General features: G+C 60.3%; 101 protein-coding genes, 4 tRNA genes, 3 rRNA genes and 1 pseudogene (2 of these 109 cut by a window edge). 50 read left to right on the plus strand and 59 right to left on the minus strand.

Annotated elements, in window-relative coordinates:
* Positions 1–673: the beginning of a 3-oxoacyl-ACP reductase gene (locus C4J92_RS03520; RefSeq protein ID WP_124402977.1), read on the minus strand. Its footprint begins 680 nt before the window's first position; 673 of the gene's 1,353 nt are visible here — the first part of the coding sequence; the start codon lies at positions 671–673; its stop codon lies beyond the left edge, outside the window.
* A 105-nt stretch (positions 674–778) separates the two neighbouring features.
* Here C4J92_RS03520 and C4J92_RS03525 point away from each other — a divergent pair, with 105 nt between their 5' ends.
* Both C4J92_RS03525 and C4J92_RS03535 read left to right on the plus strand, forming a co-directional pair.
* Positions 779–2,056: an acetyl-CoA C-acetyltransferase gene (locus C4J92_RS03525; protein WP_124402978.1), complete on the plus strand. Its 1,278-nt coding sequence runs from the start codon at positions 779–781 to the stop codon at positions 2,054–2,056.
* Between the two features lie 216 nt (positions 2,057–2,272).
* Positions 2,273–3,169, plus strand: coding sequence for a PA4780 family RIO1-like protein kinase (locus C4J92_RS03535; protein ID WP_124361130.1), 897 nt, complete (start codon positions 2,273–2,275; stop codon positions 3,167–3,169).
* A 155-nt stretch (positions 3,170–3,324) separates the two neighbouring features.
* Here the strand turns inward: C4J92_RS03535 and cueR are convergent, their stop codons facing one another.
* The 3 genes from cueR to C4J92_RS03555 all read right to left on the minus strand — a co-directional run bounded on the left by cueR (position 3,325) and on the right by C4J92_RS03555 (position 6,489).
* On the minus strand, positions 3,325–3,726 hold the full coding sequence (cueR, locus tag C4J92_RS03540) for a Cu(I)-responsive transcriptional regulator (RefSeq protein WP_124361131.1): 402 nt from the start codon (positions 3,724–3,726) through the stop codon (positions 3,325–3,327).
* Positions 3,723–5,915 carry a cation-translocating P-type ATPase gene (locus tag C4J92_RS03545; protein WP_124402980.1) on the minus strand — a complete coding sequence of 731 codons (2,193 nt, stop codon included), beginning with the start codon at positions 5,913–5,915 and terminating at the stop codon, positions 3,723–3,725. Before C4J92_RS03545 ends, cueR begins: the two co-directional genes overlap by 4 nt.
* Before the next feature lie 202 nt (positions 5,916–6,117).
* Entirely contained in the window at positions 6,118–6,489 is a 372-nt protein-coding gene (locus C4J92_RS03555; protein WP_124402981.1) for a hypothetical protein, read from the minus strand.
* A 147-nt stretch (positions 6,490–6,636) separates the two neighbouring features.
* On the opposite strand from C4J92_RS03555, the gene C4J92_RS03560 reads away from it, so the two are divergent.
* Positions 6,637–6,828, plus strand: coding sequence for a heavy-metal-associated domain-containing protein (locus C4J92_RS03560; protein WP_124402982.1), 192 nt, complete (start codon positions 6,637–6,639; stop codon positions 6,826–6,828).
* An 85-nt stretch (positions 6,829–6,913) separates the two neighbouring features.
* Positions 6,914–8,107 carry a multidrug effflux MFS transporter gene (locus tag C4J92_RS03565; RefSeq protein ID WP_124402983.1) on the plus strand — a complete coding sequence of 398 codons (1,194 nt, stop codon included), beginning with the start codon at positions 6,914–6,916 and terminating at the stop codon, positions 8,105–8,107.
* Positions 8,108–8,120: 13 nt separating this feature from the next.
* Here the strand turns inward: C4J92_RS03565 and C4J92_RS26915 are convergent, their stop codons facing one another.
* The 3 genes from C4J92_RS26915 to C4J92_RS03575 all read right to left on the minus strand — a co-directional run bounded on the left by C4J92_RS26915 (position 8,121) and on the right by C4J92_RS03575 (position 9,773).
* Complete coding sequence (locus C4J92_RS26915) at positions 8,121–8,294, minus strand: hypothetical protein (protein WP_164484509.1); 174 nt, start codon at positions 8,292–8,294, stop codon at positions 8,121–8,123.
* A gap of 145 nt (positions 8,295–8,439) precedes the next feature.
* Positions 8,440–9,453 carry a zinc-binding alcohol dehydrogenase family protein gene (locus C4J92_RS03570; RefSeq protein ID WP_124402984.1) on the minus strand — a complete coding sequence of 338 codons (1,014 nt, stop codon included), beginning with the start codon at positions 9,451–9,453 and terminating at the stop codon, positions 8,440–8,442.
* A gap of 26 nt (positions 9,454–9,479) precedes the next feature.
* Positions 9,480–9,773 carry a putative quinol monooxygenase gene (locus tag C4J92_RS03575; protein ID WP_124365704.1) on the minus strand — a complete coding sequence of 98 codons (294 nt, stop codon included), beginning with the start codon at positions 9,771–9,773 and terminating at the stop codon, positions 9,480–9,482.
* Positions 9,774–9,891: 118 nt separating this feature from the next.
* Here C4J92_RS03575 and C4J92_RS03580 point away from each other — a divergent pair, with 118 nt between their 5' ends.
* The 3 genes from C4J92_RS03580 to C4J92_RS03590 all read left to right on the plus strand — a co-directional run bounded on the left by C4J92_RS03580 (position 9,892) and on the right by C4J92_RS03590 (position 13,112).
* Positions 9,892–10,818: a LysR family transcriptional regulator gene (locus C4J92_RS03580; protein WP_124402985.1), complete on the plus strand. Its 927-nt coding sequence runs from the start codon at positions 9,892–9,894 to the stop codon at positions 10,816–10,818.
* 137 nt (positions 10,819–10,955) lie between these two features.
* Entirely contained in the window at positions 10,956–11,642 is a 687-nt protein-coding gene (locus C4J92_RS03585; RefSeq protein ID WP_124402986.1) for a helix-turn-helix transcriptional regulator, read from the plus strand.
* Positions 11,643–11,741: 99 nt separating this feature from the next.
* The gene (locus tag C4J92_RS03590; RefSeq protein WP_124402987.1) at positions 11,742–13,112 is read left to right on the plus strand and encodes an MFS transporter; all 1,371 of its coding nucleotides are present in this window, start codon (positions 11,742–11,744) and stop codon (positions 13,110–13,112) included.
* Between the two features lie 128 nt (positions 13,113–13,240).
* Here the strand turns inward: C4J92_RS03590 and C4J92_RS03595 are convergent, their stop codons facing one another.
* Complete coding sequence (locus C4J92_RS03595) at positions 13,241–14,194, minus strand: adenosine deaminase (RefSeq protein ID WP_043051475.1); 954 nt, start codon at positions 14,192–14,194, stop codon at positions 13,241–13,243.
* A gap of 194 nt (positions 14,195–14,388) precedes the next feature.
* Between C4J92_RS03595 and C4J92_RS03600 the strand changes: the two genes are divergently transcribed.
* Entirely contained in the window at positions 14,389–15,480 is a 1,092-nt protein-coding gene (locus C4J92_RS03600; protein ID WP_124361142.1) for a calcium:proton antiporter, read from the plus strand.
* Positions 15,481–15,616: 136 nt separating this feature from the next.
* Here the strand turns inward: C4J92_RS03600 and C4J92_RS03605 are convergent, their stop codons facing one another.
* The 6 genes from C4J92_RS03605 to C4J92_RS03630 form a co-directional block, all read right to left on the minus strand.
* Complete coding sequence (locus C4J92_RS03605; RefSeq protein WP_124402988.1) at positions 15,617–16,975, minus strand: 8-oxoguanine deaminase; 1,359 nt, start codon at positions 16,973–16,975, stop codon at positions 15,617–15,619.
* Positions 16,976–17,213: 238 nt separating this feature from the next.
* Positions 17,214–17,900: an SDR family oxidoreductase gene (locus tag C4J92_RS03610; RefSeq protein WP_124402989.1), complete on the minus strand. Its 687-nt coding sequence runs from the start codon at positions 17,898–17,900 to the stop codon at positions 17,214–17,216.
* Positions 17,901–17,957: 57 nt separating this feature from the next.
* Positions 17,958–18,539, minus strand: coding sequence for a YigZ family protein (locus C4J92_RS03615; RefSeq protein WP_124402990.1), 582 nt, complete (start codon positions 18,537–18,539; stop codon positions 17,958–17,960).
* Between the two features lie 12 nt (positions 18,540–18,551).
* Complete coding sequence (locus C4J92_RS03620; RefSeq protein ID WP_124361147.1) at positions 18,552–19,211, minus strand: TetR/AcrR family transcriptional regulator; 660 nt, start codon at positions 19,209–19,211, stop codon at positions 18,552–18,554.
* Between the two features lie 87 nt (positions 19,212–19,298).
* Positions 19,299–20,693: a uracil-xanthine permease family protein gene (locus C4J92_RS03625; protein ID WP_124402991.1), complete on the minus strand. Its 1,395-nt coding sequence runs from the start codon at positions 20,691–20,693 to the stop codon at positions 19,299–19,301.
* Positions 20,694–20,780: 87 nt separating this feature from the next.
* Positions 20,781–21,698: a LysR family transcriptional regulator gene (locus C4J92_RS03630; RefSeq protein ID WP_124402992.1), complete on the minus strand. Its 918-nt coding sequence runs from the start codon at positions 21,696–21,698 to the stop codon at positions 20,781–20,783.
* A 126-nt stretch (positions 21,699–21,824) separates the two neighbouring features.
* On the opposite strand from C4J92_RS03630, the gene C4J92_RS03635 reads away from it, so the two are divergent.
* The 10 genes from C4J92_RS03635 to C4J92_RS03685 all read left to right on the plus strand — a co-directional run bounded on the left by C4J92_RS03635 (position 21,825) and on the right by C4J92_RS03685 (position 34,256).
* A complete protein-coding gene (locus C4J92_RS03635; RefSeq protein WP_124402993.1) occupies positions 21,825–23,174 on the plus strand; it encodes an aspartate aminotransferase family protein in 1,350 nt (449 codons plus the stop codon).
* A gap of 39 nt (positions 23,175–23,213) precedes the next feature.
* Positions 23,214–24,731, plus strand: coding sequence for a CoA-acylating methylmalonate-semialdehyde dehydrogenase (locus C4J92_RS03640; RefSeq protein WP_124402994.1), 1,518 nt, complete (start codon positions 23,214–23,216; stop codon positions 24,729–24,731).
* 572 nt (positions 24,732–25,303) lie between these two features.
* Positions 25,304–26,840, plus strand: a 16S ribosomal RNA gene (locus C4J92_RS03650).
* Positions 26,841–26,962: 122 nt separating this feature from the next.
* A tRNA-Ile gene (locus C4J92_RS03655) sits at positions 26,963–27,039 on the plus strand.
* 10 nt (positions 27,040–27,049) lie between these two features.
* Positions 27,050–27,125: transfer RNA gene (locus C4J92_RS03660), tRNA-Ala, on the plus strand.
* Between the two features lie 239 nt (positions 27,126–27,364).
* Positions 27,365–30,256, plus strand: a 23S ribosomal RNA gene (locus tag C4J92_RS03665).
* A gap of 157 nt (positions 30,257–30,413) precedes the next feature.
* Positions 30,414–30,529: ribosomal RNA gene (rrf, locus tag C4J92_RS03670) — 5S ribosomal RNA — on the plus strand.
* The 16S, 23S and 5S rRNA genes sit together here with 2 tRNA genes alongside, the layout of an rRNA operon.
* Positions 30,530–30,690: 161 nt before the next feature.
* Positions 30,691–31,350: a paraquat-inducible protein A gene (locus C4J92_RS03675; RefSeq protein WP_124402995.1), complete on the plus strand. Its 660-nt coding sequence runs from the start codon at positions 30,691–30,693 to the stop codon at positions 31,348–31,350.
* The gene (locus C4J92_RS03680; RefSeq protein WP_124361153.1) at positions 31,337–31,960 is read left to right on the plus strand and encodes a paraquat-inducible protein A; all 624 of its coding nucleotides are present in this window, start codon (positions 31,337–31,339) and stop codon (positions 31,958–31,960) included. Before C4J92_RS03675 ends, C4J92_RS03680 begins: the two co-directional genes overlap by 14 nt.
* The gene (locus C4J92_RS03685; RefSeq protein WP_124402996.1) at positions 31,953–34,256 is read left to right on the plus strand and encodes a PqiB family protein; all 2,304 of its coding nucleotides are present in this window, start codon (positions 31,953–31,955) and stop codon (positions 34,254–34,256) included. The genes C4J92_RS03680 and C4J92_RS03685 overlap by 8 nt, the downstream gene beginning before the upstream one ends.
* A 169-nt stretch (positions 34,257–34,425) precedes the next feature.
* On the opposite strand, the gene mksF is transcribed toward C4J92_RS03685, so the two are convergent.
* Genes mksF through mksB form a run of 3 tightly spaced genes read right to left on the minus strand, consistent with a single transcriptional unit; the run spans position 34,426 to position 39,237 of the window.
* Entirely contained in the window at positions 34,426–37,266 is a 2,841-nt protein-coding gene (gene mksF / locus C4J92_RS03690; RefSeq protein ID WP_124402997.1) for an Mks condensin complex protein MksF, read from the minus strand.
* Positions 37,263–37,970 (minus strand): Mks condensin complex protein MksE, encoded by a 708-nt coding sequence (gene mksE / locus C4J92_RS03695; RefSeq protein ID WP_124365719.1) that lies wholly within the window; start codon positions 37,968–37,970, stop codon positions 37,263–37,265. Before mksE ends, mksF begins: the two co-directional genes overlap by 4 nt.
* Complete coding sequence (gene mksB, locus C4J92_RS03700) at positions 37,960–39,237, minus strand: Mks condensin complex protein MksB (protein WP_124361157.1); 1,278 nt, start codon at positions 39,235–39,237, stop codon at positions 37,960–37,962. The genes mksE and mksB overlap by 11 nt, the downstream gene beginning before the upstream one ends.
* 187 nt (positions 39,238–39,424) lie before the next feature.
* On the opposite strand from mksB, the gene C4J92_RS03705 reads away from it, so the two are divergent.
* Together C4J92_RS03705 and rimI are read left to right on the plus strand one after the other, a co-directional pair.
* Positions 39,425–40,168: an energy transducer TonB gene (locus tag C4J92_RS03705; RefSeq protein ID WP_124405761.1), complete on the plus strand. Its 744-nt coding sequence runs from the start codon at positions 39,425–39,427 to the stop codon at positions 40,166–40,168.
* Entirely contained in the window at positions 40,161–40,613 is a 453-nt protein-coding gene (gene rimI / locus C4J92_RS03710; RefSeq protein WP_049710157.1) for a ribosomal protein S18-alanine N-acetyltransferase, read from the plus strand. The genes C4J92_RS03705 and rimI overlap by 8 nt, the downstream gene beginning before the upstream one ends.
* Positions 40,614–40,813: 200 nt before the next feature.
* On the opposite strand, the gene C4J92_RS03715 is transcribed toward rimI, so the two are convergent.
* A complete protein-coding gene (locus C4J92_RS03715; RefSeq protein ID WP_124402998.1) occupies positions 40,814–41,218 on the minus strand; it encodes a serine kinase/phosphatase in 405 nt (134 codons plus the stop codon).
* A 139-nt stretch (positions 41,219–41,357) separates the two neighbouring features.
* On the opposite strand from C4J92_RS03715, the gene can reads away from it, so the two are divergent.
* Entirely contained in the window at positions 41,358–42,002 is a 645-nt protein-coding gene (gene can, locus C4J92_RS03720; protein WP_124361159.1) for a carbonate dehydratase, read from the plus strand.
* 98 nt (positions 42,003–42,100) lie between these two features.
* Here the strand turns inward: can and C4J92_RS03725 are convergent, their stop codons facing one another.
* The 3 genes from C4J92_RS03725 to C4J92_RS03735 form a co-directional block, all read right to left on the minus strand.
* Positions 42,101–43,270 (minus strand): hypothetical protein, encoded by a 1,170-nt coding sequence (locus C4J92_RS03725; protein WP_124402999.1) that lies wholly within the window; start codon positions 43,268–43,270, stop codon positions 42,101–42,103.
* 122 nt (positions 43,271–43,392) lie between these two features.
* Positions 43,393–45,093: an acid phosphatase gene (acpA, locus tag C4J92_RS03730; RefSeq protein WP_124403000.1), complete on the minus strand. Its 1,701-nt coding sequence runs from the start codon at positions 45,091–45,093 to the stop codon at positions 43,393–43,395.
* Positions 45,094–45,225: 132 nt separating this feature from the next.
* On the minus strand, positions 45,226–46,644 hold the full coding sequence (locus tag C4J92_RS03735) for a short-chain fatty acid transporter (protein WP_124403001.1): 1,419 nt from the start codon (positions 46,642–46,644) through the stop codon (positions 45,226–45,228).
* 186 nt (positions 46,645–46,830) lie between these two features.
* Here C4J92_RS03735 and C4J92_RS03740 point away from each other — a divergent pair, with 186 nt between their 5' ends.
* Positions 46,831–48,120: an MFS transporter gene (locus tag C4J92_RS03740; protein WP_124403002.1), complete on the plus strand. Its 1,290-nt coding sequence runs from the start codon at positions 46,831–46,833 to the stop codon at positions 48,118–48,120.
* A 147-nt stretch (positions 48,121–48,267) separates the two neighbouring features.
* The gene (locus C4J92_RS03745) at positions 48,268–49,584 is read left to right on the plus strand and encodes a PAS domain-containing methyl-accepting chemotaxis protein (RefSeq protein ID WP_124403003.1); all 1,317 of its coding nucleotides are present in this window, start codon (positions 48,268–48,270) and stop codon (positions 49,582–49,584) included.
* A 297-nt stretch (positions 49,585–49,881) separates the two neighbouring features.
* Here C4J92_RS03745 and C4J92_RS03750 read toward each other — a convergent pair whose 3' ends face one another.
* Both C4J92_RS03750 and ggt read right to left on the minus strand, forming a co-directional pair.
* On the minus strand, positions 49,882–50,691 hold the full coding sequence (locus C4J92_RS03750) for an AraC family transcriptional regulator (protein WP_124403004.1): 810 nt from the start codon (positions 50,689–50,691) through the stop codon (positions 49,882–49,884).
* Between the two features lie 141 nt (positions 50,692–50,832).
* Complete coding sequence (ggt, locus tag C4J92_RS03755; RefSeq protein ID WP_372238366.1) at positions 50,833–52,644, minus strand: gamma-glutamyltransferase; 1,812 nt, start codon at positions 52,642–52,644, stop codon at positions 50,833–50,835.
* 197 nt (positions 52,645–52,841) lie between these two features.
* On the opposite strand from ggt, the gene C4J92_RS03760 reads away from it, so the two are divergent.
* Both C4J92_RS03760 and C4J92_RS27115 read left to right on the plus strand, forming a co-directional pair.
* Positions 52,842–56,570: an AvrE-family type 3 secretion system effector gene (locus C4J92_RS03760; RefSeq protein WP_256657448.1), complete on the plus strand. Its 3,729-nt coding sequence runs from the start codon at positions 52,842–52,844 to the stop codon at positions 56,568–56,570.
* Positions 56,477–57,157: an AvrE-family type 3 secretion system effector gene (locus C4J92_RS27115; protein ID WP_372238367.1), complete on the plus strand. Its 681-nt coding sequence runs from the start codon at positions 56,477–56,479 to the stop codon at positions 57,155–57,157. Before C4J92_RS03760 ends, C4J92_RS27115 begins: the two co-directional genes overlap by 94 nt.
* A gap of 58 nt (positions 57,158–57,215) precedes the next feature.
* On the opposite strand, the gene C4J92_RS03765 is transcribed toward C4J92_RS27115, so the two are convergent.
* Positions 57,216–57,292: transfer RNA gene (locus C4J92_RS03765), tRNA-Met, on the minus strand.
* A 211-nt stretch (positions 57,293–57,503) separates the two neighbouring features.
* Complete coding sequence (locus C4J92_RS03770) at positions 57,504–58,052, minus strand: RNA polymerase sigma factor (RefSeq protein ID WP_124361172.1); 549 nt, start codon at positions 58,050–58,052, stop codon at positions 57,504–57,506.
* A 264-nt stretch (positions 58,053–58,316) separates the two neighbouring features.
* Between C4J92_RS03770 and C4J92_RS03775 the strand changes: the two genes are divergently transcribed.
* The 11 genes and pseudogenes from C4J92_RS03775 (at position 58,317) to sctU (ending at position 68,457) form a co-directional block, all read left to right on the plus strand.
* Complete coding sequence (locus tag C4J92_RS03775; protein ID WP_124403006.1) at positions 58,317–59,381, plus strand: HrpJ domain-containing protein; 1,065 nt, start codon at positions 58,317–58,319, stop codon at positions 59,379–59,381.
* Positions 59,378–61,471 carry a type III secretion system export apparatus subunit SctV gene (gene sctV / locus C4J92_RS03780; protein WP_124403007.1) on the plus strand — a complete coding sequence of 698 codons (2,094 nt, stop codon included), beginning with the start codon at positions 59,378–59,380 and terminating at the stop codon, positions 61,469–61,471. The genes C4J92_RS03775 and sctV overlap by 4 nt, the downstream gene beginning before the upstream one ends.
* A 37-nt stretch (positions 61,472–61,508) precedes the next feature.
* Positions 61,509–62,408 carry an FHA domain-containing protein gene (locus C4J92_RS03785; RefSeq protein WP_164487558.1) on the plus strand — a complete coding sequence of 300 codons (900 nt, stop codon included), beginning with the start codon at positions 61,509–61,511 and terminating at the stop codon, positions 62,406–62,408.
* Positions 62,405–63,763 carry a FliI/YscN family ATPase gene (locus tag C4J92_RS03790; protein WP_124403009.1) on the plus strand — a complete coding sequence of 453 codons (1,359 nt, stop codon included), beginning with the start codon at positions 62,405–62,407 and terminating at the stop codon, positions 63,761–63,763. Before C4J92_RS03785 ends, C4J92_RS03790 begins: the two co-directional genes overlap by 4 nt.
* The gene (locus C4J92_RS03795) at positions 63,750–64,178 is read left to right on the plus strand and encodes a YscO family type III secretion system apparatus protein (protein WP_124403010.1); all 429 of its coding nucleotides are present in this window, start codon (positions 63,750–63,752) and stop codon (positions 64,176–64,178) included. Before C4J92_RS03790 ends, C4J92_RS03795 begins: the two co-directional genes overlap by 14 nt.
* Positions 64,175–64,633: a type III secretion system HrpP C-terminal domain-containing protein gene (locus C4J92_RS03800; protein WP_124403011.1), complete on the plus strand. Its 459-nt coding sequence runs from the start codon at positions 64,175–64,177 to the stop codon at positions 64,631–64,633. Before C4J92_RS03795 ends, C4J92_RS03800 begins: the two co-directional genes overlap by 4 nt.
* Positions 64,630–65,643, plus strand: coding sequence for a FliM/FliN family flagellar motor switch protein (locus C4J92_RS03805; protein ID WP_124403012.1), 1,014 nt, complete (start codon positions 64,630–64,632; stop codon positions 65,641–65,643). The genes C4J92_RS03800 and C4J92_RS03805 overlap by 4 nt, the downstream gene beginning before the upstream one ends.
* Entirely contained in the window at positions 65,640–66,293 is a 654-nt protein-coding gene (sctR, locus tag C4J92_RS03810) for a type III secretion system export apparatus subunit SctR (RefSeq protein WP_124403013.1), read from the plus strand. Before C4J92_RS03805 ends, sctR begins: the two co-directional genes overlap by 4 nt.
* 7 nt (positions 66,294–66,300) lie before the next feature.
* The gene (gene sctS, locus C4J92_RS03815; RefSeq protein ID WP_104501569.1) at positions 66,301–66,564 is read left to right on the plus strand and encodes a type III secretion system export apparatus subunit SctS; all 264 of its coding nucleotides are present in this window, start codon (positions 66,301–66,303) and stop codon (positions 66,562–66,564) included.
* A gap of 10 nt (positions 66,565–66,574) precedes the next feature.
* Positions 66,575–67,363: pseudogene (sctT, locus tag C4J92_RS03820) on the plus strand (type III secretion system export apparatus subunit SctT).
* Entirely contained in the window at positions 67,360–68,457 is a 1,098-nt protein-coding gene (sctU, locus tag C4J92_RS03825) for a type III secretion system export apparatus subunit SctU (RefSeq protein ID WP_124403014.1), read from the plus strand. Before sctT ends, sctU begins: the two are co-directional and overlap by 4 nt.
* On the opposite strand, the gene C4J92_RS03830 is transcribed toward sctU, so the two are convergent.
* The 3 genes from C4J92_RS03830 to sctC are packed head-to-tail and all read right to left on the minus strand — an operon-like array spanning position 68,458 to position 71,158.
* Complete coding sequence (locus C4J92_RS03830) at positions 68,458–68,787, minus strand: transcriptional regulator (protein ID WP_256657450.1); 330 nt, start codon at positions 68,785–68,787, stop codon at positions 68,458–68,460. It abuts the gene before it with no gap.
* A 32-nt stretch (positions 68,788–68,819) separates the two neighbouring features.
* Positions 68,820–69,023 carry an HrpT family type III secretion system protein gene (hrpT, locus tag C4J92_RS03835; protein ID WP_124403016.1) on the minus strand — a complete coding sequence of 68 codons (204 nt, stop codon included), beginning with the start codon at positions 69,021–69,023 and terminating at the stop codon, positions 68,820–68,822.
* The gene (gene sctC / locus C4J92_RS03840) at positions 69,020–71,158 is read right to left on the minus strand and encodes a type III secretion system outer membrane ring subunit SctC (protein ID WP_124403017.1); all 2,139 of its coding nucleotides are present in this window, start codon (positions 71,156–71,158) and stop codon (positions 69,020–69,022) included. The genes hrpT and sctC overlap by 4 nt, the downstream gene beginning before the upstream one ends.
* Positions 71,159–71,211: 53 nt before the next feature.
* Between sctC and C4J92_RS26920 the strand changes: the two genes are divergently transcribed.
* Positions 71,212–71,424, plus strand: a complete 213-nt coding sequence (locus C4J92_RS26920; RefSeq protein ID WP_164487514.1) for a hypothetical protein — start codon at positions 71,212–71,214, stop codon at positions 71,422–71,424.
* 429 nt (positions 71,425–71,853) lie between these two features.
* Here the strand turns inward: C4J92_RS26920 and sctL are convergent, their stop codons facing one another.
* From sctL to C4J92_RS03915, 14 genes are all read right to left on the minus strand, one after another.
* Positions 71,854–72,471 (minus strand): type III secretion system stator protein SctL, encoded by a 618-nt coding sequence (sctL, locus tag C4J92_RS03850; RefSeq protein WP_124403018.1) that lies wholly within the window; start codon positions 72,469–72,471, stop codon positions 71,854–71,856.
* A gap of 2 nt (positions 72,472–72,473) precedes the next feature.
* Entirely contained in the window at positions 72,474–72,878 is a 405-nt protein-coding gene (locus tag C4J92_RS03855) for a type III secretion protein (protein ID WP_256657451.1), read from the minus strand.
* Positions 72,879–73,029: 151 nt separating this feature from the next.
* Entirely contained in the window at positions 73,030–73,851 is an 822-nt protein-coding gene (gene sctJ, locus C4J92_RS03860) for a type III secretion system inner membrane ring lipoprotein SctJ (protein WP_124369510.1), read from the minus strand.
* Positions 73,852–73,857: 6 nt separating this feature from the next.
* Positions 73,858–74,280, minus strand: a complete 423-nt coding sequence (locus C4J92_RS27120) for an EscI/YscI/HrpB family type III secretion system inner rod protein (RefSeq protein ID WP_256657452.1) — start codon at positions 74,278–74,280, stop codon at positions 73,858–73,860.
* 53 nt (positions 74,281–74,333) lie between these two features.
* Positions 74,334–74,540, minus strand: coding sequence for a hypothetical protein (locus tag C4J92_RS03870; protein ID WP_124365748.1), 207 nt, complete (start codon positions 74,538–74,540; stop codon positions 74,334–74,336).
* Positions 74,541–74,719: 179 nt separating this feature from the next.
* Positions 74,720–75,646 (minus strand): sigma 54-interacting transcriptional regulator, encoded by a 927-nt coding sequence (locus C4J92_RS03875; protein ID WP_124365749.1) that lies wholly within the window; start codon positions 75,644–75,646, stop codon positions 74,720–74,722.
* A gap of 410 nt (positions 75,647–76,056) precedes the next feature.
* A complete protein-coding gene (gene ychF / locus C4J92_RS03880; protein ID WP_057725888.1) occupies positions 76,057–77,157 on the minus strand; it encodes a redox-regulated ATPase YchF in 1,101 nt (366 codons plus the stop codon).
* A 21-nt stretch (positions 77,158–77,178) separates the two neighbouring features.
* The gene (gene pth, locus C4J92_RS03885; protein ID WP_124403019.1) at positions 77,179–77,763 is read right to left on the minus strand and encodes an aminoacyl-tRNA hydrolase; all 585 of its coding nucleotides are present in this window, start codon (positions 77,761–77,763) and stop codon (positions 77,179–77,181) included.
* A gap of 168 nt (positions 77,764–77,931) precedes the next feature.
* Complete coding sequence (locus C4J92_RS03890) at positions 77,932–78,537, minus strand: 50S ribosomal protein L25/general stress protein Ctc (RefSeq protein WP_124361194.1); 606 nt, start codon at positions 78,535–78,537, stop codon at positions 77,932–77,934.
* Positions 78,538–78,675: 138 nt separating this feature from the next.
* Entirely contained in the window at positions 78,676–79,617 is a 942-nt protein-coding gene (locus C4J92_RS03895) for a ribose-phosphate pyrophosphokinase (RefSeq protein ID WP_003208392.1), read from the minus strand.
* 46 nt (positions 79,618–79,663) lie between these two features.
* Positions 79,664–79,738 (minus strand) — tRNA-Gln (locus C4J92_RS03900).
* Positions 79,739–79,775: 37 nt separating this feature from the next.
* Entirely contained in the window at positions 79,776–80,579 is an 804-nt protein-coding gene (gene ispE / locus C4J92_RS03905; RefSeq protein WP_256657489.1) for a 4-(cytidine 5'-diphospho)-2-C-methyl-D-erythritol kinase, read from the minus strand.
* Positions 80,580–80,628: 49 nt separating this feature from the next.
* Positions 80,629–81,246, minus strand: a complete 618-nt coding sequence (gene lolB, locus C4J92_RS03910) for a lipoprotein insertase outer membrane protein LolB (RefSeq protein ID WP_124365751.1) — start codon at positions 81,244–81,246, stop codon at positions 80,629–80,631.
* 4 nt (positions 81,247–81,250) lie between these two features.
* On the minus strand, positions 81,251–82,975 hold the full coding sequence (locus C4J92_RS03915; RefSeq protein WP_124361197.1) for a tetratricopeptide repeat protein: 1,725 nt from the start codon (positions 82,973–82,975) through the stop codon (positions 81,251–81,253).
* 182 nt (positions 82,976–83,157) lie between these two features.
* On the opposite strand from C4J92_RS03915, the gene hemA reads away from it, so the two are divergent.
* From hemA to C4J92_RS03945, 6 genes are all read left to right on the plus strand, one after another.
* Complete coding sequence (hemA, locus tag C4J92_RS03920) at positions 83,158–84,447, plus strand: glutamyl-tRNA reductase (protein WP_124403021.1); 1,290 nt, start codon at positions 83,158–83,160, stop codon at positions 84,445–84,447.
* Positions 84,444–85,526 (plus strand): peptide chain release factor 1, encoded by a 1,083-nt coding sequence (gene prfA, locus C4J92_RS03925; RefSeq protein ID WP_124403022.1) that lies wholly within the window; start codon positions 84,444–84,446, stop codon positions 85,524–85,526. The genes hemA and prfA overlap by 4 nt, the downstream gene beginning before the upstream one ends.
* Positions 85,527–86,357 carry a peptide chain release factor N(5)-glutamine methyltransferase gene (prmC, locus tag C4J92_RS03930; RefSeq protein WP_124403023.1) on the plus strand — a complete coding sequence of 277 codons (831 nt, stop codon included), beginning with the start codon at positions 85,527–85,529 and terminating at the stop codon, positions 86,355–86,357. It abuts the gene before it with no gap.
* Positions 86,351–87,106, plus strand: coding sequence for a molybdopterin-synthase adenylyltransferase MoeB (locus C4J92_RS03935; RefSeq protein WP_124403024.1), 756 nt, complete (start codon positions 86,351–86,353; stop codon positions 87,104–87,106). Before prmC ends, C4J92_RS03935 begins: the two co-directional genes overlap by 7 nt.
* Entirely contained in the window at positions 87,099–87,905 is an 807-nt protein-coding gene (murI, locus tag C4J92_RS03940) for a glutamate racemase (protein WP_124403025.1), read from the plus strand. Before C4J92_RS03935 ends, murI begins: the two co-directional genes overlap by 8 nt.
* Positions 87,906–88,004: 99 nt before the next feature.
* The gene (locus C4J92_RS03945) at positions 88,005–88,523 is read left to right on the plus strand and encodes an acyloxyacyl hydrolase (protein WP_065888032.1); all 519 of its coding nucleotides are present in this window, start codon (positions 88,005–88,007) and stop codon (positions 88,521–88,523) included.
* A 130-nt stretch (positions 88,524–88,653) separates the two neighbouring features.
* Here C4J92_RS03945 and C4J92_RS03950 read toward each other — a convergent pair whose 3' ends face one another.
* The 11 genes from C4J92_RS03950 to C4J92_RS04000 form a co-directional block, all read right to left on the minus strand.
* The gene (locus tag C4J92_RS03950) at positions 88,654–88,959 is read right to left on the minus strand and encodes a YkgJ family cysteine cluster protein (RefSeq protein WP_124361204.1); all 306 of its coding nucleotides are present in this window, start codon (positions 88,957–88,959) and stop codon (positions 88,654–88,656) included.
* Between the two features lie 53 nt (positions 88,960–89,012).
* Positions 89,013–89,492, minus strand: a complete 480-nt coding sequence (locus tag C4J92_RS03955) for a DUF2878 domain-containing protein (protein ID WP_124403026.1) — start codon at positions 89,490–89,492, stop codon at positions 89,013–89,015.
* Complete coding sequence (locus C4J92_RS03960) at positions 89,485–90,756, minus strand: cyclopropane-fatty-acyl-phospholipid synthase family protein (protein ID WP_124403027.1); 1,272 nt, start codon at positions 90,754–90,756, stop codon at positions 89,485–89,487. Before C4J92_RS03960 ends, C4J92_RS03955 begins: the two co-directional genes overlap by 8 nt.
* The gene (locus tag C4J92_RS03965) at positions 90,743–91,552 is read right to left on the minus strand and encodes a DUF1365 domain-containing protein (protein WP_124403028.1); all 810 of its coding nucleotides are present in this window, start codon (positions 91,550–91,552) and stop codon (positions 90,743–90,745) included. The genes C4J92_RS03960 and C4J92_RS03965 overlap by 14 nt, the downstream gene beginning before the upstream one ends.
* Positions 91,549–92,796 carry an NAD(P)/FAD-dependent oxidoreductase gene (locus C4J92_RS03970; RefSeq protein ID WP_124403029.1) on the minus strand — a complete coding sequence of 416 codons (1,248 nt, stop codon included), beginning with the start codon at positions 92,794–92,796 and terminating at the stop codon, positions 91,549–91,551. The genes C4J92_RS03965 and C4J92_RS03970 overlap by 4 nt, the downstream gene beginning before the upstream one ends.
* A complete protein-coding gene (locus tag C4J92_RS03975; protein WP_124403030.1) occupies positions 92,793–93,575 on the minus strand; it encodes an SDR family oxidoreductase in 783 nt (260 codons plus the stop codon). Before C4J92_RS03975 ends, C4J92_RS03970 begins: the two co-directional genes overlap by 4 nt.
* Entirely contained in the window at positions 93,572–95,011 is a 1,440-nt protein-coding gene (gene phrB / locus C4J92_RS03980) for a deoxyribodipyrimidine photo-lyase (RefSeq protein ID WP_124403031.1), read from the minus strand. The genes C4J92_RS03975 and phrB overlap by 4 nt, the downstream gene beginning before the upstream one ends.
* Positions 95,012–95,941, minus strand: a complete 930-nt coding sequence (locus C4J92_RS03985; RefSeq protein WP_124403032.1) for a MerR family transcriptional regulator — start codon at positions 95,939–95,941, stop codon at positions 95,012–95,014.
* A gap of 3 nt (positions 95,942–95,944) precedes the next feature.
* Positions 95,945–96,904, minus strand: a complete 960-nt coding sequence (locus tag C4J92_RS03990) for a DUF523 and DUF1722 domain-containing protein (protein WP_124403033.1) — start codon at positions 96,902–96,904, stop codon at positions 95,945–95,947.
* A 111-nt stretch (positions 96,905–97,015) separates the two neighbouring features.
* Positions 97,016–97,231, minus strand: coding sequence for a TIGR02450 family Trp-rich protein (locus C4J92_RS03995; protein WP_124365762.1), 216 nt, complete (start codon positions 97,229–97,231; stop codon positions 97,016–97,018).
* A complete protein-coding gene (locus C4J92_RS04000; RefSeq protein ID WP_124403034.1) occupies positions 97,228–98,214 on the minus strand; it encodes an NAD(P)/FAD-dependent oxidoreductase in 987 nt (328 codons plus the stop codon). The genes C4J92_RS03995 and C4J92_RS04000 overlap by 4 nt, the downstream gene beginning before the upstream one ends.
* A 212-nt stretch (positions 98,215–98,426) precedes the next feature.
* On the opposite strand from C4J92_RS04000, the gene C4J92_RS04005 reads away from it, so the two are divergent.
* Together C4J92_RS04005 and hemH are read left to right on the plus strand one after the other, a co-directional pair.
* On the plus strand, positions 98,427–99,326 hold the full coding sequence (locus tag C4J92_RS04005) for a TIGR01777 family oxidoreductase (protein WP_124403035.1): 900 nt from the start codon (positions 98,427–98,429) through the stop codon (positions 99,324–99,326).
* A 14-nt stretch (positions 99,327–99,340) separates the two neighbouring features.
* The gene (hemH, locus tag C4J92_RS04010; protein ID WP_124403036.1) at positions 99,341–100,366 is read left to right on the plus strand and encodes a ferrochelatase; all 1,026 of its coding nucleotides are present in this window, start codon (positions 99,341–99,343) and stop codon (positions 100,364–100,366) included.
* A 128-nt stretch (positions 100,367–100,494) separates the two neighbouring features.
* Here the strand turns inward: hemH and C4J92_RS04015 are convergent, their stop codons facing one another.
* Both C4J92_RS04015 and algW read right to left on the minus strand, forming a co-directional pair.
* Entirely contained in the window at positions 100,495–102,588 is a 2,094-nt protein-coding gene (locus C4J92_RS04015) for a TonB-dependent siderophore receptor (protein ID WP_124403037.1), read from the minus strand.
* Between the two features lie 111 nt (positions 102,589–102,699).
* Positions 102,700–103,860, minus strand: coding sequence for a Do family serine endopeptidase AlgW (gene algW / locus C4J92_RS04020; RefSeq protein WP_124361218.1), 1,161 nt, complete (start codon positions 103,858–103,860; stop codon positions 102,700–102,702).
* Between the two features lie 101 nt (positions 103,861–103,961).
* On the opposite strand from algW, the gene C4J92_RS04025 reads away from it, so the two are divergent.
* From C4J92_RS04025 to cysN, 3 genes are all read left to right on the plus strand, one after another.
* Complete coding sequence (locus C4J92_RS04025) at positions 103,962–104,720, plus strand: Nif3-like dinuclear metal center hexameric protein (protein ID WP_124365767.1); 759 nt, start codon at positions 103,962–103,964, stop codon at positions 104,718–104,720.
* Positions 104,721–104,901: 181 nt separating this feature from the next.
* Entirely contained in the window at positions 104,902–105,819 is a 918-nt protein-coding gene (cysD, locus tag C4J92_RS04030) for a sulfate adenylyltransferase subunit CysD (protein ID WP_003171640.1), read from the plus strand.
* Positions 105,820–105,828: 9 nt separating this feature from the next.
* Positions 105,829–107,727, plus strand: a complete 1,899-nt coding sequence (cysN, locus tag C4J92_RS04035) for a sulfate adenylyltransferase subunit CysN (protein WP_124403038.1) — start codon at positions 105,829–105,831, stop codon at positions 107,725–107,727.
* 402 nt (positions 107,728–108,129) lie between these two features.
* On the opposite strand, the gene C4J92_RS04040 is transcribed toward cysN, so the two are convergent.
* From C4J92_RS04040 to C4J92_RS04050, 3 genes are all read right to left on the minus strand, one after another.
* Positions 108,130–109,029 carry an acyltransferase gene (locus C4J92_RS04040; RefSeq protein WP_124403039.1) on the minus strand — a complete coding sequence of 300 codons (900 nt, stop codon included), beginning with the start codon at positions 109,027–109,029 and terminating at the stop codon, positions 108,130–108,132.
* On the minus strand, positions 109,030–111,129 hold the full coding sequence (pta, locus tag C4J92_RS04045; protein WP_124365770.1) for a phosphate acetyltransferase: 2,100 nt from the start codon (positions 111,127–111,129) through the stop codon (positions 109,030–109,032).
* 79 nt (positions 111,130–111,208) lie between these two features.
* Positions 111,209–111,499: a DUF3565 domain-containing protein gene (locus C4J92_RS04050; protein ID WP_164487559.1), complete on the minus strand. Its 291-nt coding sequence runs from the start codon at positions 111,497–111,499 to the stop codon at positions 111,209–111,211.
* On the opposite strand from C4J92_RS04050, the gene C4J92_RS04055 reads away from it, so the two are divergent.
* Positions 111,498–111,983: a peptidylprolyl isomerase gene (locus C4J92_RS04055; protein WP_032886172.1), complete on the plus strand. Its 486-nt coding sequence runs from the start codon at positions 111,498–111,500 to the stop codon at positions 111,981–111,983. The two genes, C4J92_RS04050 and C4J92_RS04055, sit on opposite strands and share 2 nt — an antisense overlap.
* A gap of 279 nt (positions 111,984–112,262) precedes the next feature.
* Here the strand turns inward: C4J92_RS04055 and rpsT are convergent, their stop codons facing one another.
* Positions 112,263–112,541 (minus strand): 30S ribosomal protein S20, encoded by a 279-nt coding sequence (gene rpsT, locus C4J92_RS04060; protein WP_003188401.1) that lies wholly within the window; start codon positions 112,539–112,541, stop codon positions 112,263–112,265.
* Positions 112,542–112,794: 253 nt separating this feature from the next.
* Between rpsT and murJ the strand changes: the two genes are divergently transcribed.
* On the plus strand, positions 112,795–113,670 hold the 5' portion of the coding sequence (murJ, locus tag C4J92_RS04065) for a murein biosynthesis integral membrane protein MurJ (protein WP_124403040.1). Its footprint extends 663 nt past the window's final position; only the first 876 of its 1,539 coding nucleotides appear in the window; its start codon is at positions 112,795–112,797; the stop codon falls past the right edge of the window.

Raw genomic sequence — 113,670 nt, forward strand, 5'->3', positions numbered from 1 at the left:
TACCACGCGCAGCGCCGGTCACCAGGGCTTTGCGCCCGGCCAACGGGCGTGTCCAGTCTTCGACCGGCGTGGCGCAGGCCTGCAGGCGAATCACCTGCCCGGAAATATAGGCGCTTTTGGGCGACAGGAAAAACCGTAGTGCGCCTTCCAACTGGTCCTCGGCACCCTCGTCCACCTGCAGCAACTGCAGCACGCCGCCGCTGTGCAGTTCCTTGGCCAGGGAGCGGCTGAACCCTTCCAGGGCGCGCTGGGCGCTGGCGGCGAACGGGTCGCTGAGGCTTTCCGGCGCGCGGCCGAGGATCACCAGGTGTGCGCTGTGGGCGAGGTTTTTCAGCAAGGGCTGGAAAAATTCACGTAGCTGCTTGAGCTGATCGGTGTGCTGTAAGGTGCTGGCGTCGAAGACTACCGCCTTGAGCTTGGGACCGTGGCCGGGAATCCACGCCGGTGCGCCCAGCGCTTCGGCACCGTAGCTGTAGACGGCATCGGTGAGTTTGTTGGCAAACGGCAACACTTTAGCTGCCAGCGCGCCACCGCCCAGCAGCAGTGCACCTTCCACCGGGCGCAGGCGCCCGGCTTGCCAGCGTTCCAGGCGTACCGGCGACGGCAGGCCAAGGGCGGCGACCAGGCGATGGCCGAGGCTGGAGTTGGCGAAGTCGATATAACGGTCAGACATGGAACGCTCTCCGAAGACTGGGGTTCAAAAGGTGGACCATCCCAGGGTAGCAGTCGTTCGACTAGGCTCACTGATCAAGCCCATAACAGACAGAGGGAGCTTTCCATGACTCAATTGCGCCGTGTGGCGATCATTGGCGGTAATCGCATTCCTTTCGCCCGCTCCAACGGCCCCTACGCCACGGCAAGTAACCAGGCGATGCTCACCGCTGCCCTGGAAGGCCTGATCGAACGTTTCAACCTGCACGGCCTGCGCCTCGGCGAGGTGGCCGCCGGCGCGGTGCTCAAGCATTCCCGCGATTTCAACCTCACCCGCGAATGCGTACTCGGCTCGCGCCTGTCACCGCAAACCCCGGCTTACGACGTGCAGCAGGCCTGCGGCACCGGGCTTGAGGCGGCATTGCTGGTGGCCAACAAGATTGCCCTGGGCCAGATCGAATGCGGTATTGCCGGCGGGGTGGACACCACCTCCGATGCGCCGATCGGCGTTAATGAAGGCCTGCGCAAGATTTTGCTGCAGGCCAACCGCAGCAAGTCCATTGTGGATAAGCTAAAAGTTTTGTTACAACTTCGTCCGCAGCACCTCAAGCCGGAACTGCCGCGCAACGGTGAGCCGCGCACCGGCTTGTCCATGGGCCAGCACTGCGAGCTGATGGCGCAGACCTGGCAGATTCCTCGCGCCGAGCAGGACCAACTTGCCCTGGAGAGCCATCAGAAAATGGCCGCCGCCTACGCCGAAGGCTGGCACAACGATTTGCTGACGCCGTTTCTGGGGCTGACCCGCGACAACAACCTGCGCCCTGACCTGACCCTGGAAAAACTCGCTGCACTCAAGCCCGCTTTCGAGCGCAGTGAAAAGGGCACGCTCACCGCCGGCAACTCGACGCCGCTGACCGACGGCGCCTCGCTGGTGCTGCTGGGCAGTGAAGCCTGGGCCAACGAGCGCGGCTTGCCAATCCTTGCGTACCTGCGCGATGGCGAAGCGGCGGCGGTGGATTTCGTCCACGGTGCCGAAGGCCTGCTGATGGCGCCGGTGTACGCCGTACCGCGTTTGTTGGCCAGGAATGGTCTGACGCTGCAGGACTTCGATTACTACGAGATCCACGAAGCATTCGCCGCCCAGGTGTTGTGCACGCTCAAGGCCTGGGAAGATGCCGACTATTGCCGCACGCGCCTGGGCCTGGATGCGCCGCTGGGCGCCATCGACCGCAGCCGTCTGAACGTCAAAGGCAGCTCACTGGCCGCCGGGCACCCGTTTGCCGCGACCGGTGGGCGCATCGTCGCCAACCTGGCCAAGTTGCTGGATGCAGCAGGGAAAGGGCGTGGGCTGATTTCGATCTGTGCGGCGGGGGGCCAAGGCGTTACGGCGATCATTGAACGATGAACGAGGCTTGACGAATCCCCCTTGTAGGAGCGAGCTTGCTCGCGAAAGATGTCAACGATAACGCGTGCATCCTGGATAAACGCGTCGCCTTTGAGCTCTTCGCGAGCAAGCTCGCTCCTACAGGAAATTGCGGTAGCCTCTCCCTCCAACGAGTGGATTGCCGTATAACGAGTGCCACACGCGTGTTTGGTAATACAGGACCCACAATAAAAGCTGATGAAGACTCCTAAACGCATTGAACCCCTGATCGAAGACGGTCTGGTCGACGAAGTGCTGCGCCCACTGATGAGTGGTAAAGAAGCAGCTGTTTATGTGGTGCGCTGCGGCAACGAATTGCGTTGCGCCAAGGTTTACAAGGAGGCGAATAAACGAAGCTTTCGTCAGGCGTCCGAATACCAGGAAGGCCGTAAGGTCCGTAACAGCCGCCAGGCCCGGGCCATGGCCAAGGGCTCCAAGTTCGGCAAGAAAGAAACCGAAGATGCCTGGCAGAACGCCGAAGTAGCGGCGTTGTTCCGCCTGGCCGGTGCGGGCGTTCGCGTGCCCAAGCCGTACGACTTTCTTGAAGGCGTGCTGTTGATGGAACTGGTCGCCGACGAGTATGGCGATGCGGCGCCGCGCCTGAATGACGTGACGTTGGAGCCGGACCAGGCGCGTGAATACCACGCCTTCCTGATTTCCCAGATCGTGCTGATGCTGTGTACCGGGCTGGTGCACGGTGACCTGTCCGAGTTCAACGTACTGCTTACGCCAACGGGCCCGGTAATCATCGACCTGCCCCAGGCGGTGGATGCGGCGGGCAACAACCACGCATTCAGCATGCTGGAGCGGGATGTGGGCAACATGGCTTCCTACTTCGGGCGCTTTGCCCCGGAGCTGAAGAAGACCAAGTACGCCAAGGAAATGTGGGCGCTGTACGAAGCCGGTATCCTGCACCCGGCCAGCATCTTGACCGGTGAGTTCGACGAGCCGGAAGAGTTGGCGGATGTGGGCGGTGTGATCCGCGAGATCGAAGCGGCGCGGCTGGATGAAGAGCGCAAGCAAGCGAATCGCGCGGCAGATGATGCCCCACCCACCAAGACCGCCGAAGAACCGCCGCCGCCTTGGATGCAGTGATCTCCCGGCGCCTGATCGTTCCCACGCTCCGCGTGGGAATGCCTCCTGGGACGCTCCGCGTCCCGCCAATCGCTGCACGTTTAGGCTAGGTGACGCAGAGCGTCACGGGCTGCGTTCCCACGCGGAGCATGGGAACGATCTTTACGTTGGGGCCATCAGGTGCAGCAACTGCCGGAAGCCAATTCCTTGAGGATCGGGCAATCCGGTCGATGGTCGCCCTGGCAGTGCTCCACCAGGTCTTGCAACGTGTCGCGCAGTTGCGCCAGCTCGCGGATCTTCTGATTCAGCTCATCGATATGCTGACGCGCCAAGGCTTTCACGTCGGCGCTGGCGCGCTGTCGGTCCTGCCACAAGGTCAGCAGTTTGCCGACCTCTTCCAGTGAAAACCCCAGGTCGCGCGAGCGTTTGATGAACGCCAGGGTGTGCAGGTCGTCGGCGCCATAGATGCGATAACCGCTGTCGGTGCGGTGGGCTGCCTTGAGCAGACCGATGGATTCGTAGTAGCGAATCATCTTCGCGCTCAGCCCGCTCTGGCGAGCGGCTTGGCCGATATTCATGGGCGTTGATCCTCCAAGTCCTTGGGTTTCCAGGTTTTCAACAGCAACGCATTGCTCACCACACTGACGCTGGACAACGCCATCGCCGCGCCTGCCAGCACCGGGTTGAGCAGGCCGAAGGCGGCCAGGGGAATGCCGATCACGTTATACACAAAGGCCCAGAACAGGTTCTGGCGGATTTTCGCATAGGTCTTGCGGCTGATCTCCAGGGCCGCCGGGACCAGGCGCGGGTCGCCGCGCATCAGGGTGATGCCGGCGGCGTGCATGGCTACGTCGGTGCCGCCGCCCATGGCGATGCCGATATCGGCGGCAGCCAGGGCCGGTGCGTCGTTGATGCCGTCGCCGACCATGGCCACCCCGCCGGTTTTTTTCAGTGCGGTCACGGTGGCGGCTTTGTCGGCAGGCAGCACTTCGGCGTGTACATCGTCGATGCCCAGCGCCTCTGCAACCACCCGCGCGCTGCCGCGATTGTCGCCGGTAAGCAGGTGGCTGCTGATGTGCTGCGCCTTGAGTTGCTGCACGGCCTGCAGCGCGCCGGGCTTGAGCGTGTCGCCGAATGCGAACAGCCCCAGCACGCGAGGGCTTGCGCCTTGCTCGATCAGCCAGGACAAGGTACGCCCCTCGGCTTCCCATGCCGTCGCGTGCTGACTCAACTGGCCCGCGCCAAGGCCGGCCTCTTCCAGCAGGCGCCGATTGCCCAGGGCCAATTGCCGACCATCAAGGGTACCGGCGATGCCGCGCCCAGTCAGGGACTGGCTGGCGCTGACATCGGCCACGCTCAGCCCGCGTTCGTCACAGGCGTCCAGCACGGCCTTGGCCAGCGGGTGCTCGCTGCCGCGCTGCAGGGCCCCCGCCTGTTGCAGCAGTAACGATTCGTTGCCATCCAGCGCCGCCAAATGGGTGATCTTCGGCGTGCCCGAAGTGAGGGTGCCGGTTTTATCGAAGACTACGGCGCTCACCCCATGGGCATGCTCCAGGACTTCGGCATCCTTGATCAGAATGCCATGGCGCGCGGCGACGCCGGTGCCGGCCATGATCGCCGTCGGCGTCGCCAGCCCCAGGGCACACGGGCAGGCGATCACCAATACCGTGACCGCATTGATGATTGCGCTCTCCAGCGGGGCGCCGTACAGCCACCAGCCCGCCAGGGTGAGCAATGCCAGTACCAGCACGGTCGGGACGAATACCTGGCTGACTTTATCCACCAGTTTCTGAATCGGTGCCTTGGCGGCCTGGGCGTCTTCGACCAGGCGGATGATCCGTGCCAGCACGCTTTCCGCGCCCAGGGCCCGGGTACGCACCAACAGGCGGCCTTCACCGTTGATCGCGCCGCCAGTAACCGTATCGCCGGGCCGCTTCGGCACCGGCAGGCTTTCGCCGCTGATCAGTGCTTCGTCGGCATGGCTTTGGCCGTCGACCACTTCGCCATCCACCGGAAAACGTTCGCCTGGCTTGACCAGCACCAGGTCACCGAGCGTAAGCGTGTTGATGGCGACCTCTTCCTCGCGCCCCTCCAGCACGCGGACCGCCCGCTCGGGGCGCAAAGCTTCGAGGGTGCGTATGGCGCTGGCGGTTTGGCGCTTGGCGCGGCTCTCCAGGTATTTGCCCAGCAGCACCAGGGCGATCACCACGGCCGAGGCTTCGAAATACAAGTGCGGAGCGGGTTGGGTTAGCCATTGATAGACGCTCAAGCCGTAACCGGCGCTGGTGCCGATCGCCACCAACAGGTCCATATTGCCCGCACCGGCGCGCACGGCTTTCCACGCGGCACTGTAGAAACGCGCACCGAGGATCAATTGCACCGGCGTCGCCAGCGCGAACTGGACCCAGGCGGGGAGCATCCAGTGCAGGCCGAAGGGCTCCACCAGCATCGGCAGCACCAGGGGCAACGCCAGCACGATCGCGAGCATCAGCGACCAGCGTTCGCGTTGCAGGCGCTGGGCTTGACTGGCCTGGGTGGCGGTTTCGCTCTGGGGCAGGGTAGCGCTGTAGCCGGCTTTTTCCACCGCAGCGATCAGTACGTCGGGGGCCATCTGGCCGAGTACTTCAATGTGGGCGCGTTCGTTGGCCAAGTTGACGCTGACCCGCTGCACCCCCGGCACCTTGCCCAGGGCACGCTCCACGCGCCCGGCGCAACTGGCACAGGTCATGCCGCCGATAGGCAGGTCAAACGTGGTGGGTCCATTCATGGGGCAGTCCTCCAGAAGACGATGCTCCTAGGATCAACCTTGACCTGTGGGGAAAGTCAAGCGCGATCGTTCCCACGCTCTGCGTGGGAATGCATCCCCATGACGCTCCGCGTCACCCTTGCGCCGAATCAAAGGCTTGTACGCGGGACGCGGAGCGTCCCATGAGGCGTTCCCACGCGGAGCGTGGGGACGATCTGCGCCTTCAGTATTCCAGCGTGGCGGCTTTCAGGTAGATACCGTCCGGGCCTTGGGCGATACGCAGTTTGCGTACATCGCCGGCCTTGAGTGTGATGTTCTGTGCCGGCGGTGCCAGCATGCCCGGCAAGCATCCCGGTGTCTGGCCCGGCAGCAGCTTGAGGCGCAATGACACATCGCCCGGCGGCAAATTGAAGGAGGTGGCTTGTTCCTGGAACAGGCGCCCGGCCAGTTGGTCCTGAATGTAGAGGCCGATCTCACAGTTGGTCGGCACTTCCAGGCGTTCGCGGGAAATGATCAGCACCGCATAGTCTTCAGCGGCGGGCGCAACGGCAGAAAAACTCATCAGGCCGGCAAGGGCAAAAATCGACCAGCGCATGGCGAATGCTCCGTGGTTCACTTCTATTGAAGGTGAAGCTTGGCCGACGTCGCCACCGAATACCAGCCCGGCCGACGTTTCTGAAACTTGACCTTGCCATCGTGGCAAGGTCGAGACTGCGTTCAACCTCATCAAAGGAGACATGTCATGCAAGTATTCAAGGTGCAAGGAATGACCTGCGGCCATTGCGTCCGGGCGGTGACTCAGGCGGTGCAGAGCCAGGATGCAGAAGCCGAGGTCACGGTGGACCTCGCGGCCAAGCAAGTCAGTGTCCAAAGCAAACTGGACCGTGAAGCGATCGCGGGCCTGATCAAGGAAGAAGGCTACACAGTCGTCTGATTCTCGATAGTTAGCGAGCTAACTTAATGTTCAAGACGCCCAAGCGCGGCTAGACTGTCGGGCTGCCGACTCACTTGGGTGTCTGATGAACCTCCGCATAATTCTGATCCTGGGCGCCTTGAGCGCCTTCGCGCCGTTGGCGATCGATTTTTACCTGCCGGGTTTCCCGGCGATGGCAGCCGCTTTTGCAACCGATGAAAAACACATCCAGCTGACCCTGGCGGTGTATTTCGGTGGGCTGGCCATCGGCCAATTGATCTACGGCCCCTTGGCCGACCGCTTTGGCCGGCGCGTGCCGCTGCTCAGCGGCGTCACGCTGTTTACCCTTGCGTCCTTCGCCTGTGCGTACGCGCCCTCCCTGGAATGGCTGATCGGCGCGCGCTTCGTGCAGGCCCTGGGCGGTTGCGCGGGCATGGTGATCTCACGGGCGGTGGTGAGTGACAAATGCGATGCCGTGGGCTCGGCCAAGGTGTATTCGCAACTGATGTTGGTGACTGGCCTGGCGCCGATTCTCGCACCGCTGGCGGGCGGGATAATGGTAGGCGTGTGGGGCTGGCAGTCGATTTTCCTGGCGCTGTCGCTGTTCAGCGTGATGGCGGCCGTTGCGGTGGCGGTGGGCTTGCCGGAAACCTTTCCGGCGCATCAACCGCGCCAGCCGTTGTCCGGCTCGCTGCGCCGCTACGGCGCGCTGTTGTCAGATCGGGTTTACCTCGGCTACGCCTTGACCGGCGGCATCTCGATTGCCGGGATGTTTGCCTACATTGCCGGTTCGCCGTTCGTGTTCATCAAGCTGTATGGCGTACCCGCCGAGCATTACGGCTGGCTGTTTGGCTCCAACGCCGCCGGGTTTATCCTGGTGGCGCAGTTGAATGCGCGATTACTGGCCAAGCGCGGCCCGGCGTTTTTGCTCTCGCGTACGGTGTGGGTTTACGTCGCGGCGGCGTTGGCCCTGCTGGGCATTGCAGCGCTGCGCACCGAAGCCCTGTGGCCGTTGCTGGTGCCGCTGTTCATCTGCATCGCCAGCCTGGGCTGCATTTTGCCTAACACCTCGGCGTGCGCCATGAACGGGCAAGGCGCCCGTGCCGGCAGCGCGTCGGCGTTGCTCGGTTGCATTCAGTTCGGCGTGGCGGCGGGGGCGGCATCGTTGGTGGGCGTGTTGCATGACGGCACGGCGATGCCGATGGCGATGGTCATCAGCCTGTGCGGTGTGCTGGCGGTGACGATTGCGATGTCGACCCAGCGCCTGCAACGGGCCAGGGCCGCGCAGGCGCAGGTCTGATCTGAAGGGCCGATCAGCCGGCGGCGGCGCGTTGCTGGCTGAGTGGGAAACGGTGGGGAGCCTGGATGCGGGCTTGCAAGGTGTCGGCAAAGGCACGGGCCTCGGCTTCGGTGTGGAAAATAATCGACTTCTGGTCCAGGCGGACCTCCCACTGCGATTTTGCTAACGCTTTTATCAGGATCTTCATTGCTGACTTCCTCACGTAAAAGAATCGTGGCAAAGGCGGCCAATATAAACCCGTATGCGCGCACAAATATGACAAACGTCAACTCTCGGACTAATGGTGTCGTCCATCACCTACCTCAGTGACAGACGACACGGATAGCCGTTTTTTAGAACCCTTCTAAAACGATCTTGCCCTTGGCCTTGCCGCTTTCCAGCAGCGCGTGGGCGCGCCGCAGGTTCGCCGCATTGATCACGCCGAAGTGCTCGCCTACCGTGGTTTTCAGGGTGCCGGCGTCGATCAGCGCGGCCACACGGTTAAGCAGGTGATGCTGCTCGATCATGTCCGGTGTCTCGAACATCGAGCGGGTGTACATGAACTCCCAGTGCAGCGACAGGCTTTTGCGCTTGAGCTTGCTGACGTCCAGCGTCTTGGGGTCGTCGATCAGCGCCAGCTTGCCTTGGGGCTGCAGGGCTTCCACCAGTTGATCCAGGTGATGGTCGGTCTGGGTCAGGCTGGCGACGTGGGTCACGTGCGGGTGGCCGGCGTGTTTCAGCGCTTCGCTCAGCGGCTGGCTATGGTCGATCACCAGGTCGGCGCCGAGGGCCTTGGCCCATTCTTGAGTCTCCGGGCGCGAGGCGGTGCCGATGACCTTCAGTGCAGTAAGCTGGCGGGCCAACTGGGTCAGGATCGAACCCACGCCGCCCGCTGCGCCGACGATCAGCAGGCTCTGGCCCAGGTCCGCCTTGCCCTCGGGGACCTGCAGGCGTTCGAACAGTAGCTCCCAGGCCGTGATGGCGGTCAATGGCAGCGCGGCGGCGTCGGCGAAACCCAGGCTCTGCGGCATATGCCCGACGATGCGTTCATCCACGGTGTGCAATTGACTGTTACCGCCCGGGCGCACCAGGGAGCCGGCGTAGAACACCTTGTCACCGGCCTTGAACAGCGTGACTTCGCTGCCGACCGCCTTGACCACACCGGCTACGTCCCAGCCGAGCACCTTGGCCGCACCGTGTTCCGGGGCGACGTTCTGGCGCACCTTGGTGTCCACCGGGTTGACCGAGATGGCTTTGACTTCCACCAGCAGGTCGCGCGGCCCGGCCACGGGTTCGGGCAGTTCGATGTCTTGCAGGGCGTTCGTGTCGGTGATGGGCAGGCAGCTGTAGTAGGCGATGGCTTTCATATTTTCTCCGGGTAAAGGGTTGGTGGTCAGGCGAGAAACTTCAGACGCTTGAGGTCGAAGTGTTCAATCACCTCGGCGGCCTGGGCCCGGAAGCTCTGGATATGCGCGCTCTGATCGTGGTCGGCCAGGGCCGCCTCATCGCTCCAGCGCTCGAGCATGTAGAACGTCTCGGGATGTTGCAGATCCTGATGCAGGTCGTACTGCTCACAGCCAGGTTCCAGGCGGGTCGGTTCGAGCAGGCCGCGTAGCAGGGTTTCCAGAGTGGCTTGTTGGCCAGGCTTGGCGATCAGCGTGGCGATGACGTTAAAGGCAGTGGACATAATCAACTCCTGGTCGTAAAGGAACGGCGTGGGCAGATGATTGGCTATTTCCAATGCAGATAAAAGCCGATAAAACAGCGTTCTGTTTCAATAAAAAATTGATAATTGGCGGGAATGCATGCTTCGCTTTGATGATTTGCAGTTGTTTGTGCGGGCGGCGGACCTGGGCAGTTTGTCCGCAGCCGCGCGGGTGATGGACCTGTCCCCAGCAGTGGCCAGTGCCGCGTTGAAGCGTATAGAGCAGCAACTGGGCGCGCGCTTGCTGGCCCGCTCCACCCGCAGCCTGCGCTTGACCGCCGAGGGCGAAGGTTTTCTCACCTACGCCCGCGCCGCGTTAAGTTCACTGGATGAAGGGCGGCGCTTGTTGGCCAGTGGGCAGGACCACGTGAGCGGCCTGCTGCAACTGTCGGCGCCTTCGGATTTCGGCCGTAATCAGCTGTTGCCCTGGCTGGATGATTTCCAGCGTGAATACCCGCAACTGAGCGTGCGCCTGTTGCTGGGTGATCGCATAGCCGACCTGTTCCGGCAACCGGTAGACATCGCTTTGCGCTATGGCGAACCCGAGGACTCAAGCCTGGTGGCGCTGCCCATCGCCCCGGAAAATGTGCGGGTGCTGTGCGCAGCACCCAGTTATCTGGCCCGTTATGGCGAGCCGCGACACCTTGAACAACTGGCCCAGCATAATTGCTTGCTCTATATGCTCGCCGGCCGCGTGCATGACCACTGGCGTTTTGATGACGGCAAGCGCGAGGTCGGCCTGACCGTCACGGGGGACCGGGTCAGTGACGACGCCGACGTGGTGCGCCGCTGGGCGGTGGCGGGTGTGGGCATTGCCTATAAATCCTGGCTGGATGTGAGTACCGACGTCGTGGCTGGGCGTTTGCGCTTGATCCTGCCGGAGCTGCGCGGTGAGCGCACGCCGCTTAACCTGTTGTGCGCGCATCGTGCGCAGTTGAGCAAACCCGTCAACCTGCTGCGGGAGATGCTCGTGTCCCGTTGTGCGACATTGACCGCGCAACGGTCGGAGCGATTCGCGGCTAAGTAATGGCCGGCAGAAAAGCAGGAACTTTCGCTCAACTGCTGTCCCTGTCCAGGCTGTAAGACGCCATGGAACCGGCTGTTTTGGCCCCTATACTTTGGCGCCAACCGCAGCAGAAAAACGCGTCAACAGGGAGTCGAGAGATGGAACAGGCACCATGCATCAGTCATATCGCCAGCTTGCTTGCCGAGCCCAAGCGCACCGCAATGCTGTGGGCATTGATGGACGGTTCGGCAAAATCTTCAGAGGAGTTGGCGACGTGCGCCGGTTTGTCGGCGGCGTCGGCCAATGCCCATTTGGCGCGGTTGACCGGCAGCGGCTTGCTGCGGGTCGAAGCGCGACGGGGCAAGCGGCTGTTTCGTGTGGCGGCTGCGGACGTCAGCGCCGCCATCGATGCCCTGGCGACGACCACCATGGCCAGTGTCGGGCGCAGCACGCCGGATACTCAGCCAGCGGCGTTGCGGGTACCGTCGCTGTTGCGTCGCGCCCGTGTGTGCCAGGACCACCTCGGCGGTGAACTGGCGGCCGGCCTGTACCAGCGGATGATGGAGGCAGGGTGGATCCAGCGCTACGAACAACGTACCGAAGTCACGGTCAAGGGCACCCAGCATTTGGCGAGCCTGGGTATTTTTGTCCAGGCCTTCTCGTCGCCGTTGGTGTGTGACTGTTTCGACTGGAGCCAACAGCAACCGCATGTGGGCGGTGCGCTCGGCGCGGGGTTGTTGCAACTGTTCCTGCAGTCGAACTGGGTCAGTGCGATCGATGAATCCCGGGCCTTGGCGGTCAGCGACGCCGGGCTTGCGGAGATCAACCGGCTGGCCACAGCGTAGGCGCGTCGCTCCTGGTTTCGGTCAGGTCGCATCCAGCAATCGCCAGGGCAGACGATGCCGCACACTCTTTGGGGGACTTTTCAGACAGGGGGCGGCGGCATGGGTATGCAAGGCTATAGCGCAGCGGAGCGGCTGGAACGGTTGCCCATCAGTGGTTACCACCGAATCATTTTCATCATCATTGCCCTGGCGTTTTTCTTCGACTCCATGGACCTGGCAATGATGACGTTTCTATTGGGCTCGATCAAAGCCGAGTTCGGCCTGAGTACGGCCCAGGCCGGGTTACTCGCCAGTTCGAGCTTCTTCGGCATGGTGATTGGCGCTTCGCTTTCGGGGATGCTCGCGGACCGCTTCGGGCGCAAGCCGGTGTTTCAGTGGAGCATCGTGTTGTGGGGCGTTGCCAGCTACCTGTGCTCCACGGCGCAGACGGTCGAGACGCTGACGCTGTTTCGCATCTTGCTGGGCATAGGCATGGGCATGGAATTTCCCATTGCACAGTCGATGTTGTCGGAGCTGATTCCGGCGAAGCGACGCGGGCGGTATATCGCGTTGATGGATGGTTTCTGGCCGCTGGGGTTTGTCGCCGCCGGGGTGCTGTCGTATTTCCTGCTGCCGGTGGTGGGCTGGCGCGACATCTTTCTGGTGTTGGCGGTGCCGGCGGTATTTGTGCTGGCCATCCGGTTCTTTATTCCGGAATCGCCACGTTGGCTGGAACAGGCCGGGCGCCATGAGGCGGCGGACAAGGTATTGCTTGGCATCGAGCAAAAGGTGCGCGACTCCCTCGGGCGCGCCGACTTACCTGAGCCGGTGGCCCTGCCGCGAGTGGCGAGTACCCCAGGCACGTTCTTCTCGGCCTTCCAGCAGTTATGGTCGGCGCAGTACCGTCAACGCACTTTGATGATCTGGAGCGTGTGGTTCTTTGCCCTGCTCGGGTTCTACGGACTCACCTCGTGGTTGAGTGCGTTGTTGCAGCAGTCAGGCTTTGCGGTGACGCAATCGGTGTATTACACGGTGATCATTTCCCTGGGCGGAATACCGGGTTTCCTCATGGCCGCGTGGCTGGTCGAGCGTTGGGGGCGTAAGCCGGTGTGCGTGGTGACGTTGCTGGGTGGCGGGGTGATGGCATTCTTGTATGGGCAGAGTGCGGTGTTTGGCGGCAACGTCGGGCTGCTGATTACGTCCGGCTTGTTGATGCAGTTCTTTCTATTTGGCATGTGGGCGGTGTTGTACACCTATACGCCCGAGCTATATCCCACCTCGGCGCGTGCGACCGGGTCCGGCTTCGCTTCGGCGATTGGGCGGGTGGGGTCGTTGCTGGGGCCACTGGTGACCGGGCTGGTGTTTCCGATTACCGGGCAGGGCGGGGTGTTTGCCTTGGGCGCGCTGTGTTTCGCCGTGGCGGCGCTGGTGGTGTGGGTGTTCGGGATGGAGACCAAGGGCAAGACGTTGGAAGAACTTACCGAAATCTGAGGTCAACGCAAAACCCATGTGGGAGGGGGCTTGCCCCCGATGGCGGTGGGTCAGCTACAAATAAGCTGGCTGACATACCGCAATCGGGGGCAAGCCCCCTCCCACATGTCTGGACTGCGTTTATTCAGTTATGGCTTTACCAGTCGCGCATCCAGGCTGTTCTGCGCCAGGCGTTTGGCCTGGTCCTGGGTCATGCCCAGGGAGGTGTACAGCGCGTGGAAGTTCTCGGTGACATAACCGCCGAAGTAGGCCGGATCGTCCGAGTTCACGGTGACCTTCACGCCACGCTCGAGCATGTCGAGGATGTTGTGCTGGGCCATGTCGTCGAATACGCACAGCTTGGTGTTGGACAGTGGGCACACGGTCAGCGGGATCTGCTCGTCGATGATGCGCTGCATCAGGCGCTCGTCTTCGATGGCGCGCACGCCATGGTCGATACGCTGGATTTTCAGCAGGTCGATGGCTTCCCAGATGTACTCGGGCGGGCCTTCTTCGCCGGCGTGGGCCACGGTGAGGAAGCCTTCGTGACGGGCGCGGTCGAACACACGCTGGAACTTGCTCGGCGGGTGACCCATTTCTGAACTGTCCAGGCCCACGGCGACGAACGCGTCACGGAAGGGCAGCGCCTGGTCGAGGGTTTTCTCGGCTTCGGCTTCGCTCAGGTGGCGCAGGAAGCTTAAGATCAGGCCGCTGGTGATGCCCAGTTGTTGCTCGCCGTCCTTGAGGGCGGCAGCGATGCCGTTGAGCACCACCTCGAACGGCACGCCACGGTCGGTGTGGGTTTGCGGGTCGAAGAAGGGTTCGGTGTGGATCACGTTCTGGGCCTTGCAGCGCAGCAGGTAGGCCCAGGTCAGGTCGTAGAAATCCTGAGACGTGCGCAGCACATCGGCGCCTTTGTAGTACAGGTCGAGAAACTCTTGCAGGTTATTGAACGCGTAAGCCTTGCGCAGGGTTTCGACGTCGTTCCACGGCAGTGCAATCTTGTTGCGTTCGGCCAGGGCGAACAGCAGCTCGGGCTCCAGCGAGCCTTCCAGGTGCAGGTGCAGTTCAGCCTTGGGCAGGGCGTTGAGCCAATCGTACATGTCTAAAAATCTCATCAGGTGCAATGGCGGCATTCTACAGGCCATGGCCGAAATAATCGGCAAAACCTGACCAGCAGGAGAGTATTTGATTTTTTCGCGCAAGAGCGGCGTGAACTAAGGTGTAACGAAACGTTAGCGGCTGGGCGCAGTCTGTACCCCAACGATGACTGATTTGCTGCACATAAAGGCCTCCCATGCTCACTTCCCTCAAGCAAGAAAAATTCATGCTGCTGGCGCTGATTGCCGCCATTGCCGCCTACCCGCTGGAACACTGGATGCTCCATAGCGGGCAGATTGTGGCATTGCTCGCGGGCCTCGGGTTGATCGCGTTTATCGTGATGGCGTCGATGCGTGTGGCCCATCATGCCGAGCAACTGGCGGAAAAGGTCGGCGACCCTTACGGCACCATGATCCTGACCTTGGCGGCCGTGCTGGTGGAGGTGGTGATCCTGGCGATCATGATGAGCAACGAGCCTTCACCCACACTGGTGCGCGACACCATCTATTCGGCGGTGATGCTCGATATCAACGGCATCCTCGGCCTGGCCGCGCTGATGGGCGGCATCAAGCATGGCGAGCAGTCCTACAACGATGATTCTGCGCGCACCTACAGCGTGATGATCCTCACCGCCATGGGCGTGTCGATGGTGGTGCCGGAATTTATCCCCGAGGCCGACTGGAAAATTTACTCGGCCTTCACCATCGGCGCCATGGTAGTGCTCTACACCTTGTTTCTGAGAATGCAGGTTGGCCCACACAGTTATTTCTTCAGCTACAGCTACCCGGAAAAACGCCGCAAGAAATTGCCGGAAGACGAGCAAGCGCCGCCTGTGAACCTCGCGTTCTCGATCGGCACCCTGGTGTTTGGCGTGATTGTGATTGGCGCGTTGGCCGAGGTCATGTCCAAGACCCTCGACCTGGGCCTGGAAGGCACGGGCGCGCCGCCGGTGATCACCGCGATTGTGGTGGCGGCTATTTCCGCCGCGCCGGAAATCCTCACTGCCTTGCGCGCCGCCTTGGCCAACCGCATGCAGTCGGTGGTGAACATCGCACTGGGTGCCTCGTTGTCGACGGTGATTCTGACGGTGCCGGTCATGGAAGCGATGGCGCTCTACAGCGGCCAGCCGTTCCAGATGGCAATGACGCCGGTACAGACGGTGATGGTGTTTATTACGCTGATCGTCAGCGCGATCAACCTCAATGATGGTGAAACCAATGCCATTGAAGGGATGACGCATTTTGTGTTGTTTGCGACGTTTATCATGTTGTCGCTGTTGGGGCTGTAACCCGGCTTCAAGGCCACCATAGAACCAAATGTGGGAGGGGGCTTGCTCCCGATAGCGGTGGGTCAGCCAACTGGTATGTGACTGAGACACTGCTATCGGGAGCAAGCCCCCTCCCACATTTTGGCTGGTGTTTGGCTCAGGTGCCGGCGATCAGCTGGCGCGCCGCCTGGCTGTGATCGGCGATCAGGCCTTTCAGGTCCAGGCCTTCCACCTGCCCATCAATGACCCACCACTTGCCGCCGATCATCACCCGGTCCGCCCGATCTGCGCCGCACAGCAGCAGTGCGGAAATCGGATCATGGCTGCCGGAGAAGCGCAGTTCATCGAGTTTGAACAGCGCCAAGTCGGCCTGTTTGCCTACGGCCAGTTCACCAATATCCGTACGCCCCAGTAGCTGCGCCGAGCCTTTGGTCGCCCAGCCCAATACACCTTCGGGCGTGATTTTTTCTGCCCCGTAACGCAGACGCTGGATGTACAGGGCCTGGCGGGTTTCGAGGATCATGTTCGAGGCGTCGTTGGAAGCCGAGCCGTCCACGCCCAGGCCGATGGGGGCACCAGCGGCGAGCAGGTCAAGGGTCGGGCAGATACCGGAGGCCAGGCGCATATTCGAGCTCGGGCAGTGGCAGATGCCCGTGCCGGCGGCGCCCAGGCGGGCGATTTCATCCGGATTGAAATGAATGCCATGGGCCAGCCAGGTGCGCGGGCCAAGCCAGCCGACGCTGTCGAGATAGTCCACGGTGCGCAGGCCGAAACGCTGCAGGCAGAAGTCTTCCTCGTCGAGGGTTTCCGCCAGGTGCGTGTGCAGGCGAACGTCGAGGCTGTGGGCCAGTTCGGCGCTGGCTTGCATGATCTCCGGGGTGACGGAAAACGGCGAGCAGGGTGCGAGGGCAATCTGGATCTGCGCACCGTCGCCGCGCTCGTGGTATTGGCGGATCAGGCGCTGGCTGTCGTCGAGGATCACTTGGCCTTGTTGCACGGTCTGCTGCGGTGGCAGGCCACCCTCGGCTTCGCCCAGGCTCATGGAACCGCGGGTGAGCATGGCGCGCATGCCCAGTTCACGCACGCTGTCGACCTGCACATCAATGGCATTTTCCAGGCCGTCGGGGAACAGGTAGTGGTGGTCTGCCGCTGTGGTGCAGCCGGAGAGCAGCAATTCGGCGAGTGCCACCTTCGACGCCAGGGCGAGTTTTTCCGGCGTCAGTCGGGCCCAGACCGGATACAGGGTTTTCAGCCAGGGAAACAGCGGCTGGTTGACCACCGGCGCCCAGGCGCGGGTCAGGGTTTGGTAGAAGTGATGGTGGGTGTTGATCAGTCCAGGCAGAACCACGTGCTCGCGGGCATCGAACACCTGCGCACAGGGTTGCGCGGGTTCTTGCCCCTGGGCCAGCACTTCGGTGATGACACCTTCTTGCAGCACCAGGCCGCCACGGGCATCGAGGCCATTGGCAGTGAAAATAGCGAGGGGGTTTTTTAACCAGATACGGGTCGCAGGCATTGGCCGGCTCCTCTGAATGATGGGTTCAGGTTTGCCAGCTCAGTGTTGCCCTGTCTGCTGATCCAGGGTCGCCGGGGAGGGCGAGGTGGCTAGATTACGTGTTGGTCCACATGCAGGCAAGCGGACGCGGTCAGTGTGGGAGGGGGCTTGCCCCCGATAGCGGCGGACCAGCCAACTTATGTTTGGCTGACATACCGTAATCGGGGGCAAGCCCCCTCCCACAGGGTGATCAGTGTACTTACCAGGCGATGGTATCGCCCTTGTAGTCCACGAAATGATGACCGCCTTTGCCGGTATAGGCGTTCACCTGGTCCACCAGGCCGCGCACGCTGGTTTCGACGTCGATGTGTGCATTTTCGCCGCCCATGTCGGTTTTCACCCAGCCTGGGTGCAGCGATAACACCGTCGGCTTGTGTTCGCCCAGTTGGCTGACAAAGCTGTTGGTCATGGAGTTGAGCGCCGCCTTGCTGGCTTTGTACAACGCCATGTCCGAACCATCAGGAATGGTGACGCTGCCCAGCACCGAACTCATGAAGGCCAGCACGCCGGTGTCCTTGCGGATCTGCCCGACAAAACGCTGGGCCAGGTTGATCGGGGCCACGGCGTTAGTGAAAAACAGTTGGCCGACTTCCGCCAGGGTCGCGTGGCCAGGTTCCTGGTTCGCCGGGCCCTTGACGCCGGCGTTGACGAACAGCAGGTCGAAGGTGCGGTCTTTCAGGCGCTGGGCCAGGGCGATCACGGCTTGCTGATCGTCCATGTCGAGTTTCTCGATCTGCACCGGGCCCACGGCTTTCAGGGCGTCAGCCTTGTTCGGGTCGCGCACGGTGGCGGTCACGTCCCAGCCGTCCTGGAGCAGTTGCTTGACCAGGCCAAGGCCCAGCCCGCGTGAGGCGCCGATGATCAGTGCGGTTTTTGGCGTAGGCATGAAAAGCTTCCTTTAGAGTCGCGGTTCAGGGAGTTCAGCAAATAACAGTAACAGCTTTCAGCGTTGCAGCAGGATACGTCCACGGCTCAGGTCGGCCAGTTGGGCCTGCAGGGTATCCACCTGCTCTTCGCCTAAAGCCAGTTGCAGTTCGACACCGTTGGCGGTGAAGGTTTCCTCCACCACCAACCCGCCAAGGTCGGCAACGCGCAGTTTTACCAGGTTCAGCTCGGCGAATGCACAGGCGCAGCGCAAGGGTATGCGGCTGATCAGCTCGATGCGCTCGGCATTCTGCAGGCACTTGTTGGCGCCACCGCCATAAGCCCGGGCCAGCCCGCCGGTGCCCAGTTGAATGCCGCCGTACCAGCGAATCACCAGCACCGCGACCTGATCGAAACCCTGGGCTTCGATGGCCGCGAGGATTGGCCGCCCGGCGGTGCCACCGGGTTCGCCGTCGTCGTTGCTGCGGTATTGGTCGGCCAGTTTCCAGGCCCAGCAGTTGTGTGTTGCGTTTAGGTCGCTGTGCTGCTCGAAAAACGTCTGGGCGTCTTGCGGGCTGGTAATGGGCGCCGCCAGGGTGATAAAGCGGCTTTTGCGGATTTCTTCACGAAATTCGCTAAGGCCTGTCAGCGTGAATGGCATAAGTCGCTTCGTTTATTGGGCCGGCTTGATGCCACAGCCTTTGAGAATGATGTGGATCAGATTGGTGCCGGCGTCTTCCATATCCTGCTTGGTCAGCTTGGTGCGCCCCGTGACGCGGCAGATCTGGGTGGCGAAGTCGGCGTAGTGCTGGGTGCTGCCCCACAGTAGAAAGATCAGGTGTACCGGGTCGATGGGGTCCATCTTGCCGGCATCGATCCAGGCCTGGAACACGGCCGCACGGCCACTGAACCAGGCGCGGTAGTCCTGGCTGAAATATTCGGTAAGGCATTCGCCGCCGCTGATGATCTCCATGGCGAAGATTCTCGAGGCCTGTGGCTGGCGTCGTGAGAATTCCATCTTGGTGCGGATGTAACGGGAAAGGGCCACGGCCGGGTCGTCCTCGGCAGTCAGCGCGTTGAACGTGCTGTCCCACAATTCGAGAATATTGCTGAGCACCGCAATGTACAGGCCAAGCTTGTTGGTGAAGTAATAATGCAAGTTGGCTTTGGGCAACCCGGCGCTGGCCGCGATGGTGTTCATGCTGGTGCCCTTGTAGCCGTGGCGCGCGAACTCATCTTCAGCCGCCTGGAGAATCGCTTGTTCGTTCTTTTGCCGAATGCGGCTGGCAGGTTTACCGGCGTGGTTGCTGTGGGCAGGAACTTCGAGGCTCATGGAGGTTTCCGTGCTGATCGATAGAGGCGACGTGTGCACAGATAACCCACCCTCAAGCCTCAGACAAGTGTTGATGCAATAAAACCGTCAAAGCGATTCCAGGGAGTCACTTCCGGGCGTTTGGTTTGCAACATCGCCGGTGGTTTTGGCCTCGGGCAATAGCAGGCACAACACAATGGCGGTCAGGCCGCCGCTGGTGATGGCGGAGTCGAACAGGTTCTGCACCAGGGTCGGCATCAAGTGCAGCAGGTTGGGTTGGGCGGCGATGCCCAAGCCGACCCCGAACGAGGTGGCGATGATCAACATGCTGCGTCGATCCAGCGGCGCCTTCGCAAGAATTCGCACACCTGCCGCAGCGACGCTACCGAACATCACCAGGGTCGCGCCGCCCAGCACCGGTTTGGGGATTTGCTGCAACACCGCGCCGATCATGGGAAACAACCCGAGACAAATCAACACGGCGCCGATGTACAAGCCGATGTAACGGCTGGCCACGCCGGTGAGTTGGATCACCCCGTTGTTTTGCGCAAAGGTGGTATTGGGAAAGGCGCTGAACGTCGCGGCGATCATGCAACTGACCCCGTCACCCAGCACGCCGCCTTTGAGTCGGCTTATATAAGACGCACCGCTGATGGGCTGGCGGGCGATCATGCAGTTGGCCGTAAGGTCACCGACGGTTTCGATGCTGCTGATCAGATAAATCAGCGCGATTGGCAGGAAGGCGCTCCAGTCGAAGTTGAAACCAAAGCGAAACGGCGTAGGCAGGCTGATCAGAGGCAAGTCGGGCAAGGCGTGGGGCACCAGCTTGCCGCTGAACCAGGCGGCCAGGCTGCCGAGGGCCAGGCCGATGATGATGGCCGAGAGGCGTACCCAGGGCGTGTTGGAGCGGTTGAGCAGGATGATCGTCACTACCACGAACAGGCCCAGGGCCAGGTTGATGGGGGCGCCGAAGTCGGGAGCGTTGAAGCCGCCGCCGAGATCGGTGATGCCGACTTTTATCAGGCTGATGCCGATCAGCGTAATCACGATCCCGGTCACCAGGGGCGTGATGACCCGGCGCAGTTGGCCGATACAGCGGCTCAGCACGATCTGCACCAAGGCGCCGAAAAAGCACACGCCGAAGATCATCGCCAGGATGTCCTCAGGGCTGCCGCCGCGTTGCTTGACCAGAAAACCGGCGGACAACACCGCACCCAGGAAGGCAAAGCTGGTGCCTTGCAGGCAAATCATCCCGGCGCCGATACCGAACGGCCTGCGCGCCTGGATAAACGTGCCGACGCCGGAGACCATCAGCGCCATGCTGATCAAGTAGGGCAGGTGCGCGGTGAGGCCCAGGGTGGAGCCGATGATCAGTGGCGGGGTGATAATGCCGACGAACGCCGCCAGCACATGTTGCAGGGCAGCCAGCAGGGCGGGCAGTGGTTTCGGACGGTCATCGAGGCCGTAGATCAGGTCGTTGGGGCTGGCGGATTCTGGTGGCATGGCGAGTCAACTCGGGGCGGACGGTTCAAGGTCCTTGTGCCTTGCAAAAAACTGTCCACCTGCTCAGCTTTTTGTGCGAGGCCCGAATTAGCGCGTTGCTGCCAGGCTTTCCAGAAAACTCTCCAGCACCAAATGGGGGCGGCGGCCCTTGCGTGTGACCGATGCCAGGCTTAAATCGTAAAATCGTGTAGCCGATTTCAACGCGCGGAGTCGGCCTTGTTGTACCCACAGGCTGGCGTAGTGGTCGGGCAGGTAGCCGATATAACGGCCGGTGAGGATCAGGAATGCCATGCCTTCGCGGTCCGAAGCACTGGCCGTGCAATTGAGCGCCTGGTAGTGGGCCTGAATCTCGGCGGGCAAGCGGAAGGTCGGGGCGATGGCGTCCTGGCTGTCGAGCCGCGCGTCGTCCAGTTGCTTGTCGTCGGCATAAAACAGCGGATGGCCGACCGCGCAATAGAGCAGCGAGCGCTCGCTGTACAGCCGTTGGTATTCCAGGCCGGACAACGCGCTGGCCTGGGGCACCACGCCGACGTGCAGACGGCCATCGAGCACACCTTGCTCCACTTCATTGGGGGCGATCATGCGGATCTGAATCTGCACGTCCGGGCCGCGCTCCTTCAACTGCGCCAGGGCGTGGGTTATGCGCATATGGGGCAGGGTGACGAGGTTGTCGGTGAGACCGATGATCAGCTCCCCGCGCAAGTGCTGGTGCAGGCCGTTGACCTCGGTGCGAAAACTTTCCAGGGCACTCAGCAGTTGCAGGGCCGACTGATAAACCTCACGGCCTTCTTCAGTCAGTGAGAAGCCCGCGCGGCCGCGTTGACAGAGCCTCAGCCCAAGGCGCTGTTCCAGGTCGCTCATTTGCTGGCTGATGGCCGAACGCCCAATCCCCAGTACGGTTTCCGCTGCGGAAAACCCGCCGCACTCCACCACGCTGCGAAAGATGCGCAGCAGACGGATATCAAAGTCGCTGACCTGGGCCAGGGGGTCGGGACGACGGCTCATAGTTTAGTGAAGTCCTGACTGAAGGTTAGAAGAGTTGAATTTCACCGACTTTATCCCCGTGGCAATTTAGCTGCAACAACGCTTTTTCAATCCCGACGCTGCCTTTTGCCTTGCGAGGTTTTGCTGATGAACATGCCGGAAAACGCCCCATCGTCCCTGGCCAGCCAACTCAAGCTGGATGCTCACTGGATGCCTTACACCGCCAACCGCAATTTTCAGCGTGATCCGCGCCTGATCGTGGCCGCCGAGGGCAGTTGGTTGACCGATGACAAGGGGCGCAAGGTCTACGACTCGCTGTCGGGCCTGTGGACGTGCGGCGCCGGGCATACACGCAAGGAGATCCAGGAAGCAGTGGCCAAACAGTTGGGCACCCTGGACTACTCACCGGGCTTCCAATACGGTCATCCGCTGTCCTTTCAACTGGCGGAAAAGATTACCGACCTGACCCCTGGCAACCTCAACCATGTGTTCTTCACCGACTCCGGCTCCGAGTGCGCCGACACTGCGGTGAAGATGGTGCGTGCCTACTGGCGCCTGAAGGGCCAGGCCACCAAGACCAAAATGATCGGCCGCGCCCGTGGGTACCACGGGGTGAACATTGCCGGCACCAGCCTTGGCGGCGTCAACGGTAACCGTAAGCTGTTCGGCCAGGCCATGATGGACGTTGACCATCTGCCGCATACCTTGCTGGCGAGCAATGCGTTCTCCCGTGGCATGCCGGAGCTGGGCGGTATCGCGTTGGCCGATGAGTTGCTTAAGCTGATCGAGCTGCATGATGCTTCGAACATTGCTGCGGTGTTCGTCGAGCCCATGGCCGGTTCTGCAGGTGTGCTGGTGCCGCCACAGGGGTATCTCAAGCGCCTGCGTGAAATCTGCGATCAGCACAACATCCTGTTGGTGTTCGACGAAGTGATCACCGGTTTCGGCCGCACAGGTTCGATGTTCGGCGCCGACAGTTTTGGCGTGACCCCGGACCTGATGTGCATCGCCAAGCAAGTCACCAACGGCGCGATTCCCATGGGCGCGGTGATTGCCAGCAGCGAGATCTATCAGACCTTCATGAACCAGGCGACGCCCGAGTACGCGGTGGAATTCCCCCACGGCTACACCTATTCGGCGCACCCGGTGGCCTGCGCGGCCGGCCTCGCGGCACTTGACCTGCTGCAGAAGGAAAATCTCGTGCAGAGCGTAGCCGAAGTCGCACCGCACTTTGAGAATGCGCTGCATGGCTTGAAGGGCAGCAAGAATGTGGTTGATATCCGTAACTACGGCCTGGCCGGAGCCATCCAGATTGCCCCGCGCGACGGAGATGCGATCGTTCGTCCGTTCGAGGCCGGCATGGCGCTGTGGAAAGCCGGTTTCTATGTGCGCTTCGGCGGTGACACCCTGCAGTTCGGGCCAACCTTCAACAGCAAGCCGCAGGACTTGGATCGCCTGTTCGATGCGGTCGGTGAAGTGTTGAACAAGATCGACTGATTTCTCCTTCTATATAGAACAACTTTTCAGGAGCCCTGCATGAGCCTTATCCAGCATCTGATCAACGGTGAGTTGGTCAACGACAGCGGTCGCAGTGCCGACGTGTACAACCCGTCTACTGGCCAGGTGATTCACCAGGTGCCGTTGGCCAGTCGCGAAACCATTCAACAGGCGATCGACGCGGCCAAGGCGGCGTTCCCGGCCTGGCGTAATACGCCGCCGGCCAAACGTGCGCAGGTGATGTTTCGTTTCAAGCAGTTGCTGGAACAGAACGAAGCGCGTATTTCGCAGTTGATCAGCGAAGAGCACGGCAAGACGCTGGAGGATGCCGCCGGTGAGTTGAAGCGTGGCATCGAGAATGTGGAGTACGCGTGCTCGGCGCCGGAAATTCTCAAGGGCGAATACAGCCGCAACGTGGGGCCGAACATTGATGCCTGGTCGGATTTTCAGCCGCTGGGCGTGGTGGCGGGGATTACGCCGTTCAACTTCCCGGCGATGGTGCCGTTGTGGATGTATCCGCTGGCGATTGTGTGCGGTAACTGTTTCATCCTCAAACCGTCGGAGCGTGACCCGAGTTCAACGTTGTTGATCGCGCAATTGTTGCAGGAAGCGGGTCTGCCTAAAGGCGTGCTGAGCGTAGTACACGGTGACAAGGGTGCAGTGGACGCTTTGATCGAGGCGCCCGAGGTAAAGGCGCTTAGCTTTGTAGGATCGACGCCGATTGCCGAATACATCTATGCCGAAGCGACCAAACGCGGTAAGCGCGTGCAGGCACTGGGCGGGGCGAAGAACCACGCGGTGCTGATGCCCGATGCGGATCTGGATAACGCCGTCAGTGCCTTGATGGGCGCGGCATATGGTTCCTGCGGCGAGCGTTGCATGGCGATCTCGGTGGCGGTGTGCGTTGGGGACCAGGTGGCGGTGTGCGTTGGGGACCAGGTGGCGGATGCGTTGATCGCCAAGCTGGTGCCGCAGGTCAAGGCATTGAAGATCGGCGCGGGCACCACCTGTGGCTTGGACATGGGGCCGCTGGTGACGGGGCAGGCGCGGGACAAGGTCAGTGGCTATATAGAAGACGGTGTGTCGGCGGGGGCCGAGTTAGTCGTCGATGGTCGCGGCTTGAGCGTTGCCGGGCATGAAGACGGGTTCTTCCTCGGTGGCAGCCTGTTTGATCGCGTGACACCCGAGATGCGTATCTATAAAGAAGAGATCTTCGGGCCAGTATTGTGCGTGGTGCGGGTGGACAGCCTGGAAGCGGCGATGCAACTGATCAACGATCATGAGTACGGCAACGGTACCTGCATCTTCACCCGTGACGGTGAGGCGGCGCGACTGTTCTGCGATGAAATCGAAGTGGGCATGGTGGGGGTCAACGTTCCGCTGCCGGTGCCGGTGGCTTATCACAGCTTCGGTGGCTGGAAGCGTTCGCTGTTTGGCGACCTGCACGCCTATGGGCCGGATGGGGTGCGGTTCTATACCCGTCGCAAAGCGATCACTCAGCGTTGGCCGCAGCGGGCCAGTCATGAAGCATCGCAGTTCGCTTTCCCGAGCCTGTAAGGTTGGGTGAATAGAAGGCCGGCCCCTTGGGGCCGGCCTTTGCGTTTTCTGGGCTTTTTGACCTATATGACAGAAATGTGAAAAAGAAGGTTGACGGCAGATTCTGGGCGCCTATAATTCGCCCCACTTCCGGCGCAGTCGAAACGGAAAACTCCTTGGTAAACAATGAGTTAAGTAGTTTTCGGCAGCAGGTTGCTTCAGTCCATCGAAGCCAAAAGGAAGTTGCAAAAGAGGTGTTGACAGCAGCGCGTAACGCTGTAGAATTCGCCTCCCGCTTACGAGAGATCGCAAGCGCAAGTGGTTGAAGTTGTTGAAGAATTCTTCGAAAACTTCTGAAAATAACCGCTTGACAGCAAATGAGGCTGCTGTAGAATGCGCGCCTCGGTTGAGACGAATAGCTCTTAACCAACCGCTCTTTAACAACTGAATCAAGCAATTCGTGTGGGTGCTTGTGGAGTCAGACTGATAGTCAACAAGATTATCAGCATCGCAAGTTACTCCGCGAGAAATCAAAGATGTAACCAACGATTGCTGAGCCAAGTTTAGGGTTTCTTAAAAACCCAAAGATGTTTGAACTGAAGAGTTTGATCATGGCTCAGATTGAACGCTGGCGGCAGGCCTAACACATGCAAGTCGAGCGGTAGAGAGAAGCTTGCTTCTCTTGAGAGCGGCGGACGGGTGAGTAATGCCTAGGAATCTGCCTGGTAGTGGGGGATAACGTTCGGAAACGGACGCTAATACCGCATACGTCCTACGGGAGAAAGCAGGGGACCTTCGGGCCTTGCGCTATCAGATGAGCCTAGGTCGGATTAGCTAGTTGGTGAGGTAATGGCTCACCAAGGCGACGATCCGTAACTGGTCTGAGAGGATGATCAGTCACACTGGAACTGAGACACGGTCCAGACTCCTACGGGAGGCAGCAGTGGGGAATATTGGACAATGGGCGAAAGCCTGATCCAGCCATGCCGCGTGTGTGAAGAAGGTCTTCGGATTGTAAAGCACTTTAAGTTGGGAGGAAGGGCAGTTACCTAATACGTGATTGTTTTGACGTTACCGACAGAATAAGCACCGGCTAACTCTGTGCCAGCAGCCGCGGTAATACAGAGGGTGCAAGCGTTAATCGGAATTACTGGGCGTAAAGCGCGCGTAGGTGGTTTGTTAAGTTGGATGTGAAATCCCCGGGCTCAACCTGGGAACTGCATTCAAAACTGACTGACTAGAGTGTGGTAGAGGGTGGTGGAATTTCCTGTGTAGCGGTGAAATGCGTAGATATAGGAAGGAACACCAGTGGCGAAGGCGACCACCTGGACCAACACTGACACTGAGGTGCGAAAGCGTGGGGAGCAAACAGGATTAGATACCCTGGTAGTCCACGCCGTAAACGATGTCAACTAGCCGTTGGGAGCCTTGAGCTCTTAGTGGCGCAGCTAACGCATTAAGTTGACCGCCTGGGGAGTACGGCCGCAAGGTTAAAACTCAAATGAATTGACGGGGGCCCGCACAAGCGGTGGAGCATGTGGTTTAATTCGAAGCAACGCGAAGAACCTTACCAGGCCTTGACATCCAATGAACTTTCCAGAGATGGATTGGTGCCTTCGGGAACATTGAGACAGGTGCTGCATGGCTGTCGTCAGCTCGTGTCGTGAGATGTTGGGTTAAGTCCCGTAACGAGCGCAACCCTTGTCCTTAGTTACCAGCACGTTATGGTGGGCACTCTAAGGAGACTGCCGGTGACAAACCGGAGGAAGGTGGGGATGACGTCAAGTCATCATGGCCCTTACGGCCTGGGCTACACACGTGCTACAATGGTCGGTACAGAGGGTTGCCAAGCCGCGAGGTGGAGCTAATCCCAGAAAACCGATCGTAGTCCGGATCGCAGTCTGCAACTCGACTGCGTGAAGTCGGAATCGCTAGTAATCGCGAATCAGAATGTCGCGGTGAATACGTTCCCGGGCCTTGTACACACCGCCCGTCACACCATGGGAGTGGGTTGCACCAGAAGTAGCTAGTCTAACCTTCGGGAGGACGGTTACCACGGTGTGATTCATGACTGGGGTGAAGTCGTAACAAGGTAGCCGTAGGGGAACCTGCGGCTGGATCACCTCCTTAATCGACGACATCAGCTGCTCCATGAGCTCCCACACGAATTGCTTGATTCATTGAAGAAGACGATAGAAGCAGCTTTAAGCTCCAAGCTGATAGCTCTTAGCTAATCAGTTGCGCTCGAAATTGGGTCTGTAGCTCAGTTGGTTAGAGCGCACCCCTGATAAGGGTGAGGTCGGCAGTTCGAATCTGCCCAGACCCACCAATTTTGTTATGGGGCCATAGCTCAGCTGGGAGAGCGCCTGCCTTGCACGCAGGAGGTCAACGGTTCGATCCCGTTTGGCTCCACCATTAACTGTTTCTGCTGTTAGAGTTTAGAAATGAGTATTCCGCTGTGAATATTGATTTCTAGTCTTTGACTAGTTCGTTCTTTAAAAATTTGGGTATGTGATAGAAAGATAGACTGAACGTTACTTTCACTGGTAACGGCTCAGGCTAAGGTAAAATTTGTGAGTCGCTCTTAATTGAGTATGATCGAATTTTCGGCGAATGTTGTCTTCACAGTATAACCAGATTGCTTGGGGTTATATGGTCAAGTGAAGAAGCGCATACGGTGGATGCCTTGGCAGTCAGAGGCGATGAAAGACGTGGTAGCCTGCGAAAAGCTTCGGGGAGTCGGCAAACAGACTTTGATCCGGAGATGTCTGAATGGGGGAACCCAGCCATCATAAGATGGTTACCTTACACTGAATACATAGGTGTATGGAGCGAACCAGGGGAACTGAAACATCTAAGTACCCTGAGGAAAAGAAATCAACCGAGATTCCCTTAGTAGTGGCGAGCGAACGGGGACTAGCCCTTAAGTGGCTTTGAGATTAGCGGAACGCTCTGGAAAGTGCGGCCATAGTGGGTGATAGCCCTGTACGCGAAAATCTCTTAGTCATGAAATCGAGTAGGACGGAGCACGAGAAACTTTGTCTGAATATGGGGGGACCATCCTCCAAGGCTAAATACTACTGACTGACCGATAGTGAACTAGTACCGTGAGGGAAAGGCGAAAAGAACCCCGGAGAGGGGAGTGAAATAGATCCTGAAACCGTATGCGTACAAGCAGTGGGAGCCTACTTTGTTAGGTGACTGCGTACCTTTTGTATAATGGGTCAGCGACTTATTTTCAGTGGCGAGCTTAACCGAATAGGGGAGGCGTAGCGAAAGCGAGTCTTAATAGGGCGTCTAGTCGCTGGGAATAGACCCGAAACCGGGCGATCTATCCATGGGCAGGTTGAAGGTTGGGTAACACTAACTGGAGGACCGAACCGACTACCGTTGAAAAGTTAGCGGATGACCTGTGGATCGGAGTGAAAGGCTAATCAAGCTCGGAGATAGCTGGTTCTCCTCGAAAGCTATTTAGGTAGCGCCTCATGTATCACTGTAGGGGGTAGAGCACTGTTTCGGCTAGGGGGTCATCCCGACTTACCAAACCGATGCAAACTCCGAATACCTACAAGTGCCGAGCATGGGAGACACACGGCGGGTGCTAACGTCCGTCGTGAAAAGGGAAACAACCCAGACCGTCAGCTAAGGTCCCAAAGTTATGGTTAAGTGGGAAACGATGTGGGAAGGCTTAGACAGCTAGGAGGTTGGCTTAGAAGCAGCCACCCTTTAAAGAAAGCGTAATAGCTCACTAGTCGAGTCGGCCTGCGCGGAAGATGTAACGGGGCTCAAACCATACACCGAAGCTACGGGTATCACGTAAGTGATGCGGTAGAGGAGCGTTCTGTAAGCCTGTGAAGGTGAGTTGAGAAGCTTGCTGGAGGTATCAGAAGTGCGAATGCTGACATGAGTAACGACAATGGGTGTGAAAAACACCCACGCCGAAAGACCAAGGTTTCCTGCGCAACGTTAATCGACGCAGGGTTAGTCGGTCCCTAAGGCGAGGCTGAAAAGCGTAGTCGATGGAAAACAGGTTAATATTCCTGTACTTCTGGTTATTGCGATGGAGGGACGGAGAAGGCTAGGCCAGCTTGGCGTTGGTTGTCCAAGTTTAAGGTGGTAGGCTGGAATCTTAGGTAAATCCGGGATTCTAAGGCCGAGAGCTGATGACGAGTTGTCTTTTAGACGACGAAGTGGTTGATGCCATGCTTCCAAGAAAAGCTTCTAAGCTTCAGGTAACCAGGAACCGTACCCCAAACCGACACAGGTGGTTGGGTAGAGAATACCAAGGCGCTTGAGAGAACTCGGGTGAAGGAACTAGGCAAAATGGCACCGTAACTTCGGGAGAAGGTGCGCCGGTGAGGGTGAAGGACTTGCTCCGTAAGCTCATGCCGGTCGAAGATACCAGGCCGCTGCGACTGTTTATTAAAAACACAGCACTCTGCAAACACGAAAGTGGACGTATAGGGTGTGACGCCTGCCCGGTGCCGGAAGGTTAATTGATGGGGTTAGCTAACGCGAAGCTCTTGATCGAAGCCCCGGTAAACGGCGGCCGTAACTATAACGGTCCTAAGGTAGCGAAATTCCTTGTCGGGTAAGTTCCGACCTGCACGAATGGCGTAACGATGGCGGCGCTGTCTCCACCCGAGACTCAGTGAAATTGAAATCGCTGTGAAGATGCAGTGTATCCGCGGCTAGACGGAAAGACCCCGTGAACCTTTACTATAGCTTTGCACTGGACTTTGAATTTGCTTGTGTAGGATAGGTGGGAGGCTTTGAAGCGTGGACGCCAGTTCGCGTGGAGCCAACCTTGAAATACCACCCTGGCAACTTTGAGGTTCTAACTCAGGTCCGTTATCCGGATCGAGGACAGTGTATGGTGGGTAGTTTGACTGGGGCGGTCTCCTCCTAAAGAGTAACGGAGGAGTACGAAGGTGCGCTCAGACCGGTCGGAAATCGGTCGTAGAGTATAAAGGCAAAAGCGCGCTTGACTGCGAGACAGACACGTCGAGCAGGTACGAAAGTAGGTCTTAGTGATCCGGTGGTTCTGTATGGAAGGGCCATCGCTCAACGGATAAAAGGTACTCCGGGGATAACAGGCTGATACCGCCCAAGAGTTCATATCGACGGCGGTGTTTGGCACCTCGATGTCGGCTCATCACATCCTGGGGCTGAAGCCGGTCCCAAGGGTATGGCTGTTCGCCATTTAAAGTGGTACGCGAGCTGGGTTTAGAACGTCGTGAGACAGTTCGGTCCCTATCTGCCGTGGACGTTTGAGATTTGAGAGGGGCTGCTCCTAGTACGAGAGGACCGGAGTGGACGAACCTCTGGTGTTCCGGTTGTCACGCCAGTGGCATTGCCGGGTAGCTATGTTCGGAATAGATAACCGCTGAAAGCATCTAAGCGGGAAACTAGCCTCAAGATGAGATCTCACTGGGACCTTGAGTCCCCTGAAGGGCCGTCGAAGACTACGACGTTGATAGGTTGGGTGTGTAAGCGCTGTGAGGCGTTGAGCTAACCAATACTAATTGCCCGTGAGGCTTGACCATATAACACCCAAGCAATTTGACTACTCGAAAGAGCATCAGATTGCGGTGTGTGAAGACGCAATGAACCGAAAGTTCGATGCTCACAAAACACCGAATTCTATCGCATACCCAATTTGCTGAAGCGAGGCCACATGGTCACGACTCAGTACCCGAATTTCTTGACGACCATAGAGCATTGGAACCACCTGATCCCATCCCGAACTCAGTAGTGAAACGATGCATCGCCGATGGTAGTGTGGGGTTTCCCCATGTGAGAGTAGGTCATCGTCAAGATTAAATTCCGAAACCCCATTTGCGAAAGCAGGTGGGGTTTTGTTTTGGGCGGTCGAAAAGGGCCAACACTCCCTCACTACCTCCGACAAATTTGCACAGTTATTTCTGAACCAGACCACTAGAATAGGCACCTAACCTTTTTTAGAGCCCGAGCCCTATTTATGCCCGATCCGGTTGATGCCCTTGAGGTGTCGGACTTACCCCTGGACGACTTGGTGGCATGCCATGAGTGCGACCTGCTGATGCGCAAACCCTCGCTCGCCCTCGGTGAGAAGGCTGAATGCCCACGTTGCGGTTACGAGCTCTACGCTCATCGTCACAATGTCGTCGAGCGCAGCCTCGCCTTGGTGCTCGCAGCACTGCTGCTGTATATTCCCGCGAATTTTTTACCCATCATGCAGCTCAATCTACTCGGGCAGTCCTCGGAGGACACCGTGTGGACCGGCGTAGTCGGCCTGTTCAACACCGGTATGCAGGGCGTTGCCGTCGTGGTTTTCCTGTGCAGCATGGGCATCCCCCTGCTCAAGTTGTTGTGCCAGCTGGCTGTGCTGCTCAGCATCCGCTGGAACATCGGTCGCAGTTATGGACTGCTGTTCTACCGCATCTACCACCATATGAAAGATTGGGGAATGCTGGAGGTCTACTTGATGGGCGTACTGGTGGCACTTGTGAAGCTGGCTGACATGGCCTCCATTACGCTTGGCTTGGGTCTGGTCTGCTTTGTAAGTCTGTTAATGGTTCAGATTCTGCTCGAGGTGGTGATGTCACCCCACCAGATCTGGCAAGCGCTGTCAGGAGAGGATGACCATGCGGGCAATTGATGCAGGCATTCTGATTTGTACCGAATGCCATGAGTTGAACAAGCAGCAAGCCGATGCCGATGAGCAACTCTGCACCCGTTGCGGTGCGCTGATCCACCCGCGTCGTCCCAATAGCCTCATACGCACCTGGGCACTGCTGGTGACTGCGGCGATCCTGTACATCCCGGCCAACCTGCTGCCGATCATGACCGTCAACTCTCTCGGCCAAGGCGACCCCAGCACCATCATGTCCGGTGTGATCCAACTGGTACAGCACGGCATGTTTCCGATTGCCGCTGTGGTGTTCATCGCCAGTATCCTGGTGCCGACGTTCAAGCTTGTGGGCATCGGCCTGCTGCTGTTTTCGGTGCAGCGCCGGCAACCGCTGTCTGCGCAACAACGCATTATCATGTACCGCTTTATCGAATTCATCGGTCGCTGGTCCATGCTGGATATCTTCGTGATCGCCATTCTGGTGGCGGTCGTAAACTTTGGGCGGCTTGCCAGTGTCGAGGCCAATCTTGGCGCAGCAGCGTTCGCCAGTGTGGTGATCTTGACGATGTTTGCCGCAGTAACCTTCGATCCCCGACTGATTTGGGATAACACGGAGTCGGATGACGACCATGAGTGATTTGCCTAAAGCTAAAACCCGCCCTGCGTCTAACTGGTCGGCCATCTGGGTGTTGCCCCTCATCGCCCTGATCATCGGTGGCTGGCTGGGGTGGCGTGCCTACTCCCAGCAAGGTATCGAGATTCAGGTCCGCTTTGAAAGCGGCGAAGGCATTCAAGTCAACAAGACCGAAGTGGTCTACAAAGGCATGACGGTGGGCAAGGTCAAGGCCTTGGCGCTGGATGACGAAGGCAGCAATCGCGGGGTGATTGCCACCATCGAGATGAACAAGGACGTCGAACAATACCTCAAGACCAACACCCGCTTCTGGCTGGTCAAGCCCAGCGTCAGCCTCGCCGGCATCACCGGCCTGGAAACCCTGGTCTCGGGCAACTACATCGCCGCAAGCCCGGGGGATGGTGAGCCCACCCGCAAATTCAAGGCGCTTTCCGAGGAGCCGCCGTTATCCGACGCCAAGCCCGGCCTGCACCTGACCCTCAAGGCTGATCGCTTGGGTTCGCTGAACCGTGGCAGCCCGGTGTTCTACAAGCAGATCCAGGTGGGTCAGGTCAAAAGTTACTTGTTGTCTGAAGACCAGAGCACTGTCGAGATCAAGGTTTATATCGAACCGACCTACGCCAACCTGGTGCGCAAACATACGCGTTTCTGGAACGCCAGCGGCATCAGCATCGACGCCAATCTGTCCGGTGTGAAAGTGCGCAGTGAATCCCTCTCCAGTATCGTCGCCGGTGGTATTGCCTTCGCCACCCCGGAAAACCGCAAAGACAGCCCGCCAACCGACCCGAGCCTGCCTTTTCGCTTGTACGAGGATTTCGACGCCGCCGCCGCGGGCATCAAGGTCAAGGTCAAACTCACCGATTTCGAAGGCCTGCAGGCTGGTCGCACTCCCGTGATGTACAAAGGTATCCAGGTCGGCAGCCTGAAAACCCTGAAGATCGACCCGGACCTGACCAGCGCCAGCGCTGAATTGACTCTCGACCCATTGGCCGAAGACTACCTGGTTCAGGACACGCAATTCTGGGTGGTCAAGCCGTCCATCTCCCTGGCCGGCATTACCGGGCTGGAGGCCCTGGTCAAAGGTAACTACATCGCCATCCGCCCCGGCGACAAAGGCACCCCGCCACAACGTGAATACGTGGCGCGCGCCAAGGCGCCACCGTTGGATCTGCGCTCCCCAGGCCTGCACATGGTGTTGCTCACCGACAACCTCGGCTCGCTGGATGTCGGCAGCCCGATTCTGTACAAGCAGGTCAAGGTCGGTTCGGTACAGAGCTACCAGTTTTCACGCAAGAAAAAGCAATTGGTGATCGGCGTTCATATCGAGAAAGAGTATGAAAGCCTGGTCAACGGTTCGACACGTTTCTGGAATGCCAGCGGTGTCACCCTCACCGGTGGGCTTACCGGCGGTATCCAGGTGAAAAGTGAATCCCTGGCCAGCCTGATGGCCGGCGGCATCGCCTTCGAAACGCCGGAACCGAATGTGCCGCTGAAACGACGCATCCCCCGTTTCCGCTTGTTTGCCGATCGTGACGCTGCCAATCAACATGGCACCCTGGTTACCATCAAGGTCGATCGCGCCGACGGCTTGCGCCCAGGCACGCCTGTGCGCTTCAAAGGCCTGGAAGTGGGCAAGCTCGAGAGCGTGGACCTGAGTGCCGACATGCAATCGGTGCTGCTCAAGGCGCGTATCACCCAGGTTGCGGACCGCATTGCGCGGGTTGGCAGCCAGTTCTGGGTGGTCAAGCCTGAATTGGGCCTGATGAAGACGGCAAATCTGGAAACACTGGTCACCGGTCAATACATCGAAGTACAACCGGCCGCGAAAAACGCCGGCCCGCAGAAGAGCTTTGTCGCCCTTGCGCAACCGCCTGAAACCGCCCGTCAGGAGGCCGGCCTGAGCCTGACACTCAGCGCCGCACGCCGTGGTTCGCTCAAGGAAGGCGTGCCCGTCACCTACCGTGAAGTCACCGTGGGCAAAGTTGCCGGCTATGAGCTGGGACAGACCGCCGACCGTGTCCTGGTGCACATCCTGATCGAGCCCAAATACGCGCCGTTGGTACGCAGTGGCAGTCGCTTCTGGAACACCAGCGGCTTCGGGCTCGACTTCGGCTTGTTCAAGGGCGCGACGGTGCGCACCGAGTCCCTGGAGACGTTGGTTGCCGGCGGTATCGCCTTTGCCACGCCTGAAGGCGAGCGCATGGGCAACCCGGCACGGCCGCAGCAGACCTTTGCACTGTTCGACAAGTTCGAGGATGAGTGGCTGACCTGGGCGCCCAAGATTCCACTCGGCAAATAGACCGAGGCGCGGCTATCGGGGGCAAGCCCCCTCCCACATTTGACTGTATTCACACATCAGAAGGTGGGAGGGGGCTTGCCCCCGATGAGGCCCTTAAACTCGCTGCAAAACCCACAAAAAAGGCCGCGATCCAAACGATCGCGGCCTTTTTGCCTTTCAGCACTACACGTCAGACGGCATCCAACTCCGGCTCGTCCGCCTGCACGTTCAGGGTGGCCTTCACCGCATCGTGACGACGGATATATTTCCAGTCCGCCTCATCAATGTAGATGCCGTTCGGCCCGCTGCCGCCTTCCAGGTCGATCGCCACCTGCGCAGACACCTGCGGCTTCACGCTGGCCAGGATTGGCACGAAGCCCAACTGCAGGCTGGTTTCCAGCAACGCTGCCTGGTTCTTCTCATCGATATCCGCCGCCTCGTCGAGGTAGTACGGCAAGCGCACGCGACCAGCCTGGTCGCGGTCCATCAAGTGCAGCAACAAGTACATGTTGGTCAGCGCCTTGATGGTCATGGTGGTGCCGTTGGACGCGGCGCCGTCGATGTCGGTATGAATCACCGGTTGGCCGTTCACCTTGGTGATCTCGAACGCCAGCTCGAACAGGTCCTTGAGGCCCAGTTGGTTATGGTTGGCCGCCACGAGGCGGGCCAGGTATTCCTTGGCTTCTTCGTTCTTGTTGTCCTGCTCGGCGCTCTGGCTGAGGTCGAACACCGACAACGTCTCGCCTTCTTCATACTGACCGGCGCTGTGGATGATCTGGTCGATATGCTTGAGGGCTTCCTTGTTCGGCGCCAGCACGATGCGAAAGCTCTGCAGGTTGGAGACCTGGCGCTTGTTGATTTCGCGGTTGAACAACGCCAGTTGGTGTTCCAGGCTGTCGTAGTCGCTACGGATATTGCGCAAGGTCCGCGCGATATCGGTGACGGCCGCGCGGCGCGCCTTGCCCAGGGTCAACGCCTCATCGGTCCGATGCGCATAGGCGTTGATCAGCAGTTGCAGACGGCGCTCCATGTCATCCTCGCTGTCGAACTTGGCCACGCCCTTGAGGCGCACCTGCGCATACAGCGCTTCGATCTGACCGTCGGCGCGCAGCAAGCCTTGCCAGCTGTCCTGATAGTCGTTGAGCAGCGCCAGCAGGTTGTCCATGGAGTCGTCGACCGGGTCCATGAACGGCGTGCCGAACGGCAGGTCCGCCGGCAATAACTGGCGCCGGCGCAACGCGTCGTCCAGCGTACGTTGCTTGGCTTCCATATCGCCGATCTGGCGGCCGACCAATTGCAGCTTGGCCGACAGCTGCTGGACGCGCTCGGTGAACGCATCGCTGGAGCGCTTCAGTTCGTCCTGGGCCGCTTCCATCTGCGCGAGGTGTTCCAGCTTCTCGCCTTCCTCCGCGCTCAGGGTCTGGGTGCGGCGGAAATCTTCCAGCGCCTTCTGCGCGTCCAATACCTGCTGGTACAGCGCTTCGGTCTGGGTCTTGCTCGCCGCTCGGTCGGAAGCGACCGCTTGCTGGGTTTTCAGTTGCTTGAGTTCTTTTTCCAGGCGCTCTTTCTGGTCGCGCAACGCCGCGCGATCCGCCAGGGCCTGCAAAGCCGGTGGTTCGATGTGCGAGATGTCGATGGACAGCCCCGGCACTTCGAAACGCTCGCCCTTGAAACCATCGAGGATCTGTTCCAGGGATTTGACCCACTGACCTTGCTCATCCAGCGTGATGCCATGTTCACCCAAGGGCAGGCTGAACAACGCGCTGTTGAACAGGCGCATCAAGCGCTCGACATCCTGTTGCGAGAATTCTTCGCGCAGCTTGGCGTAGCTGTTGTTGTCCGCGTGATCAAGCTGCTGCCTGACCGACTTCAAGCGTTTTTCCAGGTCACGCAGACGCTCGTCCAGGTCCTCGGCGCTGAACTGACGCGACTGCGCCAGCGCACCCGCCAATTCGTCGTGAGCGTCCTTGGCCGCGAGCAGTTGTTGCTCCAGCACCCGCACATCATCGACCAGCGCGAAGCGATGCTTGAGCACCGACAACTCGCCCAACCAGCGTTGGATGCCGCTGATCTCACGTTCCAGGCGCATCAGCTCCTGGGTGCCGCCACGCTGGTCGTTCTGCAGCGCATCCTGCTCGTTGCGATAGTGTTCGGCCTGGATCGTCAGCTCTTCCTTGCGCGCACTGGCGTAATCCGACCAGGTGCCCAACAGCGAATCGAGCAACGGAGACAGGCGATGCAATTTGCCGCGCAAAATGTCGCGCTGTTTCACGCCATTGGCGAGTGCTTCGACCAACGGCCCGGCGGCCACCAGGGAGTTGTAGTCCTGCTCCATGCGCCGTACATCGCGGAAGGCTTCTTCGCACGCGGCGATGTAATCGACGCTGCCGGAGCGCAGGCTGTGTTCAAACGCATCGAGGAACAATTGCTTGAGCTTGGCTGCGGTGATTTCGCGCATGTGCAGCAGGTTGATGAACAACGCGCGGAAGGTCTTAAGACTCTGTTCGCTGGTGGAGCGCAGTGGGATCAGCGTCAGGTCCAGCGGGATCGAGGTGTGGCCGCCCACCAACAGGCGCCGCAGTTCGTCGGGCTTGAGTTCATAGGCCTTCAGGCCTTCGCGCTCAAGGTTGGTGAACAGCTCTTTCTGGCGCAGGCAGGTGTCGTTTTTCTGATAGTGGGCCAGGTCCAGCTTGCCGGCATAGGCGAAGAACTGATGACCGAAACCACCGCCCGGGCCGCGCCCGACCACGCCAATCACATGCGGGCCGTGGGGCAGCGAGACTTCCACGAGGATGTAGCTGGTGTCGGTGGCAAAGTAGAAGCGTCGCGATTGCTCCAGGGTGTACTTGCCGAAACTCATGTCCGACATGCGCGCCAGGATCGGGAACTGCAAAGCGTTGATCGACGCGGATTTACCCAGGTTGTTCGCGCCATACACCGACAGTGGCTCTTCCAGCGGGAACAAACCCAGGCTGTAGCCGGCGGTATTCAACAGGGCGAAGCGGCGTATACCGTAGCGTTCCTTACTCATGCGTCGGTCTCCTGTTCTTCGGCAATGGCGCGGGCGAGGGCGTCTTCTTCGCTGTCTTCGGCGAAGTCACTCAAGTCCAGCGGGTCATCGGTCTTCAGCAGTTTTTCATCGCTGTCTTCGTCGATGATCACCGGCGCCGGCAACGGCAAGACGCTGTGCACACTGGCGGCGAGGTCGCGGTCTTGCTGCACCGACAGGCATACATCAAGGAAACGGTGCATCGGCGGCAGGAAGCGATAGATACCGTTGTCTTCGCTGGCGAAACCCAGCTGAGTCATGCGGCGCATGATTTTTTCTTCGAGTTCTTCCTGGGTCTGCACTTCGGCCTGGATAAACAGGTCGCGGTATTTCTCCAGTAACGACGGCAGTTCATCGCGGCCCAGGCTGCCGCCATCGAGCACGGCAACCGGGTCGCGGCCCTGGTCGGCCAGGTGCTCGACGAGAATGAAGGTGAACAACGCCAGGCGCTGGGCGGTCTTGTTCACCTGCGCGCTGGCAATCGCGGAGTCCGGCACGAAGTAGTAGAAGCCACGGGTATCGCAGACCAGCTCAAAGCCCAGGGCCTTGAACAGCGTGCGGTACTGGTCCTGGAAGTTCGACAGTTGCGCGTACAGCTCCGGGTCGCGGCGGCTGACGTGGTAGCCCTTGAACAGCTCGCGAAAGATCGGCGCCAGCTGGGACAGTTCGGATAGATCAAGATGCATTTGGGATGCTCGCAGAATGCTCGGCCGCGTCAGAGCTGGCCGGGAGCAGGGCGAAGGAGCGCAGGCTGACCTGATGCTCGTGGGTGTGGTAATCGCGGCGTTCCAGGCGCTCGCGCTTGAAGCGTTTTTCCCGCGAGAGCCGCGAGAACCAGTACAACAATTCGTCGGTCGCGCCGTCCGGCTCCTGCTCCAGCAGCCAGGTCATCAAATCCGGCATCGGCAGCGCGTCTTCGCAGCGTTCGAGCATTTCCTTGACCGTTCGCGGTGCGCGCGGGGCTTCGCCCTTGTGGGTTTTGTGGGCCTTGGGGAAACGCGCCGGTTTCGGCTCGAAATTCGCCAGGGCATACACATACGCTTCGACCTGGCTGGCACTGCCCAGGAAGGTGCTTTGCGGCCGGCTGAACATTGGCATGGCAGCCTGCGGCACCGCGTCCAGCCCTTTGCGGCGAATGGCCGACAGGGCCAGCGCCGCGCCACGGGTCACCGCGTTGTGCCGGCGTGCTTCTTCGCGCAGCGGCAACAACAGCTCGCGCGCATGGCGCAGGGTCAGCTGGGCGCTGGTCTGCATCTCGAGGATGCGCGCGTGGGTGCGCAGCAGCATGTCGTCGTCCACCAGGTGGCCCAGACGCTGCTGCTCGGTGAGCATGCGCAGCAGCACGTTTTCCACCTTGCGCACGCCTTGCTCGAACGCGCCGTCGGCGTTCACCAGTTGGATCATCGGTTCGACGTATTCGTCCCAAGTGGCCAACACCTCGGCGTAACGCTGGCGCAACGGGATCTGCCGGTCGCTGGTCTTGGCGCGGTCGGCCACGGCGGCGAGGGCCTGTTCGTCGTTGGCGAGTTTTTTCAGCACGTCGCGCACGCGCATATCCAGCAGGCGCAGTTGGCGGGCCAGGTCGTGGCCGTCACGGATGTCGAAAGCGTCCTGGATATAACCGGCCAGGCGCTCGAGGTGACGCAGGTAGGCTTCGATTTCCAGGCACAGGCCAAGCCGGTGCTCCTTGCGAAGATACGCCAGGAAGTCGTGGATCTGCGCGTTGAGCTCGAAGCGGTTCGGGCTCTTGGCCACAGGCACCAGGATATCCAGGCGAATCCACACGTCCAGCAGACTGGTGATGTCCTGGGGCGTGCTGTCCAATTGTTGGGCGGCCAGTTGCGCGCGCAGTTCGCCCAGGCTCAGGGTGCCTTGGTCGAAGTGTTCGCACAGTGGCTCAAGTAAGGCCCAGTGTTCGGCGAGGGCGCGCAGGACGCGCTTGGGTTCGATCATGGGAAAGGCCGGCTGGTTGGCGATTAAAAGTCGCGATTGTACTGCATCGGGCGCGGGATTTATCCACAGCCGGTCAGTGTGCAGTGGGCGATTGTTGCCGAACAGCGGTAGAATCCCCGCTCTTTAGTTATCCACAAGTGGCTGAGCTGTGCTTACCGAGTCCCGACGTCGCGCTTACTTGAGCGCCATGCAGGTGGTCAACTGGCTGCCCCGCACCGAACTGCCGTTTGCCGCGCCGTCGCGGCCCGAGCTGTTGCAGGCGCCGGAGCCCTATGAGGCGTTCGCGCCGTCAGGCGAGGAAGCCGCGGCGCCGGTGGCGGTCATCAAGCCTGTGCCTGAAACGCGGCCGACGGTGGAGCGCACGAAGATCGAGGTGCCGCGCCCGTCACCGGTGGTCAAGGCAGTGGTCGCCGAAGACGCTGCCCCGGTGGCCAAGGCCCCGGTCGTGCCGCCGCCACGCTTTGCCCTGCAACTGCTGCGCGCCGGGCGTTGCCTGCTGCTGGTGGAATTGCCCACCGGCGAACGCTTCCAGTCGCGCGACCCGGCCTACCTGCTGCTCAAGGACATGCTGCGCGCCGCCGGCCTGCCCGACAGCCCGCAAATTGTCGGCGACCCGGTGCGCTGGCCACTGCTGGTGCGCGGCACCATGGACCAGGGCCCGGACGCCGCGCGGGATTTTGTACAGAGTTTTGTTGCGGCACGCCTGGAAGACGAGCCGTGCGTCTGCCTGTGGCTGATCGGCTTGCCGGCCGTGCGCTTCGCCGGTGAGGCGGACGCCGAAGCCTGGTACCGCGAACTGCTGGTTGAAGGCCTGGGTTCGGTATGGGCCCTGCCGGGCCTGGAATTATTAATGGAAGAGCCACAGCGTAAGGCTGATATCTGGCAAGCCATGCGCCGGCTGATGGCGCGCTGGAAAACAACCGATGAGTGAGGCTTTATCCTTCCGCCCGATGACCGAGGCAGACCTCGATGCCGTGCTGAAGATCGAATACGCAGCGTTCAGCCACCCTTGGACCCGGGGCATCTTTCTCGACGGGCTGGGCAAATACCAGATCTGGCTGATGTTCGAAGGTGAGCAGCAGGTGGGCCATGGCGTGGTGCAGATCATCCTTGATGAGGCGCATCTGCTCAATATCACCGTGAAGCCGGAGAATCAGGGCCGGGGTTTGGGGTTGGCGCTGCTGGAGCATCTGATGTCCCGCGCGTATGCGGCTAATGCTCGTGAGTGTTTCCTGGAAGTGCGTGACAGCAATACCGGCGCATTCCGCTTGTATGAGCGCTATGGCTTCAACGAGATTGGCCGTCGTCGCGATTACTACCCAGCCGTGGGCGGCCGCGAAGACGCAGTCGTGATGGCCTGCACCCTCATCGATTAAACGCCGAACCCGGTGTGTGTGGGAAGGGACAAGCCCTAATAATTGTAGGAGCGAGCTTGCTCGCGAAAAACGTCAACGATAACGCGTGTTTTCTGAATGAACGCGGTACCTGTGAGTTTTTCGCGAGCAAGCTCGCTCCTACAGGGGCAGGGGACCAGTTCCGCTTAACTGACGAGCCCCCCACATTTTGAACTGCGTCGTCAGCGCTTGCCGTTGAGCGGGTCCAGATCGGCCAACTCGGCCTCATCCAACCCGTTCCCACCGCCAATCTCATCTTCATCGACGATGCTCAGGTCATAATCCGCCGCGCTATCTTCACCTTCCTCCCGTGCATCTCGCGCGCCATCTTCATGGATCAGCGTTTCCGGGCTCATATCATCATCGGTCGACTCATGGTCATCCGTCGAAGCCCCGGTCAGCCCGGCCTCGCGTACCCGTTCGTCGGGCATCAGGTGCTCGCGTTCGCCAGGTGGAAGTTCATCGCCGATTTCCGCGGTTTGGTCTTCTTCATCAAAATCCAGCTCGCGCATCGAACCCATGCGGTCTTCGTTATCATCAATGGGTTCGGGCTGCGTGGCGCCGTAGGGACGTCGTGATTCAGTCATGGCCAATCCTCATACTGTGGGGCTTATAGTGTGTGGACAGGCTTTGCGCCGCAAAGATTCAAGCTAATTTGCGCAAGGCGTGACCTGGACGAAGGCTTGTCAGTCACAAAACTGCGCATCATTCCTGAGGCTTTCCCTGATGAACGAACTACAAGACCTGCTAGACAACAACGAACGCTGGGCGGATGCGATCAAACAGGAAGATCCCGAGTTCTTCGCCAAGCTCGCCCGCCAGCAAACCCCGGAATACCTGTGGATCGGCTGCTCCGATGCGCGTGTACCGGCCAACGAGATCGTCGGCATGTTGCCCGGTGATCTGTTCGTGCACCGCAACGTGGCCAACGTGGTGCTGCACACCGACCTCAATTGCCTGTCGGTGATCCAGTACGCAGTCGATGTGCTCAAGGTCAAACATATCCTCGTCACCGGCCACTATGGCTGCGGCGGCGTGCGCGCCGCGATGCAGGACCGTCAGTTCGGCCTGATCGACGGCTGGCTGCGCACCATTCGTGATCTCTACTACGAAAACCGCGACGTGTTGGCCCAGTTGCCTACCGAAGAAGAGCGCGTCGACCGCATGTGCGAGTTGAACGTGATTCAGCAGGTGGCCAACGTCGGCCATACCAGCATAGTGCAAAACGCCTGGCACCGCGGGCAGAGCCTGTCGATCCATGGCTGCATCTATGGCATCAAGGACGGCCGCTGGAAGAGCTTGAACACCACCATCAGTGGCTTCGAGCAACTGCCGCCGCAGTACCGTCTGCGGCCGTTGGGCGAAGTCTAAGTCCGTTTACGCTCGCGCAAAAGGGCGCCGCGCAAGACTCACCGAAGTCAGAGCCGATTTCTACTGTCAAATCTGACAGTAGAAATCCTGGGTGCTCCTCATAGCGCGGGCGGTGCGAGGGTGGGGGCCGGGGCTGCACTGCGCAGCTGCTTCAGCTGGTCTTTGATGGCGGGCGTGGCGCATTTGGCGTTGGCCTGCTCCGGGGTCAGGTTGCGCACCGAGGTATAGAACAGTTCGCAGGTCTGCTCCTTGCGTGTGACCTGCCAGGTGTTCATGCATGCCTTGAGCAATACATTCGCGTCGCTGGCGGGCTTCTGGCCCATGCCGGCTTGCCAGCAGGCTGCGCTCAGATCCTGGCCCATCACTTTCAAGCCGGCCTCATCGGCCTTCTGCTCATTGCCGTCATACGTGTCCGGGCTGGCGGCGTACCAGATGTAGCTTGGGTGGTTGGCGCCGAGCACCGAGACCGGCCTGCCCGGCTCCGGGTTGATCTGCGCCAGGCCCAGCACCGCCACCGTTTGCCCGTATTGTTGCTTGATCCAACTGCGCACCGGCGCGCCGAAGGCCACCATCGGCAACGAATCGCTGGGGCGCAGGCTCAACTCCTTGACCATGCGGGTCTGGTAATTGGTGAAGTAGCCGTAGACGGCTTCCAGGTCTTTACCCGCGTTGGACGGCGCGGCGATGGGGGCGATATCGATGATGGTCTGGTAGGCCGGCGTTTCGCTGGCAGGAATGCCATTGCTGGTGAGCAGGGTCGCCCAGCGGTCGGTGGTAGCCGATTCCAGGTAATCCTGGGCCTGGGTCAGCGAATAATCTGGCGGAAAGTGCAGCAGCTCGATGCTTTTGCGGTTTTCCAGGGCCATGCCCAGCGGCAGGAACAAGTACCAGTTATAGGCCCACTTGCCGTCGCTGTTGAGTTGGCTGGCACCTCGGTAAGCCAGGTCTGCGGTATCGAGCAGCGTGGTCAGGGGCTGGCCGTAACCGTCCGGCACGCCGCTGAAGGTTGCCGCGACCTGGCCGTCATGCACCTTGACGCTGACCTTGGCGCGGCTGTAGCCGTCACGTTGCAGGCTCTGGTTCAAATAATGCTCGGCGGTCTGCTCCAGCGTCCAGGGCCGAAAACAGATCACGTTGCAGTTATTGGGAAACGCGAACAACTGGGTGACACGCTGTGTACTGCCCAACGGCACTTCGATGTCGGCCTGTACGACCGCACTGGCCAGCAGTGCGGCCAGGGTCAAGCACAGCCTGGTCGGTTTGAACATAATTGGTTCCTTGTCAGCGAAAGCCCGTCTGCGCGGGATGAAAGCCCACCCTCACACAGTAGCGGCTGACCGGGAAAACCGCGTGCTAAATCGCCACGTGTGTCGCGATTGGATAAGTGAACCTACACGCTGAACTGCAAGGCATTGCTCAAATCCCCCATGGGTTTCTGGCCGCGGGCGATCATCGCGGCATCCCTTTGCTTGAGGCCGTCCAGGGTTTCCAGCTGAAACACGCGGGTGATCAAGCGCAGGATCGACGCGGTGTCGTAGAGCGTGTGGTCAACCGTGCCTTTGCGTGCGAACGGCGACACCACCAAGGCCGGAACCCGTGTGCCCGGACCCCAGCGGTCGCCCTTGGGCGGTGCCACGTGGTCCCACCAGCCGCCGTTTTCATCGACGGTCACGACTACCACCATGTTGTTCCACTGCGGGCTTTCCTGCAGCACCTTCAAGGCGCGGACGATATGGCGGTCGCCCGAGGCCACATCGGCATAGCCGGCGTGCATGTTCAGGTTGCCCTGGGGCTTGTAGAAGGTCACGGCGGGCAGCTTGCCGGCTTGGGCGTCGGCGAAGAACCTGTTGGTGCTCGACTCATCGCCCAACCCGCCGTCGCGCAGGCGTTTGTCGCGCTCGGCACGGTTCTTGGGGCCCTGCTGCTTGAAGTAATTGAACGGCTGATGGTGGTACTGGAAGTTCGGAATCTTGGGGATACCGCCCGAGTCCTTGAATTGCTCCAGAGTGGCTTGCCAGGCGCCAGCGTACCAGGCCCAGTCGATGTTCTTTTTCGAGAGCTTGTCGCCAATGTGTTCATGGGTTTGCGGCACCAGCACATTGGGCAGGTCCGGTTTGGCGTAGTCCGGGTTCTGCGGGTCGCGGATCCAGGTTGGCCAGTAGGGCGGAGCCAGTGTGTTGACGGCGTAACCGTCCGGCGTCAAGGCGCTGGGGCCGAACTGCGGCGGGCCGGCCATGGCGCTGGCCGGCGAGGTGTCCAGGGGCTTGAGGCGCGTGTCTGTAGGGTCGTCGCTTTGCAGCGTGGCGATCTGCGCCTTGGCCACCGATTGCGCGGCATTCGGATAGATCGGTGCCGTGGCGCTGATCAGGTACTGGTGGTTGAGGAACGAGCCACCAAACGCACCCTGGAAAAAGTTATCGCACAGCACAAACTCCTTGGCCACGTCCCACAGGCGCAGGGAATAGCGGCTCTGGGCGTAATGGCCCATCACCAGGCCGCCGGAATCGCCCCAGGCAACGAAACCGTCATTCTTGCCGCCGTTGATCTGCATCTGGTTCTGGTAGAACACATGCCACAAGTCGCGGGTCACCAGGCTCAGCGGCAAGTCCTGCGCATCCGGGCCCTTGAGGGCGAACGGGGCGTTGGGCAGGTTCTCCTGGAATTGCACGGCGCTCGGGTAGGTCACGCCATCCACGCTTTGCGGGCCCACCTGCAGCACGCCGCCCCAGGTCGGGGGGAGGGTGGCCAATACGCTGCCATCGCGGTCGCGTTGTTGAACGTCAGCCGCCGAAAGCGCCGAGAGAGGTTTCTCCAGCCCGGGGAAGTCTGCAAACAGATTGTTGAAGCTGCGGTTCTCGGCGTAGATCACTACGACGGTTTTCACATTGTCGCGCAAGGCTTTATCCAGCTCCTGCGAGGTGAGTGGGCGCGGCATCGGTTTTCCCGGTGCTTCGCCGGTATTGCCGCACGCACTCAAGGTCGCGCCCACCCCCAGTACCGCCGCGCCCCCCAGGAAGCGCCGCCGACTGGTGTCAACCGGCGGTTGGCCTAGCGAATCCGTGGAAGGGCGGTCTACGTGCTCGTCACTCATTGCGCGGGAGTCCTTGGCGAGATGTTGCAAGATGTTTCGCAGGACGGTAGCAATGGAATGTGACGAAATTAAGGCAGCTGCAAATTTCAAGCTTCAAGCTTGAGGCTAAAAACTTGCAGCTTGAAGTCGCTTTTAAGGCATCACCGGCGGCAAATACGTCAACGTCGTCCCCAACGCCCACAGCAAGAACAACACCAACGGCGTGTGCACCAGCAATTGCACGAACGAAAACCCGATCAAGTCCCGCGCCTTCAGCCCCAACACGCCCAGCAACGGCAGCATATAGAACGGGTTGATCAGGTTCGGCAGCGCTTCGGCCGCGTTGTAGATCTGTACCGCCCAGCCCAGGTGATATTGCAGGTCATTGGCCACTTGCATCACGTAAGGCGCTTCGATGATCCACTTGCCGCCGCCGGAGGGGATGAAGAAGCCCAGCACCGCCGAGTACACGCCCATCAGCAGGGCGTAGGTGTCGTGGGACGCGATGGAAGTGAAGAACAGCGAGATGTGGTGCGCCAGGGTCTGGCCGTCGCCGCCTTTGACCACGGTCATCAGCGCCGCGATCGAGCCGTACAGCGGGAACTGGATCAGCACGCCCGTGGTGGTCGGCACGGCGCGGGCCACGGCATCGAGGAAGCTGCGCGGGCGCCAGTGCAGGAGCGCGCCGGCCATGATGAACAGAAAGTTATAGGTATTGAGCCCCGAGATGGCGCTGATCGCCGGTTTGGTCGAGAACTCGTGGAACAACCAACCGGCCGCCAGCAGCGCCAGCAGAATAGTCAGCAACGGGCTGTGCTCCAGCCATTCGCCGGGTCGGGTCGGCGCCTGCGGCTTGGGCAGGTTGAATGCCGGGTCGACACCGCAGGCCTTGGCATCCCGCGCACTGTTCGGGCCTGGCGCGGTGGCGTAGGCGATGATCAGCGACACGATGATCAGCGCCAGCAACAGCACGCCGGATTGCCATAGGAAGATGGTCTCGGTAAATGGGATCATCCCGGTGATCGCCAGGATCGACGGCGGCAAACTGGCCGGGTTGGCCTGCAACTGCGCGGCCGATGACGACAACCCCAGCGCCCATACGGCACCCAGGCCCAGGTAGGCCGCAGCGCCAGCGGCGCGGTAGTCCATGCGCAAATCCGTGCGACGGGCCAATGCACGCACCAGTAAACCGCCGAACACCAGGGACAGGCCCCAGTTGAGCAAGGAGGCCACCATGGAAATCAACGCGACCCAGGCCACCGCCGAACGGCCGTTCTTCGGGATGCGCGCCAGGCGGTCAATCAGCTTTACCGCAGGCGGCGAACTGGCGACCACATAACCGCCAATCACTACAAAGGCCATCTGCATGGTGAACGGGATCAGGCTCCAGAACCCGTCACCAAAGGCTTTGGCGGCTTCGCTGGGCGCAGCGCCCATGCCCAGGGTCGCCACGGCGACGATGATCACGGCAAGGGCGGCGAACACCCAGGAGTCCGGGAACCAGCGCTCGGCGAAGTTGGAGCAACGCAAGGCAAATCGGGCATAGCGGCTTTCTTCGATAGCATCGGCCACGAGTCTTTCCTCTTGTATTTATTATGGGGGATGGCAGTTTTTCGGCATGTTCCTCCAAGGTCATTGATTTGGGAATGTAGTTATCTTCATTGATCAATGAGTAAAACAAATATATCCGTCGCGATTGCCATCATCCGGTGCAACTCATAACCTGCACGCCATTTTGTTTGTCTGCCGAGCCCGTACATGACTGCCACCTTTTCGTCACAGGCGCAGCGTTTTTCCCGCTCCGACTACAAAACCCTGGGCCTGGCCGCCCTCGGTGGCGCCTTGGAAATCTACGACTTCATTATCTTCGTGTTCTTCGCGCTGACCCTCAGCCAACTGTTTTTCCCCCCGGAAATGCCCGAGTGGCTACGCCTGCTGCAAAGCTTTGGCATCTTCGTCACCGGCTACCTCGCCCGCCCGCTGGGTGGCATTCTGATGGCGCACTTTGCCGATCACCTGGGACGCAAGCGCGTGTTCAGCCTGAGCATCCTGATGATGGCCTTGCCCTGCCTGCTGATCGGCATCATGCCGACCTACGCGCAAATCGGCTATTTCGCACCGCTGATCCTGCTGGCGCTGCGTGTATTACAAGGCGCCGCGGTGGGCGGTGAAGTGCCCAGCGCCTGGACCTTCGTCGCTGAACACGCCCCGCGCAACCATCGCGGTTATGCCCTGGGTTTTCTGCAAGCCGGCCTGACGTTCGGCTATTTGCTCGGCGCACTCACCGCCACGCTGCTTGCACAGGTATTCACCCCGGCCGAGATTCTCGACTACGCCTGGCGCTTGCCCTTCCTGCTCGGCGGCGTATTCGGTGTGATCGGCGTATGGCTGCGCCGCTGGCTCAGCGAAACCCCGGTGTTCCTCGAAATGCAGGCCCGCCGCCAGGCCGCTGCCGAACTGCCGCTGCGCACCGTATTACGCGACCACCGCGCCGTGTTGCTGCCGGCGATGATCCTCACCTGTGTGCTCACGTCGGCGGTGGTGGTCCTCGTTGTCATCACCCCGACCATGATGCAGAAAACCTTCGGCATGAGCCCCAGCCACACCTTCGCCTTGAGCGCGTTGGGAATTGTGTTCCTCAACATTGGCTGCGTGCTGGCTGGCCTGCTGGTCGACCGCATTGGCGCCTGGCGCGCGGTACTGGTCTACAGCCTGCTGCTGCCGGTGGGGGTGTTTATCCTGTATGCCAGCCTGATCAACGGCGGCGTCTGGCTGGGCGCGGCGTATGCCGTGGCCGGCTTGAGCTGCGGGGTGGTGGGCGCGGTGCCGTCGGTGATGGTCGGCCTGTTTCCGGCGCATGTGCGCGTATCGGGAATTTCCTTCACCTACAATATCGCCTATGCGCTGTGGGCGAGCACTACGCCGCTGATGTTGATTGCGTTGATGCCCACTAGTCCGTGGATTTGCGTGGGCTATTGCGTGGTGATGGGGGCGGTGGGGGTGGGGAGCGTGGCGCTGTTCGGCAAGCGCCACACCTTGGCGGGCTGAGGTTCAGGTCAGAAAGTGCCAGAGCAACAACGCGCCGACCATCATCGAGAGCGGAATATAGTTCGGCCAATGCCGCAAGCCCTCTTCAGAAAAGGCCAGCTGCGCCGATGCAGGTTAGACACCCACCTCACTTGCCATCGGTGCCCCATGTTCAATACCCGCCTGAAGCAGGAGCTGTCGGCTCTTCGCGAAGAATTGTCGAGCTTGCTCCAGGTTAAAGAGAGCCTGGAAAACGAAATGCTGTGTCTGACGCTCGGTCCTGATGGGCGGGTGGAGTGGGCGAATGCCAACTTCCTGCGGGAACTGGCCTACCCGTTGGGCGAGATTGTGGGGCGGCCGATCGAAGACCTGACGCCGGCCCACATCCGCCAGAACGAGTTCCAGTTGCGCTTCAAGCATGCGCTGGCGCGTGGCGAACACTTCGCGGGAGCCGTGCGCTTGATGCGTGGCACTGGCAAAGAGGCGTGGCTACGCTCGATCCTACAGCCGGTGCGCAGTTCGGACGGGCGCCTTCTGCATTTTGCGATGTATTCCAGCGACCTCACGCGCACCATCGAGAGTTCGCGTGAACATGAAAACCTGATCACCGCGCTGATGCGCTCCACCGCGTTGATCGAATTCGACCTGGACGGGCAGGTGCTCACCGCCAACGACCGCTTCCTCAACGCCATGGGTTACAGCCTGGCGCAGATCCAGGGTAAACATCACCGTATGTTCTGTGAGCCACAGGAATACAACAGTCCCGAGTACCAGCAATTCTGGAAGCGCCTGAACGCCGGCGAGTTCGTCGCGGCGCGCTTCAAACGCGTGGACAGTCATGGCCGCCTGGTGTGGTTGGAAGCCACCTATAACCCGGTGGCTGACGCCAATGAGCGGCTGTACAAAGTGGTCAAGTTCGCCACGGTGATCACCGACCAGGTCAACCGCGAGCTTGCGGTGGCCGAGGCCGCCAACATTGCCTACAGCACCTCCCGGCAAACCGATGACAGCGCCCAGCGCGGCACCACCGTGGTGACTCAGGCGGTGGAGGTAATGCGTGATCTGGCCGAGCATATGCAGCGGGCCGGCGAAGGTATCGAGGCGTTGAACGCCCAGTCCCAGGTGATCGGCAGCATCGTCAAGACCATCAGCGGCATCGCCGAGCAGACCAACCTGCTGGCGCTCAACGCGGCCATTGAAGCTGCGCGGGCAGGTGAGCAGGGACGTGGCTTTGCGGTGGTGGCCGATGAGGTGCGGCAATTGGCTTCTCGGACCAGCAAAGCCACCGAAGAAATAGTCGGTGTCGTGCGTCAGAACCAGGACATGGCCCGCGACGCAGTAGCCTTGATGGTCGGCGGCCGCCAGCAAGCCGAGCAAGGCCTGGCGCTGGCGGCGGAAGCGGGCACGGTGATCGTGGAGATTCAGGATGGCGCGCAAAAAGTGGTGAGCGCCGTCGGGCAATTTGCCAACCAACTGACGAACTGACTGATTAGGTTTTTTCTCTCAAAGCCCGCGCCAACGCCGTACGCGGTTTTGAACACAACAGCACTCAAATGTGGGAGGGGGCTTGCTCCCGATAGCAGCGTGTCAGCCAGCCTATCTGTCGCTGATACACCGCCATCGGGAGCAAGCCCCCTCCCACATTTGAATGCATTCCAAGTCAAAGATCGTTCCCACGCTCCTGCGTGGGAATGCAGCCCGTGACGCTCCGCGTCACCTGTGCGCTGGCGGGACGCGGAGCGTCCCAGGAGGCATTCCCACGCAGAGCGCGGGAACGATCAATCAGCGCCCGAGCATCTTCACCCACCGCGACGGCGGCATGCCGTAGGCGCTGCGAAATTGCCGGGTCATGTGGCTTTGGTCGGTGAAGCCGGCGGTCATCGCCGCATCCACCAGTGGCAGGCCCTGGGCCAACAATTGGCGCACCAGGTCCAAGCGACGCATGGTCAGGTAGCGGTAGGGGCTGGTGCCGAACAGCAAGCGGAAATCCCGCGACAATGCCCAGCGGTCGCGCTCGGCATGCTCGGCCATTTCATCCAGGGTGATGCTGCGGCCCAGGGCGCTGTGGATAAATTCCCGGGCGCGCTCAGCGGCGATGTAGTCAAAGGATTTGCGGTTGGCGATTGCGCCGCACGCCTCGCTCAGCGCCTGGGCCAGGTCGAACATCGCGTCCTGCTCCTGCATCGGGTCGATCGGGCAATCCAGGCTTTGCAGCAACGCTTCGCTGGCGCGATGCAGCCGAGGGTCGGTGGACACACCGCCGGGTATGAAGGGCAACGGCTTGCCGCCGAGGATCTGCTGGATCAGCGCCGGCTGCACATAAATCATCCGGTACTTGAAGCCTTCCGTGCTGCCAGCGCGGCCGTCATGGACTTCATCGGGGTGAATGACCATGGTGGTGCCGGGCAAGCTGTGGGTCATGCCGCCGCGATAATGAAAACTCTGTACGCCGAACAACGTGCGGCCGATGGCGTAGGTGTCATGGCGATGGGGGTCGAACGCAAAGCCGGCAAAGTACGCCTCGATACGGTCCAGGCCGCTGGCGTGCGGGGCGCGGTGCAGCCAGTCGAGGGTGTGGGTAGGGTTGCCCATGGTGACTTGTCACAAAAGGAGGTGGAAACACGTTAACCCAGTCTGTATGCCTTGTCTGCCGAGGTCTTGTACGATCGTGCAGAGGCTGGCGAGCCTTGGCAGGAAGCCTTGCTTTCAACTCGCCGCGCCACACAGGGCGGGTCAATCGCCCAGTGCTTCGCCTTCGCGCCGTGGGTCTGCACCGCCGCTGAGTGACACCTTGCCCTGAGCATCCTGTGTGCGAACGATCGCCTGGACGCCGCTGGTCATATCGATCTCGCTCAGCGCATGGCCCTTGCTCTTCAATGCCTGCTTCACGCCCGGGCTGAACAACCCGGCCTCCAGTTCGGTGGCGCCGTTGCGGCTACCGAAATTGGGCAGGCTGATCGCAGCTTGCGGGTCGAGTTTCCAATCGAGCATGGCCACCAGTGATTTGCTCACATACTCGATGATCTGCGAGCCGCCCGGCGAACCCACCGTGGCCAGCAATTCACCGCTCTGACGATCGAACACCAGCGTCGGTGCCATGGCCGAACGCGGCCGCTTGCCGGGCTGCACGCGGTTGGCGACGGGCTGGCCGTTTTCTTGGGCAATGAACGAGAAGTCGGTCATCTGGTTATTGAGCAAAAAGCCCTGCACCATCACATGGGAGCCGAACGCTGCTTCCACTGTGGTGGTCATCGAAACGGCGCCACCCTGGTCATCCACGGCCACCACTTGTGAGGTGGAGATACGCAGCGGCGATCGGTCTGGCGCGTAGGCTACCCGGATGCCCGCCGGTTGGCCTGGCTTGGCCACGCCCATGCTGCGTTCACCGATCAGTGCGGCGCGCTGGGCCAGGTAATCGGGGGCGATGAGACCTGCGACCGGCACCGGCGTAAAGTCCGCATCGGCCACGTAAAGTGCACGGTCAGCGAAGGCCAGGCGCCCGGCTTCAGCGATCAGGTGCACGGCCTCGGGCGTCGGTTCAAGCCCGGCGGGCGAGGTGCTCCGGATTGGCATCATCGGCGCGATGGCCAGACGTGGATCGCGGGTCTCCAACGCTTGCAACGTACCGAGGATTTGCGCAACGGCGATCCCACCCGACGATGGCGGCGGCATGCCACACACCTTCCAGTGTTTGTAGTCGGTACACAGCGGTGTGCGCTCCTTGGCGGCGTAGCCCGTAAGGTCGGCCTGAGTCAGGCTGCCAGCATTGCGATTGCCTTGCACCTTGCGCGCAATCTCATCGGCAATCGGGCCGCGATACAGCGCATCCGGCCCTTCCTTGGCGATGCGTTTGAACACCTTCGCCAGCGCCGGGTTCTTCAACAGCGTGCCGGTGGCTTTTGGCGACCCATCGGCGTTCAGAAAGTAAGCGGCCATGTCCGGCGATTGCGCGATAAAGCGGTCGGCCGCGATCAAGCTGTGCAAGCGCGGGGAAATCGCGAAACCCTGTTCGGACAAACGAATCGCCGGTTCGAACAGCTTGGCCCATTGCAGATGGCCGTGCTGCTTGTGCGCCATTTCCAGGGCCCGCAATACCCCTGGCGTGCCCACCGAGCGCCCGCCAATCTGCGCATCGGTGAATGCCATCGGCGTACCGTCGGCGTTCAGGAATAGCCGCTCTGTCGCCCCGGCCGGGGCGGTTTCACGGCCATCATAGGCGTGCACGTTTACGCCGTCCCACAGCATGATAAAGGCGCCTCCGCCGATGCCGGAGGACTGCGGTTCAACCAGCGTCAGCACCGCTTGCATGGCGATCGCCGCATCGATTGCCGAGCCGCCCTGGCGCAACATCTCGCGCCCGGCTTCGGTGGCCAGCGGGTTGGCGGCGGCGGCCATATGACGTTCGGCGTGGCGGGGGGCGAGGTCGGTGCGATAGCCCGAACCCAGCTCCGGGGCGGGCGGTGATTCATTGATTGCGGTGTGGCAGCCGGCCAGGGCGAGGGTGGTGGCAACTATTGCCAGTTGACGGCGGGAAATAAAAAGCACGCGCTGAACTCCGTTCATCTTGAGAATGATCTGGTCTTCCTGTCGGCAGACTGTAACGCACTAAAGACGGGGAGGGACGGGCGGGCTGTTTTTTCTGAATGAGCCCGTCGAGGCCTGGTTTTATTCCGCGACGCTGGAACCAAAGCCACGTAAACGCTCACAGCATTACTGGTATTAAGCTATTTCTGGAGCCAGTTATGCACAGAAGACTAGACAATTTTCCCCACGCGCAGCTCAGTGTTATCGACCACTCCCCCACACCCGGCAAGGCTGCGGTGCCCGCCCAGCAGTCACCCCGCTATCAATCGTTGACCCCCGCCTCAATGCTGTTCGATATCCGCCTCAAGGACGGGCAGCTGGAACCTGACACGACCAGGGTGGCACGCGATATCGCTCTTCATCTCAACGCGCCAACCAAACACTTTGTCGCCGATGGCGCCAGCGCCGCAGGCACCTTGCGTGTCAGGGATGGGCGAGATTACCTGTTTCATATTCAGTCTACGCCCGCTGTCGCGGCGGTATTCAAAAGCAGCGTGCCCGATCCTGTCGGCGGCGACGGGGGCGTTTCGTCATTTGACAGCCCTGGTCGCGGGCATTTGGCAAGCGTCAGCAGTGTACAGACGACGGTCGACGGCAAGCAGTTTCGTCTGGACGAACAGCGCCTGTATCGCTTCGAACCTCTCACCCTGGCGTGGTTGCCCGACCCCGACAACCAGGCCTACAGCCGTATTGGGCTGACCGGTGAGGGGCACTTGTCGAAGACACCCCAGGGGGCGCTGGACAGCAGTGCACAGGGGCGCAGCTCGGTTGTATTGAGTCAGGTTCAGGGCGCGCCGATGGTGCAGATTCAAGGTGCCGGCGCGGCGGATGTACGCCCGATTGATGAGACCGGCGCCCCTGTGCAACTTACCCGAATCGGTTTGGCCGGCAGTACGCTGTATGCGGCCACGGCCGACGGCGAACTGCTGCGCGCGGATGTGCGCATGGCTCGGGACGGCGTGTTGCCGATGGCTGCGCAATCGCTCGAATCATTGGAGCAGGCGCTAAAGGGCGCTGTGCGTGTCGAAGGCTTCTTCCATGATGATGCCGGGCAGCTCAATGCCCAGGTTCGCGATGCCCGGCAGCAACTGCACAGCGTCCCCGTGGATAACGCAAGCGGGCTGCGCCCTCAGTGGAACCTGAGCGATGTGTGGGTCAAGGGCATCGAGAAAGGTCTGCCGTTGCCCAGCCAGCAGGCGCTGACGAGCGCAGTCGACCTGGGCCCACGCGGCAAGGTTGCGTTTGACGCAGGCGCGTTGTTGAGCTGGGACGCGGCTGCGCAACGTTGGGATCACTCGGGGCTGCAGGGCGTCACACAGCTGGAGCGAGGGTTGGACGGACGTGCCTATGTGCTGCAGGAAGGGCAGCTCAAAGCGGTGACCCTGCAAAAGGTGCGTGACCCCGTCTTCGAGGGGGCCAGCCATGAATTGAGCGCACTGCCCAAGCCCCGTCCTCAAGTGTCACTTGACGAGGTGCTGGCGGGCGATCCTCAGCGCCCTGTCACTGGATTCGCTATCGCTGACGGTCGCAACTTTGTAACTGTCGATAAAAACCATCAGCTTCAAGCCTGCGTGGATGGGGTGGTCAACCCGTTACGGCTTTCCCCCGCGCTCGCCATACAAACCCTGGCGCTCGATCATGAAGCAAGTCTTTATGCACACACCCAGGCGGGCGAGTTGTTCAAGGCGGATCACCACGCCTGGCAGGGCCGCGACGGTGCCGCGCCAAGCTGGACCCAGATTGAATTGCCGCAGGGCCAATTGCTGGATTCCTTGCGGATGGGGGCTGACAAGCATCTGGTTGGCGGATGGGATAAACAGTTCCATCGACTCGATAAGGCGGCCTTGGGCGCAATGGCGTGGGGGCCGTTGGCAGTGGCGGTGCAGCGGCCCTCATTGGCCGATACGTTATCGGCCGCGCAGATGCGCAAGCCGATGGCAGGAGGCGCGCTGACGGCCACAAGCACTGTCGTGGGGCAAACCCGTGAAGGCGTGCCGCTCCAGCGCAATTTTTTCCAGGGACTCAATGCGCACTTTCATCCTCTGGAAGCCATCAGTGAGAAAGGCAAATTCATTCAACATCATGTAAACGGGCGCCGTGGGCTGGAGCACGTTTATGCTGACGATAAGCAACTGCACCAGCAGCTCGCATCGCTTTCCAAGAGCAAGCCGGTTGCCGCTGACCTGAATGCGCGTCTCGCCGCCCTGTGCGAGCCCGGGCCGCGTCAGGCATTGGCCATGCGGATCAGCCAGGCGTTGACGCAGGTAACAGAAAGCAGCCAGTCAAGCGCCCGCCTGTTAGGAGACGTACACGGGCTGGCGTTTGACCCACGGCCCACGCTGAGCCGAGCGCTGACGAGCCCTGAGTCGACGCTGCACCAACTGCATGAGGCATTCAAACGGGTTGCGCCTTCATCGGAGCCTTCAACCGCAGGCCTGCTGGCCAACTTCGAAGGTCAAGGCTTGACACTGCCCAAGTGGAAACCTGAGCGTAAACGCGATCTCGACCACCCTGCGGCCCTCGTCGAGGGCGACCTTATTCACCATGCCAATACGCTCAAGCAACTAAACGACTTGGCCAAGGAACTCGACAGCACTACTGGCCACAGCCCCAGTGCCTTGAAAAGAATCGAAGCGTCCGTGGGCACTGTAATGAAAGGGTTTGATGACAGCCCTGTCCATAAACTGTCCAGCCAGAAAGTCGCCAGTTACCGCCAGGCGGAATCCCTGTATGACAATTTCAAGCTATTGGCCAAGGACCTTGGCACGCCGGGGTCTGCCTTGCATTGGCACCTTTCGGGCCTGCTGGGGTTGCCCGCCGATGCGTCCATTACGCAGGCAATGACACAGCAAGTGCAGCAGATGGAAAGTGGTCAAACCCTTAACCCCAGCCGAACCCAGGGCGAAAGCCTGGGGCTGATGCTGACCGGTATAAAGCCTGTGTCAGCCGTAGAATTTTTTCTGGGAGCCTCCAAGTCTCATACGCATGGCGTGAGTATCAGTCGTACCGACACAGGCGCCAGGGTTGAGATCAACAGCGACGATATGCGGCGCCTGGCCGGCTCCGTGGCCACGGGGGTGACGTTAGGTCGCGGGGGCGGTGCAGTGGGGCCCGGCCTGAGGGTTGCCGGTGAGCTGACGGCGGCCGTTGCGAAGAACACTGGATCGAACATCAGTTTCGATGTGAAGGAGTCGGACTTCGGTAAGATGATGTCGATACTGATGGGGCAGTCCGGGGGCTTTCACGACTTATTGGCGCTGGGCGAGAAACACGCGGCTGGCGAAAGCTCGAAACTCAGTGCTGACGTTAACCTGGATGGGCTCGCGCAACTGCGTTTGATGTACAGCCCGCAGGAAGACATCGCCGAGTTGGATTCAGCGATACGCGCCGGGATTGGAGTGATGGGTAACCTTAACCTTGCGCACACGGATAAAAGCCAAGCCACCACGCGCTCTGCGACGGGCACCAGCCGTGACCAGGCAAGCAGCGCGCGGTGGCTGAGGCAGGGCGGCGTGGGGGCCAACTTTGCGCCGATCAGTGCGATGGCGTTGGCGGGCAGTGCCGGGGCCGGCGGGCCGGCGACGATGGTTGCGGCCTCGGCGGACGTATCGGTCATGGTGAAATTTGACCGTGGGCAGTCACAGGCCTTCAGCTTTTCTTTCAAGCCGCCGCAGCCAGTGACTCAATCTCAGGTCGATGATATTCACGGCAGCCTGTCACTGTATTCCCCCAGTTCAAACGGGACTTGGCCGCCGCTGACCCGTTGGGCGCGCAGGGCTCCCCAAAAGAACAAATGGCCAAGTTGCAGCAGTTTCTTTCCACTCATCCGGCGTTGGCGACAAAGCCGGACGCTTATTACGCCATTAGTCAGTCGCTGGACACGTTGATGACCCAACAAGACTTGATGAACAAGGGGCTGCAGCAGTTGGCATCGGTCGAGTCTTCCGTCACGCGCGTGGGGTTACGCGATAACGGGCGGCATGACTGGTTGGACGATGTCGCGCCGGCCAACAAGGCTGCCATCGAACAGTGGCTCAAGGATGACCCGCAGTTTGCCCAGGTGATCGGTCAACTGCAGCGGGGTGACGGGACTTCAGTGAGGCTTGGCATGGAGCTCAAGCCAGAGGTTCTACGCACCATCGAGCGCAGCCTGCTCGCGGGCGCAGATACCGAGCCGCTGATCAAGCGGGCACTGGGAGATCCGAACAACCTGCGCGTGAAAAGCATGAGCATGAGCTACACCGCGAGCCAGTCCCATGGCATGTCGGTGCCAGCCATGATGAATCTGAGTTTTTCCAGCAGCGCGGCCATCAGCTATACGCAAAAACAGGTCAACGTCGACTTCGAGTACGGGGTGGATGCGGATAAACCGCTACGGATGAACTTGAACGATACGCTGAACAGCCTGCCTGGCCATGACCTGACGATCGACTTGGGGGACCTGCGCATAAGGACGCCGGCTTCCACCGCCTGAAAGGTAAACAGCGGGCATAAAAAAACGGCCTACCTTTCGGTAAGCCGTTTTTAGTACTTGGTGGCTACACAGGGACTTGAACCCCGGACCCCAGCATTATGAATGCTATGCTCTAACCAACTGAGCTATGTAGCCAAGTGGCGCGCATTATTCGCGCAGAACGGGAATGCGTCAAGAGGTTTTGTTAAGTTTTTTCTACGCTTTCAACTGTTTAACGAAAAACAGGCTGATTGGCGACGAGCGGCGGGGGCTCTTCAGGCTGCGATTCTCGTGCTGTCGCGCCCATCAAGCGTCAATCGTGTTGGGCAGATATCCCTTTCGCCCAACGGTGTTGCTGTGGCGAGACTTACGGCAACGGGTTGCGCGTCACGCGTTTGAGCTGTTCGCGCGCTCGCGACAAACGTGAGCGTACCGTGCCGATGGGGATGTCCAACGCATCGGCGGTGTCCTGATAGCTACCATCGGTCTCGAGCGAAGCGTAAAGCGTTTTGCGCATTTCTATCGGCAAGTGGTCGATGGCGTTCAGGGTCTTTTCAAGCCGTCGGTTGACTTCAAACTCCCAGTCCAGGCTGTTGTGTTCTTCCTGGCCATGCCACAACGATTCATCGAACTCGCAATGCACCGGTTTGGCATACATGCGCCTGAAGTGGTTGCGGATCAAATTCTGCGCAATTCCGCACATCCAGGTGCTGAGTGTGGCCTGCCCGCTGAAACGCTCTCTGTTGCGCCATGCTTCCAGGTAAGTCAATTGCAGGAGATCGTCCGCATCTTCAGGGTTGAGCACGCGTTTATGAATGAAGCGTCGCAGTTTTTTCTGCTGGTCGTCCGTCAGCTGGACCATGAACTGAGGCGAATTGCCGACGAGGTGAACTAGATCGCCAATAGGTATTTTCATGTTGTTTTTCCTCCGGGAAGGCTCGATCGAAATGGTTTCGATAGGGACCCCTTTTGCACCGGCTGTGCCAAATGGGAAAAACACACAACTTATTGATTTATATATATATATATTTTTTGTTAGGGGTTTTCTGTGCCGTAACTTGCAAAGAAGACGATCTGGGTGTGCGGGTATTTTCATACCCCTCGCCGTGAAATGTTTTGATGGAACTGAACCGCAGCGGCTTGCCACATAGGGACACAAACTTCCCATTCTGGCCCGCCCATGAAAGTCGAATCCTTCAACGATGTGCAGCAGATCCAACCTGCGGATAAGCCCAGTGTGAGCACTGTCGATGTGCCAATCCGTTCGCAGGGCTTAGATGACATCGCGCAGATTTTCAGCGAAGAAGTGGCACTCAACGCACAGGCCCTGGGCCGGCGATCCATTGGCACAAAAGTTTCGCCTGTCACAGAGTTCGTGCAGCTCTATGAACAACTGGGTCACCCCGGCCTGGCCACGCTGGAAACCGTTGTTCGTCGGCTTCGGTTCGAGTTGCTGCGCAAGCCCACTGTCGAAAAATTGGTAAGCCATGCCGGTGGTGACCCCGCGCGTGCCTTCGTGGTGCTTCAATTCATCGCCAACGAAGCGCAGACCAATGGGCTGACAGTAGAAGAGGGCCTGGCGCGCGGGGCCTTGAAAGCGCTGAGGCAGGATTTCGGTGGGCACATCCAGGCAGGCCTGAATATCGCCTTGGCATTGAAGGAGGCCAGCGCTGACCCGCAGGAGCGTCAGGACGTGCGTACGCTTTATTACGCTTCCGTGGTCGTTCGCCAATCCTTGGCGTTGATGCTGCAGACGCTGTTGAAGATGTACGGCTTAACGGCGTTTTCCAAAGGCGTCGACCTGATGACGCAGGCGCTGAACGGCGATATCGCGGCGCACACCCAGTCGGTGCCCACGGAAAAATTGCACCTGCTGCTTAAGGGGTTGGCGCAGTGTCGTCAATTGCGCTCGGTGCTGGGCAACTGTGATGCGTTGATCCGGCGCCTGAACGTCGATCTGGAGGCGGTGGATTTATTGCAGCGCTTTCTGGGTTATGCCAGTACCGGTATCGATGCGGCCGAGGTGCAAAGGCTGGCCAGTGAGTTTGGGGGGACGCTGCTTGCCGCTCGTCTGCGCTCGCTTAATGAATTGGCCACGCAAGTAGAAAGTCTGCCCAGGGACTGGTGGCTTGATGCGCAATCCCAGGCATCTGCCGTGAAAGCGTTCAAGGACGTCATGGTTGAGTGGGCGCGCGAAGAGCGCGGTCATCAGACGTTTCCCGGCGAGACGAGGACGTCCGGGTGACACTGCTGTCATCGGTCAATGGCGTGCTGCTCAAGGTGGCGCGGCGTGCCGAAGTGCTCGGCGCGGTGGTGGTCCTGGCCATCGTGTTTATCTTTATCGTGCCGCTGCCCACTTGGCTGGTGGACATCCTGATCGCATTGAACATCTGTATTTCCTGCTTGTTGATCGTACTGGCGCTGTACTTGCCGGGGCCGTTGGCGTTCTCGTCGTTTCCATCGATCCTGCTGTTGACCACCATGTTTCGCCTGGCCCTGTCGATTGCCACCACACGCTTGATTCTGCTGGAGCAGGACGCGGGCGATATTGTGGAAGCGTTCGGTAATTTCGTGGTGGGCGGCAACCTGGCGGTGGGGCTGGTGATCTTCATGATCCTGACCATCGTCAACTTCCTGGTGATCACCAAAGGTTCGGAGCGGGTCGCCGAAGTGGCTGCCCGCTTCAGTCTGGATGCGATGCCGGGCAAGCAGATGTCGATCGACAGTGACCTGCGCGCCGGGTTGATCGATGGTATGCAGGCTCGGGACAAACGTGAGCAGTTATCCCGCGAAAGCCAGCTGTTCGGGGCGATGGACGGGGCCATGAAGTTCGTCAAGGGCGATGCCGTTGCCGGTCTGATCATCGTGGTCATCAACCTGCTGGGAGGCTTTTCTACCGGCATGTTCCAGCACGGGATGAGCGCGGGCGAGTCGATGGCGCTGTATTCGGTACTGACGATCGGCGACGGCCTGATCGCACAGATTCCCGCGCTGTTGATCTCCCTGACGGCCGGCATGATCATTACCCGAGTGGCGCCGGACGGGCGCAAGGGCGTCACCAACATGGGCGCCGAAATTGCGCGGCAGATGACCAGCGAACCCAAGAGCTGGATGATCGCGTCGGTGGGCATGTTGGCCTTCGCCACGCTTCCCGGCATGCCTACCGTGGTGTTCATTCTGATTTCGCTGATGACCGGCTCCCTGGGGTACTACCTCATGCGCCAGCGTCAGCGCGAGGACTCCCCGGCGGCGTCGGACGAAAAAGCGGTCCGTCCGGAAGAGAACGGCAGTGAAGACCTGCGTGGCTTCGACCCGTCACGGCCGTATCTGCTGCAATTCAACAGCCAGATGTACGGGGCCCCAGAGGTCATCGACATCGTGCAAAAAATTCGTCAGGCCCGAAATGCGCTGGTCGCCAATATCGGGCTGACGCTACCCCCGTTCGAAGCCGAGTTCAGTGAGGCGCTGGCCGTCGACGAGATGCGCTTTTGCGTGCATGAAGTTCCGACCGTGACGGCAACCCTCAGCGACCGTGTTGCGGTTGAATATGCCTCCTTGGCGCAGCCCCCGGACAGGGGCGATAGAGGCCTGGCCGAGCGGGACGAGGCGGACTGGCTGTGGCTCGACCCTGATGATCCATTGCTCGATGACCCCCAGATTGAGCGTTTCAGCGCCCAGAGCCTGATCATCGAACGGATGAAGCGGGCGATGTTGCTGAGCGGACCGCGGTTTCTCGGCATCCAGGAATGCAAGTCGATCCTCAGTTGGCTTGAACACAACCAGCCGGAGCTGGTGCAGGAGCTGCAGCGCATCATGCCGCTTTCGCGCTTTTCGTCGGTGCTGCAGCGCCTGGCGAGTGAGGGTGTGCCATTGCGCGCCGTACGTTTGATCGTCGAGTCATTGATCGAGTACGGCCAGCATGAGCGTGAACCGGATGCCCTGGCCGATTACGCACGGATCGCCCTCAAGTCGCAGATTTTTCACCAGTACAGCGAAGCCGATGGCCTGCATGCGTGGCTCCTGTCGCCACAGACCGAGAACATCCTGCGCGAAGCGTTGCGCCAAACCCAGAGCGGGGTGTTTTTCGCCCTTGATAACGACAGCAGTGCGGCCTTGGTCGGGCTGCTCAACCAGGCCTTTGTGCTACGGCCGAAAACCAAGAGCGTGCTGTTGGTTGCCCAGGATCTGCGCAGCCCGTTACGGGCGCTTTTGCTGGATGAGTTCAACCATGTGCCGGTGATGTCTTTTGCCGAGCTGGGGAGCAACTCCAAGGTCAAGGTATTGGGCCGCTTCGACCTGGGCCAGGACGAACCAATGCGTGGGGCGGCGGCATGAGCGCGTTATTTTTATCCGGATCGAGGGTGGCCCCATGATGTTCGAGCTGCGGGTGCTGGATGGTATGCATCAAGGCGCCGCGCTGCCGTTGTTTGGTGAGCAGTGGGGCGTGGGTGCCAACCCGGACGCTGATCTTCTGCTGAACGATCCCGGCGTTGTCGAGCATCACGCACGTTTGCGCTTGGCCGATGGCCGGTGGTCGGTGCAGGCCGAGGCGGGGCTGCTTGAAAACAGCGATGGGCAAGTGCTGGCGCAGATCGGCGAGCTTGCGCTGAACACGGTCTTTTTGATCGGTCCCGTTCGCTTGTGCGTCAGCCCTGCCGATCAGCCCTGGCCACAGGCACCCGCGCCTGCACCTGCTGCGCCTGAGCCTGCGGAGCAGGCGCCGCTCGCGTTGAAACTGTCAGCAATTCCATCGTCCCAACAAAAGCGTTTGCTTAGCCTGGTACTTGCGTTCGCCGTGCTCATTGCGGCAGCCGGCATCATCTTTAGTGGCGAGCGCAAGGCCCAGGCATCGCTGATGCCGGTAGTGGTTCAGAAGCCCGAACTGGGCTCGCCCTTTGAGGTGCGCCAGCAATTGCTGAAGATGCTCAGCGAGCGGGAACTGAGTTCACGGGTCAGCTTGCAAGTCATCAATGGGCAGATTTCCCTGAGCGGTGATGTTTCCCAGGAAGAGGCGGACTTGGTCGCGCGCATGCTCGACCGCTTTGCCGGGCAGTTCGAAAGCGCGGTGCCGGTGATCAGCCGCGTACGCACGCGTGACGGAGCGCTGCCGTTCAAGATCGTGCAGATCATCAGCGGACCGAACGGCCACGTTGTGCTGGAAGAGGGCACCCGGTTGTTTGTGGGCGACGAAGTCAATGGTCTGCGCCTGGTGCTGATCGATAACAGCAAGGTGGTGTTCGACGGTGCGCAGCGCTATGAGGTGCGTTGGTGAGCGGCGCGTGGCAAGAGCGTCTCGAGGCTTGGCAACGCAGTCAGTCGGCTGCGTTGGACAGCTTTGCGCCGGTCACGATGCGCGGTCGCATACAGCGCGTCAACGGCATGCTGATGCAGTGTCGGCTGCCCCAGGCGCGCATCGGCGACCTGTGCCAGGTTGAAAAGCAACCGGGCGATTACATGCTCGCCGAAATCATTGGCTTCGATCAGCAGGATGCGGTGCTCAGTGCCCTGGGGAATCTGGAAGGCGTGAGCGTGGGCGCCAGCGTGGAGCGTCTTGGTGTGCCGCACAGGGTACGGGTGGGTGATGACCTGCTGGGCCAGGTGCTGGACGGTTTCGGCCGGCCGATTGCCGGCAACGGTCCCAGTGCGTTCGCCGAAGCGGATACGCCCGACGCAACCCCGGTGTTGTGCGAGGCGCCGTTACCCACGGAGCGGCCGCGCATCAACCGCGCATTGGCCACGGGGGTGCGATCGATCGACGGTCTGATGACGCTGGGAGAAGGCCAGCGCGTCGGGCTGTTCGCGGGGGCAGGCTGTGGCAAGACCACCTTGTTGGCCGAGATCGCCCGTAACGTGGACTGCGATGTGATCGTGTTCGGTTTGATCGGCGAACGGGGCCGAGAGTTGCGCGAGTTTCTTGACCATGAACTGGATGACCAACTACGGGCCAAGGCGGTGCTGGTGTGCTCCACCTCTGACCGTTCCAGCATGGAGCGCGCCCGCGCCGCCTTCACTGCGACGGCGCTCGCCGAAGGTTTCCGGCGCAAGGGCCAGCGGGTGCTTTTGTTGATCGATTCCTTGACGCGTTTTGCGCGAGCCCAGCGTGAAATCGGCCTGGCTGCCGGCGAGCCGCTGGGGCGGGGCGGTCTGCCGCCTTCGGTGTACAGCCTGTTGCCGCGCCTGGTGGAACGGGCGGGGTTGACGCGTGACGGCGTGATCACGGCCATCTACACGGTGTTGATCGAGCAGGACTCGATGAATGACCCGGTGGCCGACGAAGTTCGCTCGCTGCTGGACGGCCACATCGTGCTGTCACGCAAGTTGGCCGAGCGCGGCCATTATCCGGCCGTGGACGTGCTGGCCAGCCTGTCGCGGATTTTGACCAATGTCTGCGAGCCCAGGCATATCCAGGCCGGTACGGCTTTGCGACGCCTGTTGTCGGCCTACCAGCAGATCGAGCTGATGCTCAAGCTGGGTGAGTACCAGGCAGGCAATGATGCCCTGACCGACATGGCGGTAAGCAGCCGCCAGGCGGTGGATAGCTTCCTGCGCCAAGACTTGCGTGAGCCTTCTGCGATCGACACGACGATGGACCAACTGACGGAGCTGACTGCCTATGTCCCATTCTGAAACGTTGCCCGGTGAGATCGAAACCCTGCGGCGCTTGCGTCGGTACCGGGCCGATCGCGCCGAACGTGCGCTGCGCGAGGCCAAACGATCACAGCAGGCATTGGTGGCGCACATCCAGCAGGCCCAAGACCTGCTGGAGAAAACCCGTCAGGAAGAGCAACGCCAATGTGCACAACTGTTGAGCGAGCACCAGGGGCAGGTTGTGAGCGTTCAGGCGCTGAACTCGTGGAATCGCAAGGAACAAAGCCTGTCTGCCGGTACCCGGCGTGAAGAAGGCCAGGTGCAACAGCTGCAAGGGCAGCAGGAACAGCGTGAGGTGGAGGTAGGTGTCGCGCAGAAGCACGTCACCCAGTGCCTTCGCCAAGTAGAAAAACTGCAGGAATTGGCCAATTTACTCACGCAGGAACCGCTATGAACGCTATTTCAGCCAACACGCCTGAACGCCAACGCCGCCGCGACCCTCGCGAGGACCGTGTCCATGAGGTGGGCGCTCCAGTGCCTTGGGAGCAACGGCAGCTCTTTAGCCAATTGTTCGGTGATGACGAACAGGACTCGGGCCGTAGCGCGTCACAGCCCGGAACCCGGGCCGGCGGCGATCTCGCCATGGTCGAGGCGTTGTCGGAGCAGTTGATACCTCGGCTGCAAAGCGGCCCGACGTGGCCGCTGACAGTGGCCATGTACTTGCCACGCCTGGGGCGGATCAATGCCCGTATTCGTCGAGAAGGGGCGGGGTGGAATATCGAGCTTGAGGCGCAGCAGGAAGCAACAGCGCGCTGGCTCTACGGCGTACGGCACCAATGTGAGCACAGGCTCGCCGCGAGCCTGGCGTTACCGGTGGCGCTGTGCGTGGCGAATTCGGCGCCGGCATGATGTTGCCCTCTCTGGCCTTGCGCACTGTGAGGGCTGATGCAGTGGCTGCCCGGCGACGGCTGGGGCGTGGGTTGCACATGCCGTTCCAGGTGGCCGAACAGCGCGGTGAATTACGCCTGGAGCCTGGCACTGAGCCGGTTGGCGCTCAGTCGCTGTGCTTTGAAACCACCAGTGGGGTATTGGCGTTCAGCGAACCGGGGCCGCAATTGAGCTTGATGGGTGAGTGCCCGGTGACGTTGGCCCAGGCCGGCAATGATGCGGACTCCTGGTTCTGGGCATTGTTTCAGCACTACTTGAGCCCCCAGATACGTGACCTGTTCGGCTATATGCGGCTGCTGGAGACGGATCGGCCCGAGGGGTTCGGTTGCCGGCTCAGCGTGTCCCTGGGCGCCTCACGGGTCATGGGTTACCTGTGGCTGAGCGCTGAAAGCTTCCTCGCGTTGTGCGAGGCCGCCCCATGGCGCTCTGTCGCTGCACCGCTGCCGGGGCAGTTTCAACTGGCAATTGCCGTCACCCTGGGACGCATGCGCCTGACCATTGCACAGGTACGCGGCCTGCGCGCCGGTGATGTGCTGGTCCCCGAGCTCGCGCTGTTCCAGGCGCAGGGCAGCGGTTATATGCAGGTTGGCAGGCATCGGCTGCGGGGCAGTATTGACGATGAAAACGGGACTCTGTGCCTGACCCTTTCTTCTATCGAGGACACGTCTGTGGACGAGAATTTTGCGGCGCACGCCTACTCCGAGGATGCGCAGGATGAACCTGTGGTGGATATCTTTGGCCACGAGCCATTCGATGAGTTGAGCATGGCGCTGAATGTTCGCTGCGGCACGCTGAACCTCACGCTGGGCGAGTTGCGCAATCTGGGGCCTGGCTCGGTGCTGGGCATTACCGGTTACGCGCCTGGCCTGGCAGGCCTGTATTACGGCGACCGTCCCATTGGGCAGGGCCAACTGGTGGAAGTCGATGGCCGCTTGGGGTTGCAGCTGTCCCGCGTGCTTTTCGGTCGATGACAGTTCAGGGGCTGGACCCCCTCGTTCTCGCACTGTTTATTGCCACGCTGACGCTGCTGCCGATGCTGTTGATTATCTGCACATCGTTTTTGAAAATCGTGATTGTGCTGATGATTACCCGCAATGCCATCGGCGTGCAGCAAGTGCCGCCGAGCATGGCTATCAACGGCATCGCATTGGCCGCGACGCTGTTTATCATGGCGCCGGTGGGCTACCAGATCGCAGAAAGCCTCAAGATTTCTCCGCTGGACACGAGCAGCGTGCAGGGGGTGCTGCAGACAGGCGCAGAGGCCATCAAGCCGTTGCGTGCATTCATGCTGCGCAATCTCGACCCCGACGTGCTCACCCACCTGTTGGAGAATACCCACCGCCTCTGGCCCGCGCAGATGGCGCAGGAGGTGCAGCGTGAAGACCTGATCCTGCTGATTCCCGCCTACGTATTGTCGCAACTGCAGGCGGGGTTCGAGATCGGGTTTCTGATCTACATCCCCTTTATCGTAATTGACCTGATTGTCTCCAACCTCTTATTGGCGCTGGGCATGCAAATGGTTTCACCCATGACCATTTCCCTGCCGCTCAAATTGCTGCTGTTTGTAATGGTGTCCGGCTGGTCGCGGCTGCTCGACAGCCTGTTCCTTTCTTATCTCTGAGCTGAATATGGAACCGATCGTATTGTTCAAGCAGGGCATGTTACTGGTCGTGGTATTGACTGCACCGCCGCTGATCGTGGCTGTGGTGGTGGGCGTGCTGACCTCGCTGGTTCAGGCGCTGATGCAGGTGCAGGATCAGACGCTGCCGTTTGGCATCAAGCTGGTGGCGGTGGGTGTCACCCTGATCATGACCGGACGCTGGATCGGCGTGGAGTTGATCCAACTGATCAACCTGACGTTCGACATGATCGGCCGTTCGGCCCTCCACTGAGGTTGCCTCTGTGCTGCTGTATCTTGAATACCTGCCAAGCCTGGTGATTGCCATGGCGCGCATTTATCCCTGTGCCTTTCTGGTCGCTGCATTCTGTTTTCAACATATTCGTGGCATGCCCCGGCACACGATCGTGATGGTCATGGCATTGATCCCCGCGCCGGGTATCCATGCAGCGTTGGAGGGGTTGGATTACTCGGGCCTCATGCTCGCCGCCTTGGCGTTCAAGGAGTTGGCCCTTGGGGTAGTGCTGGGCGTGTTGCTGTCGATGCCGTTCTGGATGTTCGAGTCGGTGGGCGCGCTGCTGGACAACCAGCGAGGCGCGTTGGCCGGGGGCCAGCTCAACCCGTCGCTGGGCCCGGACGCAACGCCCATCGGGCATATGCTCAAGCAGTTGGCGATTTTTCTGTTGATGGTCACCCTGGGGCTTGGCGCACTGACCCAGGTAATCTGGGACAGCTACCTGATCTGGCCGCCGACGGTGTGGTTCCCGCTGCCGGGGCCCAATGGGTTCAGCGTATTCATCGCGCTGCTCGGGGATACGTTCACCCATATGATGCTCTACGCGGCGCCCTTTATCGGCGTGCTGCTGTTGCTGTAGTTCGGCATCGCGCTGCTGGGTGTTTACAGTCAGCAGTTGCAGGTGAGCACACTGGCTCCGCCACTCAAGAGCCTCGCGGGTATCGGTATCCTCTTGCTGTATTTTGCGTTATTGCAGGATCTGATCGTCGGGCGTATGAGTTTGCTGGGTGACCTCAAGCATTCCCTCGGGCTGCTGTTCAAGGTGGCGATGCCATGAGCGACTCGGAAGAGAAAAAACACCCCGCCTCCGCTAAAAAGCTGCGTGACCAGCGTAAGAAAGGCCAAGTCTCCCAGAGCCAGGATGTAGGCAAGTTGCTGGCGCTGACCGCCATCAGCGAAATCGCGCTGTATTCCGCCCAAAGCAGTTTGCAACGTTTCGAACAATTGATGGTGCTACCGATTTCACGCATGAATCAGCCCTTCGTGCGAGCGCTGGAAGAAGTGCTGTTCGATGGGGTGGTGGTGTTTCTATCGTTCGCCTTATTGATGGTTGGGGTGGCGATTGCCACGAAGCTGATCAGCAGTTGGTTGCAAGTCGGGTTTCTGTTCGCCCCGGAAGCACTCAAGCTCGATTTCAATCGGGTCAATCCCATGAGCCAACTCAAGCAAATGTTCTCCGCCCAGTCGGTGATGAACCTGCTGATGAGCGTGGCCAAAGCGTTTCTCCTGGGCCTGATTGTGTATCTGGTGGTCTGGCCCTCTTTGGGCACGCTGATTAATCTGGCCAACAGCGATCTGCAAAGCTACCTGCTGGCGCTGATTGCGCTGTTCCGCTATCTGCTCCATGCCTGTCTCGGATTGCTGTTGGTGTTGGCACTGACCGACCTGACCCTGCAAAAGTACTTCTTTGCCAAGCGCATGCGCATGACCCAGGTCGAAGTGGTCAAGGAATACAAGGACATGGAGGGTGACCCGCACGTCAAGGGGCAGCGCCGCTCATTGGCGTATCAGTTGGCGCAGGAGGAACCCAAGGTCAAGTTGCCCAAGCTGGAAGAGTCGGACATGTTGGTCGTCAACCCGACCCACTTTGCCGTCGCCCTGTATTACCGTCGCGGCAAGACGCCGTTGCCGCAGTTGGTGGCCAAGGGCACGGATGCGCAGGCGCGCAAACTGATCGATCGCGCCAAGGCAGCTGATGTTCCGGTCATTCAATGCGTATGGCTGGCCCGCACGATTTACGAGAAAAAGCTCGGAGCGCCGATTCCTCGAGAGACGTTGCAGGCCGTGGCGTTGATCTACCGTACCTTGCGTGAGCTTGACGATGAGGCCAAGCGTGAAACCCTTACATTGCCGGAGCTCGAGCAGCGCTGATCAGCGTATGACCGAAAAGTCCAGAGCGTGCAAGTTGGCCAGAGACAGCATCCTGCTGAGGATTTTGTCCAGCGCCTGGGGTTGTGCGGGCAGGGCGTGCCAGATAACCAGCGCGCCCTGTTTGTCCACATAGAGGTAACAGCCGTCAAACGCCAGCGCCTGTTGGAAACGACGCTCCAATACCTGTTCCAACTGCCCAGCCTGCAGGGCCATGCCTGCAATGTGTAAGGCTACGCCCTTGCGTGTGCCCGCATCGCACGAGCGCAATGTAATCCCCCTGCACAACTGCTGATGAGCGGGACGGCCGCTCACCAGGTCGTCAATGAGCATCTGGCGGTTCACAGGGGCGCCTGCCTCCACGCTCATCGCTCCAAGGACACGGTCTGATAGTCCGAGCGCTCCCCGGCCGGGCCAGGTTCGACGCGCATCTGCGGGGGCCACCAGACCACCATCTTGTCTTTGCTCGATTGCGGACGTGAGCAGGAGTCGCCTTTGCAGGTCGGTGTGCAACCGGTAACAAGCAGTACGGCAGCCATTAGCGCGGCATGCATCAGTTTGTGGTTCATGGTGTAGGTGTCCGGGTTGGAAGTGGGGCGATCAGGGAAGGGCGTGGCACACTCAGATGTTCATCCTTGATGACAGGGCGCATGGCGATAAACACTTCGGCTTCTTCACCAGGCTTGAGCCAGGCACGCGGCCAGACGGTGACCGCCAGCGTTTGCGAATTGCTGCATTCCTTCTCATCGATGCGCACATTGCGCTTGAACTGATTGCGCAGCACCACCACCGCCACGTTGTAGTGCGGGCCTGCATACCATTGGCTGCGCTCAGTATTCAGCGCCAGCAAGTCGCGGGTGCTGCACAACGTGTTCAGCCCCAGCGGCATAGGTTCGGCCTTGAACGCCTTGGGCACTTCGCCGCTGACCAGGTGCGCCAGGGTGCTGGTGATATCGCTGCGGTTAATCACCGGCTGATGGGGGGCGTAGCGCCGCGCCAATGGCTTGAGCGCAGCTTGCAGTTCGACCTGATCGTCCTGAGGCAAATAGCGCGAAGGGTCAGACTGATCGCCGATCACTCGCGGGGTCAGGATGAACAGCCGTTCACGCCGGTTATTCTGCCGTTCGGTCGAGGAGAACAGCGCCTTGCCCAGTAACGGTATGTTCCCCAGCACGGGGACCTTGTTTTGTTTATCGGTGCTTTCGGTAACGTGGAACCCGCCCACCACCAACGAGCGCTTTTCTGCCATCACGGCTTGGGTGCTGACCTTGCCTCGGCGTACATCCGGGCCGATGCGGTCTGGATTGGACTCGTCAAAGTTACCGTCTTCGATGTCTATCGCCAGATGGATCTGATGACCGCCCCGGCTGGTGATCACTCGGGGAACCACCTGGAAGCTGGTGCCCACGGTGATGGGCAGGATCGTCGCGTTTCTGGTGCCGGCAGTCAGGTATTGAGTACGGTTGAAGTCAATGATCGCCGGTTGGTTTTCCAGGGTCAGCACCGAGGGATTGGAGACCATGGTTGCCAGCCCGCGGGATTCCAGCGCGCGGATATCGGCGTAAAAGCGATCAAGACGTCCGATCGATAATTGTGATGCGGTACCGGGCGCCATGTTGACGCCGCCACGGAAGCGACTGTTCTGAAAGCCCCACTTGATACCGAATTCATTTAATTGCGTGCGCTCGATGTCGAGGATGATTGCATCGATTTCCACCAGCTTGCGCGCGACATCCAGTTGGCTGATCAACTCGCGATACATCGCTTGTCGCTCCGGCAAGTCATAAATCAGGATGGCGTTGTTACGCACATCCGCCTCGACGCGGATCCGGCTGGTGCCCACTGGCGCCCGAGGCGTAATCGACATGCCGGCATCCGGGGAAGCAGGTGCACTGAGCATTTGCCCCAGCAGCGGGTTGCCCAGGCGCGCAAAGCTGGGCGTGACAGGTGCGGGCTGGGACTGGGACGGGGAACGTTGGGCCAGCCCGGAAAGCGTCGTGCCAGAGCGCGGCTCCAATAGCCCGCGCAGCATGCTTGCAACGCCAGGGATAACGATTTTTTCGCTGCGATACTCTATCTGGCGGTCTGCGGCATTGGCGAATTTCAGCGGGAACGTCAGCACGCTCTGTTTTTCATCCGCAGAGCGACGCTGGCTGCTGAATTGCTTGATCTGTTCGATGTAGCTTTTGGGGCCGGATACCAGAACGATGCCGTCTTCCGGCAACTCGCCCCAGCCGAAGCGACTGTCGAGCAGACCGATATCAGTTAGCGCCTGCTTGAGGTCGGAAACCGTCTCGGAAGAGACTTCCAGGCGCGCGGACTCTTGTTGGTCCAGTGTGCTGATAAACAGTGTGTTGTTGTACATGTACCACTGGAAGCGGTGTTCGACGCCCAGTCTGTCCAGCAGCGACTGCGGTGTGTTCGCTCGGATCTTGCCATTGACGTCGCCCTCCAGCAGGCCCTCGATTTGCAGTTGCGTGCCGAAGGTCTGGGCGAAGTCCTCGAGCACTTCGCGTAAAGGCTTGTGTTCGGCCTCATAGGCGTAGGCGGTGTTTTTCCACTCGGGAGGGATGGCAGCAAAGGCGCTGAGCACCGGAGCGAGCAAACCGGCGAGCGCGATCAGGCACCTGAAGTGGACACGTCTGGACGAAGTCTCAGGCGGGTTGACGCGCAAGCTGTTGCGCTTGAAGAGGTTCTTATACATAGGTGTTTCCCTGATTAGTGCGACAACGAACGTAGCGAGGTGGGGCTGAGCGGATGGGTCGGCTTGTTCAGGCGTGCAAAGGTTGCCCGCCAGGTATCGCGTTGGTTGAGCAGGGACTCTATACAGCGTTGCAGAAGCTGTTCGCCGTAGGGCTTATGCAGGCAATGAACCAGCCAGAGTTCACCGCTGGTTGGGTGTTGAGCGAGAGCACCCTGGAAGTGATGCAGGCTTATCGCGCCCAGTCGCATCCACGTCATCAGCACTGATTTATTCGGGGGTTGTTGGGTCAGTTGGACACTTAGCAGAAGAGTGTCCGGACAGTGACGCAAGACGATTTCGTCGTCGTTTTCGAATAACCTCAACTCTGCGCCGCCACTTCTCAAACACTCGGCAAGTAGCTCTTTCATGTTACTGGGCGCTGTCCAGAGCAGACTTCATTAGCATGAACTTTACGCGGGTCTGTTCATTGATGAGGTATTCAGACTTGCGATGTTTTACCACAAGGTCATAAAACAAGTCCGCGTCCTGCTCTGACCCGGAGTAATTGTTTACTGCAGAGTCGACCTCACGTTTAACGTGTTTTGCGTCTCTGACAAGTCTATCTCTAAGGCTGTCGAAAAAGTTCATGTGAGGTGCCTTTCTGGGTGTGTATCCCTTTATGGCTTTTATTTCGAAATGGTTCCATGTATTGCTGCTTATATGTTAAGAAATATGTCCCCGCCGTCCGTTGTCGAAGGGCTTTCATCGCTGTTCATGACGGCCTTGACCATAGAGATCCAGTCAATGCGGAAATCTCCCTCATCGGTATTCAATAACAGCGTTTGAGGCTCGATCGAGTTTGCTGCGCGCAGCGACCAGTGATGACTACCGCTGCTGTCTAGGCATCGCCTCACCGTCTCAAGGTCATGTGGATTACAAAGTAATGTCGCCTTGATTGCAGGGATTTGGCACGCCAGCAACTGCTTGATCAGGGCGCCGATACGTTGAGGTGGGGACGTTTGCTCGAGCAAAAGGTGAATAGCCTGGTTGGCAATTGAAGTGGCGCATCGTTCGAGGTTTTCACAGAGGGCCTGGCGCTCTGCTTCCCAGCGTTTGAGTTGGGCATCGGCACGCTGCCATATTTCAAACCCTGCTTGTTCAAGCAAGTGTTCCCGTTGTTCGTGTGCCTCCCTCAGCAATTGTCTGGCACTAGCCTTTGCCTGCTCTATCACATCACTGGCCTGGGTATAACTGGCCAGGGTTTCACCGGAAATCAGGCTTCCCGGGAGAGGCGGCGTGGCGCCAGGCGAGTTGATCGTACGTCGACATAGCATCGTTAATCTCCTTGCGGCTGCGGCCATGATTCGCAAGCGCTGCTATTAAGGTTCAGCGTGCCTATACGCCACACCACGGCGTGCCAGAGGGTATCGAGCCGACTGTGCGATCCATTGAGCGCCAGTGGCATTTCTTCCAGGTCAAGCACGCGTCGGCGTGCAAAGCGTAGCCTTATCCGTTGCCAGGCCGCAGGTGGGATCCAAGCGCGCAACAACTGCAACGGATCCTTATCCGGTTGCACAATATCCAGGCATAGCGCCTTGGACAGGCTGTTACACCACAGAAGATGGTGCTCATCCAATGCTGCTGCGTAGCTGGGCCGGCAGATACCGTCGATCAGTGCCAGCCCCAGCTCAAGTTGCTCGCATGAGGCAATTGCCAATTGGAGTAAGGCGGGGTCAGGCATTGTCGGCAGGCAGGGAGTAATACCGTAATGTGTACCCGTTGCGACTAGCCCGCGGCGATGGATGTCTACAAGCGCCGCATGGGTATGCGTGCTTTTCCAGTCTGCGTGCGCATACAACCAGGGGGCTGCCCACCATCGGGCCCATGCGAGGTTACTCATTGTTTGAATGAGCGGGCATGTCAGGGGACCGCGCGTGCGTTTGAGCGTGCAAGACAGGTTCGGGCGTGGCTCGCTGTTTTCGCTTCTGCCAGAACAGGGTGGCCGACACCATAAGCGCCAGGACCAGTAGCGAGACCGTCACGCTGGCCCGCCAAAAACCGAGGTCGTCACCTGGGACCAGAAACGGCCCGAAGTAAACCAGGCTTTGTTGTTCCGTATAAGCTGTCGCCGGCACGAATACCACGGTCAGTTTCTGCGGATTATCGAGCGCCGTGGCCATGCCGGGTATGCTACTGGCAACCAGCCTGCGCACACGGGCCCTGATATTGTCGGGGTCAAGCCGCGGATCATGTTTGATAAACACCGACGCGGAGGCCGGTTGGACAGGCTCGCCCGGCGCCACTCGCTCAGGCAGTACCACATGGACCCTGGCCACGATGACCCCATCAATGTTCGATAAGGTGGTTTCCAACTCCTGAGACAGGGCGTAGATGTAGCGTGCTCGTTCTTCCAGCGGCGTCGAGATGACGCCTTCTTTACGAAAAGTGTCGCCCAACGTAGCGCGTGCTGCCCGAGGTAGTCCAACGGCCTCCAGCGTTCGTACGGCCCTTGCAATATCGATGGCATTGACTACCACGACAACGCCGTCTTTGGCGGGAACCTTACTCGCACGAATATGTTTGTCCGCCAGTTCTGCTACAACTTCGTTAGCCTCTTGTTCCGTTAATTGCCGGTGGAGTTCGACACGTTCACTGCAGCCACTTAGCATGAGTGTGAAAGACAGGGTTAATGCAGTAAACAACGTGCGCGTCATGTTGACCTACTGGAGGTTGCTGATTTTATCAATGCACTGCGCGGTTTTACCAACACACTTCGTCAACATTAGCTGAAGCAATAATGCGTCGGAGAGTTGGCCCGGGTATTTTCGGGCTTCGTCAAGTTTGTCTGTGCTGCCGAGTGCACGCAAACTTTTGGACATACGTTCAGTTACGCCGGTTAGCTTGCCTGCGGTGTCGGTCAACAGGTTTTTTGGCGTTGGCTGATCAACTGTCGGGCTCGTATAGGCAGATGGCGTCATGGCCGAATTGAAAAAGTTCACATCTGTGCTTGAGGCGAACACTTCTTCTGTTCTGTAGGCGCCCGGCAGTCTGGCGTCAGCAGGCTTTATAACTTCTATCATCATGCAGCCCCGTGGTTGAGTAGTTGCCAATGCGGTGTTGATAGTCGGTAATGGAGTCTGCACTTAAATGGCCCTCCCGGCAGAGGCTGCCGGAAAGGCCAGATACGTTCAGGCGGTTACAAACGCAGGGCGTCGACAGCCGATTTGATACCGCTGGTATTGGCGTTCTCTGCCGCTTTGAACGCGTTTTTTACACCGTCTGCGCGTTTCTTGCGTTCAGAGGCTTCCAAGCCAGCGTCGGCATCCTGCGCAGACATACCGCCACTGCCACCGCCAAAACCGCCCGCATAAGGTGAATAGGAAGATCCACTAGGAATAGTCATATCATTTTCTCCGTAGATAACGTTATTTTTACTGGGGTCAGCAATACGCTAAAAATGTGTGTATAACCGTAGTGCCTTTCCAACATTTAAGTGGTTCAAGAGATTTTTGCGTTCCATGGGGTTCCGAGCGGAATGTTTCAAAAAGTGTAAGTTGATAGCGGTATAGGTCGTGGCGATTCTCAGCTCAGCGAAACGCCCAGATGCTTCATCCGGTGGTAGAGCGTTCTTTTGGCTACTCCTAGTTCTATCGCCACACTGTCGACACAGCGGTCGTTTTGACGAAGAGACTCCTCAATCAGCGATTTCTCCATCTGATGCAAGCGGGCCTTCAGGCTCATTTCCCGTTCCTGGCGCGTTATCACCGTTGCTGAGAGCGGTGGCAGGCCCAGTACAAAACGCTTCGCCGTAGAACGTAACTCGCGCACATTGCCCTTCCAGGAATGACACAGCAACTGCTGTAACAACCACTTGCCGGGACGGGGCGGAGCAGGGAGTTTGAAGTGCTCAGCCTCATGCTCAATCATATCGAGGAACATCGGTATAATTCGCTCTCGCCGCTCCCGTAAAGCCGGAAGATGAATGCTGACAACATTCAAGCGAAAGTACAGGTCTCGCCGGAAGGTACCTTGCTCGACCATGTCGTGCAGCGCGTGCTGAGCAGAGGCGATCACTCGCATGTCCACGGGTATGAATCGGGTCGAGCCTAAACGCTCCACCCCGCGAGACTCCAATACCCGTAGCAGCTTGGCTTGCAACGTCAGTGGCATGCTGTCGATTTCATCGAGGTATAAGGTGCCCAAGTGTGCCGCTTCAACGAATCCGGCTCGAGATTGCATGGCGCCCGTGTAGGCGCCGCTGTTGACGCCGAACAACTGGCTTTCGGCAAGGCTTTCCGGGATGGCCGCACAGTTGACCGCAACGAAGTTTCCTTTGCGGCGTGACAGGTGGTGAATACGTTGTGCCAATGTATCTTTACCGGTACCTGTTTCTCCCATCAACAGAATATCTATATCGAGAGCGGCTGTGCTGTTAACAGTCGTTTCGATGTTCGGGCAATCAGAAAAAGTTATATCTGTTATAGGTTTATTCTGACTGAGCGTCGACATAAATGCTTTGGTCCATTGCGGTAGCCACTCGATAAGGGCTGTCTCCATTAGCGTTAGTTAAACAGGATTTTTTTGGCTTGTCATGATCCAGTTAAAGCAGCAGGCAAAGTGAAAAGTATGAATGCTCAAGCGATAAAGGATTTCAAGTGAAGATTGGAAGTGTCAGGCAAATTGGGTGTAAGAGAAATCCTGAATTAATAGCGATTAATTTTAAATGGCGAGTTTTTTAACCAGGGATTACGGTTAATGTGCGTCGAGCGTTTGAAGTTAAAACGTATCAGCAGATGTCATGCTCGCAAAGTTTGTTTCTTCATAGTAAGTATTTTATTTGCGCGGCGCTCTAACGCCCACAAAAAAGCCGATGCAATGCATCGGCTCATTTTTGCGGCGTCAAAAACCGCAGGCAATTCTTACACGTTGAAACGGAAGTGCATCACATCACCATCCTTGACGATGTATTCCTTACCTTCCAGACGCCACTTACCGGCCTCCTTGGCACCGGCTTCGCCCTTGTACTGGATGAAGTCGTTGTAGGCGATCACTTCAGCGCGGATAAAGCCTTTTTCGAAGTCGGTGTGGATCACGCCGGCGGCCTGTGGCGCGGTGGCGCCAACCTTGACGGTCCAGGCACGGACTTCTTCAACACCGGCGGTGAAGTAGGTCTGCAGGTGCAGCATTTCGTAGCCGGCGCGGATCACGCGGTTCAGACCAGGCTCTTCCAGGCCCAGGGCCTCGAGGAACATGTCTTTTTCTTCGCCGTCATCCAGCTCTGCGATTTCCGCTTCGATCTTGTTGCACACGGGGACCACGATCGCGCCTTCTTCGTCGGCGATGGCCTTGACCACGTCCAGCAGCGGGTTGTTCTCGAAGCCGTCTTCAGCGACGTTGGCGATGTACATCACAGGCTTGGTGGTGAGCAGATGGAAGCCCTTGATCACGGCTTTTTCGTCGGTGCTCATGTTCTTCATGAGGCTACGCGCCGGCTTGCCTTCGGTGAAGTGAGCGATCAACTGCTCCAGCAGGCCTTTCTGGACCACCGCGTCCTTGTCACCGCCCTTGGCGTTGCGCGCGACTTTCTGCAGCTGTTTCTCGCAGCTGTCGAGGTCGGCGAAGATCAGTTCCAGGTCGATGATCTCGATGTCACGCTTGGGGTCAACGCTGTTGGAGACGTGAATCACGTTCTCGTCTTCAAAGCAGCGGACCACGTGGGCGATGGCATCGGTCTCACGGATGTTGGCCAGGAACTTGTTGCCCAGGCCTTCCCCTTTCGAGGCGCCCGCTACCAGGCCGGCGATGTCGACGAATTCCATGGTGGTCGGCAGGATGCGCTTGGGATTGACGATGGCAGCCAATGCAGCCAGGCGCGGGTCGGGCATGGCCACGATGCCGCTGTTGGGCTCGATGGTACAGAAGGGGAAGTTCTCCGCTGCAATACCGGACTTGGTCAGGGCGTTGAACAGGGTGGATTTGCCGACGTTGGGCAGGCCGACGATGCCGCAATTGAATCCCATGGTGTTTCCCCTCGGTAAAAGTCAGGCCTTCTGGCTGTGCAGGTTTTTCATCGCACGGTTCCATTCACCGGCGAAGATATCCGGCAGCACGCCGAGGGCAAAGTCGATGCTGGCATCGAGTTTTTCCTGTTCGGCGCGTGGCGCACGACCCAGGACGAAATTTGAAACCATACTGGCAACGCCTGGGTGGCCAATGCCGAGCCGCAGACGGTAGAAATTATTCTGATTACCCAACTGCGCGATGATGTCGCGCAAGCCATTGTGCCCGCCATGCCCGCCGCCCAGCTTGAGCTTGGCAACGCCGGGTGGCAGGTCCAGTTCGTCATGGGCCACCAGGATTTCCTCGGGTTTGATCCGGAAGAACCCCGCAAGCGCCGCGACAGCCTGGCCGCTGCGGTTCATGTAGGTGGTGGGAATCAGCAGACGAACATCCTGACCCTGGTGCGAGAAGCGCCCGGTCAGGCCAGAATATTTGCGATCGGCCACAAGATTGACGCCTTGGGCGTGGGCGATGCGCTCAACAAAAAGGGCCCCCGCGTTATGCCGGGTCTGTTCGTATTCGGCGCCTGGATTTCCCAGGCCAACGATCAGTTTAATGGCGGTCACGACAGGGGCCCTTCCTTTGGAGTTGTGGATAACATCGCCGCAACCAACGTGCGGCGAAAGTGGACGACAGGAGCTCACTTATCCAGAGATAAACTTCGCGTTATCGCCCGCTTTCTCGCTACGTTTCGGTCCGCGATGTTTCCTCAAGCTCCGACGCTGCACAGAGCATTACTCGGCAGCGGTTTCGCCTGCTTCATCTTCTGCTACAACACGTGGCGCGTGGACGTTGGCAACAGCCTTGTCGTCGTTGTGAGCCAGTGCAACGAACTCAACGCCTTTAGGGGCCTTGAGGTCGGACAGGTGAATGATGGTGCCGATTTCAGCAGCCGACAGGTCGACTTCGATGAACTCAGGCAGGTCTTTCGGCAGGCAGCTTACTTCCAGCTCGGTAGTAGTGTGGGAAACAACGCCACCTTTCTTGACCGGAGCTTCTTCACCAACAAAGTGCACTGGAACGATGGCGGTCAGTTTCTGGCCGGCAATAACGCGTACAAAGTCAGCATGCAGCACGTGGCCTTTGGCCGGGTGACGTTGCAGGGCTTTGATGATCACGTTCTGCTTGGTGCCACCGACGTTCAGTTCGATAACGTGGCTGTAGGCAGCATCGTTTTCGAGCAGTTTGGCAACTTCTTTAGCCAGCATGCTGATGGATTCAGGGGCTTTGTCGCCACCGTAAACTACAGCTGGAACCAGGCTTGCGAGACGACGCAGGCGGCGGCTCGCACCTTTCCCCAGGTCGGAACGCACTTCAGCATTCAGAGTAAAATCGTTCATGTTGTATCTCCAAAATAACCACATTCGCCCCAGCGTTTGCGACCAGCGCTAAAGGCGATATGGGCAAAAAAGCCCCGCCCCAGCGGAATGCTGGGGCGGGGCGCTTTTCGTCAGTGAAATGGTCCGCAGGTTTGACCCTTAGCGGAACATCGCGCTGATCGATTCTTCGTTGCTGATGCGGCGAACCGCTTCGGCAACTACCGGTGCGATATCCAGTTGACGGATACGCGAACAGGCTTGAGCTGCAGCGGACAACGGGATGGTGTTGGTCACCACCAGTTCGTCCAGCATGGAGTTCTCGATGTTCTCGATCGCTCGGCCCGACAGCACAGGGTGTGTGCAGTAGGCGAAGACTTTTGCGGCACCGTGCTCTTTCAAGGCTTTCGCCGCGTGGCACAGGGTGCCGGCGGTGTCGACCATGTCATCAACCAGAATACAGGTACGCCCTTCGACATCACCGATGATATGCATCACTTCAGAGTGATTGGCTTTCTCGCGGCGTTTGTCGATGATACCGAGGTCCACGCCCAGGGATTTGGCGACAGCCCGTGCACGCACGACGCCACCAATGTCCGGGGACACGATCATCAGGTTTTCAAAGCGTTGGTCTTCGATGTCATCCACCAGGACGGGGGAGCCGTAGATGTTATCTACTGGAATATCGAAGAACCCCTGGATTTGGTCAGCGTGCAGGTCAACCGTGAGAACACGGTCGATACCTACCACGGTCAGCATGTCAGCAACGACTTTCGCGCTGATGGCCACACGTGCGGAGCGCGGACGGCGATCCTGACGGGCATAACCAAAATAAGGGATTACAGCTGTGATTCGAGTCGCTGAGGAGCGGCGGAAGGCATCAGCCATCACGACGAGTTCCATCAGGTTATCGTTGGTCGGAGCGCAGGTCGGCTGAATAATGAAGACGTCTTTACCGCGAACGTTTTCATTGATCTCGGCAGTAATTTCGCCGTCGGAGAATTTACCGACAGAGATGTCACCGAGAGGGATATGCAGCTGACGTACGACACGTCGAGCCAGATCGGGGTTGGCATTCCCCGTAAAGACCATCATCTTGGACACGCGCAGTACCTAGAGGCTGAGGGTAACCTGGATGAGTATTAGAAAATGGCAGGGGCGGCTGGATTCGAACCAACGCATGGCAGGATCAAAACCTGCTGCCTTACCGCTTGGCGACGCCCCTGTATCTGTTGCAACGAGTGCCTAACACTCGATTCCTTTTAGAGCAGATTTTGCAGCTTGCGATGCAACATCGAAACGTTGCTTCCTTTTGCTACAAACCCTGTAAGGGTCTCTGTAAGAAGGGCCGAGACTTTATCAGCTTCAGCTTTGCTTGGGAAGCCCCCAAACACACAACTTCCAGTTCCGGTTAATTTTGCTTCGGTAAATTTACCTAACAAATTCAAAGCGTTACGTACTTCTGGATAACGCCTTGCTACAACCGGTAAGCAGTCATTTCGACTGTTTCCCTTGGGAACGGGGCGCACTTTAATGGGAGAAGAGTTACGTGTCAACAACGGATCTGAAAAAATTTCTGCTGTACTTACAGATACTTGCGGCACCAGCACGAGATACCACGGCTCTTCGGGCTCCACGGGGGTCAGTTTCTCCCCCACGCCCTCGGCAAATGCGGCATGCCCATGCACGAAAACCGGGACGTCGGCGCCGAGTGTGAGGCCCAGTACGGCCAGGCGATCAAGGTCCCAGCCCAGTTGCCACAAGTGGTTGAGGCCGAGCAGGGTGGTCGCGGCATTTGAACTGCCACCACCGATGCCGCCGCCCATGGGCAGGATCTTATCGATCCAGATATCGATGCCGAGTGGGCAGCCGGATTGCTGCTGAAGTTTCTTCGCGGCCTTCACGATCAGGTTGCTGTCGTGGGGCACGCCTTCGAACGCGGTGTGCAGCTTGATCACGCCGTCGTCACGCACGGCGAAGGTCAGTTCATCGCCGTAGTCGAGAAATTGAAACAGCGTCTGCAACTCGTGGTAGCCGTCTTCACGACGGCCCAGGATGTGCAGCATCAGGTTGAGTTTGGCGGGAGAGGGCAGCGTCAGTGTTGCGACAGTCACGTTATTGCCCCAATTTACGCGGTTGCCAGTCCTTGATCACCAGCGTGACGTCAAGGTCGGTGCCGTGCAGTTTGATGCGCTCGGGCAGCCAGTAGCCGTTCTGTTGCACGTAGCTCAGGTACTCGACCTGCCAACCGTCCTGCTCCAGGGAGGCCAGGCGACTGTCACCATTGAGGCTCAAGCGGCTTTTGCTGTCCGGCGCGGGCAGGCCGCGCACCCACCAGACCAGATGTGAAACGGGCAGCTTCCAGCCGATCTGCTGCTCCAGTAGTTCTTCCGGCGAGGTCGCTTCATAGCGGCCCTGGTTGGCCACTTCAAGGCTGACTTGCCCCGGCCGACCGGTCAGGCGAGCGGCACCGCGCCCCAGCGGGCCTGAAAGACGAATATCGTAGTAATCCTGGCGTTGCAGCCAGAACAAGGTGCCGCTGCCGGAATCTTTCGGTGCGCGCACCCCGACCTTGCCTTCGATCTGCCAGCCGTCAATGCTGCTGAGCTGGTCCTTGTGCTGTTGCCATTGTGCCGGGTTGCCCTGGCCTTCAACGGATTCGCGGTTGCCTACACCCGCGCAACCGGCGAGCAGGGCGATGAAACTGAAAACGATAACGTGGCGCAAGAACATAAGCTTATAGGGTCTCGGATCCGGTCAGGCGCTTGATGGTGCCGCGCAGGATGGGGCTTTCGGGTTGTTCCTTGAGGAATTTTTCCCAGATTTGTCGCGCTTCGCGTTGCTTGCCGTTGGCCCACAGCACTTCGCCCAGATGGGCGGCTACTTCCTGGTCGGGGAAGCGCTCCAGCGCCTGGCGCAGCAGGCGCTCGGCCTCGTCGAGGTTGCCCAGGCGATAGTTGACCCAGCCCAGGCTGTCGAGCACGGCCGGGTCTTCCGGGTTGAGCTTGTGGGCCTGTTCGATCAGCACCTTGGCTTCGGCGTAGCGCGTTGTGCGGTCGGACAAGGTGTAGCCCAGGGCGTTGAGGGCCATGGCGTTGTCCGGGTCGCGCTTGATGATCAGGCGCAGATCTTTTTCCATCTGCGCCAGGTCGTTGCGTTTTTCTGCCTGCATGGCGCGGGTGTAGAGCAGGTTGAGGTCGTCGGGGTATTGCAGCAACGCTTGTTGCAACAATTTCCAGGCGCGTTCGCCCTGGTTGTTGGCCGACAAAGTCTCGGCCTGGATCAGATACAGCTGGATCGCGTAGTCCGGTTCGGCATCGCGGGCCGCGGCCAGGCGTTTCTCCGCTTCGTCGGTACGACCGTTGCTCATCAGAATATCGGCCTGGCGCAACTGGGCCGGCAGGTAATCATTGCCCGGGCCGACCTGGGCGTACTCGAGCAAGGCCGCTTGCGGGTCGTTGCGTTCTTCAGCGATGCGGCCCAGGTTCAGGTGCGCCGAGTCCACATGGCTTTCGCGCGCGACCAGCTCTTCAAGATAACCCTTGGCCTCGTCCCAGGCCTTGGCTTCCAGGCACACCAGCGCGAGGGAATAACGCAGTTCGTCATCGTCCGGGTATTGCTGGACCAGATTGGCGAACTGCACCTTGGCGTCTTCCATCCGATCCTGCTCAACCAGCATCCGCGCGTAAGTCAGGCGCAGGCGCTTGTCGTCCGGATATTTCTTGATGCTTTTTTCCAGCAGCGGAATCGCTTCCTTGCCGCGGTTGAGGTTCTGCAGCAGGCGGGCGCGTAGCAGGATCGGGGCAATCTCACCGTCTTCCGGCGGGTTCTGCTCCAGCAACTTGAGGGCGGCGTCGGCTTCATCGTCCTGTTGCAGCAGCAAGGCTTTGCCGAAAATCAGCTGGCTGTTCTTCGGATGCTTTTGCAGCAGGCGGTCGAAACTCTTCATCAGGCCATTGCGCGTGTCCTGGTCGGTATCGGCGGCTGACAGCGCAAGGAAGTCAAAATGCGTGTCGCCCTTGCCCTGCAAGACTTTTTCCATATAGACCATGGAATCGTCATAGCGCCCGGCGCGTGCCAGCTGCACAGCTGCCGCCCGTTGGGCTTCCAGGTCGTCCGGGGCGTTTTTTGCCCAGATCAGCGAGGCGTCCAGCGCAGCCTGGTCGGCGCCCAGGTACTCGGCGATGCGAAACGCGCGTTCCGAAATACCGGGGTCCTGGGTATTGATGGCCTGGGTCACGTAGTTATCCAGGGCAATATCGAAGCGATTACGCTGGCCGGCCAGTTCTGCGGTCAGCAGGCTGTAGACCGTTTCTTCGCTGAACGAGGAATAAACCTTGGGCTTTTCAGGGGCGGGGGTGCTGTCTTCCACCGGCGCTGTAGCGTCCGGCGACACGGGTGCCATGGCCTGGCAGCCGCTGAGGAAGACAAAAGCAAGGAGCAACGCGGAAGATCTATTCATATAGGAAGAGGACGACTAACCTGCGGTCGGATCATCATGACACAAGCCTTCGGCCAAACATAACCGAGTCTCAATGGATGCCTTTATAGGCACAACGTATAGGGACAATAGACGACGGTGGTTGTTCTGGATCTTTCGAAGTAGGACAATTGTCGGCTTCCCGACATCATCAGCGATAGTGAATGGCCTTTCTCGCACTCGGTATTAACCACAAGACTGCCTCGGTAGACGTGCGCGAGCGCGTAGCGTTTACGCCAGAGCAGTTGGTTGAGGCCTTGCAGCAGCTCTGCCGGCTTACCGACAGCCGCGAAGCTGCAATCCTTTCGACCTGCAATCGCAGTGAGCTTTATATAGAGCAGGAACACCTGTCTGCCGATGGCGTGCTGCGCTGGCTGGCCGATTACCACCATTTGAGCCTCGATGACCTGCGCGCCAGTGCCTACGTGCACGAAGACGATGCGGCCGTTCGTCACATGATGCGCGTGGCATCCGGTCTCGATTCGCTGGTGTTGGGCGAACCGCAGATTCTTGGCCAGATGAAGTCAGCCTATGCCGTGGCCCGCGAGGCCGGCACGGTCGGCCCGCTGCTGGGCCGCCTGTTCCAGGCCACCTTCAATTCCGCCAAGCAGGTGCGCACCGACACAGCCATTGGCGAGAACCCGGTTTCCGTGGCGTTTGCCGCCGTCAGCCTGGCCAAGCAGATTTTCAGCGACTTGCAGCGCAGCCAGGCGTTGCTGATCGGTGCCGGCGAAACCATTACCCTGGTCGCGCGTCACCTGCACGAACTGGGTGTGAAGCGCATTGTGGTGGCCAACCGCACCCTTGAGCGCGCCAGCATCCTCGCCGAGCAGTTCGGTGCGCACGCCGTGCTGCTGTCGGACATCCCGGCTGAGCTGGTGCGCAGTGACATCGTCATCAGTTCCACCGCCAGTCAGTTGCCGATCCTGGGCAAAGGCGCGGTCGAGAGCGCGTTGAAGCTGCGCAAGCACAAACCGATCTTTATGGTGGATATCGCCGTTCCCCGGGATATCGAACCAGAAGTAGGCGAGTTGGACGACGTTTACCTCTACAGCGTCGATGATCTGCACGAAGTGGTCGCCGAAAACCTCAAGAGTCGTCAGGGCGCCGCCCAGGCTGCCGAGGAAATGGTCAGCACCGGCGCTGAAGATTTCATGGTGCGCCTGCGTGAACTGGCGGCGGTGGATGTGCTCAAGGCGTATCGTCAGCAGGGCGAACGCCTGCGCGATGAGGAGCTGATCAAGGCCCAGCGTTTGTTGGCCAATGGCAGCAGCGCCGAAGACGTGTTGATGCAGTTGGCCCGTGGCCTGACCAACAAGCTGCTCCACGCCCCCAGCGTACAGCTTAAAAAATTGACTGCCGAAGGCCGCCTTGATGCGCTGGCCATGGCTCAGGAACTCTTTGCCCTCGGTGAGGGCGCGTCAGACAGCTCTTCGGATAAAAAACCGCAATGAAAGCGTCACTGCTCAATAAACTGGATGTGCTCCAGGACCGTTTCGAAGAACTGACCGCCTTGCTCGGCGATGGCGAGATCATTGCCGATCAAACCAAGTTCCGTGCCTATTCCAAGGAATACGCCGAAGTCGAGCCCATTGTGGCCACCTACAAGCACCTGCTCAAAGTGCAGGCCGACCTTGAGGGCGCCCAGGCGCTGCTCAAAGACAGCGACCCGGACATGCGCGAAATGGCCGTGGAAGAAGTGCGCGAGGCCAAGGAAAAGCTCGTCGAGCTGGAAGGCGACCTGCAACGCATGTTGCTGCCCAAAGACCCTAACGACGGGCGCAACGTGTTCCTCGAAATCCGCGCCGGCACCGGTGGCGACGAGGCGGCGATTTTCTCCGGCGACCTGTTCCGCATGTACTCGCGTTACGCCGAGCGCCGCGGCTGGCGCGTGGAAATCCTCTCCGAGAACGAAGGTGAGCACGGCGGCTATAAAGAAGTCATCGCGCGGGTCGAGGGCGATAACGTCTACGGCAAGCTGAAGTTCGAATCCGGCGTGCACCGTGTGCAGCGTGTTCCGGCGACTGAGTCCCAGGGCCGTATCCATACCTCGGCGTGCACCGTGGCGGTGTTGCCCGAGCCGGACGAGCAGGAAGTGATCGAGATCAACCCGGCGGACTTGCGCGTCGACACCTACCGCTCGTCGGGCGCGGGCGGCCAGCACGTCAACAAGACCGACTCGGCGATCCGCATCACTCACTTGCCGTCCGGCATTGTGGTGGAATGCCAGGAAGAACGTTCCCAGCACAAGAACCGTGCGCGGGCGATGTCCTGGCTGTCGGCCAAGCTCAATGACCAGCAGACCAGCGCCGCCGCCAACGCGATTGCCAGCGAGCGCAAGCTGCTGGTGGGGTCGGGCGACCGCTCCGAGCGCATCCGCACCTATAACTTTGCCCAGGGCCGGGTCACCGACCACCGAGTCAACCTTACCCTGTATTCCCTGGATGAAATTCTCGCCGGTGGCGTCGATGCCGTGATCGAGCCGCTGCTCGCCGAATACCAAGCCGATCAATTGGCGGCGATAGGTGAATAAATGACCATCATCGCCAGCCTGTTGCGTGCCGCCGACCTGCCCGACTCGCCCACCGCGCGCCTGGATGCCGAATTGCTGCTGGCCGCTGCGTTGGGCAAGTCCCGCAGCTACCTGCACACCTGGCCGGAAAAGATCGTCAGCAGCGAGCACGCCCTGACCTTTGCCGGCTACCTGCAACGCCGTCGCGGCGGTGAGCCGGTGGCTTATATCCTCGGCCAGCAAGGCTTCTGGAAGCTGGACCTGGAGGTCGCCCCCCACACGCTGATCCCGCGTCCGGATACCGAACTGCTGGTGGAAACCGCCCTGGAATTGTTGCCGGCCACATCCGCCAATGTCCTGGATTTGGGCACCGGCAGCGGAGCCATCGCCCTGGCCCTGGCCAGTGAACGGCCGATGTGGCAAGTCACGGCCGTCGACCGCGTGCTTGAAGCGGTGGCTTTGGCCGAGCGCAACCGCCAGCGGCTGCACCTCAATAACGCAGTGGTGCTCACTAGCCATTGGTTCGGCGCGTTGCAAGGCCACACCTATGACCTGATCATCAGCAACCCGCCGTATATCGCCGCCAACGATCCACACCTGGCAGCCGGCGATGTGCGCTTCGAGCCGGCCAGTGCGCTGGTGGCCGGCGACGACGGGCTGGACGACCTGCGCCTGATCATCAAACAGGCGCCTGCCCACTTGAATGCCGGTGGCCGTCTGTTGCTGGAGCATGGTTACGACCAGGCTTCGGCCGTGCGCGAGCTGTTGCTCAGTGAAGGCTTTGAAGAGGTGCACAGCCGCATCGACCTCGGCGGCCATGAGCGCATCACCTTGGGACGCCGCCCGTGCTGAGCGACCAGGAGCTGTTGCGCTACAGCCGACAGATTCTGTTGCAGCATGTCGACATCGACGGCCAGTTGCGCTTGAAAAACAGCCGTGCGTTGATCGTCGGGCTGGGCGGGCTGGGTGCGCCGGTTGCGCTGTACCTGGCCGCCGCTGGCGTAGGTGAGTTGCATCTGGCGGATTTCGACACGGTCGACCTGACCAACCTGCAGCGCCAGATCATCCACGACAGCGACAGCGTGGGGCAGACCAAGGTCGATTCGGCCATGGGGCGGCTGAGCGCCCTCAACCCCGAGGTCGCGCTGCTCGCTCACCGCGCCGCGCTGGATGCCGATTCGTTGGCGGCAGCGGTCGGCGCAGTCGATGTGGTGCTCGATTGCAGCGACAACTTTTCCACCCGCGAAGCGGTCAACGCGGCCTGTGTCATGGCCGGCAAACCGTTGATCAGCGGCGCGGCGATTCGCCTTGAAGGGCAGTTGTCTGTCTTCGACCCACGTCGCCCCGAAAGCCCGTGCTACCACTGCTTATACGGGCATGGCAGCGACACCGAACTGACCTGCAGCGAAGCCGGCGTGGTCGGCCCTCTGGTGGGGCTGGTCGGCAGCCTGCAAGCGTTGGAAGCCTTGAAGCTGTTGGCCGGGTTTGGCGAGCCGCTGGTAGGGCGTTTGTTGCTGATCGATGCGTTGACCACGCGCTTTCGTGAGTTGCGCGTCAAACGCGACCCTGGTTGCAGCGTGTGCGGGACGCAACATGGTTAAGGACGCGCCCATCGGTGTGTTCGATTCCGGGGTCGGCGGCTTGTCGGTACTGGACGAAATCCAGCAGTTGTTACCCCAGGAGTCACTGTTGTACGTGGCCGATTGCGGGCACATCCCCTATGGCGAGAAAACCCCGGCCTTCATCCGCGAACGCTCGCGCCGGGTCGCCGAGTTTTTTCGCGGGCAGGGCGCCAAGGCGTTTGTGATCGCCTGTAACACCGCGACGGTCGCCGCTGTTGCCGATTTGCGCCAGGACTACCCCGACTGGCCCCTGGTCGGCATGGAGCCTGCGGTAAAACCGGCGGCTGCCGCGACACGCAGCGGCGTGGTCGGCGTGCTGGCCACCACCGGCACCCTGCAAAGCGCCAAGTTCGCCGCCTTGCTCGACCGTTTCGCCACCGACGTGCGGGTGATTACCCAACCCTGTCCGGGCCTGGTGGAGCTGATTGAGACCGGCGACCTGAACAGCCCGGCGCTGCGCCAGTTATTGCAGGGCTACCTCGAACCGCTGCTCAGCGCTGGCTGCGACACCATCATCCTCGGCTGTACCCACTACCCTTTCCTCAAGCCACTGCTGGCGCAGATGCTGCCCCCGAGCATTATCCTGATCGACACCGGCGCCGCCGTCGCGCGCCAGCTCAAGCGTTTACTGGGCGAACGCGGGTTGCTGACCAGCGGCGCATCGGCCTCTTCACCGCTGCCTGCGCAGTTCTGGACCAGCGGCGATGTGTATCACCTAAGAAATATCCTACCGACACTTTGGAAACATCCTGGAGTTGTGCGAAGCTTCGCCTCGTGAAAATTTCGTGAAATCTCGCTGAACTTCTGGCTCTACGTCAGCTTCTATAGCGAGATGGCCTGTAAATAACCAACAACTTCGTTCGCAAAGGTAGTTTCTATGAAGCGCTTGTTCTGTATGGCTGCTATTGCGGCTGTGATGGTGGGACACTCTATTACCACCCAGGCCGCCGGCCTGGAGTTCGGGCTGGGCAGCACCAGCGATTCAACGCTGACCTACCGTCTGGGCCTGACCTCGGATTGGGACAAAAGCTGGATGCAGAGCAATGTCGGTCGCCTGACAGGCTACTGGAGCGGCGCTTACACGTATTGGGAAGGTGATGACCGTGCAGGCGCCAGCAGCCTGTCGTTCTCGCCGGTGTTTGTGTATGAGTTTGCCGGCGAGTCGGTCAAACCCTACATCGAAGCCGGGATCGGCGTGGCGTTGTTCTCCCGCACCAAACTGGAAGACAACAACATCGGCCAGTCCTTCCAGTTCGAAGACCGCCTGGGTTTCGGCCTGCGGTTTGCCGGCGGACATGAAGTGGGCATTCGCGCCACGCATTATTCCAACGCCGGAATCAGCAGCAACAACGATGGGGTAGAGAGCTACGCGCTGCACTACACCATGCCGTTGTAAAACCCAGCGCAAAACCATGTGGGAGGGGGCTTGCTCCCGATTGCGGTGTATCAGTGCCAAATGTACTGACTGACACACCGCTATCGGGAGCAAGCCCCCTCCCACATTTGGATCCCCACTCATTTCAGTCTCAGCGATAGACCGTAGCAATACCGGCACGCTCTTCCAGGCACTCCGGCGCCCCCATCTCGAACTCCCGGCATATCAACGGCCGAAGCTCATAGATCGTGCACATCATAGTGTTCCGGTCCAGCGCCGCACACCAGCCGTCATCCAGGCGCAGCATCACTTCGCCGCCCCAGTCGTCGGTATCGATATAGCGCTGCGGCACACCGGTGTCGGTGATCAGCATGACTTCCAACTGGCAACAGCAGGCCGCACATGTCGAGCAGGTGACGGCGGGTTCGGTGATTTGAATGTGAGGGATGTTGGTCATAGGCGCGCAGTGTAAGCCAAGCAGGCCATGGGTGTAGGAATGCGCGACGGACGTCAGTGAGCCAGCCGCTGCATGCCGACAAACACTGCGGCCCAAAGTGCCGCCAGCCCGGCCATTGTCGGCCCCAGTCCATAGCCAAACTGCACGCCAGCCAATTGGCTGCCGGCGTAATACGACAACGGCCCACCCACCGCGCCCAACAGGGCGGCACGCCACCAGGGCCGGGCGCTCCAGGCCAGGCAATGGCGCAAGGTGGTAGCCAGCAATGCCCACAGCAACATCAACCAGAACGGAATCAACGGCCCCGGTTCGCTGAAGTGGAATACCCCCAGGGTGCGCAACAGCGTGTCGAGCAGCGTGCCGGCGAGCGTCACGCCGATGATCAGCACCCCGTCATCCGCCAGCGGACTTATCCACAGCAGGTTGATCACCAATACCGCCAGCCCCACCAGCAGCCACAGGCTGTCGCCGCCGAGCACACAGGCAAACCAGCCGCACTGGAACAACGCGGCATTGGCCAGGGATTTAAGCACTGAAGCGCCCGAGCAACGGCGGGTTGATTGCCGCCGGCTTAGCCAGCAGTAACTGCGCGGTGCCAATCGTGCGCTCCATGAAGCCGCCCTCGCAGTAGCACAGGTAGAACTCCCACAAGCGCAGGAAGTACTCGTCGTAGCCAAGCTCCGCGAGGCGGCCATGGGCGCGGCGAAAGTTCTCATGCCACAGGCGCAGGGTTCGTGCGTAGTGCAGGCCGAAATCTTCCATATGCAGCAGGTTCATGTCGGTGTCGCGGCAGACGATCTGCAGCATGTTCTGCACACTGGGCAGGGCGCCGCCGGGAAAGATGTAGCGTTGGATGAAGTCGACGCTGTGCTTGGCCTGCTCGAAGCGTTGTTCGCGGATGGTGATGGCTTGCAGCAGCATCAGGCCGTCGGGTTTGAGCAAATGCGCACACTGCTTGAAATACGTGGGCAGGAAGCGATGGCCTACCGCTTCGATCATTTCGATGGACACCAGCTTGTCGTACTCACCCGTGAGGTCGCGGTAGTCCTGCAGCAGCACCGTCACCTGACTGTGCAGACCCGCCGCCGCGATGCGCTGCGTGGTGTAGGCAAACTGCTCTTTGGACAAGGTGGTCGTGGTGACCTTGCAACCATAATGCTGCGCCGCGTACAGCGCCATGCTGCCCCAGCCGGTGCCGATTTCCAGCAGGTGGTCAGTGGGCTTGAGCGACAGTTTCTGGCAGATGCGTTCCAGCTTGTTCAGTTGCGCCTGTTCCAGGGTGTCGTCGGCGCTGAGAAATTGCGCTGCCGAATACATCATGGTCGGGTCGAGAAACGCCTCGAACAGGTCGTTGCCCAGGTCGTAATGGGCCGCGATGTTTTTCTGCGAGCCCTTGCGTGTGTTGCGGTTGAGCCAGTGCAGGCCCTGGGTGAACGGCCGCGCCAGGCGGGCCAGGCCACCCTCCATCGCATCAAGCACGTCGAGGTTGCTGACCATCACCCGCACCACGGCGGTCAGGTCCGGGCTGCTCCAATAACCGTGGATAAATGCCTCGCCGGCGCCGATAGAGCCGTTGGCGGCCACCAGGCCCCACGCCGCCGAATCCAGGATCTGGATTTCCCCCAGCAGGTGCGCTTCCCGTGCGCCGAACACTTGTCGCTCGCCGTCCTCGACGATCACCAATTGCCCATGGCGCAATTGGCTGAGTTGGCGCAACACGCCTTTGCGCAATAGCGCAGCGCTGATGCCGTTGACGTTCAGGCGATTGGTCTTGACCGATAAGCTAGGGGATTTCATGGCGGCGGTCCTTGGTATACCCGACTGCGGTGCTGGAGGCGCCATCGGCGGCTCGGTGGGGGAAAATCGGTGTGCGTTTGAGCAGCAGGCGCAGGGCCTGCCAGTAAATCGCGAGGCAAGTTTTGGCGGTCATCCAGGGAAAGCGCCATAGATAGCGATGCAGGCTGGCGCGGTTCAAGGCCTCTTTTTGCAGGCTCAAGGTGGCGTCGAAAACTTTATGCGCGCCTTGCCAATCGGCCATGTGCACGCCGAGCCGGGCGGCCGGCGGGCTGAAGCTCATGCGGTATTCCAGGTCGCGCGGCAGGAAGGGCGACACATGGAACGCCTTGGCCACGGCGAAGTGCTGATGCTCATCGGCGCCCATTGCCTGAGCGGGCAACACGTAGTGATAGCGCTCGCGCCAGGGGGTGTTGGTGACTTCACACAGGATCGCCGCCAGTTGCCCGTCGGCCTCGAAGCAATAGAAGAAACTCACCGGATTGAACGCCAGGCCCCAACTGCGGGCCTGGGTCAGCAGGCAGATAGCGCCCTGCGGGGTGCGCCCCAGGGCCTTGCCGACTTCCTGGCGCACCGCGTCGCTCAAGCTCATACCGTGGCGCGTGAATTGGCGCAGGTAGTCCTGCTGGCGAAAGCCGAACGGCGCCAGGCGGCTCCCGCCGGCCAGGGGGGAGAGCGCGAGCACCGCGTCCTCTTCGCTGAGGTCCAGGTACAGCAGGCCGATGCGGTAGCGAAAGGCATGGGCCTTGGGCGCAAACCGACGATGGGCGATCCAGCCGCTGTAGAGGGCGCTGTTCACAGGGTTTCCCCAAAGGCCTGGGCCACGCGCAGGGCGCTGACCACGCCGTCTTCATGGAAACCGTTGGCCCAGTAGGCGCCGCAGTAGAACGTGTTGCGCGCGCCATGCAATTCTTCCCAGCGCGCCTGCGCAGCCACCGCTGCCAGGCTGTATTGCGGATGGGCATAGGTGTAGCGCGCCAGGATCTTCAGCGGGTCGATCATCGGCGTCTGGTTGAGGCTCACGCAAAAGGTGATGGCGCTGTCGATGCCTTGCAGGATGTTCATGTCGTAGGTGACAGCGGCCTGATGCTGCTGACTGCCGCTCAGCCGGTAGTTCCAACTGGCCCAGGCCAGCTTGCGGTCGGGCAGCAGTCGCGTGTCGGTGTGCAGCACCACGTCGTTGTCGGCATAGGGCAGGGCGCCAAGGATTTGCTGTTCGGCCAGGCTGGGGTCGGCGAGCAATGCCAGGGCCTGGTCGCTGTGGCAGGCGAAGACCACGCGATCGAACGCCTCGCTGCCGGCCGCGCTGTGGATAACCACGCCGTCGTCGGTGCGTTGCACGTTATGCACAGGGCAGTTGAGGCGCACGTGATCGCGGAAACTGCGGGCCAGCGGTTCGATATAACAGCTGGAGCCGCCTTCAATCACGCACCATTGCGGGCGGTTGCTCACCGACAGCAAACCGTGGTTCTTGAAGAAGCGCACGAAGAACTGCAAGGGAAACTTGAGCATGTCGGCCAAAGACATCGACCAGATCGCCGCGCCCATCGGCACGATGTAGTGGCGGATAAAGCGCGGGCCATAACCGCCGGCGTCGAGATAATCACCCAGGGTCATGTCGGCGCTGATGCGCTGCTCATGCAGGTCCTGCGGCGCCTGGCGATTGAAGCGCAGAATATCGCGCAGCATGCCCCAGAAGCCCGGCGACAGGATGTTGCTGCGCTGGGCAAACAGGCTGTTGAGGTTATTGCCGTTGTATTCGAACCCCGCGCTCTGGTCGCACACCGAGAAGCTCATCTCGGTGGGTTTGAACCTGACGCCGATCTGCCCCAGCAGGCGGATGAAATTGGGATAGGTCCAGTCGTTGAACACAATAAAGCCGGTGTCCACCGCATAACTTTTGCCTGCGACCGTCACGTTGGCCGTATGGGTATGCCCGCCGAGGCAGTCACCCGCCTCGAACAGCGTGATGTCGTGGCGCCGACTGAGCAGGTAGGCGCTGGTCAGCCCGGCGATACCGCTGCCGATAATGGCGATCTTCACAGGTCGTCCTTGTGCGGCGGCGGGCTGCGCAACATGCGTTTGCCGATGATCAGTTGGGCCCGGTTAGGCAGCTTCGACAGCGGCCACAAGGTGGCGATGAACATGGCCGGAAAGGCGATCTCCAGCGGGCGCTTTTCCAGTTTGGCGAAGATATGCTTCGCCGCCTTGTTGGCCGACCAGCTCAACGGCATGGGGAAATCATTGCGTTCGGTCAGGGGCGTGTCGACAAACCCCGGGCTGATCACCGTGACGTCGATGTTCTCGGGCGACAGGCTGATGCGCAGGGATTCGAACAAGTAGCGCAGCCCCGCTTTCGAGGCACCGTAGGCTTCGGCACGTGGCATGGGCAGGTAGGTCACGGCGCTGGCCACGCCCACCAGGTGCGGCGTACGCCCGGCACGCAACAGCGGCAGTGCGGCTTCGATGCAATAACTGCTGGCCAGCAGGTTGGTGCGCACCACGTGTTCGATGATCGACGCATCGAACTGCCGGGCGTCGACGTACTCACAGGTGCCGGCGTTGAGGATCACCGTATCCAGCGAGCCCCAGGCTTCGCCGATTCGTTCACCGATCTCGCGTACGGTCTGGCTGTTGGTCAAGTCGCCGGCCACCACCAGCACCTGCCCCGGATAACGCTGGGCGAGTGCTGCCAATGGGCCTTTGGTGCGCGAGCTGAGCGCCACATGGGCGCCGCTGTTGAGCAACTCCACGGCCAGCGCAGCGCCGATGCCACTGCTGGCGCCGGTCAACCAATAACGACGGGGCGGTGTCAGGGTCATCCCATTCTCCTCTCTGGACGCGTGGGCAGGCTGCGAAAGGCGGCAAGGGCGCGCTCGCGGGAGTGTTTCAGGTCGACAATGGCGCGCGGGTAATCGGCGATGCCGAACAAACCGCCGGCGGCTTGCGGGTTGTGCACGTCCTTCTTGTTCAGCGCGGCCAGCTCCGGCATCCAGTGCTTGATGAACAGGCCTTCGCTGTCGAATTTTTCCGACTGGCTCAGCGGGCTGAAAATCCGGAAATACGGCGCCGAATCGGTGCCCGTCGATGAACTCCACTGCCAGCCGCCGTTGTTGGCCGCCAAGTCGCCGTCGATCAGGTGCCGCATGAAGAAGCGCTCGCCCTCGCGCCAGTCGATCAGCAGGTTCTTGGTCAGGAACATCGCCACCACCATGCGCAGGCGGTTGTGCATCCAGCCGGTTTCCAGCAGTTGGCGCATGGCCGCGTCGATAATCGGCAAACCGGTGCGCGCTTGCTGCCAGGCGGCCAGGTCCTCGGGCGCGTCGCGCCAGGCCACGGCTTCGGTTTCGGGGCGGAACGCACGATGGCGCGAGACCCGTGGGTAACCCACCAGGATGTGTTTGTAGAACTCACGCCACAGTAGCTCGTTGATCCAGGTGATCGTGCCGATGTCGCCGCTTTCGAACTCGCCCTGGTTGGACTGCAACGCCGCGTGCAGGCACTGGCGTGGCGACACGACTCCGGCGGCCAGGTAGGCGGACAGCTGGCTGGTGCCTGGCTTGGCGGGGAAGTCGCGCTCGTCTTTGTAATAGCTGATTTGCTCGTCTGCAAAAGCGTCGAGGCGGCGGCGCGCTTCGTCTTCACCGGCGGGCCACAGGGCGCGCAAGGTTTCACTGGGTGGCGCGAACCCTTCAACGCGGGTGGGGATGACGTCGCTTTTCACGTCGAGCCTCGCCTGGGCCTTGGGGCTTGCCACCAGGCGCGGCAAGGCGCTGTGCAGGCGGGTGTAGCAGACCTTGCGGAACTGGCTGAATACCTGGAAGTAGGTGCCGGACTGGGTCAACACGCTGCCCGGCTGGAAAAACAGTTGGTCCAGGTAACGCTGGAAGGTCACGCCCTGGGCTTCCAACGCCTGGGCCACGGCGGCGTCGCGCCGGCTCTCGTGGATACCGTATTCGTCGTTGACGTGCACCGATTGCACCTTGAGCTCCCGGCACAGCTGGCTCAATACGCCGGGCGCCTGGTCCCAGGTGTCGGCGTGACGGATCAACAGCGGGATATTCAGGGCTGCCAGCGCCTGACTCAGCGCTTGCAGGTTGCGCAGCCAGAAGTCGACCTTACAGGGCGCGTCATCGTGGGCCAGCCATTGTTGCGGCGTGATCAGGTAAACCGCCGCGACCGGGCCTCGCTGGCTTGCGGCAGCCAGGGCGGTGTTGTCGTGAAGGCGCAGGTCGGTGCGCAGCCAGATCAAATGCATTTAGACAATTCCACGCTGGAGCAATATCTGATGGGCCGACAACGGGTCTTCGGCGACGAACACGTCGGGGAGGTCACGGGTGAGTGCGGCCAACTCGGCGTGGTGGATGCACACCGCGGGGCCGGCAATCAGTATCGGGCAACCAACGCCGGCCAGCAGTTTGGTGAGTGCCGCTACCTGCAGCGCTTTGCTTGAATACAGCAGCACCGCGCGCGGTTGCAGGTGTTCTACCGCCAGGGCCAGTTCGCCGGCGGGCAGCGGCCAATCGAACACCTCCACCGGGCAGTCGGCGCTGCTGGCCAGCCAGGCACTGAGCCACAGGTGCGGTTCCAGGGGTAAGTCGGAATGATTGACCAGCAGCAACGGAGCGCCGTGGAGTTGACGATTGTTGTGGTAAATCCGCGCGCCAAACTTGCTGCGCAGCCACGACAGGAAAAACACCCGCTCCATCTGCGCGCCGAATTGACCCTGCCATTTTTGTTCAAGCTCGCTGAGCAGCGGCAGCATCAACTGCTCGCACAAGGTGCGTGGCGGGTAGAGCGCCATGGCTTGGTTGAAGGCATCGTCGACCCGGCGTTCAGCCAATTCGCCAATGGCAGTGATCAAGGTTTGACGCAAGGCGTGCCATTCATTTTCCATCGGCTCGGGGTTGGCCTGGGCGGAGTCGATCAAACCTTTTACCTGGCTGACCGGCACGCCCCGATTGAGCCAGGTGAGGATGGCGTGGATGCGTTGCACATGTTCGGCGCTGAACAACCGGTGCCCTTTGGGCGTGCGCTGGGGCACGATCAGGCCGTAGCGGCGTTCCCAGGCGCGCAGGGTCACGGCGTTGACGCCGGTCTGGCGCGCCACCTCGCGGATCGGTAACCAGCCATTTTTCAGGGCTTGGGCGATGTCTTCGCCGGTTTCGTCTTGCAGGGCAATGTTCATGGCTTAGATCGCATTACGCAGGCTGAGATTTTCCGGGTGCGGTTGCAGGTAGGCCTGCTGCGCAATGTAGCGGTCCGGGTGTTGACGAAAGTGATGCTTGAGCAGGGTAAGCGGTACCACCAGAGGCACGATGCCTTGGCGGTATTGGCCGATGATGGTTTGCATTTCCTGCTTGTCGTCGGCGCTGATCGACGCCTTGAGGTAGCCGCTGATGTGTTGCAGCACATTGGTGTGGGTACCGCGGGTGGCGCACCTCTTAAGGCCCGTCATCAGTTCGCAGAAGTAGCAGGTGGCCAACTCGTCGAGGTTGTCATCCTTGCCCATGGTGCCGAGCAACTGGCCGAGGCTTTTGTAGTGCGCCGGGCTGTGGGCCATCAGCAAGTATTTGTAGCGCGAGTGAAAGGCCAGCAGGCGATGACGCGTCAGGCCATCGGCGAGCAGTTGCTGCCAGCTGGCGTAGACGAACACGCGGGTGAGGAAATTTTCTCGCAATACCGGGTCATTCAGACGGCCATCTTCTTCCACCGGCAAGTTGGGATGGCGCGCGCAGAAGGCCTGGGCGTAGATACCGCGCCCCCCGCCATCCACCGGTGCGCCGTTCTCACGGTAAACCTTGACCCGCTCCAGGCCACAGGACGGCGATTTCTGCATAAAGATGTAGCCGCACAGGTCGGTGTGTTCACGCGCCATCGCCTGCCCGTATTCATCCAGTGGCTGGGTCACGTTGAGTTCGCGGTGGACGGTGCCCACGGCGTGGGGATTGTCCGCGTCGCCGACCAGGCGAATGGTTTCGCGGGGGATGCCCAGGCCGATTGCGACTTCAGGGCACAGCGGCACGTAGTCGAAGTAGTCGACCAGGGTCTGGCTGCACAATAGGGATTGTTTATGCCCGCCGTTGAAACGCACGTTCTCGCCCAGCAGGCAGGCGCTGATGCCGATCTTGGGTTTCACGGAATGGGGCATGGGCAAACCTCTGTGAAATTCCTGTACAGGTGCAAATTACTGTACAACTAATCTCATCATAGATTTGATCTTGTACAAGTCAATTATTTTGTACAGGTTTTTTCGCAGGGCTTACTGCCATCCCATTTTCCAGCTATCCGTATTCTGCAATGTTTGCCAGCCAACGCGCTCGGTTCGTCGGGTCATCACCGCCTGCAGCTCGATCTCCAGCACAGTGCCTTCCTCGTCACGAAACAGCTCGGTGACGAGGAAGTGTTTTTCCTTGTTTTTCGGCAAGGTGGCTGTCCATTTCGACAATAGCAATTTGGCCGGGTTGATGCGATTCATTGCAGGTGCTCGATCAACCGTCGTGCCGCCTCCTGGCCGCTGAGCCAGGCGCCTTCGACACGCCCCGACAAACACCAGTCGCCGCAGACGAACAGGCCCAGGTCGGCATCGGCCAGCACGCCGAATTCATGACTGCTGGACGGTCGGGCGTAGAGCCAGCGGTGCGCCAGGCTGAATGAGGGCGCGGGCATGGTGCAATGCAGCAACTCGGCGAAGGCGCCGTGCAAGTGTTCGATCACGGCCTCTTTGGGCAGGTCCAGGTGCGCCTTGCTCCAGGTGCTGGTGGCATGCAGCACCCAGGTGTCGACGGTAACGTCACGCCCCGGTTTGCTGCGGTTGCGCGCCAGCCAGTCGAGGGCGCTGTCCTGCACGAAGCAGCCTTCCATTGGCGTATCCAGAGGCGTATCGAAGGCCAGGGCGATGGCCCAGGTCGGGTCCATTTTCACCCCGGCCACGACGCTCGCCAGTTTCGGTGCGGCGGCCAGCAGGGTGGTAGCCTGGGGCGCCGGCGTGGCGATGATCACATGGCTGAACGGGCCGTGATGGCCGCCATCGGCGTCGAGCAGGTTCCAGTGCTGGGTGCCCTGGAACACCTCGGTGATGCGGCAACCGAATTCCACCGCCAGATCATCGAGCAGGGCGCGGGTAATGGCGCTCATGCGCGGTGTACCGACCCAGCGGATCTGTTCGTCGGGGGAGGGCGTCAGTTGGCCGGACTTGAAGTTGTACAGCTGGGGTTTCCACTGTTGCGCCCAGCCATGGCTTTGCCAGCGCTGCACTTCGTTGACGAAGCGCCGATCGCGTGCGGTGAAGTACTGTGCGCCCATGTCCAGGGCACCGGCATCGCTGCGCTTGCTGGACATACGGCCGCCGCTGCCGCGGCTTTTATCGAAGAGTTGTACAACGTGCCCCGCGTCTCGTAACGCTCGGGCGGCGGAGAGACCGGCAATGCCGGTACCGATGATCGCAATGGGGACAGTCATGGGAGGCCTCGTTTTACCGTTGGGTACAGACTACGCCGACACCAATAGCTGTACAATATTGTTTTTTAGTATAAGTTTTGGCGTGCCTGATTGTGTGGCGTGACCTATGGTTAAGCTAAGGGCTGAATGGCCGCCACGCTCGATTATTAAATTGATCCCTGCTTATAAAATAGACCAGTGAGCGGCGGCGAACGTTACATGAGGAGCGTCCCATGCATATTTTGCTGACCGGCGGTACCGGTTTGATCGGCCGTCAACTGTGCCGGCACTGGCTTGCCCAGGGCCATCGCTTGACCGTGTTGAGCCGCAAACCCGATGCCGTTGCGCGGGTCTGCGGCGCGCAAGTGGCGGCTGTCGGGCGCCTGCAGGACGTGATCGGCGGCGTCGATGCGGTGGTCAACCTCGCCGGTGCGCCCATCGCCGACCGTCCCTGGACCCACAAACGCAAGGCTTTGCTGTGGAACAGCCGCATCAGCCTGACCGAAAGCCTGCTGGCATGGCTGGAAGGCCTCGAGCAAAAACCGGCGGTGCTGATCTCCGGGTCTGCGGTGGGTTGGTATGGCGACGGCGGCGAGCGCGAACTGACTGAAGCGTGCGGCCCGGTGCAGGACGATTTCCCCAGCCAGTTGTGTATCGCCTGGGAAGAAACCGCCGTGCGGGCCGAGGCCCTGGGTATTCGCGTGGTGCTGGTGCGTACCGGCCTGGTGCTGGCGGCCGAGGGCGGCTTTTTGTCGCGCCTGCTGCTGCCGTTCAAACTGGCGCTGGGCGGGCCGATCGGCAATGGTCGGCAATGGATGCCGTGGGTGCATATCCAGGATCAAATCGCCCTGATTGATTTTCTTCTGCACAAGGCTGACGCCAGCGGTCCTTATAATGCCTGCGCGCCACACCCGGTGCGTAATCGCGAATTTGCCCAGACGTTGGGCCAGGTGCTGCACCGCCCGGCGTTCATGCCGATGCCGGCCTTTGCATTGAAGGTCGGCTTGGGTGAGTTGTCGGGCTTGTTGCTGGGCGGGCAAAAGGCCCTGCCTGAGCGGCTGCTGGCGGCGGGTTTCACTTTCCAGTTCACTGAGTTGCATGCGGCCCTGGACGACTTGTCCAGCCGCCTCTAGAGATAGGATGTTGCATGACGGATCACGCGTTGTTACTGGTCAACCTGGGCTCGCCAAAATCCACTTCGGTGGCCGATGTGCGCAGCTACCTCAATCAGTTCCTGATGGACCCTTATGTGATCGACCTGCCGTGGCCGGTGCGCCGCCTGCTGGTGTCGCTGATCCTGATCAAGCGCCCCGAGCAGTCGGCGCATGCCTATGCGTCCATCTGGTGGGAGGAGGGCTCGCCGCTGGTGGTCCTCAGTCGTCGCCTGCAGCAGCAGATGACCACGCAATGGACCCAGGGCCCGGTGGAGCTGGCGATGCGTTATGGCGAGCCTTCGCTTGAAACGGTGCTGACACGCCTGGCCGCCCAGGGCATCCAGAAAGTGACCCTGGCGCCGCTGTACCCGCAGTTTGCCGACAGCACCGTGACCACGGTGATCGAGGAAGCCAGGCGCGTGGTGCGCGACAAGAAACTCAAGGTGCAATTCTCGATCCTGCAGCCGTTCTACGATCAGCCTGAGTACCTCGATGCCTTGGCGGCGAGTGTGCGGCCGTATGTAGAACAGGATTACGACCACCTGCTGTTGAGTTTCCACGGCTTGCCTGAGCGTCACCTGACCAAGCTCGACCCCACGGGCCAGCATTGCTTCAAAGACGCTGACTGCTGCAGGAACGCGTCGCCTGAGGTGCTTGCCACCTGCTATCGCGCGCAGTGTTTCAGCGTGGCCCGGGATGTGGCCGCGCGGCTGGGGTTGCCGGACGGCAAGTGGTCGGTGGCGTTCCAGTCCCGCCTGGGTCGCGCCAAGTGGATCGAACCCTACACCGAGGCGCGTCTTGAAGCCTTGGCGCAACAAGGCGTGAAAAAGCTGCTGGTGATGTGCCCGGCGTTTGTCGCCGATTGCATCGAGACCCTGGAGGAAATCGGTGATCGCGGGCTGGAGCAGTTCCGTGAAGCGGGGGGCGAGGAGTTGGTGTTGGTGCCCTGCCTGAATGATGACCCGCAATGGGCTGCGGCGCTCAATACCTTGTGTGAACGGGCGCCTGTTTCACTGTAATTAAGCCGTGCGAATAACCAAATGTGGGAGGGGGCTTGCTCCCGATAGCAGGGTGTCAGTCTCAGTATTGCTGATTGATACACCGCTATCGGGAGCAAGCCCCCTCCCACATTTAGTATGGCGTTTGCTTAGAGATTGAGGGTCAGGCTGAGTGTGAGGTTGCGGGGTTCACCGGGGTTGACCCAGTAGCTGCTGTAGGACCGTTCGTAATAGTGCTCATCGAACAGGTTGTTGAGGTTCAGGCCCACGGTGACATTTTCCGTCGCCTTGTAATGCGCGAGCAGATCGACGGTGTGGTAGGCGGGCAGTTCGAAGCCTGTGCCCGCTTCACCGGAGCGATCACCGACATAGGTAAACGCCGCCCCCAGGTCGGAACCGCGTAACGCGCCGTCCTGGAATTCATACACGCCCAACAGACTGCCGCTGCGCTTGGCCACGCCGAGGATGCGGCTGCCCGCTGGAATGGTGTTATCCCCCTTGGTCACTTCGGCGTCGATGTAGGCGAAAGCGCCGATCACGCGGATGGCGTCGGTGACTTGCCCGGTCAGTTGCAGATCGAACCCCTGGCTGCGCGCCTTGCCCATGGCGCGGTTGGTGTTGGTCGACGGGTCCAGGGTCAGCACGTTTTCCTTTTCGATATGAAAGGCGGCGAGGGTGGCGCTGAGGCGGTCGTCGAACAGCTCGGTCTTGATTCCAACTTCATAACCCACCCCTTCTTCGGGTTTGAAGGTTTTGCCAGTGGCGTCCAGGCCACTGTTGGGTTTGAACGAGGTCGAAGCGTTGGCGAACACGCCGATTTCGGGCGTGAGCTGGTAAAGCAGGCCGGCGCGCTGGGTGAGTGCGTCGTGGGTTTGCCGGCTGGGTGGGGCGTTACGGGTGAAGTCGTCGACCGTTTGTTCGAAATGCTCAAAGCGCGTGCCAATCATGCCGCGCAGGCGGTCGGTGAAGATGATCTGGTCTTGCAGATTCAATGCGTGGCTTTTGGTTTGCTCAAAGAAGTCGGTGCCGGAGCGTTTGCCGTTGGGTTTGGGCTGGCCGTAGACCGGGTTGTAGAGGTCGATGGGGTAGCTGCCGTCGGTAGCGGTCACGCGTTCCTGCTTGCGATAGTCCTCGTATTCGGTGCCCACCAGCAGTTCGTGCTGCCAACTGCCGATATCAATCAGGCCGCGCAGTTCCAGCTGGGTGATGCTGTCGTGCCAACCCATGGAGCGCTCGCGGTAGCGGCGGTTGAGGGTGTGGCCGTCTGCATTCAGTGCACGGTTTTCCGACGCGTCGCCCCACAGGCTGCCCTGTTTGTAGTGGCTGGCCAGGCGCAGTTTCCAGGCGTCGTTGAGGTGATGTTCCAGGGTGGCCTGGATGCGATTGTTGTGGTTGTCGATGTCGCCGTCGTTGGGTTCGCCGAGGAAGGTGGAGCGTGATACCCCATGGGCGTCGACGATGCCGCGATCGAAGGTCGAGCTGTGGCGCACGAATTCGCTTTCCACCAGCAGGCTGGTGTCCGGGTTCAGCTGCCAGCTGAACGAAGGCGCGACGAACACGCGCTTACTTTCGACGTGATCACGGAAGCTGTGGTTGTCTTCCACTGCCAGATTGACCCGTGACAGCACATTGCCCTCGGCGTCCAGCGGTGTGTTGACGTCGAGGGCTGTGCGATAGCGGTCCCAACTGCCGGCGCTGGTTTGCAGGGTCGTGAAGGCTTCCGGCTGGGGCTTCTTGGTGACGATATTTACCGTGCCGCCCGGATCGCCACGCCCATACAAACTGGCGGCAGGCCCCTTGAGTACTTCGATGCGTTCGATATTCGCGGCATCCGGCGTGCTCGGGTAGCCCCGGTTGGCACTGAAGCCATCCTGATAGAACTCCGAGGTGGTGAAGCCGCGCACGCTGTATTCGTAAAGGGTCAGGCCGCCGAAGTTGTTCTGTTTGGAGACGCCGCCCGCAAACTCTAAAGCGCGTTCCACGCTGGTACTGCCCAGGTCCTTGAGCACCGTGGCGGGAATCACGCTGATCGATTGCGGGATGTCGCGCAGGGCGGTGTCGGTCTTGGTGGCACTGGCGGAGCGAGTGGCGCGGTAGCCCTGTACCGGGCTGGTCGCCGACTCATAAGCGTCGGTGGTGACGCTGATGGTGTCCAGTTCCAGGGTGTTTTCTTCGGCGTAGGCGGGGTCGAGCAGCAAGCCCAGGGCCAGGCCGGCCAGGGGCGCAAACTTTCGAGACGGCATGATAGAGCGTTCCAATGTCGGTATTGAAACAATATAACATGTCTGATGAGATTAATTGTTATGTAATATCATCTTGCAGGTGCCCTTGAGCGGGCACCTGGCCGATGCTGCTTATTCCTCTTCTTTCACAGGTGCCGTGGCCGGTGGTGGGCGCAGGCCGATTTCCGCCGACAGCTTGATTTCCTTGCCATTGCGCATCACCTGGATCGCCACCTTATCGGTCGGCTTGATCCTTGCCACCTGATTCATCGACTTGCGGCCATCACCGGCCGGAGCGCCGTCGATGCTGAGGATCACATCGCCCAATTGCAGGCCGGCTTTCTGCGCCGGGCCGTCGCGGAAGATCCCCGCGACCACGATGCCAGGCCGCCCGGTCAGGCCGAACGACTCGGCCAGTTCCTTGGTCAAGGGTTGCACTTCAATGCCCAGCCAGCCACGAATCACCTGGCCGTGCTCGATGATTGACTTCATCACCTCCATCGCCAGCTTCACCGGGATCGCAAAACCGATGCCCTGGGAGCCGCCGGACTTGGAGAAAATCGCCGTGTTGATACCCGTGAGGTTGCCATTGGCATCCACCAGCGCGCCGCCGGAGTTGCCGGGGTTGATCGCCGCGTCGGTCTGGATGAAGTCTTCGTAGCTGTTAAGTCCCAACTGGTTACGCCCGGTGGCGCTGATGATGCCCATGGTCACCGTCTGGCCAACGCCGAACGGGTTGCCGATGGCCAGCGCGACGTCGCCTACGCGCAGGCCATCGGAGCGGCCGAGGGTGATCGAGGGCAGGTTCGTCAGGTCGATTTTCAGTACCGCAAGATCGGTTTCCGGATCGCTGCCCACGACGCGAGCCAGGGTCTCGCGGCCATCACGCAGGGCCACCACGATTTGGTCGGCGCCGGTGGTCACGTGATTGTTGGTGAGGATGTAGCCTTCGGGGCTCATGATCACCCCGGAACCGAGGCTCGACTCCATGCGGCGTTGCTTGGGCCCGTTGTCACCGAAGTAGCGGCGAAACTGCGGGTCTTCGAACAACGGATGCGCCGGTTTGTTGATGACCTTGGTGGTGTACAGGTTGACCACCGCAGGGGCGGCGATGGTCACGGCGTCCGCATAGGTCACCGGGCCTTGCACCACGGTGCTGGTTTGCGGGGCCTGTTGCAGGTTCACATCAAGGCTGGGCAGGCCAACCCACTGTGGATAACGCTGAATGATCAGCATCGCGATCAGCACGCCGGCCAGCAATGGCCATCCAAAAAAACGCAGCGCCTTGAGCATCAAGTAAGTCCTGACAGGTTGCAGGGGGCGCGGGAGCGCCCATAATGACGCGCATTATACGAGGCTGCGACGCCAGCGAACGGGATATTTAGGAGTCTTTTATGGCCGTCCCCCTTACCACCCTCGTCGAGGAAGCGGACCGCTACCTTGGCAGCTTGAAAATCGCCGATTATTGCCCCAACGGCCTGCAAGTGGAGGGCCGGCCGCAGGTGATGCGCATCGTCAGCGGCGTCACCGCCAGCCAAGCCTTGCTGGACGCCGCCGTCGAAGCGCGGGCCGACCTGATCCTGGTGCACCACGGGTATTTCTGGAAGGGTGAAAACCCCTGCATCACCGGCATGAAGCAGCGTCGCCTGAAAACCTTGCTCAAGCATGACATCAGCCTGCTGGCCTACCACCTGCCACTGGATCTGCACCCCGATGTCGGCAACAACGTGCAGCTTGCCAAGCAACTGGACATCACCGTCGAAGGCCCGCTCGACCCAGGCAACCCCAAGGTCGTCGGCCTGGTCGGCTCGCTCGCCGAGCCGCTGTCGCCGCGCGACTTTGCCCGTCGCGTGCAGGACGTGATGGGCCGAGAGCCGCTGCTGATCGAAGGCAGTGAAATGATCCGCCGCGTCGGCTGGTGCACCGGGGGCGGCCAGGGATATATCGACCAAGCAGTGGCTGCCGGTGTCGACTTGTACCTGAGCGGCGAAGCCTCGGAGCAGACCTTCCACAGCGCGCGGGAAAACGACATCAGTTTCATCGCCGCCGGCCATCACGCCACCGAGCGCTATGGCGTGCAGGCGTTGGGGGATTACCTGGCACGACGCTTTGCCTTGGAGCATATCTTCATCGATTGCCCGAACCCGATCTAAGCCATACAGCCGAGGCAAATGTGGGAGGGGGCTTGACCGAGTTTCAGGCCAAACTTGGGGGTATATTCATATACCGTTTCGATCTAGTTGGCGCCCTGAATAGAAGCAGGTGCTGTGCTAGCATGCCCCGCTCGAACACGGCCCGCTGGCCGTCCACACGATCGTTTTTCCGTGAGTAGCCATGGTCGACAAACTGACGCATCTGAAACAGCTGGAGGCGGAAAGCATCCACATTATCCGCGAGGTCGCCGCCGAGTTCGATAACCCGGTGATGCTCTACTCGATCGGTAAAGACTCCGCCGTGATGCTGCATCTGGCCCGCAAGGCCTTCTTCCCGGGCAAATTGCCGTTTCCGGTGATGCACGTCGACACCCGCTGGAAATTCCAGGAGATGTACAAGTTCCGCGACAAAATGGTCGAGGAACTGGGCTTGGACCTGATCACCCACATCAACCCCGATGGCGTGGCGCAGAACATCAACCCGTTTACCCACGGCAGCGCCAAGCACACCGACATCATGAAGACCGAAGGCCTCAAGCAGGCCCTGGACAAGCATGGTTTCGACGCAGCCTTCGGCGGCGCCCGTCGCGATGAAGAGAAATCCCGCGCCAAAGAACGCGTGTACTCATTCCGCGACAGCAAGCACCGCTGGGACCCGAAAAACCAGCGCCCGGAGCTGTGGAACGTCTATAACGGCAACGTCAACAAGGGCGAATCGATCCGGGTATTCCCGCTGTCCAACTGGACCGAGCTGGACATCTGGCAGTACATCTACCTGGAAGGCATCCCGATCGTGCCGCTGTACTTCGCCGCCGAACGCGACGTGATCGAGAAGAACGGCACGTTGATCATGATCGACGACGACCGCATCCTCGAGCACCTCTCGGACGAAGACAAAGCCCGTATCGTCAAAAAGAAAGTCCGTTTCCGCACCCTTGGCTGCTACCCGTTGACGGGCGCGGTGGAGTCCGAAGCCGAAACGCTGACGGACATCATTCAGGAAATGCTCCTGACGCGAACTTCCGAGCGCCAGGGCCGGGTCATCGACCACGATGGCGCCGGCTCCATGGAAGATAAAAAACGTCAGGGTTATTTCTAAGGGGTTGTCATGTCGCACGTATCTGATTTGATCAGCGAGGACATCCTCGCCTACCTGGCCCAGCACGAGCGCAAGGAAATGTTGCGCTTCCTGACCTGCGGCAACGTCGATGACGGCAAGAGCACCCTGATCGGGCGACTGCTGCACGACTCCAAGATGATCTACGAAGATCACTTGGAAGCCATCACCCGCGATTCGAAGAAGTCCGGCACCACCGGTGACGACATCGACCTGGCGCTGCTCGTCGACGGCCTGCAGGCCGAGCGTGAGCAGGGCATCACCATTGATGTCGCCTACCGCTACTTCTCCACCGCCAAGCGCAAGTTCATCATTGCTGATACCCCAGGCCATGAGCAGTACACCCGCAACATGGCCACCGGTGCGTCCACCTGTGACCTGGCGATTATCCTGATCGACGCGCGCTACGGCGTGCAGACCCAGACCCGTCGCCACAGCTTCATCGCCTCGTTGCTGGGCATCAAACACATTGTGGTGGCCGTCAACAAGATGGACATCAATGGTTTTGACCAGAGCGTATTCGAGTCGATCAAGGCCGATTACCTGAAGTTTGCCGACGGTATCGCGTTCAAGCCGAGCACCCTGGCCTTCGTGCCGATGTCGGCGCTCAAGGGCGACAACGTGGTGAACAGGAGCGAGCGTTCGCCGTGGTACACCGGGCAGTCGCTGATGGAGATTCTCGAGACCGTCGAGATCGCCAACGACCGCAACTACACCGACCTGCGTTTCCCGGTGCAGTACGTCAACCGTCCGAACCTGAACTTCCGAGGTTTTGCCGGCACCCTGGCCAGCGGCATCGTGCACAAGGGCGACGACGTCGTGGTGCTGCCGTCGGGCAAGAGCAGCCGCGTCAAATCCATCGTCACCTTCGAGGGCGAGCTGGAACAGGCGGGCCCAGGCCAGGCCGTGACCCTGACCATGGAAGACGAGATCGACATCTCCCGTGGCGACCTGCTGGTGCATGCCGACAACGTGCCGCAAGTGACGGACGCCTTCGACGCCATGCTGGTGTGGATGGCCGAAGAACCGATGCTGCCGGGCAAGAAGTACGACATCAAGCGCGCCACCAGCTATGTGCCGGGCTCCATCACCAGCATTGTGCACCGCGTGGACGTGAACACCCTGGCCGAAGGCCCGGCGAGTTCGCTGCAGTTGAACGAGATTGGCCGGGTCAAGGTCAGCCTTGACGCGGCTATTGCGTTGGACGGTTACGACAGCAACCGCACCACTGGCGCGTTTATCGTCATCGACCGCTTGACCAATGGCACCGTGGCCGCCGGCATGATCATCGCACCGCCAGTCAGCCATGGCAGCGCGGCTCAGCATGGCAAGTTGGCCCATGTCGCCACCGAAGAACGCGCCCTGCGTTTCGGCCAGCAACCGGCCACCGTGCTGTTCAGCGGCCTGTCCGGCGCCGGCAAGAGCACCTTGGCGTATGCGGTCGAGCGCAGGCTGTTCGACATGGGGCGTGCGGTGTTTGTGCTGGATGGCCAGAACTTGCGTCACGACCTCAACAAAGGTCTGCCGCAGGACCGCGCCGGGCGTACCGAGAACTGGCGCCGTGCCGCTCACGTGGCGCGCCAGTTCAACGAAGCCGGCCTGCTGACCCTGGCCGCGTTCGTCGCCCCGGATGCCGAAGGCCGCGAACAGGCCAAGGTGCTGATCGGCAGCGACCGTTTGCTCACGGTATACGTGCAGGCGTCGCCGCAGGTGTGTGCCGAGCGTGATCCCCAAGGGCTGTACGCGGCGGGTGGGGATAACATCCCCGGTGAATCCTTCCCGTATGACGTGCCGTTGAATGCTGATCTTGTGATCGACACCCAGGCGTTGTCGCTGGAAGAGAGCGTCAAGCAGGTACTGGAGTTGTTGCGTCAGCGTGGCGCGATCTAAACCGCGCTGCAGTTAAATGTGGGAGGGGGCTTGCCCCCGATGGCGGTGTGTCAGTCAGTACATCTGTCACTGATCCACCGCTATCGGGAGCAAGCCCCCTCTTATCAAACTTAAAATAACTCGCTGATTTTAAAGGATTAATTTTTCAGTTAAAAACTGAAATTTCACATTCAAAGATCGTTCCCACGCTCCTGCGTGGGATTGCAGCCCGTGACGCTCCGCGTCACCTGTGCGCAATCGCCGAAACTTGCAGCGCTTGGCGGGACGCGGAGCGTCCCAGGAGGCATTCCCACGCAGAGCGCGGGAACGATCACCTCAGCGCCAAGAATATTTGTAGGCGCCCCCAGTTTGCTGCGCGACAGCGCTACGTCGAAGAGGTAGTGGGGCCTCCCACATTTTTGATCAGTGCTGGTCTGGGTAATCTGTGTGAAGTTGGCCGAGAAGCGCATCCTTGTCTTCCCAAAGCTGGTTGATCCAGCCCTGGAACGCCAACCGATATTCCCCATCCTGCTCATAATTCTTGCCAATAAACTCGGGCGGAATCTGCACCTCTTCAAAGTGCACCACCACATCCTTCACATTCCCGCACAGCAAATCCCAATACCCCGGGCGTCCGGCAGGGTAGTGGATGGTCACGTTGACCAGTGATTTGAGCTGTTCTCCCATCGCATCCAGCACAAACGCGATACCACCCGCCTTGGGCTTGAGCAGGTAGCGAAACGGCGAGTTCTGCTGTGCATGCTTGCCCGGTGTAAACCGTGTGCCCTCGGCAAAGTTGAAAATCCCCACCGGGTTGTCGCGAAACTTCGCACAGGTCTTGCGGGTGGTTTCCAGGTCCTTGCCTTTCTTTTCCGGGTGTTTTTCCAGGTACGCCTTGCTATAGCGCTTCATGAACGGAAAGCCCAGCGCCCACCACGCCAAACCAATCACCGGCACCCAGATCAGCTCCTGCTTGAGGAAGAACTTCAGCGGGCGAATGCGTCGATTGAGCACGTATTGCAGCACCATGATGTCGACCCAGCTCTGGTGGTTGCTGGTCACCAGATACGAGTGTTGATAGTCCAGGCCTTCAAGGCCGCTCAAGTGCCAGCGCGTGCGCCGTACCAGGTTCATCCAGCCCTTGTTATTGCTGACCCAGGCTTCGTGCGTGTGGTTCATCAAGCCTTCGCTCAAGCGCTTGGCGAAAGGCAGGGCCTTGAACAGCGCCACGATAAACAGGAACGAGCACAACAGGATCGTGTTCAGCGCCAACAGCAGGGAAGCGATTACTCCGCGTACGGCGGCAGGTAGAAAATCCAGCATTTAGATATCCATAGGTCGGTTGGCGGCTTGGATCGCGGTCAGGGCGATGGTGTACACGATGTCGTCCACCTGGGCGCCGCGCGGCAGGTCGTTGACCGGTTTGCGCAGGCCCTGGAGCATCGGCCCCAGGCTTACGCAATCGGCGCTGCGTTGCACGGCTTTGTAGGTGGTGTTGCCGGTATTCAGGTCCGGGAACACGAACACCGTGGCCTTGCCGGCGACCTGACTGTTGGGCGCCAGTTGCCGGGCCACGCTTTCATTGGCGGCGGCGTCGTATTGCAGCGGGCCGTCGATCAGCAACGAGCTCTGTTGCTCGTGGGCGAGCAGGGTGGCTTCGCGGACTTTTTCCACTTCCTCACCGCTGGCCGACTCGCCGCTGGAATAGCTGATCATCGCCACGCGCGGGACGATGCCGAACGCGGCGGCCGAATCGGCGCTCTGCAGAGCGATTTCCGCCAGCTCCGCAGCGCTTGGGTGCGGGTTCATCACGCAGTCGCCATACACCAGCACCTGCTCGGGGAACAGCATGAAGAACACCGACGATACCAAGGTGCAGCCCGGCGCCGTTTTAATCAGCTGCAGGGCCGGGCGGATAGTGTTGGCGGTGGAGTGGATCACCCCGGACACCAGGCCGTCCACCTCGTCGAGGGCGAGCATCATGGTGGCGATCACCACGGTGTCTTCCAATTGCTGCTCGGCCATCGGCGCGTTCAAGCTCTTGCTCTTGCGCAGTGCAACCATCGGTTCGACGTAGCGCTGGCGGATCAGGTCCGGGTCAAGTATCTCCAGGCCTTCCGGCAGTTCGATACCCTGGGCCCGCGCCACCGCTTCCACGTCCGCCGGCTTGGCCAGCAGCACACAGCGGGCGATGCCGCGGGCCTGGCAGATCGCGGCGGCCTGCACGGTCAGCGGCTCGCTGCCTTCGGGCAGCACGATGCGCTTGTTGGCGGCCTGGGCGCGCTGGATCAACTGGTAGCGAAAGACCGCCGGTGACAAGCGCATCTCCCGTGGGGTGCCGCAGCGCTGGTGCAGCCAGCGCGCATCGAGGTGGCTGGCGACGAAGTCGGTGATGATCTCCGCGCGCTCGCGGTCATCGATGGGGATTTCCTTGTTGAGGCTGTTGAGCTGGTTGGCGGTGTCGTAGGAGCCGGTGCTCACCGACAGTACCGGCAACCCGGCCTGGAACGCGCCACGGCACAAATCCATGATGCGCGGGTCGGGCAGGGTGTCGCTGGTCAGCAACAGGCCGGCCAGCGGTACGCCGTTGATCGCGGCCAGGCTGACGGCGAGGATGATGTCGTCGCGATCGCCCGGCGTCACCACCAGCACGCCGGGCTTGAGCAGCTCCACGGTGTTGCGCATGGTGCGCGCGCAGATAATGATCTTGGTCATGCGCCGGGTTTCATAGTCGCCGGCATTGAGGATCTGCGCGCCCATCAGGTCGGCCACATCGCGGGTACGCGGCGCGTTGAGTTCGGGCTGGTAGGGAATGCAGCCGAGCAGGCGGAAATCACCGCTGCGCAATAACGGCGAGTGCTCTTTGAGACGCGCCGAGAAGGCCTCCATGCTTTCGTCGGTGCGCACCTTGTTGAGGATCACGCCCAGCACTTTCGGGTCTTTCGGGCCGCCGAACAGTTGCGCTTGCAGTTCCACGCGGCCGGACAGTTCGGTGAGCACTTCATTTTCCGGGGCCGAGACCAGAATCACTTCCGCATCCAGGCTTTTGGCCAGGTGCAGGTTGACCCGTGCCGCATAGCTGGCGCTGCGGGTCGGCACCATGCCTTCGACGATCAGCACGTCCTTGCCCACGGCGGCTTGCTGGTACAGCGTGATGATTTCTTCGAGCAACTCGTCGAGCTGGCCGTCGCCGAGCATGCGCTCAACATGGGCCAGGCCCAGGGGCTGCGGCGGCTTCAGGCCGTGGGTGCGCGCCACCAGTTCGGTAGAACGCTCGGGGCCGGTATCGCCAGGGTGTGGCTGGGCAATCGGTTTGAAGAAACCGACTTTCAAGCCGGCCCGTTCCAGGGTGCGCACCAGCCCAAGGCTGATGGAGGTCAGACCCACACCAAAATCGGTGGGCGCGATAAAAAAAGTCTGCATGCGAATTCTCTGGAGGTGCATGGCTGGGGTGGCACTCTATGCGTGAGTGCCTACCGCGAATCAGGCGCCAAGGTTATCGTTATTCGGGGTGTTGCGCACACCAGCCGCACGCAAAGGGCTGGCCGATTTTTTCAAGGCGCTGCGCGGGGTCGAGCACCCAGGCGCGTGACTGCCATGGCGGCTGGTGACGCAGATGCTGGGTGTGGCCGCAGGACAGCTCGACGACCCAGTGCAGGTCGTCGTCCTGGTGGAATCCGCTGATCGTCGCGACCGTTGGTCGGCCCCGTCTGTCCGGGTTCTGTTCGCTTTCGGGCAAATCCTTGTTTAGACTTGTCCGTTCTTCATTCTTATGCAAAAGGTCTCGCCCCATGACGATCGCCGCTAACAAGGCTGTCTCCATCGACTATACCCTGACCAACGACGCTGGTGAGGTCATCGACAGCTCCGCCGGCGGCGCGCCGCTGGTCTACCTGCAAGGCGCGGGTAACATTATCCCAGGCCTGGAAAAGGCTCTGGAAGGCAAGGCAGTTGGTGATGAACTGACCGTTGCCGTAGAACCTGAGGATGCCTACGGCGAATACTCCGCCGAACTGGTCAGCACCTTGAGCCGCAGCATGTTCGAAGGTGTTGATGAGCTGGAAGTGGGCATGCAGTTCCACGCTTCCGCCCCGGACGGCCAAATGCAGATCGTGACCATCCGCGACCTGGACGGTGACGACGTGACCGTTGACGGCAACCACCCGTTGGCTGGCCAGCGCCTGAACTTCCAAGTGAAGATCGTTGCCATCCGCGACGCTTCCCAGGAAGAAGTGGCTCACGGTCACGTCCACGGTGAAGGCGGTCATCAGCATTGATCGATGTTTTGATCAAGCGGTAGCAAAAACGCCCCGACTGGTTCGGGGCGTTTTTTTTGCGCGGTTGAAAATGCACCACTATTCAAATGTGGGAGGGGGCTTGCTCCCGATAGCGGTGGATCAGTCACTAGATGCAGTGGCAGACACTCAGCCATCGGGAGCAAGCCCCCTCCCACATTTTGATTTATGCACTCCAGAAAACAAAAATGCCCCGCACCTTTCGGTACGGGGCATTTCTTAACTGTTTCGCAACCTGGGCTGCGTAGCAGTTGTTACCACTTAGGCTGCAGCAGGAACGCTCAGAGCCTTGATGTGGCCATTCAGGCGGCTCTTATGACGAGCGGCCTTGTTCTTGTGGATGATGCCTTTATCGGCCATACGGTCGATAACTGGCACGGCCAGAACGTAAGCAGCTTGAGCTTTTTCAGCGTCTTTGGTGTCGATGGCTTTAACTACATTCTTGATGTAGGTACGAACCATGGAACGCAGGCTGGCGTTGTGGCTGCGACGCTTCTCAGCCTGTTTTGCACGTTTTTTGGCGGAAGGTGTGTTGGCCACCGTCGAGCTCCTCGAAAGACTTTTTAGGAAATAGCAAACAAAATAGGCCGCGAATCATGCCGATGACTTGATGGGTTGTCAAGGGCGGCTGATGCGAACTGCTGAGTGGTCGATCTGAAGAGGCGGGTGATTTATTTCCGGCGCTTGACCTGTAAACTCGCGAGCTTTGGCTCTGTGCTGTTGCAGGCGCGCAGTATCGCATAAGTAGGCGCTTTGTTCGCCTGCTCTTTATCTATAGGCGCAAACTCTTTCAATGAATCTGCTCAAATCGTTGGCTGCCGTCAGCTCTATCACGATGATCTCCCGGGTTTTGGGGTTTGTGCGTGACACCCTGCTGGCGCGCATTTTTGGCGCCAGTATGGCCACGGATGCCTTCTTTATTGCCTTTAAATTGCCCAACCTGCTGCGCAGAATCTTCGCCGAAGGCGCGTTCTCCCAGGCCTTTGTGCCGATCCTGGCCGAATACAAGACCCAGCAGGGGGAGGAGGCAACCCGCACGTTCATCGCCTACGTCTCTGGCCTGCTGACCCTGGTGCTGATGCTGGTGACCCTGGTTGGCATACTCGCCGCGCCCTGGGTGATCTGGGCCACGGCGCCGGGCTTTGCCAACACCCCGGAAAAGTTCGCGCTGACCACCGATCTGCTGCGCGTGACCTTTCCTTATATAGTGCTGATCTCGCTGTCATCCCTCGCCGGGGCGATCCTCAATACCTGGAACCGTTTCTCGGTGCCGGCCTTCGTGCCGACGCTGCTCAACGTCAGCATGATTATCTTCGCGCTGTTCCTCACGCCGTACTTCGACCCACCGGTGATGGCCCTCGGCTGGGCAGTCCTGGCCGGCGGCCTGGCGCAGTTGCTCTACCAACTGCCGCATCTGAAAAAAATCGGCATGCTCGTGCTGCCGCGCCTGAACCTCAAGGACACCGGCGTCTGGCGCGTGATGCGCAATATGTTGCCAGCGATCCTCGGGGTGTCGGTCAGTCAGATATCCCTGATCATCAATACGGCGTTCGCTTCGCTGCTGGTGTCCGGCTCGGTGTCGTGGATGTACTACGCCGACCGCCTGATGGAATTGCCGTCCGGCGTACTCGGGGTGGCCTTGGGGACAATTCTGCTGCCGACCCTGGCG

Source organism: Pseudomonas sp. R3-18-08 (assembly GCF_003852065.1).
In the GTDB taxonomy this organism is placed as follows: domain Bacteria; phylum Pseudomonadota; class Gammaproteobacteria; order Pseudomonadales; family Pseudomonadaceae; genus Aquipseudomonas.

Bases quoted from the DNA above. Each gene is read 5' to 3' on its own strand.
- C4J92_RS03525 (WP_124402978.1), top strand. From the start codon at position 779: ATGACTCAATTGCGCCGTGTGGCGATCATTGGCGGTAATCGCATTCCT.
- C4J92_RS03535 (WP_124361130.1), top strand. From the start codon at position 2,273: ATGAAGACTCCTAAACGCATTGAACCCCTGATCGAAGACGGTCTGGTC.
- cueR (WP_124361131.1), bottom strand. From the start codon at position 3,726: ATGAATATCGGCCAAGCCGCTCGCCAGAGCGGGCTGAGCGCGAAGATG.
- C4J92_RS03545 (WP_124402980.1), bottom strand. From the start codon at position 5,915: ATGAATGGACCCACCACGTTTGACCTGCCTATCGGCGGCATGACCTGT.
- C4J92_RS03555 (WP_124402981.1), bottom strand. From the start codon at position 6,489: ATGCGCTGGTCGATTTTTGCCCTTGCCGGCCTGATGAGTTTTTCTGCC.
- C4J92_RS03560 (WP_124402982.1), top strand. From the start codon at position 6,637: ATGCAAGTATTCAAGGTGCAAGGAATGACCTGCGGCCATTGCGTCCGG.
- C4J92_RS03565 (WP_124402983.1), top strand. From the start codon at position 6,914: ATGAACCTCCGCATAATTCTGATCCTGGGCGCCTTGAGCGCCTTCGCG.
- C4J92_RS26915 (WP_164484509.1), bottom strand. From the start codon at position 8,294: ATGAAGATCCTGATAAAAGCGTTAGCAAAATCGCAGTGGGAGGTCCGC.
- C4J92_RS03570 (WP_124402984.1), bottom strand. From the start codon at position 9,453: ATGAAAGCCATCGCCTACTACAGCTGCCTGCCCATCACCGACACGAAC.
- C4J92_RS03575 (WP_124365704.1), bottom strand. From the start codon at position 9,773: ATGTCCACTGCCTTTAACGTCATCGCCACGCTGATCGCCAAGCCTGGC.
- C4J92_RS03580 (WP_124402985.1), top strand. From the start codon at position 9,892: ATGCTTCGCTTTGATGATTTGCAGTTGTTTGTGCGGGCGGCGGACCTG.
- C4J92_RS03585 (WP_124402986.1), top strand. From the start codon at position 10,956: ATGGAACAGGCACCATGCATCAGTCATATCGCCAGCTTGCTTGCCGAG.
- C4J92_RS03590 (WP_124402987.1), top strand. From the start codon at position 11,742: ATGGGTATGCAAGGCTATAGCGCAGCGGAGCGGCTGGAACGGTTGCCC.
- C4J92_RS03595 (WP_043051475.1), bottom strand. From the start codon at position 14,194: ATGTACGATTGGCTCAACGCCCTGCCCAAGGCTGAACTGCACCTGCAC.
- C4J92_RS03600 (WP_124361142.1), top strand. From the start codon at position 14,389: ATGCTCACTTCCCTCAAGCAAGAAAAATTCATGCTGCTGGCGCTGATT.
- C4J92_RS03605 (WP_124402988.1), bottom strand. From the start codon at position 16,975: ATGCCTGCGACCCGTATCTGGTTAAAAAACCCCCTCGCTATTTTCACT.
- C4J92_RS03610 (WP_124402989.1), bottom strand. From the start codon at position 17,900: ATGCCTACGCCAAAAACCGCACTGATCATCGGCGCCTCACGCGGGCTG.
- C4J92_RS03615 (WP_124402990.1), bottom strand. From the start codon at position 18,539: ATGCCATTCACGCTGACAGGCCTTAGCGAATTTCGTGAAGAAATCCGC.
- C4J92_RS03620 (WP_124361147.1), bottom strand. From the start codon at position 19,211: ATGAGCCTCGAAGTTCCTGCCCACAGCAACCACGCCGGTAAACCTGCC.
- C4J92_RS03625 (WP_124402991.1), bottom strand. From the start codon at position 20,693: ATGCCACCAGAATCCGCCAGCCCCAACGACCTGATCTACGGCCTCGAT.
- C4J92_RS03630 (WP_124402992.1), bottom strand. From the start codon at position 21,698: ATGAGCCGTCGTCCCGACCCCCTGGCCCAGGTCAGCGACTTTGATATC.
- C4J92_RS03635 (WP_124402993.1), top strand. From the start codon at position 21,825: ATGAACATGCCGGAAAACGCCCCATCGTCCCTGGCCAGCCAACTCAAG.
- C4J92_RS03640 (WP_124402994.1), top strand. From the start codon at position 23,214: ATGAGCCTTATCCAGCATCTGATCAACGGTGAGTTGGTCAACGACAGC.
- C4J92_RS03675 (WP_124402995.1), top strand. From the start codon at position 30,691: ATGCCCGATCCGGTTGATGCCCTTGAGGTGTCGGACTTACCCCTGGAC.
- C4J92_RS03680 (WP_124361153.1), top strand. From the start codon at position 31,337: ATGCGGGCAATTGATGCAGGCATTCTGATTTGTACCGAATGCCATGAG.
- C4J92_RS03685 (WP_124402996.1), top strand. From the start codon at position 31,953: ATGAGTGATTTGCCTAAAGCTAAAACCCGCCCTGCGTCTAACTGGTCG.
- mksF (WP_124402997.1), bottom strand. From the start codon at position 37,266: ATGAGTAAGGAACGCTACGGTATACGCCGCTTCGCCCTGTTGAATACC.
- mksE (WP_124365719.1), bottom strand. From the start codon at position 37,970: ATGCATCTTGATCTATCCGAACTGTCCCAGCTGGCGCCGATCTTTCGC.
- mksB (WP_124361157.1), bottom strand. From the start codon at position 39,237: ATGATCGAACCCAAGCGCGTCCTGCGCGCCCTCGCCGAACACTGGGCC.
- C4J92_RS03705 (WP_124405761.1), top strand. From the start codon at position 39,425: ATGCAGGTGGTCAACTGGCTGCCCCGCACCGAACTGCCGTTTGCCGCG.
- rimI (WP_049710157.1), top strand. From the start codon at position 40,161: ATGAGTGAGGCTTTATCCTTCCGCCCGATGACCGAGGCAGACCTCGAT.
- C4J92_RS03715 (WP_124402998.1), bottom strand. From the start codon at position 41,218: ATGACTGAATCACGACGTCCCTACGGCGCCACGCAGCCCGAACCCATT.
- can (WP_124361159.1), top strand. From the start codon at position 41,358: ATGAACGAACTACAAGACCTGCTAGACAACAACGAACGCTGGGCGGAT.
- C4J92_RS03725 (WP_124402999.1), bottom strand. From the start codon at position 43,270: ATGTTCAAACCGACCAGGCTGTGCTTGACCCTGGCCGCACTGCTGGCC.
- acpA (WP_124403000.1), bottom strand. From the start codon at position 45,093: ATGAGTGACGAGCACGTAGACCGCCCTTCCACGGATTCGCTAGGCCAA.
- C4J92_RS03740 (WP_124403002.1), top strand. From the start codon at position 46,831: ATGACTGCCACCTTTTCGTCACAGGCGCAGCGTTTTTCCCGCTCCGAC.
- C4J92_RS03745 (WP_124403003.1), top strand. From the start codon at position 48,268: ATGTTCAATACCCGCCTGAAGCAGGAGCTGTCGGCTCTTCGCGAAGAA.
- C4J92_RS03750 (WP_124403004.1), bottom strand. From the start codon at position 50,691: ATGGGCAACCCTACCCACACCCTCGACTGGCTGCACCGCGCCCCGCAC.
- C4J92_RS03760 (WP_256657448.1), top strand. From the start codon at position 52,842: ATGCACAGAAGACTAGACAATTTTCCCCACGCGCAGCTCAGTGTTATC.
- C4J92_RS27115 (WP_372238367.1), top strand. From the start codon at position 56,477: ATGGCCAAGTTGCAGCAGTTTCTTTCCACTCATCCGGCGTTGGCGACA.
- C4J92_RS03770 (WP_124361172.1), bottom strand. From the start codon at position 58,052: ATGAAAATACCTATTGGCGATCTAGTTCACCTCGTCGGCAATTCGCCT.
- C4J92_RS03775 (WP_124403006.1), top strand. From the start codon at position 58,317: ATGAAAGTCGAATCCTTCAACGATGTGCAGCAGATCCAACCTGCGGAT.
- C4J92_RS03785 (WP_164487558.1), top strand. From the start codon at position 61,509: ATGTTCGAGCTGCGGGTGCTGGATGGTATGCATCAAGGCGCCGCGCTG.
- C4J92_RS03795 (WP_124403010.1), top strand. From the start codon at position 63,750: ATGTCCCATTCTGAAACGTTGCCCGGTGAGATCGAAACCCTGCGGCGC.
- C4J92_RS03800 (WP_124403011.1), top strand. From the start codon at position 64,175: ATGAACGCTATTTCAGCCAACACGCCTGAACGCCAACGCCGCCGCGAC.
- C4J92_RS03805 (WP_124403012.1), top strand. From the start codon at position 64,630: ATGATGTTGCCCTCTCTGGCCTTGCGCACTGTGAGGGCTGATGCAGTG.
- sctR (WP_124403013.1), top strand. From the start codon at position 65,640: ATGACAGTTCAGGGGCTGGACCCCCTCGTTCTCGCACTGTTTATTGCC.
- sctS (WP_104501569.1), top strand. From the start codon at position 66,301: ATGGAACCGATCGTATTGTTCAAGCAGGGCATGTTACTGGTCGTGGTA.
- sctU (WP_124403014.1), top strand. From the start codon at position 67,360: ATGAGCGACTCGGAAGAGAAAAAACACCCCGCCTCCGCTAAAAAGCTG.
- C4J92_RS03830 (WP_256657450.1), bottom strand. From the start codon at position 68,787: ATGCTCATTGACGACCTGGTGAGCGGCCGTCCCGCTCATCAGCAGTTG.
- hrpT (WP_124403016.1), bottom strand. From the start codon at position 69,023: ATGAACCACAAACTGATGCATGCCGCGCTAATGGCTGCCGTACTGCTT.
- sctC (WP_124403017.1), bottom strand. From the start codon at position 71,158: ATGTATAAGAACCTCTTCAAGCGCAACAGCTTGCGCGTCAACCCGCCT.
- C4J92_RS26920 (WP_164487514.1), top strand. From the start codon at position 71,212: ATGGGTCGGCTTGTTCAGGCGTGCAAAGGTTGCCCGCCAGGTATCGCG.
- sctL (WP_124403018.1), bottom strand. From the start codon at position 72,471: ATGCTATGTCGACGTACGATCAACTCGCCTGGCGCCACGCCGCCTCTC.
- C4J92_RS03855 (WP_256657451.1), bottom strand. From the start codon at position 72,878: ATGCCTGACCCCGCCTTACTCCAATTGGCAATTGCCTCATGCGAGCAA.
- sctJ (WP_124369510.1), bottom strand. From the start codon at position 73,851: ATGACGCGCACGTTGTTTACTGCATTAACCCTGTCTTTCACACTCATG.
- C4J92_RS03870 (WP_124365748.1), bottom strand. From the start codon at position 74,540: ATGACTATTCCTAGTGGATCTTCCTATTCACCTTATGCGGGCGGTTTT.
- C4J92_RS03875 (WP_124365749.1), bottom strand. From the start codon at position 75,646: ATGTCGACGCTCAGTCAGAATAAACCTATAACAGATATAACTTTTTCT.
- ychF (WP_057725888.1), bottom strand. From the start codon at position 77,157: ATGGGATTCAATTGCGGCATCGTCGGCCTGCCCAACGTCGGCAAATCC.
- C4J92_RS03890 (WP_124361194.1), bottom strand. From the start codon at position 78,537: ATGAACGATTTTACTCTGAATGCTGAAGTGCGTTCCGACCTGGGGAAA.
- ispE (WP_256657489.1), bottom strand. From the start codon at position 80,579: ATGCTGCACATCCTGGGCCGTCGTGAAGACGGCTACCACGAGTTGCAG.
- lolB (WP_124365751.1), bottom strand. From the start codon at position 81,246: ATGTTCTTGCGCCACGTTATCGTTTTCAGTTTCATCGCCCTGCTCGCC.
- C4J92_RS03915 (WP_124361197.1), bottom strand. From the start codon at position 82,975: ATGAATAGATCTTCCGCGTTGCTCCTTGCTTTTGTCTTCCTCAGCGGC.
- hemA (WP_124403021.1), top strand. From the start codon at position 83,158: ATGGCCTTTCTCGCACTCGGTATTAACCACAAGACTGCCTCGGTAGAC.
- prfA (WP_124403022.1), top strand. From the start codon at position 84,444: ATGAAAGCGTCACTGCTCAATAAACTGGATGTGCTCCAGGACCGTTTC.
- prmC (WP_124403023.1), top strand. From the start codon at position 85,527: ATGACCATCATCGCCAGCCTGTTGCGTGCCGCCGACCTGCCCGACTCG.
- murI (WP_124403025.1), top strand. From the start codon at position 87,099: ATGGTTAAGGACGCGCCCATCGGTGTGTTCGATTCCGGGGTCGGCGGC.
- C4J92_RS03945 (WP_065888032.1), top strand. From the start codon at position 88,005: ATGAAGCGCTTGTTCTGTATGGCTGCTATTGCGGCTGTGATGGTGGGA.
- C4J92_RS03950 (WP_124361204.1), bottom strand. From the start codon at position 88,959: ATGACCAACATCCCTCACATTCAAATCACCGAACCCGCCGTCACCTGC.
- C4J92_RS03960 (WP_124403027.1), bottom strand. From the start codon at position 90,756: ATGAAATCCCCTAGCTTATCGGTCAAGACCAATCGCCTGAACGTCAAC.
- C4J92_RS03975 (WP_124403030.1), bottom strand. From the start codon at position 93,575: ATGACCCTGACACCGCCCCGTCGTTATTGGTTGACCGGCGCCAGCAGT.
- phrB (WP_124403031.1), bottom strand. From the start codon at position 95,011: ATGCATTTGATCTGGCTGCGCACCGACCTGCGCCTTCACGACAACACC.
- C4J92_RS03985 (WP_124403032.1), bottom strand. From the start codon at position 95,941: ATGAACATTGCCCTGCAAGACGAAACCGGCGAAGACATCGCCCAAGCC.
- C4J92_RS03990 (WP_124403033.1), bottom strand. From the start codon at position 96,904: ATGCCCCATTCCGTGAAACCCAAGATCGGCATCAGCGCCTGCCTGCTG.
- C4J92_RS03995 (WP_124365762.1), bottom strand. From the start codon at position 97,231: ATGAATCGCATCAACCCGGCCAAATTGCTATTGTCGAAATGGACAGCC.
- C4J92_RS04000 (WP_124403034.1), bottom strand. From the start codon at position 98,214: ATGACTGTCCCCATTGCGATCATCGGTACCGGCATTGCCGGTCTCTCC.
- C4J92_RS04005 (WP_124403035.1), top strand. From the start codon at position 98,427: ATGCATATTTTGCTGACCGGCGGTACCGGTTTGATCGGCCGTCAACTG.
- hemH (WP_124403036.1), top strand. From the start codon at position 99,341: ATGACGGATCACGCGTTGTTACTGGTCAACCTGGGCTCGCCAAAATCC.
- C4J92_RS04015 (WP_124403037.1), bottom strand. From the start codon at position 102,588: ATGCCGTCTCGAAAGTTTGCGCCCCTGGCCGGCCTGGCCCTGGGCTTG.
- algW (WP_124361218.1), bottom strand. From the start codon at position 103,860: ATGCTCAAGGCGCTGCGTTTTTTTGGATGGCCATTGCTGGCCGGCGTG.
- C4J92_RS04025 (WP_124365767.1), top strand. From the start codon at position 103,962: ATGGCCGTCCCCCTTACCACCCTCGTCGAGGAAGCGGACCGCTACCTT.
- cysD (WP_003171640.1), top strand. From the start codon at position 104,902: ATGGTCGACAAACTGACGCATCTGAAACAGCTGGAGGCGGAAAGCATC.
- cysN (WP_124403038.1), top strand. From the start codon at position 105,829: ATGTCGCACGTATCTGATTTGATCAGCGAGGACATCCTCGCCTACCTG.
- C4J92_RS04040 (WP_124403039.1), bottom strand. From the start codon at position 109,029: ATGCTGGATTTTCTACCTGCCGCCGTACGCGGAGTAATCGCTTCCCTG.
- pta (WP_124365770.1), bottom strand. From the start codon at position 111,129: ATGCAGACTTTTTTTATCGCGCCCACCGATTTTGGTGTGGGTCTGACC.
- C4J92_RS04055 (WP_032886172.1), top strand. From the start codon at position 111,498: ATGACGATCGCCGCTAACAAGGCTGTCTCCATCGACTATACCCTGACC.
- C4J92_RS04050 (WP_164487559.1), bottom strand. From the start codon at position 111,499: ATGGGGCGAGACCTTTTGCATAAGAATGAAGAACGGACAAGTCTAAAC.